Annotated in this window: 110 protein-coding genes, 1 rRNA gene and 1 riboswitch (1 of these 112 running past the window's edge); of the genes, 72 read left to right on the plus strand and 39 right to left on the minus strand. The window is 63.0% G+C overall.

Features of this window, described 5'->3' with window-relative positions; all coding sequences use genetic code 11:
* Positions 1–7: 7 nt before the first annotated feature.
* Positions 8–120, plus strand: a 5S ribosomal RNA gene (gene rrf, locus GCN74_RS07720).
* 60 nt (positions 121–180) lie between these two features.
* Here the strand turns inward: rrf and GCN74_RS07725 are convergent.
* From GCN74_RS07725 to GCN74_RS07740, 4 genes are all read right to left on the minus strand, one after another.
* Entirely contained in the window at positions 181–525 is a 345-nt protein-coding gene (locus tag GCN74_RS07725) for a DUF1840 domain-containing protein (RefSeq protein ID WP_152256128.1), read from the minus strand.
* Positions 526–705: 180 nt separating this feature from the next.
* Positions 706–1,251, minus strand: coding sequence for a hypothetical protein (locus GCN74_RS07730; protein WP_152256129.1), 546 nt, complete (start codon positions 1,249–1,251; stop codon positions 706–708).
* A gap of 65 nt (positions 1,252–1,316) precedes the next feature.
* Positions 1,317–2,840, minus strand: a complete 1,524-nt coding sequence (locus GCN74_RS07735) for a YifB family Mg chelatase-like AAA ATPase (RefSeq protein WP_152256130.1) — start codon at positions 2,838–2,840, stop codon at positions 1,317–1,319.
* A gap of 111 nt (positions 2,841–2,951) precedes the next feature.
* Complete coding sequence (locus tag GCN74_RS07740) at positions 2,952–3,200, minus strand: accessory factor UbiK family protein (RefSeq protein WP_034749434.1); 249 nt, start codon at positions 3,198–3,200, stop codon at positions 2,952–2,954.
* A gap of 269 nt (positions 3,201–3,469) precedes the next feature.
* Between GCN74_RS07740 and GCN74_RS07745 the strand changes: the two genes are divergently transcribed.
* From GCN74_RS07745 to GCN74_RS07805, 13 genes are all read left to right on the plus strand, one after another.
* Positions 3,470–4,237 (plus strand): TorF family putative porin, encoded by a 768-nt coding sequence (locus GCN74_RS07745; RefSeq protein ID WP_152256131.1) that lies wholly within the window; start codon positions 3,470–3,472, stop codon positions 4,235–4,237.
* Between the two features lie 11 nt (positions 4,238–4,248).
* On the plus strand, positions 4,249–4,587 hold the full coding sequence (locus GCN74_RS07750; RefSeq protein ID WP_010393464.1) for a P-II family nitrogen regulator: 339 nt from the start codon (positions 4,249–4,251) through the stop codon (positions 4,585–4,587).
* Positions 4,588–4,598: 11 nt separating this feature from the next.
* Positions 4,599–6,149: an ammonium transporter gene (locus tag GCN74_RS07755; RefSeq protein WP_152256132.1), complete on the plus strand. Its 1,551-nt coding sequence runs from the start codon at positions 4,599–4,601 to the stop codon at positions 6,147–6,149.
* A 204-nt stretch (positions 6,150–6,353) separates the two neighbouring features.
* A complete protein-coding gene (gene gshA / locus GCN74_RS07760) occupies positions 6,354–7,652 on the plus strand; it encodes a glutamate--cysteine ligase (RefSeq protein WP_070254361.1) in 1,299 nt (432 codons plus the stop codon).
* 97 nt (positions 7,653–7,749) lie between these two features.
* A complete protein-coding gene (gshB, locus tag GCN74_RS07765; RefSeq protein ID WP_152256133.1) occupies positions 7,750–8,718 on the plus strand; it encodes a glutathione synthase in 969 nt (322 codons plus the stop codon).
* 2 nt (positions 8,719–8,720) lie between these two features.
* The gene (locus GCN74_RS07770; RefSeq protein WP_029496035.1) at positions 8,721–9,125 is read left to right on the plus strand and encodes a PTS sugar transporter subunit IIA; all 405 of its coding nucleotides are present in this window, start codon (positions 8,721–8,723) and stop codon (positions 9,123–9,125) included.
* A 92-nt stretch (positions 9,126–9,217) separates the two neighbouring features.
* Complete coding sequence (locus tag GCN74_RS07775; protein ID WP_010393142.1) at positions 9,218–9,487, plus strand: HPr family phosphocarrier protein; 270 nt, start codon at positions 9,218–9,220, stop codon at positions 9,485–9,487.
* Between the two features lie 44 nt (positions 9,488–9,531).
* A complete protein-coding gene (gene ptsP / locus GCN74_RS07780) occupies positions 9,532–11,274 on the plus strand; it encodes a phosphoenolpyruvate--protein phosphotransferase (protein ID WP_152256134.1) in 1,743 nt (580 codons plus the stop codon).
* Positions 11,275–11,409: 135 nt separating this feature from the next.
* Positions 11,410–12,609, plus strand: a complete 1,200-nt coding sequence (metX, locus tag GCN74_RS07785) for a homoserine O-succinyltransferase MetX (RefSeq protein ID WP_152256135.1) — start codon at positions 11,410–11,412, stop codon at positions 12,607–12,609.
* Positions 12,606–13,217: a methionine biosynthesis protein MetW gene (metW, locus tag GCN74_RS07790; RefSeq protein WP_152256136.1), complete on the plus strand. Its 612-nt coding sequence runs from the start codon at positions 12,606–12,608 to the stop codon at positions 13,215–13,217. The genes metX and metW overlap by 4 nt, the downstream gene beginning before the upstream one ends.
* Positions 13,217–14,476 carry an AmpG family muropeptide MFS transporter gene (locus GCN74_RS07795; protein ID WP_152256137.1) on the plus strand — a complete coding sequence of 420 codons (1,260 nt, stop codon included), beginning with the start codon at positions 13,217–13,219 and terminating at the stop codon, positions 14,474–14,476. The genes metW and GCN74_RS07795 overlap by 1 nt, the downstream gene beginning before the upstream one ends.
* Complete coding sequence (locus GCN74_RS07800) at positions 14,457–15,359, plus strand: M48 family metallopeptidase (RefSeq protein WP_152256138.1); 903 nt, start codon at positions 14,457–14,459, stop codon at positions 15,357–15,359. Before GCN74_RS07795 ends, GCN74_RS07800 begins: the two co-directional genes overlap by 20 nt.
* Before the next feature lies 1 nt (position 15,360).
* Positions 15,361–16,263, plus strand: coding sequence for a pseudouridine synthase (locus tag GCN74_RS07805; protein ID WP_152256139.1), 903 nt, complete (start codon positions 15,361–15,363; stop codon positions 16,261–16,263).
* Between the two features lie 93 nt (positions 16,264–16,356).
* On the opposite strand, the gene GCN74_RS07810 is transcribed toward GCN74_RS07805, so the two are convergent.
* Positions 16,357–17,133 carry an exodeoxyribonuclease III gene (locus tag GCN74_RS07810; RefSeq protein ID WP_152256140.1) on the minus strand — a complete coding sequence of 259 codons (777 nt, stop codon included), beginning with the start codon at positions 17,131–17,133 and terminating at the stop codon, positions 16,357–16,359.
* A gap of 120 nt (positions 17,134–17,253) precedes the next feature.
* Here GCN74_RS07810 and pyrE point away from each other — a divergent pair, with 120 nt between their 5' ends.
* The gene (gene pyrE / locus GCN74_RS07815; protein ID WP_076568256.1) at positions 17,254–17,916 is read left to right on the plus strand and encodes an orotate phosphoribosyltransferase; all 663 of its coding nucleotides are present in this window, start codon (positions 17,254–17,256) and stop codon (positions 17,914–17,916) included.
* An 85-nt stretch (positions 17,917–18,001) separates the two neighbouring features.
* On the opposite strand, the gene GCN74_RS07820 is transcribed toward pyrE, so the two are convergent.
* Both GCN74_RS07820 and GCN74_RS07825 read right to left on the minus strand, forming a co-directional pair.
* Positions 18,002–18,250 (minus strand): GNAT family N-acetyltransferase, encoded by a 249-nt coding sequence (locus tag GCN74_RS07820; RefSeq protein ID WP_152256141.1) that lies wholly within the window; start codon positions 18,248–18,250, stop codon positions 18,002–18,004.
* Positions 18,238–18,981 (minus strand): sulfite exporter TauE/SafE family protein, encoded by a 744-nt coding sequence (locus GCN74_RS07825; protein WP_152256142.1) that lies wholly within the window; start codon positions 18,979–18,981, stop codon positions 18,238–18,240. Before GCN74_RS07825 ends, GCN74_RS07820 begins: the two co-directional genes overlap by 13 nt.
* A gap of 126 nt (positions 18,982–19,107) precedes the next feature.
* Between GCN74_RS07825 and GCN74_RS07830 the strand changes: the two genes are divergently transcribed.
* The 5 genes from GCN74_RS07830 to GCN74_RS07850 all read left to right on the plus strand — a co-directional run bounded on the left by GCN74_RS07830 (position 19,108) and on the right by GCN74_RS07850 (position 22,041).
* Positions 19,108–20,001, plus strand: coding sequence for a LysR substrate-binding domain-containing protein (locus GCN74_RS07830; RefSeq protein ID WP_034749390.1), 894 nt, complete (start codon positions 19,108–19,110; stop codon positions 19,999–20,001).
* A gap of 21 nt (positions 20,002–20,022) precedes the next feature.
* Complete coding sequence (locus GCN74_RS07835) at positions 20,023–20,916, plus strand: alpha/beta fold hydrolase (RefSeq protein WP_152256143.1); 894 nt, start codon at positions 20,023–20,025, stop codon at positions 20,914–20,916.
* Between the two features lie 74 nt (positions 20,917–20,990).
* Positions 20,991–21,182, plus strand: a complete 192-nt coding sequence (locus GCN74_RS07840) for a YqaE/Pmp3 family membrane protein (RefSeq protein ID WP_152256144.1) — start codon at positions 20,991–20,993, stop codon at positions 21,180–21,182.
* A 65-nt stretch (positions 21,183–21,247) separates the two neighbouring features.
* Positions 21,248–21,712, plus strand: a complete 465-nt coding sequence (locus GCN74_RS07845; protein ID WP_152256145.1) for a carboxypeptidase-like regulatory domain-containing protein — start codon at positions 21,248–21,250, stop codon at positions 21,710–21,712.
* Positions 21,712–22,041, plus strand: coding sequence for a hypothetical protein (locus GCN74_RS07850; protein WP_152256146.1), 330 nt, complete (start codon positions 21,712–21,714; stop codon positions 22,039–22,041). The genes GCN74_RS07845 and GCN74_RS07850 overlap by 1 nt, the downstream gene beginning before the upstream one ends.
* Positions 22,042–22,062: 21 nt before the next feature.
* Here the strand turns inward: GCN74_RS07850 and GCN74_RS07855 are convergent, their stop codons facing one another.
* From GCN74_RS07855 to gatC, 5 genes are all read right to left on the minus strand, one after another.
* Complete coding sequence (locus GCN74_RS07855) at positions 22,063–23,100, minus strand: oxidoreductase (RefSeq protein WP_152256147.1); 1,038 nt, start codon at positions 23,098–23,100, stop codon at positions 22,063–22,065.
* Between the two features lie 97 nt (positions 23,101–23,197).
* Positions 23,198–23,410: a TonB family protein gene (locus GCN74_RS29230; RefSeq protein WP_152256148.1), complete on the minus strand. Its 213-nt coding sequence runs from the start codon at positions 23,408–23,410 to the stop codon at positions 23,198–23,200.
* A gap of 172 nt (positions 23,411–23,582) precedes the next feature.
* Entirely contained in the window at positions 23,583–25,058 is a 1,476-nt protein-coding gene (gene gatB / locus GCN74_RS07865) for an Asp-tRNA(Asn)/Glu-tRNA(Gln) amidotransferase subunit GatB (protein WP_264372876.1), read from the minus strand.
* A 48-nt stretch (positions 25,059–25,106) separates the two neighbouring features.
* Entirely contained in the window at positions 25,107–26,591 is a 1,485-nt protein-coding gene (gatA, locus tag GCN74_RS07870) for an Asp-tRNA(Asn)/Glu-tRNA(Gln) amidotransferase subunit GatA (protein ID WP_152256150.1), read from the minus strand.
* 178 nt (positions 26,592–26,769) lie between these two features.
* A complete protein-coding gene (gene gatC, locus GCN74_RS07875) occupies positions 26,770–27,072 on the minus strand; it encodes an Asp-tRNA(Asn)/Glu-tRNA(Gln) amidotransferase subunit GatC (RefSeq protein WP_034784699.1) in 303 nt (100 codons plus the stop codon).
* 350 nt (positions 27,073–27,422) lie between these two features.
* On the opposite strand from gatC, the gene GCN74_RS07880 reads away from it, so the two are divergent.
* The 6 genes from GCN74_RS07880 (at position 27,423) to GCN74_RS07905 (ending at position 34,373) form a co-directional block, all read left to right on the plus strand.
* Positions 27,423–28,466: a rod shape-determining protein gene (locus tag GCN74_RS07880; protein ID WP_010393186.1), complete on the plus strand. Its 1,044-nt coding sequence runs from the start codon at positions 27,423–27,425 to the stop codon at positions 28,464–28,466.
* Between the two features lie 103 nt (positions 28,467–28,569).
* Positions 28,570–29,643 carry a rod shape-determining protein MreC gene (mreC, locus tag GCN74_RS07885; protein WP_152256151.1) on the plus strand — a complete coding sequence of 358 codons (1,074 nt, stop codon included), beginning with the start codon at positions 28,570–28,572 and terminating at the stop codon, positions 29,641–29,643.
* Complete coding sequence (mreD, locus tag GCN74_RS07890; RefSeq protein ID WP_035824494.1) at positions 29,640–30,152, plus strand: rod shape-determining protein MreD; 513 nt, start codon at positions 29,640–29,642, stop codon at positions 30,150–30,152. Before mreC ends, mreD begins: the two co-directional genes overlap by 4 nt.
* 12 nt (positions 30,153–30,164) lie before the next feature.
* The gene (gene mrdA / locus GCN74_RS07895) at positions 30,165–32,135 is read left to right on the plus strand and encodes a penicillin-binding protein 2 (protein ID WP_152256152.1); all 1,971 of its coding nucleotides are present in this window, start codon (positions 30,165–30,167) and stop codon (positions 32,133–32,135) included.
* Positions 32,136–32,205: 70 nt separating this feature from the next.
* Positions 32,206–33,321 (plus strand): rod shape-determining protein RodA, encoded by a 1,116-nt coding sequence (gene rodA, locus GCN74_RS07900; protein WP_101483784.1) that lies wholly within the window; start codon positions 32,206–32,208, stop codon positions 33,319–33,321.
* Positions 33,321–34,373 (plus strand): septal ring lytic transglycosylase RlpA family protein, encoded by a 1,053-nt coding sequence (locus tag GCN74_RS07905; protein WP_152256153.1) that lies wholly within the window; start codon positions 33,321–33,323, stop codon positions 34,371–34,373. Before rodA ends, GCN74_RS07905 begins: the two co-directional genes overlap by 1 nt.
* A 71-nt stretch (positions 34,374–34,444) precedes the next feature.
* Here GCN74_RS07905 and GCN74_RS07910 read toward each other — a convergent pair whose 3' ends face one another.
* From GCN74_RS07910 to argS, 7 genes are read right to left on the minus strand one after another with little or no spacing between them, the layout of a single operon-like run.
* Positions 34,445–35,161, minus strand: coding sequence for an SPOR domain-containing protein (locus GCN74_RS07910; protein ID WP_152256154.1), 717 nt, complete (start codon positions 35,159–35,161; stop codon positions 34,445–34,447).
* Positions 35,155–35,913, minus strand: coding sequence for a type III pantothenate kinase (locus GCN74_RS07915; protein WP_152256155.1), 759 nt, complete (start codon positions 35,911–35,913; stop codon positions 35,155–35,157). Before GCN74_RS07915 ends, GCN74_RS07910 begins: the two co-directional genes overlap by 7 nt.
* 4 nt (positions 35,914–35,917) lie before the next feature.
* Positions 35,918–36,712, minus strand: a complete 795-nt coding sequence (locus tag GCN74_RS07920) for a biotin--[acetyl-CoA-carboxylase] ligase (protein ID WP_152256156.1) — start codon at positions 36,710–36,712, stop codon at positions 35,918–35,920.
* 17 nt (positions 36,713–36,729) lie between these two features.
* Complete coding sequence (locus GCN74_RS07925) at positions 36,730–37,512, minus strand: SDR family oxidoreductase (protein ID WP_152256157.1); 783 nt, start codon at positions 37,510–37,512, stop codon at positions 36,730–36,732.
* 46 nt (positions 37,513–37,558) lie between these two features.
* Positions 37,559–38,230 carry a thiol:disulfide interchange protein DsbA/DsbL gene (locus GCN74_RS07930; RefSeq protein ID WP_152256158.1) on the minus strand — a complete coding sequence of 224 codons (672 nt, stop codon included), beginning with the start codon at positions 38,228–38,230 and terminating at the stop codon, positions 37,559–37,561.
* A gap of 9 nt (positions 38,231–38,239) precedes the next feature.
* Complete coding sequence (locus GCN74_RS07935) at positions 38,240–38,962, minus strand: SPOR domain-containing protein (protein ID WP_152256159.1); 723 nt, start codon at positions 38,960–38,962, stop codon at positions 38,240–38,242.
* Positions 38,963–38,982: 20 nt separating this feature from the next.
* On the minus strand, positions 38,983–40,692 hold the full coding sequence (gene argS, locus GCN74_RS07940) for an arginine--tRNA ligase (protein ID WP_152256160.1): 1,710 nt from the start codon (positions 40,690–40,692) through the stop codon (positions 38,983–38,985).
* A 376-nt stretch (positions 40,693–41,068) separates the two neighbouring features.
* Here argS and rsmB point away from each other — a divergent pair, with 376 nt between their 5' ends.
* From rsmB to GCN74_RS07980, 8 genes are all read left to right on the plus strand, one after another.
* Entirely contained in the window at positions 41,069–42,496 is a 1,428-nt protein-coding gene (gene rsmB / locus GCN74_RS07945) for a 16S rRNA (cytosine(967)-C(5))-methyltransferase RsmB (protein WP_152256161.1), read from the plus strand.
* Positions 42,497–42,593: 97 nt separating this feature from the next.
* Entirely contained in the window at positions 42,594–43,100 is a 507-nt protein-coding gene (locus GCN74_RS07950; protein WP_226938932.1) for a DUF4390 domain-containing protein, read from the plus strand.
* Complete coding sequence (locus GCN74_RS07955; protein ID WP_152256163.1) at positions 43,100–45,397, plus strand: sensor histidine kinase; 2,298 nt, start codon at positions 43,100–43,102, stop codon at positions 45,395–45,397. Before GCN74_RS07950 ends, GCN74_RS07955 begins: the two co-directional genes overlap by 1 nt.
* A 98-nt stretch (positions 45,398–45,495) precedes the next feature.
* Entirely contained in the window at positions 45,496–46,215 is a 720-nt protein-coding gene (locus tag GCN74_RS07960) for a response regulator (protein ID WP_152256164.1), read from the plus strand.
* Entirely contained in the window at positions 46,212–46,613 is a 402-nt protein-coding gene (locus GCN74_RS07965; protein WP_152256165.1) for a GTPase, read from the plus strand. The genes GCN74_RS07960 and GCN74_RS07965 overlap by 4 nt, the downstream gene beginning before the upstream one ends.
* 165 nt (positions 46,614–46,778) lie before the next feature.
* A complete protein-coding gene (locus tag GCN74_RS07970) occupies positions 46,779–47,036 on the plus strand; it encodes a DUF3567 domain-containing protein (RefSeq protein WP_010393222.1) in 258 nt (85 codons plus the stop codon).
* Positions 47,037–47,113: 77 nt separating this feature from the next.
* Positions 47,114–47,893, plus strand: coding sequence for a class II glutamine amidotransferase (locus tag GCN74_RS07975; protein WP_152256166.1), 780 nt, complete (start codon positions 47,114–47,116; stop codon positions 47,891–47,893).
* Between the two features lie 137 nt (positions 47,894–48,030).
* Positions 48,031–49,311 carry an EAL and HDOD domain-containing protein gene (locus GCN74_RS07980; protein ID WP_152256167.1) on the plus strand — a complete coding sequence of 427 codons (1,281 nt, stop codon included), beginning with the start codon at positions 48,031–48,033 and terminating at the stop codon, positions 49,309–49,311.
* 101 nt (positions 49,312–49,412) lie between these two features.
* Here GCN74_RS07980 and GCN74_RS07985 read toward each other — a convergent pair whose 3' ends face one another.
* Positions 49,413–49,784, minus strand: coding sequence for an SPW repeat protein (locus GCN74_RS07985; RefSeq protein WP_152256168.1), 372 nt, complete (start codon positions 49,782–49,784; stop codon positions 49,413–49,415).
* A 114-nt stretch (positions 49,785–49,898) separates the two neighbouring features.
* Positions 49,899–53,693 (minus strand): methionine synthase, encoded by a 3,795-nt coding sequence (metH, locus tag GCN74_RS07990; protein ID WP_152256169.1) that lies wholly within the window; start codon positions 53,691–53,693, stop codon positions 49,899–49,901.
* A 653-nt stretch (positions 53,694–54,346) separates the two neighbouring features.
* On the opposite strand from metH, the gene GCN74_RS07995 reads away from it, so the two are divergent.
* Entirely contained in the window at positions 54,347–56,821 is a 2,475-nt protein-coding gene (locus tag GCN74_RS07995; protein ID WP_152256170.1) for a hypothetical protein, read from the plus strand.
* 77 nt (positions 56,822–56,898) lie between these two features.
* On the opposite strand, the gene fmt is transcribed toward GCN74_RS07995, so the two are convergent.
* The gene (gene fmt, locus GCN74_RS08000) at positions 56,899–57,855 is read right to left on the minus strand and encodes a methionyl-tRNA formyltransferase (protein WP_152256171.1); all 957 of its coding nucleotides are present in this window, start codon (positions 57,853–57,855) and stop codon (positions 56,899–56,901) included.
* A gap of 107 nt (positions 57,856–57,962) precedes the next feature.
* Entirely contained in the window at positions 57,963–58,505 is a 543-nt protein-coding gene (gene def, locus GCN74_RS08005) for a peptide deformylase (protein WP_152256172.1), read from the minus strand.
* Positions 58,506–58,816: 311 nt separating this feature from the next.
* On the opposite strand from def, the gene dprA reads away from it, so the two are divergent.
* From dprA to GCN74_RS08020, 3 genes are all read left to right on the plus strand, one after another.
* Positions 58,817–59,923, plus strand: coding sequence for a DNA-processing protein DprA (dprA, locus tag GCN74_RS08010; protein ID WP_152256173.1), 1,107 nt, complete (start codon positions 58,817–58,819; stop codon positions 59,921–59,923).
* A 94-nt stretch (positions 59,924–60,017) separates the two neighbouring features.
* Positions 60,018–60,482, plus strand: a complete 465-nt coding sequence (locus GCN74_RS08015) for a DUF494 family protein (protein ID WP_034749287.1) — start codon at positions 60,018–60,020, stop codon at positions 60,480–60,482.
* A gap of 293 nt (positions 60,483–60,775) precedes the next feature.
* Positions 60,776–63,445, plus strand: a complete 2,670-nt coding sequence (locus GCN74_RS08020) for a DNA topoisomerase III (protein ID WP_152256174.1) — start codon at positions 60,776–60,778, stop codon at positions 63,443–63,445.
* Positions 63,446–63,526: 81 nt separating this feature from the next.
* On the opposite strand, the gene pcaC is transcribed toward GCN74_RS08020, so the two are convergent.
* From pcaC to GCN74_RS08045, 5 genes are all read right to left on the minus strand, one after another.
* Positions 63,527–63,925 (minus strand): 4-carboxymuconolactone decarboxylase, encoded by a 399-nt coding sequence (pcaC, locus tag GCN74_RS08025; protein WP_152256175.1) that lies wholly within the window; start codon positions 63,923–63,925, stop codon positions 63,527–63,529.
* A 78-nt stretch (positions 63,926–64,003) separates the two neighbouring features.
* Positions 64,004–64,732, minus strand: a complete 729-nt coding sequence (locus GCN74_RS08030) for a hypothetical protein (protein WP_152256176.1) — start codon at positions 64,730–64,732, stop codon at positions 64,004–64,006.
* A gap of 75 nt (positions 64,733–64,807) precedes the next feature.
* The gene (locus tag GCN74_RS08035; RefSeq protein WP_413541532.1) at positions 64,808–66,193 is read right to left on the minus strand and encodes an alkaline phosphatase; all 1,386 of its coding nucleotides are present in this window, start codon (positions 66,191–66,193) and stop codon (positions 64,808–64,810) included.
* 68 nt (positions 66,194–66,261) lie between these two features.
* Positions 66,262–67,662 (minus strand): alkaline phosphatase, encoded by a 1,401-nt coding sequence (locus tag GCN74_RS08040; protein WP_226938937.1) that lies wholly within the window; start codon positions 67,660–67,662, stop codon positions 66,262–66,264.
* A gap of 164 nt (positions 67,663–67,826) precedes the next feature.
* A complete protein-coding gene (locus tag GCN74_RS08045) occupies positions 67,827–68,498 on the minus strand; it encodes a hypothetical protein (protein ID WP_152256179.1) in 672 nt (223 codons plus the stop codon).
* Between the two features lie 99 nt (positions 68,499–68,597).
* Here GCN74_RS08045 and GCN74_RS29235 point away from each other — a divergent pair, with 99 nt between their 5' ends.
* The 6 genes from GCN74_RS29235 (at position 68,598) to GCN74_RS08070 (ending at position 73,341) form a co-directional block, all read left to right on the plus strand.
* Positions 68,598–68,834, plus strand: coding sequence for a helix-turn-helix domain-containing protein (locus GCN74_RS29235; RefSeq protein ID WP_226938933.1), 237 nt, complete (start codon positions 68,598–68,600; stop codon positions 68,832–68,834).
* 15 nt (positions 68,835–68,849) lie between these two features.
* Positions 68,850–69,527, plus strand: coding sequence for a LysR substrate-binding domain-containing protein (locus GCN74_RS08050; protein ID WP_226938938.1), 678 nt, complete (start codon positions 68,850–68,852; stop codon positions 69,525–69,527).
* 88 nt (positions 69,528–69,615) lie between these two features.
* A complete protein-coding gene (locus GCN74_RS08055) occupies positions 69,616–70,485 on the plus strand; it encodes an MBL fold metallo-hydrolase (RefSeq protein ID WP_193317007.1) in 870 nt (289 codons plus the stop codon).
* 82 nt (positions 70,486–70,567) lie between these two features.
* Positions 70,568–71,230, plus strand: coding sequence for a DsbA family protein (locus GCN74_RS08060; RefSeq protein ID WP_152256180.1), 663 nt, complete (start codon positions 70,568–70,570; stop codon positions 71,228–71,230).
* Between the two features lie 93 nt (positions 71,231–71,323).
* On the plus strand, positions 71,324–72,787 hold the full coding sequence (locus GCN74_RS08065; RefSeq protein WP_152256181.1) for a catalase: 1,464 nt from the start codon (positions 71,324–71,326) through the stop codon (positions 72,785–72,787).
* Between the two features lie 170 nt (positions 72,788–72,957).
* Positions 72,958–73,341 carry a hypothetical protein gene (locus tag GCN74_RS08070; protein ID WP_152256182.1) on the plus strand — a complete coding sequence of 128 codons (384 nt, stop codon included), beginning with the start codon at positions 72,958–72,960 and terminating at the stop codon, positions 73,339–73,341.
* 57 nt (positions 73,342–73,398) lie between these two features.
* On the opposite strand, the gene GCN74_RS08075 is transcribed toward GCN74_RS08070, so the two are convergent.
* The 4 genes from GCN74_RS08075 to GCN74_RS08090 form a co-directional block, all read right to left on the minus strand.
* The gene (locus GCN74_RS08075) at positions 73,399–76,977 is read right to left on the minus strand and encodes an ABC transporter permease/M1 family aminopeptidase (protein WP_152256183.1); all 3,579 of its coding nucleotides are present in this window, start codon (positions 76,975–76,977) and stop codon (positions 73,399–73,401) included.
* Between the two features lie 10 nt (positions 76,978–76,987).
* On the minus strand, positions 76,988–77,881 hold the full coding sequence (locus GCN74_RS08080) for an ABC transporter ATP-binding protein (RefSeq protein WP_152256184.1): 894 nt from the start codon (positions 77,879–77,881) through the stop codon (positions 76,988–76,990).
* Between the two features lie 203 nt (positions 77,882–78,084).
* Positions 78,085–79,281, minus strand: a complete 1,197-nt coding sequence (locus GCN74_RS08085; protein WP_152256185.1) for an ABC transporter permease — start codon at positions 79,279–79,281, stop codon at positions 78,085–78,087.
* Positions 79,282–79,284: 3 nt separating this feature from the next.
* On the minus strand, positions 79,285–80,064 hold the full coding sequence (locus GCN74_RS08090) for an ATP-binding cassette domain-containing protein (protein ID WP_152256253.1): 780 nt from the start codon (positions 80,062–80,064) through the stop codon (positions 79,285–79,287).
* A gap of 147 nt (positions 80,065–80,211) precedes the next feature.
* On the opposite strand from GCN74_RS08090, the gene GCN74_RS08095 reads away from it, so the two are divergent.
* Positions 80,212–80,643: a hypothetical protein gene (locus GCN74_RS08095; protein ID WP_152256186.1), complete on the plus strand. Its 432-nt coding sequence runs from the start codon at positions 80,212–80,214 to the stop codon at positions 80,641–80,643.
* Between the two features lie 85 nt (positions 80,644–80,728).
* Positions 80,729–81,373 carry a 2-polyprenyl-3-methyl-6-methoxy-1,4-benzoquinone monooxygenase gene (coq7, locus tag GCN74_RS08100; protein ID WP_152256187.1) on the plus strand — a complete coding sequence of 215 codons (645 nt, stop codon included), beginning with the start codon at positions 80,729–80,731 and terminating at the stop codon, positions 81,371–81,373.
* A gap of 160 nt (positions 81,374–81,533) precedes the next feature.
* Here coq7 and GCN74_RS08105 read toward each other — a convergent pair whose 3' ends face one another.
* Positions 81,534–81,962 (minus strand): OsmC family protein, encoded by a 429-nt coding sequence (locus GCN74_RS08105; protein ID WP_152256188.1) that lies wholly within the window; start codon positions 81,960–81,962, stop codon positions 81,534–81,536.
* Between the two features lie 225 nt (positions 81,963–82,187).
* Here GCN74_RS08105 and rplM point away from each other — a divergent pair, with 225 nt between their 5' ends.
* The 5 genes from rplM (at position 82,188) to erpA (ending at position 85,161) form a co-directional block, all read left to right on the plus strand.
* On the plus strand, positions 82,188–82,616 hold the full coding sequence (rplM, locus tag GCN74_RS08110; protein WP_010393282.1) for a 50S ribosomal protein L13: 429 nt from the start codon (positions 82,188–82,190) through the stop codon (positions 82,614–82,616).
* Positions 82,617–82,625: 9 nt separating this feature from the next.
* The gene (rpsI, locus tag GCN74_RS08115) at positions 82,626–83,018 is read left to right on the plus strand and encodes a 30S ribosomal protein S9 (RefSeq protein WP_010393285.1); all 393 of its coding nucleotides are present in this window, start codon (positions 82,626–82,628) and stop codon (positions 83,016–83,018) included.
* 168 nt (positions 83,019–83,186) lie between these two features.
* Complete coding sequence (gene argC / locus GCN74_RS08120; RefSeq protein WP_152256189.1) at positions 83,187–84,224, plus strand: N-acetyl-gamma-glutamyl-phosphate reductase; 1,038 nt, start codon at positions 83,187–83,189, stop codon at positions 84,222–84,224.
* A 90-nt stretch (positions 84,225–84,314) separates the two neighbouring features.
* Positions 84,315–84,704 carry a bactofilin family protein gene (locus GCN74_RS08125; RefSeq protein WP_131376556.1) on the plus strand — a complete coding sequence of 130 codons (390 nt, stop codon included), beginning with the start codon at positions 84,315–84,317 and terminating at the stop codon, positions 84,702–84,704.
* A gap of 94 nt (positions 84,705–84,798) precedes the next feature.
* Positions 84,799–85,161 carry an iron-sulfur cluster insertion protein ErpA gene (gene erpA, locus GCN74_RS08130; RefSeq protein ID WP_029496047.1) on the plus strand — a complete coding sequence of 121 codons (363 nt, stop codon included), beginning with the start codon at positions 84,799–84,801 and terminating at the stop codon, positions 85,159–85,161.
* Between the two features lie 65 nt (positions 85,162–85,226).
* Here erpA and GCN74_RS08135 read toward each other — a convergent pair whose 3' ends face one another.
* Both GCN74_RS08135 and GCN74_RS08140 read right to left on the minus strand, forming a co-directional pair.
* On the minus strand, positions 85,227–86,318 hold the full coding sequence (locus GCN74_RS08135; protein WP_152256190.1) for an anhydro-N-acetylmuramic acid kinase: 1,092 nt from the start codon (positions 86,316–86,318) through the stop codon (positions 85,227–85,229).
* Between the two features lie 157 nt (positions 86,319–86,475).
* On the minus strand, positions 86,476–87,843 hold the full coding sequence (locus GCN74_RS08140) for a M23 family metallopeptidase (RefSeq protein WP_152256191.1): 1,368 nt from the start codon (positions 87,841–87,843) through the stop codon (positions 86,476–86,478).
* A 152-nt stretch (positions 87,844–87,995) separates the two neighbouring features.
* Here GCN74_RS08140 and tyrS point away from each other — a divergent pair, with 152 nt between their 5' ends.
* The 11 genes from tyrS (at position 87,996) to GCN74_RS08195 (ending at position 97,345) form a co-directional block, all read left to right on the plus strand.
* A complete protein-coding gene (gene tyrS, locus GCN74_RS08145; protein ID WP_152256192.1) occupies positions 87,996–89,261 on the plus strand; it encodes a tyrosine--tRNA ligase in 1,266 nt (421 codons plus the stop codon).
* Positions 89,258–89,704: a D-aminoacyl-tRNA deacylase gene (dtd, locus tag GCN74_RS08150; RefSeq protein WP_152256193.1), complete on the plus strand. Its 447-nt coding sequence runs from the start codon at positions 89,258–89,260 to the stop codon at positions 89,702–89,704. Before tyrS ends, dtd begins: the two co-directional genes overlap by 4 nt.
* Before the next feature lie 51 nt (positions 89,705–89,755).
* Positions 89,756–90,418 carry a YbhB/YbcL family Raf kinase inhibitor-like protein gene (locus GCN74_RS08155; RefSeq protein WP_152256194.1) on the plus strand — a complete coding sequence of 221 codons (663 nt, stop codon included), beginning with the start codon at positions 89,756–89,758 and terminating at the stop codon, positions 90,416–90,418.
* 3 nt (positions 90,419–90,421) lie between these two features.
* On the plus strand, positions 90,422–91,066 hold the full coding sequence (locus tag GCN74_RS08160; protein ID WP_152256195.1) for a histidine phosphatase family protein: 645 nt from the start codon (positions 90,422–90,424) through the stop codon (positions 91,064–91,066).
* Positions 91,067–91,227: 161 nt separating this feature from the next.
* Positions 91,228–92,280: a tRNA dihydrouridine synthase DusB gene (gene dusB / locus GCN74_RS08165; protein ID WP_152256196.1), complete on the plus strand. Its 1,053-nt coding sequence runs from the start codon at positions 91,228–91,230 to the stop codon at positions 92,278–92,280.
* Between the two features lie 179 nt (positions 92,281–92,459).
* Positions 92,460–92,693 carry a helix-turn-helix domain-containing protein gene (locus GCN74_RS08170; RefSeq protein WP_008445162.1) on the plus strand — a complete coding sequence of 78 codons (234 nt, stop codon included), beginning with the start codon at positions 92,460–92,462 and terminating at the stop codon, positions 92,691–92,693.
* A gap of 95 nt (positions 92,694–92,788) precedes the next feature.
* Positions 92,789–94,375, plus strand: coding sequence for a bifunctional phosphoribosylaminoimidazolecarboxamide formyltransferase/IMP cyclohydrolase (purH, locus tag GCN74_RS08175; RefSeq protein ID WP_152256197.1), 1,587 nt, complete (start codon positions 92,789–92,791; stop codon positions 94,373–94,375).
* A 133-nt stretch (positions 94,376–94,508) separates the two neighbouring features.
* Complete coding sequence (ruvC, locus tag GCN74_RS08180; RefSeq protein ID WP_152256198.1) at positions 94,509–95,048, plus strand: crossover junction endodeoxyribonuclease RuvC; 540 nt, start codon at positions 94,509–94,511, stop codon at positions 95,046–95,048.
* A gap of 153 nt (positions 95,049–95,201) precedes the next feature.
* Complete coding sequence (gene ruvA, locus GCN74_RS08185) at positions 95,202–95,780, plus strand: Holliday junction branch migration protein RuvA (protein ID WP_152256199.1); 579 nt, start codon at positions 95,202–95,204, stop codon at positions 95,778–95,780.
* A gap of 6 nt (positions 95,781–95,786) precedes the next feature.
* Complete coding sequence (ruvB, locus tag GCN74_RS08190; RefSeq protein ID WP_071325394.1) at positions 95,787–96,842, plus strand: Holliday junction branch migration DNA helicase RuvB; 1,056 nt, start codon at positions 95,787–95,789, stop codon at positions 96,840–96,842.
* A 32-nt stretch (positions 96,843–96,874) separates the two neighbouring features.
* Positions 96,875–97,345, plus strand: a complete 471-nt coding sequence (locus tag GCN74_RS08195; RefSeq protein WP_152256254.1) for a YaiI/YqxD family protein — start codon at positions 96,875–96,877, stop codon at positions 97,343–97,345.
* A 42-nt stretch (positions 97,346–97,387) separates the two neighbouring features.
* Here GCN74_RS08195 and GCN74_RS08200 read toward each other — a convergent pair whose 3' ends face one another.
* Positions 97,388–97,843 carry a DUF2147 domain-containing protein gene (locus GCN74_RS08200; protein WP_152256200.1) on the minus strand — a complete coding sequence of 152 codons (456 nt, stop codon included), beginning with the start codon at positions 97,841–97,843 and terminating at the stop codon, positions 97,388–97,390.
* Positions 97,844–97,964: 121 nt separating this feature from the next.
* Positions 97,965–100,772: a valine--tRNA ligase gene (locus GCN74_RS08205; RefSeq protein WP_152256201.1), complete on the minus strand. Its 2,808-nt coding sequence runs from the start codon at positions 100,770–100,772 to the stop codon at positions 97,965–97,967.
* Between the two features lie 493 nt (positions 100,773–101,265).
* Between GCN74_RS08205 and GCN74_RS08210 the strand changes: the two genes are divergently transcribed.
* The 10 genes from GCN74_RS08210 to GCN74_RS08255 all read left to right on the plus strand — a co-directional run bounded on the left by GCN74_RS08210 (position 101,266) and on the right by GCN74_RS08255 (position 110,325).
* Positions 101,266–102,297, plus strand: a complete 1,032-nt coding sequence (locus GCN74_RS08210) for a porin (protein WP_152256202.1) — start codon at positions 101,266–101,268, stop codon at positions 102,295–102,297.
* A gap of 62 nt (positions 102,298–102,359) precedes the next feature.
* The gene (locus GCN74_RS08215) at positions 102,360–102,629 is read left to right on the plus strand and encodes a hypothetical protein (protein WP_152256203.1); all 270 of its coding nucleotides are present in this window, start codon (positions 102,360–102,362) and stop codon (positions 102,627–102,629) included.
* A gap of 108 nt (positions 102,630–102,737) precedes the next feature.
* A riboswitch (TPP riboswitch) is annotated at positions 102,738–102,853 on the plus strand.
* 79 nt (positions 102,854–102,932) lie between these two features.
* Positions 102,933–104,846, plus strand: coding sequence for a phosphomethylpyrimidine synthase ThiC (gene thiC, locus GCN74_RS08220; protein ID WP_152256204.1), 1,914 nt, complete (start codon positions 102,933–102,935; stop codon positions 104,844–104,846).
* Between the two features lie 20 nt (positions 104,847–104,866).
* Positions 104,867–105,070 (plus strand): sulfur carrier protein ThiS, encoded by a 204-nt coding sequence (gene thiS / locus GCN74_RS08225; protein ID WP_152256255.1) that lies wholly within the window; start codon positions 104,867–104,869, stop codon positions 105,068–105,070.
* An 88-nt stretch (positions 105,071–105,158) separates the two neighbouring features.
* Positions 105,159–105,953 carry a thiazole synthase gene (locus tag GCN74_RS08230; RefSeq protein ID WP_152256205.1) on the plus strand — a complete coding sequence of 265 codons (795 nt, stop codon included), beginning with the start codon at positions 105,159–105,161 and terminating at the stop codon, positions 105,951–105,953.
* Positions 105,953–106,708 (plus strand): hydroxymethylpyrimidine/phosphomethylpyrimidine kinase, encoded by a 756-nt coding sequence (locus tag GCN74_RS08235; RefSeq protein WP_152256206.1) that lies wholly within the window; start codon positions 105,953–105,955, stop codon positions 106,706–106,708. The genes GCN74_RS08230 and GCN74_RS08235 overlap by 1 nt, the downstream gene beginning before the upstream one ends.
* 19 nt (positions 106,709–106,727) lie before the next feature.
* Positions 106,728–107,363, plus strand: coding sequence for a thiamine phosphate synthase (gene thiE, locus GCN74_RS08240; RefSeq protein WP_152256207.1), 636 nt, complete (start codon positions 106,728–106,730; stop codon positions 107,361–107,363).
* A 67-nt stretch (positions 107,364–107,430) separates the two neighbouring features.
* Complete coding sequence (locus GCN74_RS08245) at positions 107,431–108,063, plus strand: ANTAR domain-containing response regulator (RefSeq protein WP_152256208.1); 633 nt, start codon at positions 107,431–107,433, stop codon at positions 108,061–108,063.
* Between the two features lie 111 nt (positions 108,064–108,174).
* A complete protein-coding gene (locus GCN74_RS08250) occupies positions 108,175–109,281 on the plus strand; it encodes an S-(hydroxymethyl)glutathione dehydrogenase/class III alcohol dehydrogenase (RefSeq protein ID WP_152256209.1) in 1,107 nt (368 codons plus the stop codon).
* Positions 109,282–109,479: 198 nt separating this feature from the next.
* On the plus strand, positions 109,480–110,325 hold the full coding sequence (locus tag GCN74_RS08255; protein WP_152256210.1) for a hypothetical protein: 846 nt from the start codon (positions 109,480–109,482) through the stop codon (positions 110,323–110,325).
* A gap of 4 nt (positions 110,326–110,329) precedes the next feature.
* Here GCN74_RS08255 and GCN74_RS08260 read toward each other — a convergent pair whose 3' ends face one another.
* Positions 110,330–110,851 (minus strand): GNAT family N-acetyltransferase, encoded by a 522-nt coding sequence (locus GCN74_RS08260; protein WP_152256211.1) that lies wholly within the window; start codon positions 110,849–110,851, stop codon positions 110,330–110,332.
* On the minus strand, positions 110,848–110,912 hold the 3' end of the coding sequence (locus GCN74_RS08265) for a hypothetical protein (protein ID WP_152256212.1). Its footprint extends 211 nt past the window's final position; the window shows 65 of its 276 coding nt (coding positions 212–276); its start codon lies beyond the right edge, outside the window; its stop codon occupies positions 110,848–110,850. Before GCN74_RS08265 ends, GCN74_RS08260 begins: the two co-directional genes overlap by 4 nt.

The raw sequence follows: 110,912 nt of genomic DNA on the forward strand, positions 1-110,912 counted from the left end.
AGTTATGCCTGATGACCATAGCAAGTTGGTCCCACCCCTTCCCATCCCGAACAGGACCGTGAAACAACTTTGCGCCGATGATAGTGCTGCAACCAGTGTGAAAGTAGGTTATCGTCAGGCTTGTTATATAAAAAAACCCCGTGTGTGCGGGGTTTTTTTTCGTCTGCAGCATTCATCGAGCTAGATGCCCCAGGTGATGCTTTCACCTTCTGCCTTGGCCGAACGCAGCATTTCCATCAGCGGATAGGCGCGCTGCGAAAAATGGACTTTTTGCGCGCGCGCATGGGCGCCCGTTTCGCCTTCTTCCAGCGTTTCCGGCGTATGTGCATCGTGTTCGATGTCATTTTCCGGATGCAGTTTGCTTTCCGCGACCTCTTTTTCCAGCAGGGCCAGGGCATCACCCGCTTCCGCTGGCGTGATGACGCCGCGCGTGGGGTTCTTGTGCAGGATGTCGAGGATACGCTGGGCATGTTCCTGGTACATCAGCACTTCAGGGGAGGATTTGGATTTGAATGAGATCAACATAAGCGCTTTCTGGAACTTGTTGTTAGTGTCGAAACAATATCACGACTTGAAATGTCGCACAGGCCGTCCAATTATCCGGATTGCACATTTGCAAGCCAGATAGGGCCATCTGTTGGACAACGCACGTATTTACAAGGGCTTGCTGATCGTGAAAACCGCCATTTAAGCGATCGTTAAGTCTCAATCCAGTTTTACGGAGTCCATGAAGGTGTCGATGGTGTCGCGTGACAACTTGTTTTCTTCACCGAGTATGACGATCTGGAAGATGCGCTTGTCCTGCGCCACAAAACGGCCCACCAGCAACACAGGCTTGCCTTGCTGCGTGCCGCCGGCTTCGATGCTGCGCGAACTGCGCTGCTGCGTGCCGGCAGCGCTGCTGCTGGCCGCCGAGACGGATTTTTCGCTGCGTACAGTGCCGTTGATATTTTTCAGCAGGGCTGTCTGCATGGCGGGCAAGGCCGCTTGCGCCTGTTCGGCACTGTCGAGCACGGCGCTGCCGATGGCGAAGGTGCTGCCATCGGCTTCGCTCGCCGTCATGGTCAGGCTCACTTTCTTGCCATCGAGATCGATCTCGCGTGTCAGCACGGCCGGCTTGCCTGGAAACAGGGCCGTGAACTGGGCGTCGGGGCTGCGATAGTCGCGCCAGTCGAATTTCGGACTGCAGGCGGACAGCGTGCACGCAGCTGCGAGCAGGGCCAGGAAGATGGCAAGTGATGGTTTTTTCATCAGCAGATGGTAGCAGCGCCGCCAGCCACGCGCAATCGTGCACGTATGGGCCTTGGCTGGCAGCCTCATAGCTCGCGCAGTACGCGCCGGTACTGGATGGCTTCGGCCAGATGCGGCGGCGTGATGGCGGTGCTGTCCGCCAGGTCCGCAATGCTGCGCGCCACGCGCAATACCCTGTGGTAAGTACGCGCTGACCAGTGCAGGCGCGCCATGGCGCCAAGCAGCAACTGCTCGCCATGTGCGTCCAGGCGACAATGCTGTTCGATTTCCGTGTTGCTCAAGCGCTGGTTCGATTTCCCCTGGCGCGCCAGCTGCAGGGCAAAGGCTGCCGCTACCCGGGCGGCGATGGCTTGTGTACTTTCGCCGGCGCCTGCATGCCGCCCCAGCGCCGCCGGGGGCATGGCGGCCACTTCGATCTGCAGGTCGATACGGTCGAGTAGCGGACCGGACAGGCGGTTGTGATAGCGCAGCACGGCGTCCGACGTACAGCGGCAACGACCGGAAGCGTGGCCCAGATAGCCGCACGGACAGGGATTCATGGCGGCGATCAGCTGAAAGCGGGCGGGAAACTCGGCCTGGCGGGCCGCGCGCGAAATGCTGATCATCCCCGATTCCATGGGCTGGCGCAGGACATCGAGCACCCGGCGGTGGAATTCGGCAATTTCATCGAGAAACAACACGCCGCAGTGCGCCAGCGAGATTTCTCCCGGGCGCGGCACGTTGCCACCGCCTACCAGTGCCACGCCGGACGCCGTCTGGTGCGGTGCCCGGTAGGGGCGGCGTTTCCAGTGTTCCACCTTGAAATGGCCGCCCAGCGAATGCACGGCAGCCGATTCCAGCGCCTCTTCATCGTTCATGGGCGGCAGCACGCCGGGAAAGCGGCTGGCCAGCATGGTCTTGCCCGCACCCGGCGGCCCCACCATCAGGACATGATGGCCGCCCGCGGCCGCCACTTCCAGGGCGCGCCGCGCCTGCTGCTGTCCTTGCACATCGGCAAAGTCGGGATACGGGAAAGCGTGCGCCGCCAGCGTGGGTTGATGGCGCTGCAGGGGCGTCTGCTGGCTGGCGTGCGCGGCAAAATGCGCGCAGACCTCGAGCAGGCTGTGGGCCGGATAGATGCAGGCATCGCCGACCAGCGCCGCCTCGTCCGCATTCGCCTGGGGCAGGATGAAGGCGCGTGGTGCACCGGCCCGGCTGCGCTGCATGGCAAAGGTCATGGCCAGCGCGCCGCGGATGGGGCGTAGCTGGCCCGACAGCGACAGTTCGCCCGCGAATTCATAGTGGTGTAATTGATCGGCCGGCAATTGGCCCGAAGCGGCCAGGATGCCCAGCGCAATGGGCAGGTCGAAGCGGCCCGATTCCTTGGGCAGGTCGGCCGGCGCCAGATTGGCCGTAATGCGCCGCGTCGGCATCTCGAAGCCGCAGTTTTGCAGCGCGGCGCGGACGCGGTCGCGCGATTCCTTCACTTCCGTATCCGGCAGGCCGACTATCGTAAACGAGGGCAAACCATTGGCAAGGTGGACTTCGACACTTACCTCGGGCGCCTCCATGCCGGCCAGGGCGCGGCTTTTCAGGACGGCCAGGCTCATCAGACTCCCCCGTAACGCGGGCGCGGGCAGGATCAGTCTAGCGCTGGAAGCGCCGCCAGGCTTGAGCTATGCCAGCCAGGCCGTCAATAACGGGGCCTGGCTGGCCGCACTTTACGCTTTGGTATCGTTCAGGCGCGTTTCCAGTTCGATCAGGCGCAATTCCAGTGCGTCGAGCTTGGCGCGGGTCTTGGCCAGCACTTGCGCCTGGATATCGAATTCCTCGCGTGTGACGAGATCGAGGCGGGCGAAGCCTTGGGTCATCATCGATTTCACGTTTTTCTCGATATCCTTGGCCGGCGAGTTTTCGATGGCTTGATGGATCTTGCCTTGCAAGTCGTTAAAGAAGGTATTCATGTCCATGGTCAGTCCTTTTATGGTGCGGCCTGTGCATCGCACCATTGCGGTGCACAGCGGCGTTAATCTGGTGCGAAGCTGGGCGGTTCATTGTGCTTCAGCAGCCCGTTCCCGCAGTCCTGGCGGCTTGCAGGCTATGTATGGACGGAAATGCACCTGTCAAGGTGGCAAGAGAGCTGGCACGTATTCTGCTAAAGAAGCTATGAACGCTTTGTGATCTCCAGCCAAGATTTTAAACCTCAACCGCTTTAAAAGTTCAATAAAAGGGAATCGCCATGAAGAATCTGTCCAAGAACATGACTTTAGCTGCAGCGTTGACACTGGCCATGACCGCCTTGAGCGGCAGCGCCATGGCCCAGGATGCAGTGGCGGCACCTGCTGCGGCCGAAGCCGTGCCCGACAATGTGGTGAGCTATAACGTGGCGCTGACCAGCGACTACCGCTACCGCGGCGTGTCGCAAAGCCGATTGGAGCCGGCCATCAGCGGCGGCGCCGACTATACCCACAATCCGACGGGGCTGTATGTGGGTACCTGGCTGTCGAGCATCAAATGGATCAAGGACGGCGGCGGCGATACCAATGTGGAATGGGATATCTACGGCGGCAAGCGGGGCGAGTTCAGCAAGGATTTTACCTATGACGTGGGCGGCCTGTATTACTTCTACCCATCGAATGGCTTGAGCACCAATGCCAATACCTTCGAGCTGTACGGCCAGCTGGGCTACGGTCCGTTGTATATCAAGTACTCGCATTCGACCACCAATCTGTTCGGCGTACCGGACAGCAAGAACAGCGGCTACCTCGATGTGGGCGCCAACGTGGAAGTGCATGATGGTTATATGTTGAACCTGCATGCGGGCCGCCAGAAGGTCGAGCACAACGATGCCCTCAGTTACAGCGACTACAAGATCGGCGTGACCAAGGACTTCGGCATGGCGACCGTTTCCCTGGCAGCAGTCAGGGCCAACATCACGTCGCTGGCGCCGAATGGCAAGAATCTGGCGAAATCCGGTCTCGTGCTGACCGTGTCCAAAACCTTTTAAGCGAGACAGCCATGAAAATGATTACTGCAATCATTAAACCGTTCAAATTGGACGAAGTACGCGAAGCCTTGTCGGCTATCAATGTGCAAGGCATTACCGTCACCGAAGTCAAAGGCTTCGGCCGCCAGAAAGGCCACACGGAACTCTACCGTGGCGCCGAGTATGTCGTCGATTTCTTGCCAAAAACGAAGATTGAAGCGGCCGTCGATGACGCCATTGTCGACCAGGCCATCGAAGCGATCGAAGGTGCCGCGCGTACCGGTAAAATCGGCGATGGCAAGATTTTCGTCTACAACCTGGAACAAGTCATCCGTATCCGTACCGGTGAAACCGGCAACGAAGCGCTCTAAGGGGAATATCGATGCGTAAAAATATAACAAAATTGCTAGCTGGGATAGCCTGTCTGTGTGCGTTCGGCGTCGCCGCGCCGAGCTTTGCCGATGCCCCCGCCAAGACGGAAGCGGCCACGACTGCGGCCGTCGCCGCCCCTGCCGTGACGCCGGCGCCTGACGCAGCGGCACCGGCCGCCGCGCCAGCTGCCGCCGCGCCGGCCCCTGCCGCAGCCGCGCCAGCCGCCGCCCCTGTCGCCAACAAGGGCGATACCAGCTTCATGATGATCAGCACCCTGCTGGTGATCTTGATGACCATCCCCGGCCTGGCCCTGTTCTACGGCGGCCTGGTGCGCTCCAAGAACATGCTGTCCGTGCTGATCCAGGTGTTCATGGTGTTCGCACTGGTCATCGTCCTGTGGTGCATCTACGGCTACTCGATCGCGTTCACGGAAAAAACCGCTTTCTTCGGTGGCTTCGACCGCCTGTTCCTGAACGGTATCTGGGATCCGGCCAAGGGCACGTTTGCCGCCGCCGCCACCTTCAGCAAGGGCGTGGTCATTCCCGAGTTCGTCTTCGTGGCGTTCCAGGGCACGTTTGCCGCCATCACTTGCGCGCTGATTGTCGGCGCCTTTGCCGAGCGCGCCAAGTTTGCCGCCGTGCTGGCCTTCGTCGTGCTGTGGTTCACGTTTGCCTACCTGCCAGCAGCCCACATGGTGTGGTTCTGGACCGGGCCTGACCTGATCACCAACGCCGCCACCTCGGCCAGCGAAGCCTTGAAGGCGGGCTGGATCTGGCAAAAAGGCGCGCTGGACTTCGCCGGCGGCACCGTGGTGCACATCAATGCCGCCGTCGCCGGCCTGGTGGGCGCCATCATGATCGGCAAGCGCGTCGGCTACGGCCGTGAATCGATGGCGCCGCACTCGCTGACGATGACCATGATCGGTGCTTCCCTGTTGTGGGTGGGCTGGTTCGGTTTCAACGCCGGTTCCTCGCTGGAAGCGGGCGACGTGGCGGCCCTGGCCTTCGTCAATACCTTGCTGGCGACTGCCGCCGCCACCCTGTCGTGGGTGTTTGGCGAGTGGATCAGCAAAGGCAAGCCATCCATGCTCGGTGGCGCATCGGGCGCCGTCGCCGGCCTGGTGGCGATCACCCCGGCGGCCGGCTTTGTCGGCCCGATGGGCGGCCTGGTCATCGGCCTGCTGGCCGGTGTCGTCTGCCTGTGGGGCGTGAATGGCCTGAAACGCCTGATCGGCGCCGACGATTCGCTCGACGTGTTCGGCGTGCATGGCGTGGGCGGCATCCTGGGTGCCTTGCTGACGGGTGTGTTTGCGGCGCCACAACTGGGCGGCCAGGGCATCTTCGACTACGTCACCAACAAGATGTCGGCGGACCCGTACTCGATCGGCCACCAGGTGTGGGTGCAGGCGCAAGCGGTCGGCACCACCATCCTCTGGTCGGCCGTGGTCTCCGTCATCGCGTATAAACTGGTCGACATCGTCATCGGCTTGCGCGTCCCGGAAGAAGAGGAGCGCGAAGGCCTCGATATCACCAGCCATGGCGAGCAGGCATATCATGGCTAAATGCTAATCATCTGGCACCCCAGCGCTCCGGCGCGGCGTGTCCTGCTGGAAAAGGCGCCTCATTGAGGCGCCTTTTTTTCGTTATGGGAATGGAAAAGGTCTTTAAAACAAGGCTTTTGCCCCGATTTGGGGTACTTACACGGTAATATAGTCGGCAGTTCTGTGTGCTTTTTTGAATACTGCACATAATTTAAGGATGTAACTATGGTTCCCCATCTCGTCACGGCCCTGACCGGACCGCTGCTCGACCTCGAAAAAAAGATTCTGGCCGCGACGCCGGCCATTGAGCGCTGGTTTCGCATGGAGTGGCAAGAGCACACGCCGCCCTTCTATTGCTCGGTAGACTTGCGTAATGCGGGCTACAAGCTGGCGCCCGTCGATACCAATCTGTTCCCAGGCGGTTTCCATAACCTGGCCACGGAAATGCTGCCCTTGTCCGTGCAGGCGGCCATGGCCGCCATCGACAAGTATTGCCCGGATGCCCGCAACCTGCTGATCGTGCCGGAATTGCACAACACGACGCCGCAATACCTGCAGAACGTGGCGCGCCTGATGCAGATCTTCCGCCAGACGGGGCTGCACGTGCGCTTCGGTTCCTGGTCGCCCGACATCACCCAGCCGACACCGTTGGCGTTGCCAGATGGCAACATGCTCGTCATCGAGCCTCTCGTGCGCCTGAACAACGGCCGCCGCCTGGGCTTGAAGGATTTCGACCCGTGCACGATCTTGCTGAATAACGACTTGTCGGACGGCATACCCGATATCTTGCAAAATATTCATGAGCAAAGCCTGCTGCCGCCCTTGCATGCGGGCTGGGCCTTGCGCCGCAAGAGCAATCACTACACGGCCTACGATGAAGTGGTGAAAAAATTCGGCAAGATGATCGATGTCGACCCGTGGATGCTCAATCCCTTCCACGCCAAGTGCAGCGACGTCAATTTCCAGGAAGGCGAGGGCGAGGATGCGCTGGCCGCCAGCGTCGACGTGCTGCTGGCCAAGATCCGCAAGAAATACAAGGAATACGGTATCAAGGAAAAGCCCTTCGTCATCGTCAAGCCCGATGCGGGCACGTATGGCACGGGCATCATGACGGTGCGCGACGCCAGCGAAGTGCGCGACCTGTCGCGCAAGCAGCGCGACAAGATGTCCATCGTCAAGGATGGCAAGGTCGTCACGGACGTGATCATCCAGGAAGGCGTGCCGACCTTCGAGAGCATCAAGGATGCCGTGGCCGAGCCTGTCGTCTACATGATCGACCGCTACGTGGTGGGCGGCTTCTACCGCGTGCATGCGGAGCGGGGCGTGGACCAGAACCTGAACGCGCCCGGTTCGCAGTACGTGCCGCTGGCGTTTGCCCAGCAGCATGCCGTGCCGGACTTGAAGGCCAAGCCGGGCACGGCTGCACCGAACCGCTTCTATGTGTATGGCGTGGTGGCGCGCCTGGCCTTGCTGGCCGCGTCGCTGGAAATGGAGCGCACGGACCCGAATCCCGAGGTGTATTGATCCATCCCTGCGGCTTGCCGGGCGCGGTGACGACTGTGCCTGGCGATCTCGGCTAGAATCAAGCATTCCTTATCCAGGCTCCCCGATTGGACGCACCATGAAAATTGCATTCCTTGCCGACCCGCTGGCAGGCTTCAAGACTTACAAAGATTCCACTTTCGCCATGATGCGCGAGGCGGCCAGGCGCGGCCACGCCGTCTACGCCTTCGAGCAGAAGGACATGGCGCTGGAAGAGGGCATCGTCACGGCACTGGTGAAACATATCGAGCTGACGGGCGACGAGCACGACTGGTACAAGGTCGTTTCCACCGAGGAAGTGCGCCTGTCGGCCCTGGACGCCGTCATCGAGCGCAAGGACCCGCCGTTCGACATGGAATACGTGTATGGCACGTATCTGCTGGAACTGGCGGAAAAGCAGGGCGCGCACGTCTTCAACAAGCCGTCCGCCATCCGCGACAACAATGAAAAGCTGGCCATTGCGCAGTTTTCCGAATTCACTTCGCCGACCCTGGTGACGTCGAACGAAGCGCGCCTGCGCGCCTTCCACGCCAAGCACCAGGACGTCATCTTCAAGCCGCTGGACGGCATGGGCGGCACGGGCATCTTCCGCGTCAAGGCCGATGGCCTGAACCTGGGCGCCATCATCGAGACGCTGACGGACAACGGCGCGCAGACCATCATGGCGCAGCGTTTCATCGCCGACATCGTCAAGGGCGACAAGCGCATCCTCGTCATCGGCGGCAAACCGGTGCCGTTTTCGCTGGCGCGCATCCCGCAGGCGGGCGAAGTACGGGGCAACCTGGCCGCCGGCGGCACGGGCGTGGCGCAGCCGTTGACGGCGCGCGACCTGGAAATCGCTGAAAAGCTGGGGCCTGTCCTGGCCGCGCGTGGCCTGATGCTGGTAGGATTGGACGTGATCGGCGACTATCTGACGGAAGTCAACGTCACCAGTCCAACCTGCTTCCAGGAAATCATGCAGCAGACGGGTTTTGATGTGGCTGCCATGTTTGTCGACGCCGTCGAGCATGGCGTTGCGCAAGCACAGCAGCACCAGAAGGTGAAATGACCATGGTAGGGATTTTGCTCATGACACACGCACCGCTGGGACAGGCATTCATCGCCGCCTGCGCGCATGTGTTTCGGGGGCCAACGGAACGTTTTGAAGCCATCGACGTCGTCGCCGACCAGGACCTGGCGGAAGTGCAGAAGCTGGCGTCGGAAGCCATCTGCCGCCTCGACGACGGCTCCGGCGTGCTGGTGATTACCGATGTGAAGGGCGGCACGCCGTCGAATTGCTGCAACAAGCTGGCCGATGCGGGCCGGGTGGAAGTCATCGCCGGCATCAGCCTGCCGATGCTGCTGCGCGCCATCACGTATCGCCGCGATACGCTCGACGTGGTGGTGGAGATGGCGCTGGCCGGTGCGCAAAGCGGCGCCGTGCGCGTCGATAACCGCATCCGCGTAGGCGAATAAGGAAGTGCATGGCCGCCGCCCTGAAGGCGGCGGGTTTTATAGGCCAAGATTGTCATCAGCGTAGTGCATTCAGGGATAGAGACCATACAAAAATGATTCAAAAAGAACTCGAAATCATCAACAAGCTGGGACTGCACGCACGCGCCTCCGCCAAATTTACCCAGCTCGCCGCCAAGTTCAAGAGCGACGTCTGGCTGACCCGCAACGCGCGCCGCATCAACGCCAAGTCCATCATGGGCGTGATGATGCTGGCCGCCGGCAAGGGCGCGAAAGTGACCCTGGAAGCCGAGGGCGATGACGAGCAGGCATGTGTCGATGCCCTCACCGCCCTGATTAATGACAGGTTTGGCGAAGGCGAGTAATGCCCGCCGAACGCAGCCGCAGCCGCATTCCGACAGGTCACCCCATGGCATCTTTCACGCTCCACGGCATCCCGGTCTCCCGCGGCATCGCCATTGGCCGCGCGCATCTGCTGGCGCCGGCCGCCCTTGACGTCAAACATTACCTGGTCGCCCAGGAACAGATCGAAGCGGAAGTCCAGCGCTTGCAAAACGCCATCGCGGCCGTCCACAAGGAATTGCAAACCCTGTGGAACGAGCTGCCGAAGGATGCGCCCACCGAACTGGGCGCGTTCATCGACGTGCACGCGCTGATCCTGTCGGACCCGATGATCGCCGAAGCGCCGCTCGACATCATCCGTTCGCGCCATTACAACGCCGAATGGGCGCTGCTGACGCAAATCGATGAATTGTCGGCGCAGTTCGACGAAATCGAAGACCCGTATCTGCGCGAGCGCAAGGCCGATATCCAGCAAGTGGCCGAGCGCGTGCTGAAGGTCTTGCTGGGCACCGAACAGCTGCTGCCGAAAGCGGCGGCCGACGATGAATTGCTGGCGCAGATGATCGTCGTCGCCCACGATATCTCGCCGGCCGACATGCTGCAGTTCCGCGACCGCTCCTTCATCGGCTTCATCACCGACGTGGGCGGCCAGAACTCGCATACGGCCATCGTTGCGCGCAGCCTGGATATCCCGGCCGCCGTCGGCATGTCGCAGGCCTCGATGCTGATCGAGCAGGACGACTGGCTGATCATCGACGGCGACGCGGGCGTGGTGATCGCCAACCCCAGTCCCCTGGTGCTGGAGCAGTACCGCGAGCGCCAGGTGGCCATGCAGCGGGCGCGCAAAAAGCTGGGCAAGCTGAAAAAGACGCCGGCCGTCACCAAGTGCGGCACGCCGATTACGCTGCTGGCGAATATCGAACTGCCCGAGGATTGCCCGTTCGCGCTGGAATCGGGCGCCAGCGGCGTGGGCCTGTTCCGCTCCGAATTCCTGTTCATGGGCCGGGCGCACAAGATCCCCACCGAGGACGAGCAGTTCGAGGCTTACCGCAACACGGTGCAATCGATGAAAGGGCGCGTGGTGACCATCCGCACGCTCGACATCGGCGCCGACAAGCCGCTCGACCAGTCTGACCATACGGCCTTGAATCCCGCCCTGGGCTTGCGCGCCATCCGTTACTGCCTGGCCGAGCCGCAGCTGTTCCTGACGCAGCTGCGCGCCATCCTGCGCGCCTCGGCCTTCGGCAAGGTGCGCATTCTGATTCCCATGCTGGCGCATGCGTTCGAGATCGACCAGTCGCTGGCCATGATCGCGCAAGCGAAGGCCAGCCTGCGCGAGGAGGGCGTCAAGTTCGACGACGAGGTCGAAGTGGGCGCCATGATCGAGATCCCGGCCGCCGCGCTGGCCCTGCCCATGTTCGTCAAGCGCATGGATTTCCTGTCGATCGGCACGAATGACCTGATCCAGTACACCCTGGCCATCGACCGCGTCGACTACGAAGTGGCGCATTTGTACAATCCGCTGCATCCGGCCGTGCTGCAGCTGATCTCGATGACGATCGCCGCCGGCCACAAGGCGGGCATCGACGTGGCCGTGTGCGGCGAGATGGCGGGCGACGTGAAGCTCACGCGCTTGCTGCTGGGCATGGGCTTGCGCGAGTTTTCCATGCACCCGGCGCAACTGTTGGCGGTCAAGCAAGAGATCCTCAACAGCGACCTGGGCCTGATCGCGCCACAAATGCGCAAAATTATGCGTTCCATGGAACCAAATGTGATCGCGGAAGCCGTACAACAGTTGCAGCTCATGTAAACTGTCGTTTTATCAGCATCAGGACACCTCGCGCGCGGCAAGAGGTGTCCTGGTGCTAAAGTTGCAGCACCTATCATCGCGGTGCTGCATCGACCATGGCCCGTGGGGCCGCCCCCCTTTTATAAACCGACACACATGTCATCCATTGGAATCGTTTCGCCGCAAACCATGTATTTTGCGCAACCCTTGCAGCTGCAAAGCGGAGCCTCGCTGCAAGACTATATGTTGATGTATGAAACCTACGGCACCCTGAACGCCGACAGATCGAATGCGGTGCTGGTCTGCCACGCCCTGAACGCCTCCCACCACGTGGCCGGCGTGTATGCGGACGAGCCGAAAAGCACGGGCTGGTGGGACAATATGGTGGGACCGGGCAAGCCGCTCGACACCGACAAATTCTTCGTCATCGGCGTCAATAACCTGGGTTCCTGCTTCGGTTCGACGGGACCCATGCACACCAATCCCGCCACCGGCAAGCCGTACGGTGCCTCCTTCCCCGTCGTCACCGTGGAAGACTGGGTCAGCGCGCAGGCGCGCCTGGCCGATGAACTGGGCATCACGCAGTTCGCCGCCGTGATGGGCGGCTCCCTGGGCGGCATGCAGGCGCTGGCGTGGAGCATCATGTTCCCCGAGCGCCTGCGCCACTGCGTGGTGATCGCCTCGACGGCCAAGCTGTCGGCGCAAAACATCGCCTTCAACGACGTGGCGCGCCAGGCCATCCTGTCCGACCCCGATTACTGCGGCGGCGACTTTTATGCGCACGGCGTGGTGCCGAAGAACGGCTTGCGCGTGGCGCGCATGGTGGGCCACATCACCTATCTGTCGAACGACGACATGGCCGAGAAATTCGGCCGCAAGCTGCGCGATGCGGCGCAGACGGGTGACTACAAATTCGGCTTCGGCATCGATTTCGAGATTGAATCGTACCTGCGCTACCAGGGCGACAAGTTCTCCGAATACTTCGACGCCAACACGTATTTGTTGATCACCAAGGCGCTCGATTATTTCGACCCGGCGCGCGCGCATGGCGGCGACCTGGCCAAGGCCCTGTCGGGCACCAAGGCCAAGTTCTTTCTCGCCTCGTTTTCCACCGACTGGCGTTTCTCGCCCGAGCGCAGCCGCGAAATCGTCGAAGCGCTCGTCTGCAACCGCCGCCAGGTCACGTATGCCGAGATCGACGCGCCGCACGGCCACGACGCCTTCCTGCTGGAAGACCCGCGCTACATGAACATGGTGCGCGCCTATTACGGCCAGGTATGGCATGACATCACGGCGGGCGCGCCCGCCGCAGTACAGAACACCGCCGTCCGCCAGGGCGCCAAGGAGACCGCATGACTTTCGACGAATTGAGCGCGCTGCGCCCCGACCTGGCCTTCATCGCCCACTGGGTGCCGGACAACGCGCATGTGCTGGACGTGGGCTGCGGCGACGGCGTGATGCTGCAGTACCTGCAAAGCGACAAGGAGTGCAGCGGCTATGGCATCGAGATCGCCGACGACAAGGTGCTGGCCAGCACCCTGCGCGGCGTCAACGTGATCCAGCAGGACATGGAAAAGGGCCTGGCCGTCTTTGGCGACAACAGCTTCGATACGGTGCTGTGCCTGTCGTCCCTGCAGATGATGAAGCAGGTCGAGCCGCTGCTGCGCGACATCGTGCGCGTGGGTGCCGAAGCCATCGTCTCGTTTCCCAACTTCGCCTATTGGCCGCACCGCGTGGCATTGCTGAAAGGGCGCATGCCCGTGTCGAAATCTCTGCCCTACCAGTGGTACGACACGCCCAACGTGCGCTGCGCTACCATCAACGACTTCCGCGAGCTGGCCGAGGAATGCGGCCTGGAAGTGATCGAATGCGTGGCCCTGGCCGAAGGCAGGATGGTTTCCGTGCTGCCCAACCTGCGTGGCGACCTGGCCGTCTTCCGCCTGCGTAAAAAAGCGGTGCATTGATGAGCACGAGCCCGGCGCCAGGCTGGCGTTCCTATGCCAATGGCCGCATGCTGGCCGTGCTGGTGCTGGGCTTCAGTTCCGGCCTGCCCCTGTTCATCCTGCTGTATCTGCTGCAGGCATGGCTGGCCAAGTCGGGCCTGAACGTCAAGGCGCTGGGGCTGTTCGCCCTGGTGCAGTTCCCGTATATCTGGAAATTCCTGTGGGCGCCGCTGATGGACCGCTACCGCATCCTGGGGCTGGGCCGCCGGCGCGGCTGGATGGCCCTGACGCAGGTGGCGCTGTTCTTTTCCATCGGCGGCATGGGCATGCTCGATCCGCTCACGCAGATCGGCCTGATCGCCGCCGCTGCGGGCGGCGTGGCCTTCCTGTCGGCCAGCCAGGACATCGTCATCGACGCCTACCGGCGCGAAATCCTCAGTGATAACGAGCAGGGCCTGGGGGCCGCCGTCATCGTCAACGCGTATAAAGTGGCGGGCATGGTGCCGGGCGCGCTGTCGCTGATCCTGGCCGACCGCATGCCGTGGCAGCCCGTGTTCTGGATCACGGCCGCCTTCATGCTGCCTGGTCTCGTTTGCACCTTGCTGATCAGGGAGCCCACCGTGTACGGTTCGCCGCCGAAGACCATGCGCGAAGCGATCATCCTGCCGTTCCAGGAATTCATCGCGCGCGATGGTTGGCGTAACGCAATGTGGATCCTCGCCTTCGTATTACTCTACAAAATCGGCGACAGCATGGCCACGGCGCTGGCGACGAAGTTTTACCTGGACCTGGGTTTTTCCATGACGCAGATCGGCCTGGCCGCCAACACCACGGGTTTCTGGGCCAGCCTGGCCGGCGGCGTGGTGGGCGGCGTGTGGATGCTCAAGCTGGGCATCAACCGGGGCCTGTGGGTGTTTGGCGCGCTGCAGGCCATCGCGATTCTGGGTTTTGCCTGGCTGGCGCAGGTGGGGCCGAACACCATGCTGTTGAGCGCCGTGATCGGCTTCGAAGCCTTTGCCAGCCTGGGCCTGGGGGCGGCCGCGTTTGTCGCGTTCCTGTCGCGCACCACGGACCCGCGCTACACGGCCACGCAATATGCGCTGTTTTCCAGCCTGAGCGCCGTGCCGCGCACCCTGATCAATGCCTCGGTGGGTTTTCTCGTCGCCGAGCTGGGCTGGTTCTTGTTTTTCATTGTTTGCTTCTTCCTGGCCTTCCCGGCCATGATGATGCTGCCTAAAATTGCTCCATGGAGGTCTGCCAATGGCACCAATATCCCTTAAACGCTGCGCCGTCCTGGCCAGCCTGTGCGCCGCCACCGCGCTGGCGCCCTTGTCCGCCCATTCGCAACAGCAGGTGGTGCAGGATGGCATCAAGGTGCGCCCTTTGTCGGGCACGCGCATTTTCGCCGGCGGCGAAAACTTCAACGAGAAATCGAAACTGCAGTATGCGGAACTGGTGCGCGAGGCCAAGGAAAAAAATGCGCTGGTGCCGGACAGCGATCCGCAGGTGAAACGCTTGCGCGCCATCGCCCAGCGCATTATCCCGTACGCGGCACGCTGGAACGACGCCGCCAGCAGCTGGCAATGGCAGATCAACCTGCTCAACTCGGACGAGGTGAACGCCTTCTGCATGCCGGGCGGGCAGATCGCCTTCTACAGCGGCATCCTGAATAAACTGAACCTGACGGATGACGAAGTGGCCGTCGTCATGGGCCATGAAATTTCGCACGCCTTGCGCGAACACGCGCAGGCGCAGGCAGGCAAGGGCAACCTGGCGGCCGTGGGCGCCAAGCTGGCCGGCGCCGGCCTGTCGGCCTGGCTCGGCGTCGATCCGAACCTGACCAGCACTGCCACCAATATGGCGGCCAAGGGCGTGATGCTGAAGTTCTCGCGCGACGACGAGCGCGAAGCGGACCTGATCGGCATGGACCTGGCCGCGCGCGCCGGTTTCGACCCGCGCGCCGGCGTGGTGCTGTGGCAGAAGATGGCGGCAGTCAGCAAGGGCGCGCCGCCGGAATTCCTCTCGACCCACCCGTCGGGCAGCGACCGCATCTCGCAGATGAACAGCCACATGGCGCAAGTGCTGCCCTTGTATGCGCGCAGCAAGGGCGTCAGCGTGGACGCCTTGCCGCCATACCGCAGCAACGCCATCGCCGCGCGCTAGGATGTCTGCCCGTAGCAGTTCCGTGCCGCTGCCCATGCGCGACGGCGTCGCCCCCAGCTATCTGTGGCTGCCGGAGGGGCAGTGGCCGGACATGCTCTCCTTTCTCGTCGCGCGCTATCCGCAGATCAGCGCCGCGCAATGGCAGGACCGCATGGCGCGCGGCGAAGTGGTCGATGGCGACGGCGCCGTGCTGGGCCCCGCCAGCGCCTACAAGCGCGGCATGCGCATCTTTTACTACCGCGAGCTGGAGCGCGAAACGCCGATCCCGTTCCAGGAAGAGATCCTGTTCCAGGACGCGCATTTGATCGTGGTCGACAAGCCCCATTTTCTGCCCATGACGCCGGGCGGGCGCTTCGTGCAGGAGACCTTGCTGACGCGATTGAAGAAACGGCTCGACAGTGCCGACCTGACGCCCATCCACCGCCTCGACCGCGAGACGGCCGGCGTGGTGATTTTTTCGCGCCAGGTAGCCAGCCGGGGCGCCTACCAGTCGCTGTTCCAGCGCCGCGAAGTGCGCAAGACATACGAGGCGCTGGCGCCGCGCCTCGATGGCCGCGATTTTCCGTTCACCTACCGCAGCCGCATGGTCGACGGAGACAAGTTTTTCCTGATGCGCGAAGAGGCGGGCGAGCCGAACTCGGAAACCGTCATCGACGTGATCGAGCGGCGCGGCGAGTTGAACCTGTACCGGCTGCATCCGCACACGGGCCGCAAGCACCAGCTGCGCGTGCACCTGGCGTCGCTGGGCATCCCCATCGTCAACGATGCGTTTTACCCGGTGGCCCTGCCGTGCAAGGAAGACGACATGTCGCAGCCCTTGCAGCTGCTGGCGCGCGCCATCGATTTCACTGACCCGTTGAGCGGCGCGCCGCGCCGTTTTGAAAGCCGGCGCAGGCTTGCGTAGGTCGGGTTGGCGCGTAGAGCGTAAGCCGACGCCACCGTTGACGTGTCAACCATGTTGTCGGATTACGCTGCGCTAATCCGACCCACGGGAGTTTCAGCCTTTGAGCGTGTAATCGATGATCAAGGGCGCGTGGTCGGAAAAACGCTCGTCCTTGTAGACGCTGACCGTGTGCGCCTGCGCCGCGATGCCGGGCGTGGCGACATGGTAGTCGATGCGCCAGCCTACGTTCTTCGCGTAGGCCTGGCCCCGGTTGCTCCACCACGTGTACTGGTCTTCGCGCTTGTCCAGGCCGCGGTGCACGTCGACGAAGCCCACTTCGTCGAAGACGCGCGTCAGCCATGCGCGTTCCTCGGGCAGGAAGCCGGAATTCTTCTTGTTGCCCTTCCAGTTTTTCAGGTCGATTTCGTGGTGGGCGATGTTCCAGTCGCCGCAGATGACCACTTCGCGTCCCAGCGCCTTCAATTCCAGCAGGTGCGGCAGGAACAGGTCCATGAAGCGGAACTTGGCTTCCTGGCGCTCCGGGCCGGACGAACCGGACGGGCAGTACACGGAAATGACGGACAGGTTGCCAAAATCACAGCGCACATAGCGGCCTTCGGCATCGAATTCGGGGCTGCCGAAGCCGATATGCACGGCGTCCGGTTCCACCTTGCTGTACACGCCCGTGCCGGAATAGCCTTTTTTCTCGGCGTAGTGGAAATGGCCATGATAGCCGTGCGGGTTGAGGAATTCCGGCGTCATGTCGGGCAGCTGCGCCTTCAATTCCTGCACGCAGATGAAATCGGCCGTTTGCGTGCCCATCCAGTTGAAAAAGCCTTTTTTGGCGGCGGAACGGATGCCGTTCAGGTTGGCGGAGATAATTTTTGGCATAGGTCGAGAGTCAATGGTGAGCGCCAGCGGGGCTGGACGGGGCCGGCGGGCGCGGCATGGCGATTGTCTCGCCGGTGCGCGCGGATTAAAATACAGGCACTTTTAAAAAATGAGGCTAATGTGAATAATTTACGCCAGCAGTTTATCGCGTTTTCAGTATCCAAGGGAGTCTTGCGGTTTGGCGAGTTCACCACCAAGGCCGGACGCCAGTCGCCGTACTTCTTCAATGCGGGCCTGTTCCATGACGGCGCCACCCTGGCCGAGCTGGCGCAGTTCTACGCGCAGACCCTGCTCGACTCGGGCGTCGAATTCGACATGCTGTTCGGCCCCGCCTACAAGGGCATCACCCTGGCGTCGGCCACCGCCGTGGCGCTGGCCGGCAAGGGCCGCAATACCTCGTTCGCCTTCAACCGCAAGGAAGCCAAGGACCATGGCGAAGGCGGCACCATCGTCGGCGCCAAGCTGCATGGCAAGGTTGTCATCATTGACGATGTGATCTCGGCCGGCACCTCGGTGCGCGAATCGGTCGACATGATCCGCGCCGCCGGCGCCGAGCCATGCGCCGTGCTGATCGCCCTGGACCGCATGGAGCGTTCGGGCCCGGACGGCCAGCTGTCGCCAAGTTCGGCGGTGCAGGAAGTGTCGAAACAGTACGGCATTCCCGTCATCTCGATCGGCAACCTGGACGACCTGTTCGGCTACCTGAACGGCGCGGGCGCCGATCCGGAACTGCTGAAGCACAAGGAAGCCGTTTCCGCCTACCGCGCGCGCTACGGGATTTGAAGCGCCCATGGCGGCGTTGCAGCGCGTTGCCGCATTAGCGTGCTGTCTGCGGCGCTGCGCCTTGCCCTGAGCACTTTAAATCGCTCTACTTTTCCAGCAGCGCCCGCAGCCGCGGGTCGCTGCAGGCGGCGCTGGCCGATGGGTAGCATTGCAACAGCCGCCGCAGCAGCGCTCCGCCGATGCCGCGCCGCCGGAATGGCGGTTTCACGAACAGCATGTTCACCGTGACCTCGTCCGCGCTCCTGCTGAAGTCGAGCATGGCCACCTGCTGGCCGTCGATCCATGCGCACAGCGCGCTGTCCCCCTGCCAGTCTATCTGCATCACGCCAGCCATGGTTTGAGCGCCGCATGCAGGCCCAGGGCGAACAGCCCGGCAAAAAAGCACCGTTTAAACACGGCCTGCGCGATGCGCCCGCGCAGCCATTGGCCGGCCAGCATGCCGGCCAGCGCCGGCAGCAGCGCATACGCGGAAGCGCCGGCCGCGCCGGGACTGAAGTCGCCGTGCAGGGCCAGGCTGGCCGCCAGCGCCACGGTCGATGCGGTAAACGCCAGGCCCAGCGCCTGCACCAGCGCATCGCGCGCCAGGCCCAGTCCCTGCAGATACGGCACGGCGGGAATTACGAACACGCCCGTGGCGGCCGTCACCAGTCCTGTCGCGGCGCCCGCCACGGGCCCCAGCCACGCTTCGTGCCGCGCCGGCACGCGCAGCTGCAGCGTGAACAGTCCCGCCAGCGCATACAGCATCAGCGCCATGCCCAGCGCGACGACGGCCCAGGTGCCGCTGTTCTTCGGCAGCAGGGCGCCGCCCGCCAGGGTGCCCGCCATGACGCAGGCCAGCAGGGGCCACAATCGCCGCAGCAGGGCGCGCAGGCCCGGGCCGGCCGCCAGCTGCCATACGTTCGTCACCATCGACGGCACGATCAGCAGGGCCGCCGCCTGCACGGGCGGCATGACGAGGCTGAGCGTGCCCATGGCCACCGTTGGCAAGCCTAGGCCGACTACGCCCTTGACGAAGCCAGCGACGAGGAAACTGGCGCCGACGGCCAGCAGAAATGACGTCTCCATGATTTTATTCCACAGTGATTTTGCGTGGATTTTGCGCGCGCTTGCGGATTTCGCCAAGGTGGATTATTTTGAGCCAGCCTCAGTGGTGGACGAAGGCTGGTAAGATGGGAAAAAAGGAGGGCTGTCATGCGTTTCGATCTGGTCGACTTGCAGCTGTTTGTCAACGTGGTGGAGGCGGGCAGCCTGACGGCGGGCGCCGCGCGCAGCCATCTGGCGCTGGCCTCGAGCAGTGCGCGCGTGCGCGGCATGGAAGAGATGCTGGGCATGCCCCTGCTGCTGCGCGGCCGGCGTGGCGTGGAACCGACACCGGTGGGCCAGACCCTGCTGCATCACGCGCGCCTCGTTTTGCTGCAAATGGAGAAAATGCGGGGCGAGCTCGGTGAGTTTGCGCGCGGCTTGAAAGGGCAGTTGCGGCTGCTGTGCAATACGGCGGCCCTCAGCGAATTCCTGCCCGAGGCGCTCGGCGCTTTTCTCGACCGCCATCCAAACCTGACCATCGACCTGGAAGAGCGCCTCAGTTACGATATCGTCAAGGCCGTCTCGGAAGGGCTGGCCGACATGGGCATCGTGTCCGACTCGGTCGACATGCGCGGCTTGCAGACGTTTTTGTTCCGCCCCGACCGGCTGGTGGTGATCGCGGCGGCCGACGGCGTGCATCACCGCGCGCTGGGGCAGGATGGCGTCGTCGACTTTGCCAGCGTGCTCGATCACGATTTCATCGGCCTGGCCGACGACAGCGCGATGCAGCAGTACCTGGGCATGCACGCGGCGCGCCTGGGGCGCCCGCTGAAGGTGCGCGTGCGCCTGCGCAGCTTCGATGCCGTGTGCCGCATGGTGGCCAGCGGCGTGGGCATCAGCGTGGTGCCGCTGGCGGCGGCAAGCCGCTGCCAGCAGACGATGGCGCTGCGCTGCCTGGAATTATCCGATCCCTGGTCGGTACGCAATCTGACGATTTGCGTGCGCCAGTTCAGTGAATTACCCCTGTATGCGCGCCAGTTGATCGATCACCTGAAGGCGTGACAGGGCATGACAGGAGCAGCGATGCGTTTTTCAGAAGACAAGATGGCCAGCCTGCTGTGCAGCGACCAGGTCGAGCGGCCCATCCACATCTGGCAGCCGCCAGGGCCGCAACAGTCGCGCGCCGTGATTCTGGCGATCCACGGCGGCATGGCGCATGCTGGCGACTATGTCACGCCGGCGCTGTACTTCCGCCAGCACGGCATCGCCACCGTCAGCTTCGACATGGTGGGCCACGACGGCAAGCGCATGGTGGATATTCCTTCGTTCGAGGCCTTCCTCGACGACGAGGAACTGTTCCTCGCCTGGGTCAGGCAGACGTACCCCGGCGTGCCGGTTTTCGTCATGGGCCACTCCATGGGCGGCCTGATCGCCACGCATCTGGGGCTGCGGCGCTTTGCGGGCGACCCGGCCATCCGGGGCTTCATCCTCTCCTCGCCGTATTACGTGAATGCGATTCCCGTGCCGAAGGTGCTGCAGATGCTGTCGGGCTGGCTGGCCAGGCGCTTCCCCACGATGCAGGTACCGCTGGGCAATCTGACCATGCTGCTGACGCACGACCAGGCCATCACCGCGCGCCATTTCCAGGACGAGCGCGACGGCATACGCGCCAGTGCCGCGTCGGTGCGTTTCGCCCACGCGCTGACGTCGGCGCAAAAGGAACTGGCGGGCGGCTTGTCGGGTTGGACCTTCCCCCTGTTCGCCGTGGTGGCGGGCGACGACAAGCTGGCCGACAGCCGCGCCACGGAAAGCATGCTGCGCAGCGTGCCCGATGGCTTGCTCGACTACCATTTTTATCCTGCCAATTACCACGAGAATTTCAATGAGCTGAACCGCGAGGAGATCTTCGCCGCCATCCTGGCGTGGATGGAAAAACAACTGGCGCCCGCGCCGCGTGAGGCGCAGCTATCGTTATAATCAGGTCAATGGATTTTATCGCCGGCATGCCGGCCCGGTCCCCGCGGTGCAGGGGAATACTGAAGGAACGAACGATGCGCTTGCTGATTGCCCTGATACTCCCGTGGCTGACCTTTTTCACGATCGGCCGTCCGATCGCCGGCATCATTTGCCTGATCCTGCAAATCACCGTGATCGGCTGGCTGCCAGCGACGATCTGGGCCGTGTATGCGCTGAGCCAGTTCAAGACGGACCAGAAGATCGCCGAGGCCATGCGCCGGCGTTGATGGTTTCCTAAGTCCTGCCTAAGCTGCGCTTCCTATCTTGATTCAACCGACACGAGGAGAGTGAGATGGCATCAGACAGACGCGGTACCTTGAGCCTGGCGGCGGCAATGCTGGCCGCCGGGCTGTTGCTGGGAAGTGCGGCGCAGGCACAGAATGAGAGTGCGCTGCCGCCCGTGCAGAAGAGCGGGGCGGTGGAATACCTGAGCGGCGGCATCGGCCTCGATGAGTCGACCGCCATCAAGAGCGCCAGCCGGCATTGGCCATTGAGCCTGGTGTTTTCCGTGCAGGCGCCGGGCAAGGCGGAATTTGCCTCCGACGTGAAGCTGCAGATCAGCGACGCCAAGGGCGCGCAGGTGCTGGAGACGACGGCCAGCGGGCCATTCCTGCTGGCGAAACTGGCGCCGGGCAGCTACAGCCTGCGCGCCACCCTGGCCGGCAAGACCTTGGAACGCAAGGTGCAGGTCAAGGCGGGCAGCTCGGCGCGCGTGGAGCTGGTCTGGCCGGCGGGAACGAACCAGGGCCGGACCTGATGCCGGGCGACGGCAAGGCGCCCGAACGGGGCGTGCCGGCGCGCGGTTTGTCTGCCCATATCCTGCCCACGTCGGCGACGATGGTGGGCGTGTGCATGACGGTGCTGTCGATCGGCCACCTGGCGCCGCGCGGCGAGATGCGCGTGGCCATCGACAAGCTGCTGGCCGTCGATGCCATCGTCTTTCTCGTCAGCGCCGTACTCTCGTTCATGTCGCTGCGCCCCGGCCAGCCGCGCTTGCGCTACGAGTGGTGGGGCGAACTGCTGTTCATTTGCGGCCTGGCCCTGCTGGCGCTGGGCGCCGTGGTGCTGGCCTTCGTCATCAACTGAACCGGGCCAGCCGGCATCGGATCAGCCGACCGCGAGCACGCGGCCTTCGGCGGCGCTTTGCAGCGCCAGTTCGATCAGGCGTATCGTCGCTGCCGCATCCTCGGCCGCCACGGGCGCCGCTGCGCCGTGGCGGATGGCGTCGGCCATGCCCTGGTAAAAGTCCTGGTAGCGGCCCGCATGTATCTCCAGGTGTTCGACGTGGCCGTCCGGCTGCGTACCCAGGTGCAGCGCGCCGCGCACGGGGTCCACGCCCCAGCCGGGCTGTCCCGGCCTGCCGCCCGCCTTCAGGGCGTCTTCCTGCGGATCGAGGCCGAATTTCACGAAACTGCCCTTGTCGCCATGCACGGCGAAGCGCGCCGTCGGCGCCTTCACCAGGCAGCCCGCCTGCAGCACCACGCGCAGCCGGTCGTAGTACAGCACGATGTGGATATAGTCGACGGCTTGCGCGCCATCGCGCTGCAGGGCGATATCGGCAGACAGTTTTTCCGGCATGCCGAACAGCTGCATGGCCTGGTCCAGCATGTGCGGACCCAGGTCGTACAGCAGGCCGCCGCCCGGCGCGCCGGACTCGCGCCAGCGCTGGCGGATCTCGGGGCGGAAACGGTCGAAATGCGATTCGACGCTGGCGATGCGCCCCAGGGTGCCCTGCGCCAGCAGCGCCTTGATGGTGAGGAAATCGCCATCCCAGCGCCGGTTGTGGTACACGCTGAGCACCAGCTTGCGCTCCTTCGCCACGGCGATCAGGGTTTGCGCTTCGGCGCTGGAAATGGTGAAAGGTTTGTCGACTACCACGTGCTTGCCCGCCTGCAGGGCCGCCAGCGCCAGGCTGAAATGCGCTTCGTTGGGGGCGGCAATGACGACCAGTTCGATGGCAGCATCGGCAAACAGCTGCGCCGGTTCCGCATACACGGTGGCCTGCGGCCAATCCTGGTGCACGAGGTCCGGCTTGCTGGAGGCGACGGCCGTCAGTTCCAGGGCGTCGATGGCGGACAGCACGGGCGCGTGGAAGGTGGAGCCGGCAAAGCCGTAGCCCACCAGGCCGGTTTTGATCTTGTTCATGGCGTATTCACAGGTGCGTGGAAGAATCCATGATCATACCCGCAAGCGGGCGGCGGCAGCGCTGCAACAATGTCGCTGCGATGCCGCCGCTACTGCATTAGTTCAGGCGCCAGGCGTATTGCACCTTGACGCTGGCGCTGACTGGCTTGCCGCCAGCGAGGGCCGGATGGCCGCTGCTTTTGACCACGCTCGACCCGTGGACCTTGCCAGTGGCATCGACATCGAAGGACATGGTGACCGTGCCTGCAGCAGATCGAGTTCGGCTGCCGTCGGTTTCGGGATGTCGTGCGTCTTTGCCATGCTGTTCCATGTTGCCTGAAATTTAATAAGGTTGGAATAATTATTGTAGACAAAGATTTAATTTTCAATACCGCATAAGCGCCTGACATGCATGCTGGAAAATATAGACAAGCTTGTTTAGAAGTATGCTGAACAGGCGAAAAAAAAGACGCCGCAGCGTCTTTTTTTGGGGGGGAGGAAAATTATCCCGCCAGCTTGGCCTTCAGCAGTTCCGTCAGCTGGGCTGGATTGGCCTTGCCTTTCGACGCTTTCATGGCCTGGCCGATCAGCGCGTTGATGGCCGCTTCCTTGCCGGCGCGGTACTGTTCCACCGACTTGGCGTTGGCCGCCAGTACTTCATCGACGATGGCTTCCAGTGCGCCCGTGTCCGAGATCTGCTTCAGACCCTTGGCGTCGATGACGGTATCGACCAGGTTCTCGTCGCTGGACTTGGCTTCCCACATGCCGGCGAAGACTTCCTTTGCCGCCTTGTTCGAGATCGTGCCGTCGGCAATGCGCTTGAGCATGGCGGCCAGCTGCGCGGCGGAGACGGGTGCCTCGTCCAGGTCCACGCCTTCGCGGTTCAGGGTCGACGATACGTCGCCCATCAGCCAGTTGGCGGCGGCCTTGGCGTTTTCCTTGCCCGCCTTGTCGACCACGGCGACGAAATAGGTGGCCATGGCTTTCGATTGCGTCAGCACCAGCGCATCGTATTCCGGCAGCGCGTATTCGCTGATGAAGCGGGCGCGCATGGCGGCCGGCAGTTCCGGCATCGAGGCCTTGACCGTATCGATCCACGCTTGCGAGATGACCAGCGGCGGCAGGTCCGGGTCCGGGAAGTAGCGGTAGTCCTGCGCGTCTTCCTTGCTGCGCATTTCGCGCGTTTCCTTGCGGTCCGGATCGTACAAACGCGTTGCTTGCACGACCTTGCCGCCGTCTTCGATCAGTTCGATCTGGCGGCGCACTTCCACGTGCACGGCTTCCTCGATGAAGCGGAAGGAGTTCAGGTTCTTGATCTCGCAGCGCGTGCCGAATTCCTTCTGGCCGACGGGGCGCACGGAAACGTTGACGTCGCAGCGGAACGAGCCTTCCTGCATGTTGCCGTCGCAAACGCCCAGCCACATGACCAGCGAATGCAGGGCCTTGGCGTAGGCCACGGCTTCGGCGGCGCTGCGGATTTCCGGTTCCGAGACGATTTCCAGCAGCGGCGTGCCGGCGCGGTTCAAGTCGATGCCGCTCATGCCGGCGTAGTCTTCGTGCAGCGACTTGCCCGCGTCTTCTTCCAGGTGGGCGCGCGTCAGGTTGACTGTCTTGGTGACGAATTCGCCATCCTTTTCATAGCCGAAGGTCAGGGCGCCGCCGATGACGACGGGGTCCTCGAACTGGCTGATCTGGTAGCCCTTGGGCGAGTCCGGATAAAAATAGTTTTTGCGCGCGAAGACCGAGTGCGGCGCGACGGTGGCGCCCACGGCCAGGCCGAAGCGGATCGCGCGGTCGACGGCCTGCTTGTTCATCACCGGCAGCACGCCTGGCAGGGCCAGGTCGACGGGGCTGGCCTGCGTGTTGGCGTCGGCGCCGTACTTGATCGGCGAACCGCTGAAAATTTTGGATTCGGTCGTGAGCTGCACGTGGTTCTCAAGACCGATGACGACTTCCCATTGCATAGTGTTCTCGCTTATTTTTGGTAGCGCCGCTAGCCGCGGCGCAAATCTGTTCTTGGTCTGCTCTTAAACGCCGGCAGGGCTGCGCGTATGCCAGTCCGTCACTTGCTGGAACTGGTGGGCCACGTTCAGCAATTTGGCTTCGCCAAAGTAATTGCCGATGATTTGCAGGCCGACGGGACGCTTGCCGTTTTTCTCGCCTTCGCCGAAACCGCAAGGGATCGACATGCCGGGCAGGCCGGCCAGGCTGGTCGACAGGGTGTAGATGTCGGCCAGGTAGTTCGCCACCGGGTCGTCCGTCTTGTCGCCCAGGTCCCAGGCGACGGTTGGCGCGACGGGGCCCATGATGACGTCGCAAACGGCGTTCGGGCCATTCAGGACGGCGTCGAAATCCTGCGCGATCAGGCGGCGGATCTTTTGCGCCTTCAGGTAGTAGGCGTCGTAGTAGCCGTGGCACAGCACATAGGTGCCGACCATGATGCGGCGCTGCACTTCGGGGCCGAAGCCTTCGGCGCGCGACTTCTTGTACATGTCCTGCAAGTCCTTGTACTCGGCCGCGCGGTGGCCGTAGCGCACGCCGTCGTAGCGCGACAGGTTCGACGACGCTTCGGCCGGCGCGATCATGTAGTAGGCGGGAATCGACAGGGCGGTGTTCGGCAGCGAGATGTCGACCAGGGTAGCGCCCAGCTTTTCATATTGCGCCAGCGCGCCGCGCACGGCCGCTTCCACGTCCTTGGCCAGGCCTTCGCCGAAATATTCGCGCGGCACGCCGATGCGCAGGCCCGTCAGCGGCTGGCCCAGTTCCCGCGAAAAATCTTCCGCCACGCCGCCCTGTTCCGGCGACAGGCTGGTCGAGTCGCGCTCGTCGAAGCCGGCCATGGCCGTCAGCAGCAGGGCGCAGTCTTCGGCCGAGCGGGCCATCGGGCCGCCCTGGTCCAGCGACGAGGCAAAGGCGATCATGCCGAAGCGCGAGACGCGGCCATAGGTAGGCTTGATGCCGGTGATGCCGCAGAAGGCGGCCGGCTGGCGGATCGAACCGCCCGTGTCGGTGCCGGTAGCCGCCGGCGTCAGGCCGGCCGCCACGGCGGCGGCCGAACCGCCGGACGAGCCGCCTGGCACGGCGGCCTTGTCCCACGGATTCTGCACGGCGCCGAAGGCCGAGTTCTCGTTGCCGGAACCCATGGCGAATTCGTCGCAGTTGACCTTGCCCAGGGTGACCATGCCGGCCGCCTGGAATTTTTCCACCACGGTGGCGTCAAACGGGCTGGCGTAGTTGGCCAGCATTTTCGAGCCGGCCGTGGTGCGCCAGCCTTTCGTCACGAACAGGTCCTTGTGCGCGATCGGCACGCCCGTCAGTGGCGTGGCCGTGCCGGCCGCGATGCGGGCATCGGCTTCGGCCGCTTGCGCCAGGGTCAGGGCACGGTCGACGTGCAGGAAGGCGTTCGAGGTGTCCGCTTCGATGCGGTCGAGGAAATGCGTCGCCAGTGCAACGGCGGAAATTTCCTTGTTCTGCAAAAGCGTGGACAGCTGTTTGATGGATTTTGTATGCATGGCGTTTCTATTTTTATCTATTCGGCAGGGTTGTTTTTTGTGCACTGCGCCGTTCTAGCGCCTGACAGAAGCGTAGCGAGCGGAAGTGAGTTGTGGCCGAGAAGCGGAGCTGTGCTTTGGCACAGTGAGCATCGGAGGCCGCAAATCGCGACGCGCAGCAGCTTATGTCAGGTGCCAGTTACTCGATCACTTTAGGTACGAGATACAGGCCATCCTGGACTTTCGGCGCCACGGCCTGGTAGGCGTCGCGGCGATTCTGCTCGGTGGCGATGTCCTCGCGCAGGCGCAGGGCGATATTGTCCATGTGGGCGGCCAGCGGGTGGCTCAGGGGGGCCACGCCATCGGTATTGACGGCTTGCATTTGTTCGGCCAGTGCAAAAATCTTGTTCAATTGGGCCAAAGACGTGACGGCCTGGTCGTCGGCCATTTCAAGTTGTGCCAGGTGGGCGATGCGTTTTACGTCGGATAGTGTCAGGGACATGGCGAATGGCGCGGAGTGCCGCGCATTAGTATTAAGTTGGCGTTTTGATAAAACGCGGGTATTTACTGCTCTTTTGCTCACAAAAGCCGAGGAATGCCGCGTAACTCGCGGCTGCAAGAGTCGCACTTTTCCATGGTTTTTGAGCAAATCGCATTCAAATTATAAGGTAGAATGGCGGGTTAATGCGTTGCCGGCGCTGATGGACTGCTGCCGCAGCATAGAAAAGATTGCGCAAGCGCCAAGCGAAACCCGGAAAAATCGCCTTTTGGATTTTCAGGGTGCCTGAAAGCGCCCGCTTTGAAACTCCCCATAAACAGCTTTTGCGCAGCTCGATGCGCTACAGGACACTCATGTTTGGTTTTTTACGCAGGTATATCTCCACCGATCTGGCCATTGACTTGGGCACGGCCAACACCCTTATTTATGTGCGCGGCCTCGGTATCGTCCTGGACGAACCATCGGTCGTCGCCATCCGCCAGGAAGGCGGTCCGAATGGCAAGAAGACCATTCAGGCAGTCGGCAAGGAAGCCAAGCAGATGCTGGGCAAGGTGCCGGGCAATATCGAAGCGATTCGTCCGATGAAAGATGGCGTGATCGCCGACTTCACCGTGACCGAGCAGATGCTCAAGCAATTCATCCGCATGGTGCACGACTCGAAATTCTTCCGTCCATCGCCGCGCATCATCATTTGCGTGCCTTGCGGTTCGACCCAGGTGGAACGCCGCGCGATCCGCGAATCGGCGCTGGGCGCCGGCGCCTCGCAGGTGTACCTGATCGAAGAACCGATGGCGGCGGCCATCGGCGCGGGCCTGCCCGTGTCGGAAGCAACGGGTTCGATGGTGGTCGACATCGGCGGCGGCACCACCGAAGTGGGCATCATCTCGCTGGGCGGCATGGTTTACAAGGGTTCCGTGCGCGTGGGCGGCGACAAGTTCGATGAAGCCATCGTCAACTACATCCGCCGCAACTACGGTATGCTGATCGGCGAACAGACGGCCGAAGCCATCAAGAAAGCCATCGGTTCGGCCTTCCCCGGTTCGGAAGTGAAGGAAATGGAAGTCAAGGGCCGCAACCTGTCCGAAGGCATCCCCCGTTCGTTCACCATTTCCAGCAACGAGATCCTCGAAGCGCTGACCGACCCGCTGAACAACATCGTCTCGGCCGTGAAAAACGCGCTGGAACAGACGCCGCCGGAACTTGGCGCCGACATCGCCGAAAAAGGCATGATGCTGACGGGCGGCGGCGCACTGCTGCGCGACCTGGACCGCCTGCTGATGGAGGAAACCGGCCTGCCGGTGCTGGTGGCCGAGGACCCGCTCACCTGCGTGGTGCGCGGTTCCGGGATGGCACTGGAACGTATGGACAAGCTCGGCTCGATCTTCTCCTACGAATAATCTGACAGAAGGGCCGGAAACCATTCCGGCCTTTTTTTGGTTTTGGCGCCGGCGTTTGACCGGGGCTTGCACGTTGGCGCACTGCGCCTGATTATTGGATGTCATGGAATACAGTCCTCCGCCACTTTTCAAACAAGGCGCCTCCGCCCGCGTCAAGATGATGGTGTTCGCCGGCATTTCTATCGCCCTGCTGCTGGTCGATTCGCGCATGCACGCGCTGACGGCCGTGCGCCAGGCCGTCGGCACCGTGCTGTATCCGGTGCAGATGGCGGCCCTGGTGCCGCGCGACGTGGCGCTCGGCGTCGGCAACTACTTTTCTTCGCTGTCCGCCCTGGAAAAACAGGTGCGCGACCTGAAGCACGAACAGATCGCCTCGGCGCAGATCCTGCAGCAGGCGCAGCTTAATATCGTTGAAAACAACCATCTGCGCAAACTGATGGAGGCGCGCGAGCGCGTGCCCGTCAAGACCCTGATGGCCGAAGTCCTGTACGACACGCGCGATTCGGCCACGCGCAAGATCGTGCTGGACCGCGGCATCCAGAACGGCGTCGAACTGGGGCGCCCCGTGATCGACAACCTGGGCGTGGTGGGGCAGGTCACGCGCGTGTTCCCGTTCACCTCCGAAGTGACCCTGCTGACCGATGAAGAGCAGGCGATTCCCGTGCAGCTGCTGCGCAACGGCGTGCGCAGCGTGGCCATCGGACGCGGCAAGTCCGGCACCATGGAGCTGCGCTTCACGGCCCCCAGCGCCGACATCCAGATCGGCGACATCGTCATTACCTCGGGCCTCGACGGCCTGTATCCGGCCGGCCTGGCCGTGGCGCGCGTGACTCTGGTCGAGCGCAATGCGCACGGCCCGTTCGGCCGCGTGGTGTGCCAGCCGCTGGCCGGCATCGAACGCAATACCCAGCTCCTTATTTTGATGACGTCGCCCGAGATACCTCCACGTCCGCCCGCCGAAGATATCAAGACGGGCCGCAAGATCGCCGGCAAGATGGCGCCGATCAAGGACCCGGCCAAGGAGCCTGCCGCCGCTGCGGCGCCGGCGCCGGCCGCGCATGGCGCAGCCGCACCGGCCGCGAAAGCGCCGGCTGGCACCGCGCCGGCGCCGAAGCCGGCGACGCCTGCACCTGCGCCCGCGCCTGCCGCCGTGCCACCGAAGGAGGCGACACGATGAACCGCCCGCATTACATCCTGCTGCCGGTCAGTCCCCTGTTCATCGGCTTTTCCCTGCTTTGCGCTTTTCTGCTGAATTTGCTGCCATGGGGGCAGTTCGTCGGCGTACCCGATTTCGTCGCCCTGGTGCTGGTCTTCTGGGGTATACACCAGCCGCGCAAGGTCGGCATCGGCGTGGCGTTCTTCATGGGCTTGATGATGGACGTGCACGACTCGACCCTGCTGGGCGAGAATGCCCTGGCCTACACGTTGCTGTCCTACTTTGCCATCATGATGCACCGTCGCGTGCTGTGGTTCCCCATCCTGACGCAGGCGCTGCACGTGCTGCCGCTGCTGCTGCTGACGCAGGCGCTGCAATTGCTGACGCGCCTGATCGTCTCCGGGCGCTTCCCCGGCTGGCTCAATTTCATCGAGAGCTTCGTCGCCGTGGCCCTGTGGCCCTTCGTTACGTGGATCCTGCTGGCGCCGCAGCGCCGCGCCGTGGACCGTGACCACAACCGGCCGATTTGACGGGCGCCTGCCATGACTGAACTGAAGAACACCGAGCGCGAACTGCATTTTTTCCGCATGCGCCTGACCATCCTGGGCGGCCTCGTCTTCGTCTGCTTTTCGCTGCTGCTGGCGCGCTTCATCTGGCTGCAGGTGATCAAGCACGAGGACTATGCGACCAAGGCCGAAGACAACCGCATCGCCGTGGTGCCCATCGTGCCCACGCGCGGCCTGATCCTCGACCGCAACGGCGTGGTGTTGGCGCGCAATTACTCGGCCTATACGCTGGAAATCACGCCATCGAAACTGAGCGCCAGCCTCGACTCGGTGATCGACGAGCTGTCGACCCTGGTGCAGGTCGACATCAAGGACCGCCGCCGCTTCAAGAAACTGCTGGAAGAATCGAAGAACTTCGTCAGCGTGCCGCTGCGCACGCGCCTGACGGACGAAGAAGTGGCGCGCTTCACGGCGCAGCGTTTCCGTTTCCCTGGCGTGGAGGTGCAGGCGCGCCTGTTCCGCCAGTATCCGATGGGCGAAGTGGCATCGCACGTGGTGGGCTTCATCGGCCGCATCAACCGCAATGAAGCCAAGGCGCTGGAAGAGGGCGAGGACGCGGCCAACTACAACGGCACCGACCATATCGGCAAGGAAGGCCTGGAAAAAAGCTATGAGAAGCAGCTGCATGGCACCACCGGCTACGAAGAGGTGGAAGTGTCGGCCGGCGGGCGCGCCATGCGCACCCTGTCGCGCACGGCGGCCACGCCTGGCAACAACCTGATCCTGTCGATCGACATCGAACTGCAGAAGGTGGTCGAGGAAGCGTTCGGCGAATGGCGCGGCGCGGCCGTGGCGATCGACCCGGCCACGGGCGACATCCTGGCCTACGTATCCAAGCCCGGCTACGACCCGAACCTGTTCGTCGACGGCATCGACCAGCAAAGCTGGAATGAACTCAATACCTCGCTGGACCGGCCGATGGTCAACCGTCCCCTGTCCGGCACCTACGCGCCCGGCTCGACCTTCAAGCCCTTCATGGCGCTGGCCGCGCTGGAACTGGGCAAGCGCACGCCGAGCCAGTCGATTTCCGATCCCGGCTTCTTCATCCTGGGCGGGCATACCTTCCGCGACGACAAGGTGGGCGGCCATGGCACGGTGGACATGCACAAGTCCATCGTCGTCTCGTGCAATACCTATTACTATCAGCTGGGCCGCGACATGGGCATCGACGCCATCCACGACTTCATGAAGCCGTTCGGCTTCGGCCAGCTGACGGGCATCGACCTGAATAACGAGAAGACGGGCGTGCTGCCGTCGACGGAATGGAAGCGCAACCGCTTCAAGACGCCGCAGCAGAAAAAATGGGTGGGCGGCGACACGATTTCGGTGAGTAACGGCTCCGGCTACAATTCCTATACGCCGCTGCAGATCGCCCACGCGACGGCCAACCTGGCCAATAACGGCGTGGTGATGAAGCCGCATCTGGTGAAGATCATCGAAGACGCCAGCACGCGCGCGCGCACCCTGACGGTGCCCAAGGAAAGCTACCGCATCGCGCTCAAGCAGGAAAACATCGACACCATCAAGCGCGCCATGGTGGGCGTGACCAGCGAACAGGGCGGCACGGCCGCGCGCATCTTCGCCGGCGTGCAGTACACGGTGGGCGGCAAGACGGGGACGGCGCAGGTGGTGGGCATCAAGAAAAACGAGAAGTACAATGCCAAGCTGCTGGCCGAACGCCTGCGCGACAATGCCTTGTTCACGGCCTTCGCGCCGGCCGACAAGCCGCGTATCGCGATTGCCATCGTGGTGGAAAACGCGGGCTTCGGCGCCGGCGTGGCCGCGCCGATCGCGCGCAAGGCGCTCGACTACTACCTGCTGGGCAAGCGCCCGAGCGACAAGGAAAAGGACACCACCAAGGTGCCCAAGGAAGATGTCGACGAAGTGCGCACCCTGGAAGAAATCACCGACGAGCAGGCTGCCCCGGCGGCGCCTGCCAGACAATAATGAAACGTTTCTTGTTACGAGAGGCGCTCGCCATGGCGGTGCGCCAGACCCCAAGGCAATAAGGAAGCACATGCCCATAAACGAGAGGCGCTCGCTGTGGCGGCGCGCCAAACCCTATCTGGCGGTATTCGATCCGCCGCTGATGATCATCATCCTGATGCTGCTCAGCACCAGTTTGCTGACCCTGTATTCGGCCAGCATCGGCATTCCCGGCAAGATCGAGGATCACCTGCGCAACATCCTGCTGTGCTTTTTCGTCATGTGGGTGGCGGCCAACGTCACGCCGCAGATGATGATGCGCATCGCCGTGCCCGCGTATACGGTCTCGGTGATACTGCTGGTGGCCGTGGCGCTGTTCGGCACCATCAAGCTCGGTGCGCGGCGCTGGCTGCATATCGGCGTGATCGACATCCAGCCTTCCGAATTCCTGAAGATCGCCACGCCGCTGATGCTGGCCTGGTTCTTCCAGCATAATGCGGGCGCCCTGCGCTGGAAGTCGTTCCTGATGGCGGCCGTGCTGCTGCTGGTGCCCGTCTACCTGATCGCGCGCCAGCCCGACCTGGGCACGGCGCTGCTGGTGGTGGCGGCCGGCTTTACCGTGATCTTCCTGGCCGGCCTGTCGTGGAAGGTGCTCGCCGGCCTGCTGATCACCTTTGTTTCCTGCCTGCCCATCGCCTGGTCGCACCTGCATGATTACCAGCGCGACCGCGTGATGATGCTGATCGACCCGACCAAGGACCCGCTGGGCAAGGGTTTCCATATCATCCAGTCCATCATCGCCATCGGTTCCGGCGGCATGACGGGCAAGGGCTGGACGCACGGCACGCAGGCCCACCTGGAGTTCGTCCCGGAGCGCACGACCGACTTCATCTTCGCCGTGTATTCGGAGGAGTTTGGCCTGGTGGGCAATTTGATCCTGATGCTGATGTATTTGCTGCTGGTGGGACGGGGGATGATGATCGCCGCCAACGCCCCCAGTTTTTTCACTCGCCTGCTGGCAGGAGCGATAACTATGATTTTCTTTACGTATGCGTTTGTCAACATGGGCATGGTCAGCGGCATCGTGCCGGTGGTCGGCGTGCCCCTGCCTTTCCTCAGCTACGGCGGCACCGCGCTGCTGACCCTGGGCGTGGCCACCGGTATCCTGATGAGCATTCAGCGCCATCGCAAGCTGGTGCAGACCTGATGCGCGCGCCTGTCGATACCTTCGCCATGCGCGGGCTGAATGTTGCCACACTGCTGGCGGTCTTGCTGACCCTGGCCGCCTGCGGCACCACGCCGCAAAAGCCGCCGGCCAACGTGCCCATGCCGCCGGGCGGCAAGGTCAAGTCCCCCGTGCGCCAGGACCCCACCTTGCCCGCGCTGCCGGCCGCCGGCTCCGGGCGCGGCGGCTACTACAAGGGTGACGGCCCGGGCGACAATCCGCCCGCCAACCTGCGCGACGTGCCCGATGCGGAAGTGCGCAACGAGCCGTATTCGACGCGCTCGAACCGTCCCTATGTCGTGTTTGGCAAGACGTATACCCCGATCACCGACAACGAACCGTTCAAGCAGACGGGCACGGGCACCTGGTATGGCAAGAAATTCCATGGCCAGCGCACCTCGTCGGGCGAAATCTACGATATGTACAAGATGACGGCGGCCCATCCGACCTTGCCGATTCCATCGTATGCGCGCGTGACGAGCATCGACAGCGGCGAGCAGGTGATCGTGCGCATCAATGACCGCGGTCCGTTCCACGCCACGCGCGTGATCGACGTGTCCTACACGGCGGCGCTGAAGCTGGGCTTCCTGGGCAAGGGCAGCCATCAGGTGGTCGTCGAGCGGCTGCTGCCGGCCGACATCGATGCCATCCTGGCCGCCAGGGCGGCGCCCAAGCCGGTGCCTTCCGTGGTCGCCATCTCCATCGATACGCCGGTGGAAACGGGCGCCGTGGTGCAGCCGGAAGTGTCGACGCAGATGCTGCCCGTCGATGCGACGGTGGCCATGCCTGCCCCGGCGGCGCTGGCCAGCGGCTTCTATCTGCAGCTGGGCGCCTACTCGCGCGCCGACAATGCGGAAATGGGGCGTTCGCGCCTGGCGCCCTACGCGGCGGCTCTGGGAACGCTGGGGGTGGTGCAGGCCGGTAATCTGTTCCGCCTGTACGGCGGACCGTTCTCCAGCCGCGCCGAAGCGGCGCGGGCGGCGGCGAATCTGCCGGAATCGACCGGCATCAAGCCTATCGTCATCCAACGATAAGGCACGGGATTGAACCGCAGCGCGCATCGCAGGTGCGCACGGCGCGACGCGCAGCAGGTTTGGTCCGGTGCTTATTTGCAGTTGCGCAGTTCCTGGTCAGGGAACTGCGCCTTGATCTTTTCCAGCCGCACGCGCGTGGCGGCGTCGAGGTCGCGGAAGCGGTAGGCCATCTGCTTGCTGGCGCTGTAGCGCGGCGCGATGCGGGCGCTGTGCACGCCCTGCTTGTTGAGCGCTGCCAGCTGGCTTTGCGCGCTGCTCTCCGACTTGAATACGCCCAATGAAATGCCCCAGCGCTGCGGGCTGCCTTCGTTCATGATGAAGTAATTCGTCACGCCCAGCTGCTTCAATTCGCCCGCCTTGCGGTCGGCGCCTTCCTTGCTGCCCTGCGGCGGGATGTACACCATGTAGCTGGAAATCTCCTGGCCGGCCACGTTGCGGCGCGACTGGCGGTCGCCCAGGTCCAGCGCGACCACTTGCGCTTCGAAGCGGCGTCCGTCAGCCAGCAGGAAATTGCCTACCTCCGTGCAGGCATACGATGGCGGCGGCGCGGGAGCGGCCGGAGCGGCCGTCGCCGGCGTGGCCGGTGTCGCCGCGTCGTCGGCGGCCGGCGGCGCGGCGGGCGCCGTGGCCTGCTCCTGCGTCAGCAAGGTGAGCTTGCCTGCCTGCAGCTGGTTTTTCAGGCGCGCCGGCTCGCGCGTCTCGCTGCGAAAACTGCCCAGATAACCCTGGCCGATGGCCAGCACCAGCAGGTTGACGCCGGCCAGCAGCCAGAAGACGAATTTCAGCATACGTGGTTTCCTTGTGTTCCCGCTGCGCCGGTGCGCGCGGCCGCCTGCAGGCCGATCATGACGATATTGTCCACCAGGTGCAGCGGTACCGCCAGCGCCAGTGCCGGCGCGATGCGCGGCGCGGCGCCGCCCGACAGCAGGCAGGCGCTGGCGCCGTGCATGCGCACGGCCCGTTCGATGGCGCCCGCCTGCGCCGCCAGGCAGCCGGAGAGGATGGCGTCGTCCGTGTTGTCGGCGAAGCCGGCCGGCAGCATGGCGTCGCTGGCGATTTGCGGCAGCTGTGCCGTGTTGCGTGCCAGCGAACTGGCCATCAGTCCCAGTCCCGGCAAGATCATCCCGCCGAGGAACACGCCATCTGCCGTGATGGCGTCGATGGTGGTGGCGGTGCCGCAGTTGGCGACGATGACGGCCTGGCCAGGCGCCAGCGCCTGCGCGCCGATGGCGGCGGCAAAACGGTCGCAGCCCAGCTGCGATGGCGTGCGGTAGCCGTTTTTCAGTCCCGCCAGCTGCGGCTGCGAGCTGAAGTCGCAGGGCGCTACGGGCAGCATGGCGCGCAGGCGCATGCCGATGCCGGCGCCTGCCACGTTCGACAGCAGCGCTGCACTGATGGCAAGGCCGGCCCACTGCGCGGCCAGGGTGTCGATCTGCGCATGCGCGACGGCGCCGCTGGCCAGCCAGCCGCCGGCGGCACTATCGGCGGCCACGAGCGCCCATTTGATGCGCGTATTGCCGGCGTCTATCAGCAGCAGCATGCGCTTACTCCCCCGCCAGGCGCAAGGACACGTCGCCGGACATGACTTCCTGCAGGCCGCCATCGGTGCGCAGCAGCAAACGGCCCAGGTGGTCCACGCCGGCCGCCACGCCTTGCTGCAGCAGCTGGCCGTTGTCGAGGATCTTCACGTGCTGGCCCTGCCAGGCGTGGAGCAGGTTCCAGCGTTCGGCAAAAGGCGCGAAGCCCGTGTCGTCGAATTCGGCCAGTACGCCGGCCAGGCGGCTCAGGAGCGCCGCGACCAGCGTGTTGCGCTCCATTTGCGCCAGCCAGGGCACGGCCGAGACGCTGCGCCCGATCTGCTGTTCCAGCGCATCGGGCATCAGCAAATTGATGCCGCAGCCGATGACTGCCCACACGCCGCCGTCGGCTGCCTGCTGCGTTTCGACGAGGATGCCGGCCAGTTTGTGGCCATCCTTGAGCATGTCGTTCGGCCACTTCAATTGCACCGGCACGCCCAGCGCGGTCATGCTTTCGGCCAGCGCCACGCCGACGGCCAGGGGCAGGCCGACCAGCCCGTGCAGCGGCCCCTTGAAGCGCCAGGCCAGCGAGAACATCAGGCTGGCGTCCGCCTGCGACACCCAGGGCCGTCCGGCGCGCCCCCGTCCGGCCGTCTGCTGGCCGGCGATGCGCAAGGTGGGGCCGGCCAGGGTGGCGCAGCGCGCCAGCAGGTCGGCGTTGGTCGATCCCGTTTCATCGACCACTTCGATGGCCACGTGGGAGGCGCCCGTGGCGCAATGGGCGGCGATGGCCGCGCTGTTCAGGTCTGAATGCTTCGTCATGGTGAGGAGATGGTTTTTTACTGGCTGTCGCCGGATGGCTTGCTGCGCGCCTTGTGCGGCGCGTTGGCGAAGGCCATGTCGTAGACGGCATTGGGCAGCGCGCGCAGCAGCTTGGCGACGACGCCCATCTGCCACGGGATCACGCGGTAGCTGTCGCCGTCGGCGATGGCGCGCGCGGCGCGTGCGGCGAATTTTTCGGCCGGCATCAGGAAGGGCATGCGGTAGGCGTTATGCCGCGTCATCGGCGTGTCGATGTAGCCGGGCGTGATGGTGACGACCTTGACGCCAGCAGGCTTCAATTCCAGGCGCAGCGATTCGCAGTAGCTGATGACGGCCGCCTTCGAGGCGCTGTACGCTTCGGCGCCGGGCAGGCCGCGGATGCCCGCCACGCTGCCGATGCCCACCAGGCGTCCGCTGCCTTGCCGCTGCATGGTGGCGATGAAGGGGGCGAAGGTGGCGACGGTGGCCGTGACGTTGATGGCGATGAGGCGCGCGAAGGCGTCGAGGTCTTCCGCGTGTTCGGTCAGGGTGCCGTACGACACGCCGGCGCTGGCGATGACGACATCGACGCGCCCCGCATGAGCGATGAAGTCGTGCGCCGCGTTTTTCAGGGCCGCGTGGTCGCACACATCGACGGCGTAGGCGCGGTGGCGTTCAGGGTGGGGCAGGGAGGCGATCAGTTGCTGCAGGGTTTCTCCGCGGCGGGCCAGCAGGCCCAGTCGGGCGCCCTGGCGCGCGTACTGCAGCGCCAGGGCGGCGCCCAGTCCGCTCGACGCCCCCGTGATGAAAACGCTGTGCATCAGGCGATGCGCGCGTGCCGGGGCTGCGCCAGGGAGGTAGACATGCTTATTTCTTTTCCGCTTTGGCTTTCGCAACCAGCACGTCCATCACGGTGAGCGCCTGGGCGTTCAGCTGCTCTTCGTTCTTGGCCGACTTGCTGCCTTGATCCGCCTGCGATGGCGAGGTGATGTAGCGGCCGTCGATGGCAATCATGGGCCAGAACGTCACGTTATAGCCTTGCATCATGGCATCTGCGCGGCGCACGCGGGCCGAGATACCCATCGAACGGTAGGTGTCGATGAACTTCTGGCGGTCCACGCCCTGCTTGGCGACGAAGTCGAAGACGGCGTCGTCGGTGTTCAGGCGGTTGCGCTCCACGTGCATGGCGTGGAAGACGCTGGTGTGCAGCTTGTCGATCAGGCCCATGGCTTGCAGGGTGAAGAACAGGCGCTGCTGCGGCGCCACGCTGTCATCGCGCGACACGTGCACGCGCTTGAAGACGATGTTGTCGCCCTGTTTCTTGACCCAGGCAGCCAGTTGCGGCTCGAGCACGTTGCAATGCGGGCAGTAATAGGCGAAGAATTCCGTCACTTCGATCTTCTTGCCCGATTCCGTCGCCTGCGGCGTGGCCAGGGTTTCGTACTCGACGCCGTTCTTCGGCTCGGCCGGCGAGGCCGATGCCCCCATGGCGGCGGTGCACAGGGCGGCGGCGAACAGGACTCTCTTCAGAAAACGCATGCTGGTTCCTTATTTTTGGTTGCGGACGACGGCGACATCGATGCCGTTTTCGGACAGTTTGGTGCGTGCGCGGTTCATCGCTTCGAGCTGGTTGAACGGCCCGATGCGCACGCGGTGCAGCACGCCGGCATCGGTGCTGCGGTCGCTGATGGCCGCTTCGAAGCCGAGCAGCGCCAGTTTGCCGCGCGTGCTTTCGGCGTCCGACATGTCATGGAAGGCGCCGGCCTGCAGATAATAAATCCATTTGTCGCCGGCTGCATCGGCCTTGGCGTCGGCTTTCGTCTCGGCCTTGGCCTGTGCCGCGGGGGCGGCCGCCGGCGTTTTCGGCGTCGGCTTGTCCTTCAGGGTGCCGATCAATTCCTGCAGCGCGTCCGGCGGCGGCGCCTTCGGCTGCTGCACGGGAGCTGGCGCCGGTGCCGGCGCAGCGGGCTGCGTCGGTGTGGTGATTTCGCGTGGCTCCTTGGAGAAGTCGCGCGCCGCCTCCTTGGCCGCTTCCTTGTTGCCGTACATCGGCTTGTTCGGGTCGGCGATCTGGCCGGCCGTCGGTTCGGCCGATTTGCCGGCCTTGGGCGACTTGTCGGTGAAGGGCGAGGAACCCTTGGTGATCACCAGGGCGACCACCACGGCGATGCCCAGGCCGATGACCAGGCCGATGATGATGCCGACCAGCGTATTGCCCTGCTGGCGGCGGACCGGCGTGGCGCGGGAAGCATAAGAGGAAGCGTGATTCATTGACGGTTTGACCTTCGCGATTACATTTTGTTTGGCGCGGACACGCCGATCAGTGCCAGGCCGTTGCGCAGCACCTGGCGCGCGGCGACGACGAGCGCCAGGCGGGCCATCTTGACGGCTTCGTCCTCGACCAGCACTTTTTCTGCGAAGTAGAAGCTGTGCAGGTTGGCGGCCAGGTCGCGCAGGTAGAAGGCGACCTGGTGGGGGCCCAGTTCCGCTTGCGCGCGCGCCAGCATTTCCGGGTAGGCGGCCAGGGTCGCCAGCAGGGTCGCTTCCGTCGGCGCCGTCAGCGGGGAAAGGTCGACGTTGGCAACCGTGCCTGCATCGCCGCCCCAGTTTTCCAGGATGCGGCAGATGCGCGCATGCGCGTACTGCACGTAATAGACGGGATTTTCATCGGTGGTTTTCAGCGCCACGTCGACGTCGAAGACGAATTCCGTATCGGCCTTGCGCGAGATAAGGAAGAAGCGCACGGCGTCGCGGCCCTTGGCGATGTCGCCGCCGCCCGACCATTCGATCAGGTCGCGCACGGTCACGTAGGAGCCGGCGCGTTTGGAAATTTTGACTTCTTCACCGTCCTTCATGACGGTGACCATCTTGTGCAGCACGTAGTCGGGGTAGCCTTGCGGGATGCCCATGTCGACCGCCTGCAGGCCGGCGCGCACGCGCGCGATGGTGCCGTGGTGGTCGCTGCCCTGGATATTGATGGCCTGCACGAAGCCGCGCTGCCATTTCACCAGGTGATACGCCACGTCCGGCACGAAATACGTGTAGGTGCCGTCCGTCTTGCGCATGACGCGGTCCTTGTCGTCGCCGAAGTCGGTGGTGCGCAGCCACAGCGCGCCATCCTGTTCGTAGGTGTGGCCCGCCTTGATCAAGGTTTCGACGGCGCTGTTGACCTTGCCGTCCGCGTACAGCGACGATTCCAGGTAGTAGTTGTCGAACTTCACGCCGAATGCCTGCAAGTCGATATCCTGCTCGTTGCGCAGGTAGGTGACGGCGAACGGACGGATCGAATCGATGTCATCCACGTTGCCGTTGGCCGTCGCCGGCAAGCCGTCGCTGGCCGACACGGTCTTGCCGGCGATGAAGTCGTTGGCGATATCGGCGATGTAGTCGCCGTTGTAGCTTGACTCGGGCCATTCGGCGTCGCCCGGCTTGAAGCCGCGCGCGCGCGCCTGCACGGAATTGGCCAGGGTCTGGATCTGCACGCCCGCGTCGTTATAGTAGAACTCGCGCGTCACTTTGTAGCCTTGCGCGTCGAACAGCGACGACAGCGCGTCGCCCAGGGCTGCCTGGCGGCCGTGGCCCACGTGCAGCGGACCCGTCGGGTTGGCCGAGACGAATTCCAGGATGACCTGCTTGCCGGCGCCTGCCGTGCTGCGGCCATAGTTGTCGGCCTCGCTCAGGATGGTCTTGACCACGGCCTGCTTGGCGGCGGCGGACACGCGCACGTTGATGAAGCCGGGACCGGCGATTTCCACTGCCTCGATCAGGCCCTTGCCGGCCGGGTTGGCCAGCACGGCCGTGACGATGGTTTGCGCCAGTTCGCGGGGATTCTGTTTCAGCTGCTTGGCCAGTTGCATGGCGATGTTGCAGGCGACGTCGCCATGCGATGCATCGCGTGGTCGCTCGAGCACCACGGAAGGCGCAAGCGAAGTGCCGGCCAGGACGGGAGCGAGGGCGGCCTGGAACAGGGCGATGATTTCTTGTTTCTGTTGGGCGAGCATGAGCAGGATGGCGGTGGAACCGCGTTAAGAATGAATAGAATGAATCAAAAAGCAAAACGGACGGCAAGTATCCAAGCCGCCCAGACTGCGTTAATTATACTGGTTTGCTGCCGGGAACAATACGCCGGCCGGCAGTGTGCCCGTGCCGGCGCTTTTCACGATATTATCAGGACGGCATGGTCACGTTGGTGCGCGAAAACATCAACACAGTGCATTCTGCTTGTATATATGCAGTTTTTTGCCGGAAATTGCCCATATCGCTGCAATCGCTTGGGCCAGCGGGCGCCACAAACGCTACAATCGACCCTTTATTGATGACGCGCGGCCGCGTACTTGCCACCATGCCGCCAGCCGCGCGCAGCCACACCGGATAACTATGAACAAGCGCCCCACGCTGAAATTGAAAACCAAGCCGGCGCCAGGCCAGGCTCACGCCCCTGCCGCCGCAAAATTGCGTCCCAGCTACCATCCCGACCTGAAACCGGTCCTGCAGCCAGGCTTCCAACCCGATTTGCGCGCCGACTCGCTGGCGTTTTGCCTGCTGGGCGCCGCCAATGCCGTGGCGCAAGTGCGCACGGGCACGGCCCTGCCGCAAGCGCTGGCCAAGGTGTTTACGCAATCGAACGCCAGCCCGCAAGCGCGCGGCGCCATCCAGGATATTTCTTACCGCACCATGCGCCAGCTGGGCCGCAGCGAAACCCTGGTCGGCCTGATGACGTCGAAGGCGCCCGAGCCGCCGATGCTCGCTGCGCTGCTGTGCTGCGCGCTGGCCCTGATGTCGGCCGAGCCGGGCGAGCAGCCGTACGAAGAATTCACCGTTGTGGACCAGGCCGTCACGGTGGCCACCTCGCACCCTGACCTGGCGCATGCCAAGGGCATGGTCAACGCCGTGCTGCGCCGTTTCTTGCGCGAGCGCGCATCCTTGCTGGAAGCGGCCTTGCAGCAACCTTTGGCGCAATGGAATTATCCGCAATGGTGGATCGACTCGCTGCGCCTGGCCTATCCCCGCGACTGGCAAGCCATTCTGACGGCCGGCAATGCCGTGCCGCCATTGACCCTGCGCGTGAACCGCCGCAAGAGCACGGTCGAAGCGTATCTGGCCGTGCTGGCCGAGGCGGGTATTGCCGCGCGCCAGGTGGGACCGTTTGCCGTGCGCCTGGACAAGCCCATCGGCGTGGCACTGATCCCCGGCTTCGAGCAGGGGGTCGTTTCCGTGCAGGATGCCGGCGCGCAACTGGCCGCGCCGCTGCTGGACTTGCAAGATGGCATGCGCGTACTGGACGCCTGCGCGGCGCCCGGCGGCAAGACTTGCCACATCCTGGAACTGGCCGATGTGCAAGTCACGGCCATCGATGCGGACGCCAAGCGCTTGCCGCGCATCGCGGAAAACCTCGAGCGCCTGGGCCTGGAAGCGACCCTGAAGGCGCAGGATGCGCAATCGAGCGCGTGGTGGGACGGCCAGCAGTACGATCGCATCCTGGCCGACGTGCCGTGCACGGCCTCGGGCATCGTGCGCCGCCATCCCGACATCCGCTGGTTGCGCCGCAAGGGAGATGCGTTCCAACTTGCAACACTTTCATCTAAAATTCTGGACAACCTGTGGCAGATGCTGCGCCCCGATGGTAAATTGCTGTTCGTGACTTGTTCATTGTGGCCGCAGGAATCCGAGGCACAGGCGGCGGCATTTGCGGTGCGCAATAATGCGACCCGATTGACAGCGCCTGGCCAGCTGTTGCCGACTGGCAGCGCGGAGCAGGACCACGACGGTTTGTTCTATGCGCTATTCCAAAAAAATGCGGCTTGAGCGATTCGTCGATACTTTTCCTACGGACACTACCGGCACACTTGTGACAACACGACTCTTCCGACTCCTGGCCCTGCTGCTGATGCTGGTATGTACCATGCCACGCGCGCATGCCGCCGACATGGTCGAGATCACCCGTGCCTACATCGAGTCGAGCGAAGAGGGTTACAAGCTGGCCGCCACGTATTCCTTCGAGCTCAATCACGACCTCGATGATGCGGTACAGCATGGCGTGCCGTTGTATTTCACGACGGAAATCGAACTGACCCGGCCCCGCTGGTACTGGTTCGATGAAAAAGCCATCGTGGCGCGCCAGACCAGCAAGCTGTCGTACAACGTGCTGACGCGCCAGTACCATGTGTCGGGCGGCGGCTTGCAGCAAAGCTTCCCCACCCTCGACGATGCGCTGTTCCTGATCCGCCGTCCCAGCCGCTGGCTGGTGGCGCGGCGCGGCGAGCTGAAAGTGGGGCAGACGTATAACGTCACCTTGCGCATGGGCATGGACCGCGATTACCTGCCCAAGCCCATACAGGTCAATGCCTTCAATAACAGCGACTGGCGCCTGGCTTCGAATAAAAAAACCTTCTTGTATACGGCGGAGTAGTGAGTCAAGCATTGCGCTATCTGCTGGTGGTGGGCGGCGGCATTGTCAGTATCCTGCTGTTCCTGCTGGCGTCGGCATCCGACAATTCCGGCTTTTTCGACCGTTACTACACCTGGCTGCTGGGCCTGAACGCGGCCGTGGCCGTATCCCTGCTGGCGCTGGTGGGCATTTCCCTGGCCCGGCTGTACGCGCGCTACAAGAGCGGCAAGTTCGGCTCCAAGCTGATGACGCGCCTGGTGATGTTGTTCGCCGCCGTCGGCATCCTGCCGGGGCTGGTGATTTTCCTTGTTTCCGTGCAATTCGTGTCCCACTCCATCGAGTCCTGGTTCAACGTCAAGATCGAAGCGGCGCTGGAATCGGGCATTGAGCTGGGCCGTGCCGGCCTCGATGCGGCCCTGGTCGAACTTGACCGCCGGGGCCACAAGGCGGTCGATGAACTGGGTGCCGATCCGGTGGCCGGTCCGGCCGTGCTGACCAGCCTGCTACGCGAAGAGGGCATGCAGAACGTCATGATCGTCAGCGGCGACGGCGTGCTGCTGGCCAGCGCCGGGCCGCACAGCGCGGCCGACTTGCCGACGCCGGCCATGCTGGTGCAGGCGGCCTTGCCGGCTGGCTATGCCTCAGCGGAAGGGGGCCTGGAATTGCACGACGATGGCACGGAGTCGGGCGGCGGCGGTTTCCGCGGGGGCGTGCCGGCGCCGCTGGAACCGGCGGCCAGCCTGCGCCTGCGGGTATTGGTGGCCGTGCCGGGCCCTTCCGTCTCGCCCCGCTACCTGCAACTGCTGCAGGCGGTGCCGCCCAAGCTGGCGACGAATGGCGAGGTGCTGCGCGCCGCCTACAGCGAATACAAGGAACGCTTCGTCGCGCGCGTGGGCTTGCGCAAGATGTACATGGAAATCCTCACCCTGACCTTGCTGCTGGCCATTTTCGGCGCCATCGGCAGCGCTTTCCTGATCGCGGGCAACCTGGCCCAGCCTTTGCTGCTGCTGGCCGAAGGCACGCGCGCCGTGGCCGAGGGCGACCTGTCGCCGCGCCCCATCGTCGCCACGAAGGATGAACTGGGCACCTTGACGCAGTCGTTCAACATCATGACGCGCCAGCTGCTCGATGCGCGCACAGCCGTGGAAAGCAACCGCGCCGCGCTGCAAAACGCCAAGGCCCACCTGGAATCCGTGCTGGCGAACATGTCGGCCGGCGTGATGGTGCTCGACGGCGATTTCAAGCTGGTGACCTGCAATGAATCGGTCGAGCGCATCCTGCAGCATTCGGGCATGAGCATGGTGGGCCAGCCGCTGGCCGATATTGCTGGGATGGAAGAGTTTGGCGGCACCATCATCAGCGCCTTCACGGCGCAGAGCGCGCAATCGGCATCGGGCCGCAACCAGCAGCGCCTGCACTGGCAGCGCCAGATCGAGATTCCGCGCCGCGTGGGCAGCAGTGCCGACGAGCATGACATCACCTTGCTGGCGCGCGGTTCGCGCCTGCCGCTGGAGTCCGGCAGCGGCTACATCGTCGTGTTCGATGATATTTCCGACGTGATTTCCGCGCAGCGCTCGATCGCCTGGGGCGAGGTGGCGCGCCGCCTCGCGCATGAAATCAAGAATCCGCTCACGCCCATCCAGCTGTCGGCCGAGCGCCTGCAGATGAAGCTGGAAGGCAAGCTGGAGCAACCGGATGCCGACTTGCTCAGCCGCGCCACCACCACCATCGTCAAGCAGGTCGATGCGATGAAGCGCATGGTGGACGACTTCCGCGACTATGCGCGCACGCCGCCGGCCGTGCTCACGCCCTTGCGCTTGAACGAGCTCATCGAAGAGATCCTGAACCTCTACCTGCGCGGCGACGATGGCGACATCATCCACCCCATGCTGGCGCCGAACCTGCCCATGGTGATGGGCGATCCCACCCAGTTGCGCCAGGTTATCCATAACTTGCTGCAGAATGCGCAGGACGCCATGGCGGACCTGCCGCCGGACTCGCCGCATCCGCGGATTGACGTAAGGACGGAAGCAATTCATTATCGCAGTGCGGACGGCGGCGTGAATATCGCCGTGCGGCTGGCCATCACCGACAATGGCCCTGGTTTCGCGCCAAAGATCCTGGCGCGCGCCTTCGAACCCTATGTGACCTCAAAGGCGCGGGGCACGGGATTGGGCCTGGCGATGGTGAAGAAAATTATCGATGAACATGGCGGACGCATCGATATCGAGAACCGGGTCGACGGCAATGGCGCTTCGGTGGTCATTTTGCTGTTAAAGTTAGCTCCCGACACTCCTGCCCAGGAATTCCTGGCATGAAGGTCTGGTTTAGTATTTAAAACACTAATAAAATCATAGTTGTCCGCCGTGTGCATCTTGTGCGCGACGGCCGGCGAAATGAGGAAGGCAAGACACGAATGGCAAACATACTCGTAGTGGATGATGAAATGGGTATCCGTGAGTTGCTCTCGGAAATATTGGGCGACGAAGGACATGCTATCCAGCTGGCCGAAAATGCGCAGCAGGCGCGTGAAGCGCGTGCCGCCGGTGCGCCGGATCTGGTATTGCTGGATATCTGGATGCCCGACACCGATGGCGTCACCTTGCTCAAGGAATGGCAGCGCGATGGCTTGCTGACCATGCCCGTGATCATGATGTCGGGCCACGCCACCATCGATACGGCGGTCGAGGCGACGCGCATCGGCGCCATGAACTTCCTGGAAAAACCGATTGCCCTGCAAAAACTGCTGAAGGCAGTCCAGCAAGGCTTGACGCGGGCACAGGAAACCGTGCGCGCGCCAAGCGTGGCACCCCGTCCGGCGGCACCCGTGGTGGCCGAGGAAAGCAGCCATCCCGTGCCCAGCTTTGGCGGCAGTGCGCCGCAACAGCTGATGGTGCGCCCAGGCATCGCCATGCCGGCGGTGGCCGAAGGCCATGGCTACAACCTGTCGTTCGACTTGCCGCTGCGCGAGGCGCGCGATGCGTTCGAGCGCATGTATTTCGAACACCACCTGGGACGCGAAGGCGGCAGCATGACCCGCGTGGCGGAAAAGACAGGCCTGGAACGCACCCACTTGTACCGCAAGCTGAAACAGCTGGGCGTCGAACCGGGCAAGCTGGCCAAGAAAGGCCTGTGACGCCAGCCTTGCGGCGTCCGACGCCGCTGACCCTGGTCAGCGGCGGAAGCGCCGCCGGGCGCGAGGCGGCCATCGCGCGCGCCTTGCCGCCGGACCAGCCGGCCGCCGTGATCCTCGAGGGATTGGCTGACGGTAACGGCATCCTGGCCGACCTGGCCGAGCAAGTTTCCCCTTCTCCATCGTTTCCACTACAACTGTTGCGCATTGCGCCTGGTTGCCTGTGCTGCAGCGGCAATCTCGTATTGCGTGTAACATTGAATCGTCTGCTGCGCCATCCACCCGCGCTCCTGTTCATCAGCCTGGCCGACGCCTCGCACATCGAACAATTGCGCACCTGGCTCACGGCCAGTCCCTACGATGCCCTGCTGGCGCTGCAAGCAGACGTGGTGGTGTCCTGAACGCGTTTTTTGACGTTTTCCTGCTTGCATCACTGCAGTCGCAATTTGCATCTCGTTACAACTCTGTAGCCCGCCGGGTGGCATGGCGCTTGAAATGGCGCCGTATCAACCCCACCTCTGTTCTGACACCGCAGGAGATTCTCCTGCTTGAGCGAAGGATGCAAAATGAACCTGATCTATAACAGCGAACAATATAGCGTCGTGGAATTCGGCGCCGACGTCGACCTGGAAGCCCTGCGTTTTGGCGGCTATGAAATCGTCGACAAGGGCGGCAAGCGCGAAACCTTCATCGCGGGCGTACTTGCCCAGCATTTCCGCCGCGACGTCACGGAATTGATCGCCAGCGAACCCAGCATGGAAGAGATCGATGAATTTTTGGGCAGCTACGATTCCCTCATGAGCCAGCCGGTCCTGTTGCACTAGGCGGATGGCCATCGTCGCCATACCATTCCGCCGGACGGCATGGTATGGTGGCCGTGTTATCCCGCTGCAAACAGATCATGTGCCAACTTCTTGGAATGAATTGCAATGTCCCCACGGACATTGTCTTTAGTTTTACCGGCTTCGCCATGCGCGGCGGCCATACCGATACCCACCATGACGGCTGGGGCATCGCCTTTTTCGAGGACGCCGGCGTGCGCCATTTCGTCGATCACCAGGCGGCCATCGCCTCGCCCGTGGCCGAACTGATCAAACGCTACCCCATCAAGTCGCGCAATGTCATCGCGCACATCCGCAAGGCGACCCAGGGCCAGGTGGCGCTGGAAAACTGCCACCCGTTCGTGCGCGAACTGTGGGGCCGCTACTGGGTGTTCGCCCACAATGGCGACCTGAAGGAATTCCATCCCGTGCTGACGGGCAGCTACCGTCCCGTCGGCTGCACGGACAGCGAGCGGGCGTTCTGCTATCTGCTGCAGGAACTGCATGCGCGCTTTGGCGACGCCCCGCCGGCACTGCCGCAACTGCATGCGGCCCTGGCGGAGCTGTTGCCCAGCATCGCGGCCCATGGCACGTTCAACATGATGCTGTCCAGCGGCGAAGCGCTGTTTGCCCACTGTTCCACCAGCTTGCACTATCTGGTGCGACAACATCCGTTTCCAACTGCTAAACTCTCCGATGAAGACCTGAGCGTGGACTTTTCCCAGGTGACGACACCCCAGGACCGCGTGGCCGTGATCGTTACCCAGCCGCTGACGACGAATGAGCAATGGACGGCGTTTGCGCCGGGCGAATTGAAGTTATTTGTCGACGGGATGGTGCAAGACACGCCGGTAGCCTAATTTGTTGACGACAATACGCTTGATTGCTGCCAAAATACCCACAGTGCGGGCGAAATTCAGCTAAAGTATTGTCAATAGTGAACCTTGATGCGGGCGCCGCGCGGCCGGTGTCACTCGACCTGATTGATGAAGAGTTAATGATCGATATTTCCAGCAACGACATCACCCCGAAACCCTTGCGCGTGCGCGAGTTCTATCTGGGGCGACAACCTATCCTTGACCGCAATCAAGCCCTGTTTGGCTATGAGTTGCTATTCCGCAACGCTCCGGTCGGTCCCGCCAACATTACCAGCGACCTGTCCGCCACGGCGTCCGTGATTGCCCACGCTTCCCAGCTGGGCATGGAAAAGGTCATCGGCGACGCGCTCGGTTTCGTCAACGTCGATGCCGACGTGATCATGAGCGACATCTTCGTTTTCCTGCCGCGTGAAAAAGTCGTGCTGGAAATCGTCGAATCGATGCCCGTCACGCCGGAAGTGCGCGCACGCATCAGCGAACTGGTGGGCCACGGCTTTACCTTCGCGCTGGAAAACGTGGTGTCCGACACGTCGCAAGTGCAGGAACTGTTGCCACTGGTGCAATATGTCAAGATGGACATGAGCACGGTCGACCCGAAAGTGCTGGCAGCGCTGGCGCCCCGTTTCAAGCAGGAAAACAAGAAACTGGTGGCGGAAAAGGTCGAGACGCGCGAAGAATTCAAGTCGGGCCTGGACCTGGGCTTCGATTACTTCCAGGGCTATTACTTTGCCAAGCCTGCCATCATGACGGGCAAGAAGCTGTCGCCGTCGCAACTGGCCGTCATGGAACTGATGACCCTGGTGACGTCGGACGCCGACAACATGGACATCGAACGCGCCATCAAGCGCGACGTGTCGCTGGCCCTGAACCTGCTGCGCCTGGTCAATACGCCGGCCGTGGGCGCGCGCCAGCGCATCGATTCGCTGAGCCAGGCCGTGACCGTGCTGGGCCGCCGCCAATTGCAGCGCTGGCTGCAAATCATGCTGTATGCGGAACCAAGCAAACGCGGCCATAGCATGACGCCGCTGCTGATGCTGGCCACCACGCGCGGACGTTTGCTGGAATTGCTCGCGCATAAATTGCGTCCGAACCACGCCCACTCGGCCGATATCGCGTTTACCGTCGGCATCATGTCCCTGATGGATACGCTGTTCGGCGTGCCGATGTCGGAAATCCTCGGCCAGATCGAAGTGATCGACGAAGTGGCCGAAGCGCTGCTGTCGCGCGAAGGCTTCTACGGCGACCTGCTGCGCCTGGCAGAATGCATCGAACGCATCGAAGACATGGAAGGCGAGATCGTGCCCACCTTGCGCGACCTGGCCATGTCGCCGGACGACCTGGTGGAGCTGGAAATGGCTGCCTATGAATGGAGCGACAACGTTGTCAGGTACGCGCTGTAGGTCGGATTAGGGCGGCAACGCCGCACGTAATCCGACAATATTGTTGGCGCACTCTTCAAAAGCCCTGCACGGCGCCGCCGTGGCAGGGCTTTTTTACGCCGCTATGCGGCGGCGCCGGGCCAGTGCTTGTGCAGCTCGGGGTCGGTGCGCAGTTCCCACAGGGCCAGAACGGCGACGGCGATGCCGACGATCAGCTCGTTCCACATGACGACGCGCTGTTCGGCCAGCCGCAGGATCCACGGCGAGGCGGCGACCCAGACGCCCACCAGCAGGTTGACGACGACGGCCCAGAAATACGTCTTGTACAGGTCGAAGGCGGCCAGGATGGCGATCACCAGGCCCGAGACAAAGGCATTGATCATCTGCGGCGAGCCTTCGGGATAGGAAAAGGCCCAGGGCGAGACGAGCAGCCACAGGCCCAGCAGCAGGATCACTTGATCTTGCCAGCGTTTCAGTTTGAAATTGGTTGCCATATATCCTCCTTAGCCAGTCAGGGAACGGGCCGGAGCGGGCATGCAGCATGCCGACCGGCATACAGCGTTAGTGCGCTGCGGCGCGCGATAAGTTCCGCGCGCCGTGTGTCTGGATCAGGACAGATTGGGCGACAGCCAGCGTTCCACGTCCTCGATGCTGACGCCGCGGCGCTTGGCCATGTCTTCCACCTGGTCCATGCCGATCTTGCCGACGACGAAGTATTTCGACTCCGGGTGGGCAAAATAGAAGCCGGACACGGCCGCGCCGGGGAACATGGCGTACGATTCCGTCAGCTGCATGCCGATTTCCTCCGCCTGCATGACGTCGAACATCTCTTTCTTGACGGTATGCTCAGGGCAGGCAGGGTAGCCGGGCGCGGGGCGGATACCCACATATTTTTCGCCGATCATGTCGTCGTTGCTCAAGTGCTCGTCCGGCACATAGCCCCACAAATCCTTGCGCACGCGCTCGTGCAGGTATTCGGCAAACGCCTCGGCCAGGCGGTCGGCCAGCGATTTGAGCATGATGGACGAGTAATCGTCGTGCGCATCCTCGAAGCGCTTCTCGTATTTCTCGATGCCCAGGCCCGAGGTGACGGCAAACATGCCGATGTAGTCCTTCACGCCCGATTCCTTCGGGGCAATGAAGTCAGCCAGGCACTGGTTCGGGCGCTGCACGCCGTCGACCACGGGCTTGACGCCTTGCTGGCGCATGCCGTAATACGTGAACGCCACGCTACTGCGCGTATCGTCCGTGTACACCTCGATATCGTCGTCATTGATGCTGTTGGCCGGCAGCAAGGACACGACGCCATTGGCCGTCAGCCAGCGCCCGTCGATGAGTTTTTTCAGCAAAGCCTGGCCTTCCGCGTACACCTTGGTGGCCGCGTCGCCCACCACTTCATCGGTGAGGATGGCGGGGAAGGGGCCGGCCAGGTCCCAGGTCTGGAAGAACGGGCCCCAGTCGATGTAGTTGGCCAGGGTGGCCAGGTCGACGTTTTTAAAGACGCGGCGGCCGATGAACTTCGGTTTCACGGGCGTGCACGGGCCGTCGAACGGCACGAGCATCTTGTTGGCGCGCGCCTGCGCCAGCGGCAAAATCGGCAGCGCCTTCTTGTTGGCGTGCTGCTCGCGGATGCGGGCGTAGTCGAGTTCGATGTCTTCCACATACTTGTCGCGCTGTTCCGGCGTCAGCAAGGATTGCGCCACGGACACGGAACGCGAGGCATCCGGCACGTAGATGACGGGGCCTTCGTAGTTGTGGGCGATTTTCACGGCCGTGTGGGCGCGGCTGGTGGTGGCGCCGCCGATCAGCAGGGGAATCTTGAGCATGCGGAAATGTTCGTCGCGCTGCATTTCCTTGGCGACATACGCCATTTCTTCCAGCGACGGCGTGATCAGGCCCGACAGGCCGATGATGTCCGCGTTTTCCACCTTGGCGCGGGCCAGGATTTCCGAGCACGGCACCATCACGCCCATGTTCACCACTTCGAAGTTATTGCACTGCAGAACGACGGTGACGATGTTCTTGCCGATGTCATGCACGTCGCCCTTGACGGTCGCCATGATGATCTTGCCCTTCGGCTTGGCGACGACGCCCGTGCGCTTTTCTTCCAGCAGTTTTTCTTCCTCGATAAACGGAATCAGATGGGCCACGGCCTGCTTCATCACGCGCGCCGACTTCACCACTTGCGGCAGGAACATCTTGCCCTGGCCAAACAGGTCGCCCACCACGTCCATGCCGGCCATCAGGGGGCCTTCGATCACGTGGATGGGGCGCCCGCCATTGTGCAGCAGTTCCTGGCGCGCTTCTTCCGTGTCTTCCACGATGAATTGCGTGATGCCGTGCACCAGCGCATGCGACAGGCGCTCCTGCACCGTGCCTTCGCGCCAGGCCAGGGTTTGCGCCTCGGCCTTGCCGCCCGCCTTCAGGGTGCCGGCAAACTCGATCATGCGCTCGGTCGAGTCTTCGCGGCGGTTCAGCACCACGTCTTCCACGCGCTCGCGCAATTCCGGGTCCAGGTTGTCGTACACGCCCACCATGCCCGCGTTGACGATGCCCATGGTCATGCCCGCCTTGATGGCGTGGTACAGGAAGACGGTATGGATGGCTTCGCGGGCGGGATCGTTGCCGCGGAAACTGAAGGACACGTTCGACACGCCGCCCGAGATCTTCGCGTACGGCAAGTTTTCCTTGATCCAGCGCGTGGCGTTGATGAAGTCGACGGCGTAGTTGTTGTGCTCTTCGATGCCGGTGGCCACGGCAAAGATGTTCGGATCGAAAATAATGTCTTCCGGCGGGAAGTCCAGCGCATCGATCAGCAAATGATAGGCGCGGGCGCAAATCTCGATCTTGCGCTCGAAGGTGTCCGCTTGCCCTTTTTCATCGAAGGCCATGACGATGACGGCCGCGCCATAGCGGCGGCACAGCTTGGCCTGGCGCAGGAATTCTTCCTCGCCTTCCTTCATGGAAATCGAGTTGACGATGGCCTTGCCCTGCACGCATTTCAGGCCCGCCTCGATGACCGACCATTTCGACGAGTCGACCATGATGGGCACGCGGGAAATGTCGGGTTCCGAGGCGATCAGGTTCAGGAAGCGCGTCATGGCCGCCAGCGAGTCGAGCATCGCCTCGTCCATGTTGATGTCGATCACCTGCGCACCGTTTTCCACTTGCTGGCGCGCCACGGACAAGGCTTCGTCGTATTGCTCGTTGAGAATCATGCGCGCAAACGCCTTCGAGCCCGTGACGTTGGTGCGCTCGCCCACGTTGACGAACAGCGACTCGTCGTTGACGACGAACGGTTCCAGGCCGGACAGGCGCAAGTCGCGCGACGGGGCCGGCACGGTGCGCGGGGTGTTTTGGGACAGCAATTTGCCGATGGCGGCGATGTGCTCGGGGGTGGTGCCGCAGCAGCCCCCCGCCATGTTCAGAAAGCCCGCGTCGGCGAATTCGCGCAGCAGGGCAGAGGTGTCGGCAGGCAACTCATCGAAGCCCGTGTCGCTCATGGGGTTGGGCAAGCCCGCGTTCGGGTAGATGCACACGAAGGTGTCGGCGATCTTGGCCAGCTCTTCCGCGTACGGGCGCATCAGGGCCGCGCCCAGCGCGCAGTTCAGGCCTATGGTCAGCGGTTTCGCGTGGCGCACGGAATTCCAGAAGGCGGGCACGGTCTGGCCCGACAGGATGCGGCCCGAGGCATCCGTGACGGTGCCCGAAATCATCAGCGGCAGGCGCACGACGTCCGGGTTTTGCTCATAGAACAGGTCGATGGCGAACAGGGCCGCCTTGCAGTTCAAGGTGTCGAAGATGGTTTCCACCAGCAGCACGTCGGCGCCGCCCTCCACCAGGCCCTGCGTCTGCTGCAGATAGGCGGCCACCAGCTGGTCGAAGGTGACGTTGCGCGCGGCCGGGTCGTTCACGTCGGGCGAGATCGACGCCGTCTTCGGCGTGGGGCCCAGGGCGCCCGCGACGAAGCGCGGCTTGTCCGGCGTGGAATATTTATCGCAGGCGGCGCGCGCCAGCCTGGCCGCCTGGACGTTCATTTCATAGGCCAGGTGGGCCATGTGATAGTCGTCCTGCGCGATCGTCGTGGCGCCGAAGGTATTCGTTTCGATCAGGTCGGCGCCCGCCGCCAGGTAGCGCTCGTGGATTTCCTGGATGATGTGCGGCTGCGTCAGGGTCAGCAGCTCGTTATTTCCCTTGACGAACAGTTCACGCGCGCCGCTGTCGGCCGGCGCGGCGAAATCGATGAAGCGGCCAGCGGGGCCGCCCCGGTACGCTTCTTCGTCGAGCTTGTATTGCTGGATGATCGTGCCCATCGCGCCGTCGAGGATCATGATCCGCTGCGCCAGAATGGCGCGCAAGGTGGCTTCGGTCGGGGACAGGGCAGGGATCACGGTAGCGTTCATTTCATGCTTTCAATAGGCAAACGGGCGGCGGCGCGGTGGCCAGGCGGTTGCGGGTCAGCTTGATCAGCGGACGGAGAGTGCCGGCCGGGTAGGGCGGGCAGACGGTGGCAATCGCCTGATTTCACTGGGCCTAAAATTATACGGCATCAGGCTGCTTTGGTTTTAAGCAAAAGCGGCTCCCAGGCCAGTCTGCCGTGTTTCGCGCAACACAAGGGCGTCACGGCCAGCCCGGCGGCGGCCGTTGCCCGGCCCCTCCCGTAAATTACATTCCTGAAAATCTTACTCAAAATGTTAATTCTTCCGATAAAGTTGGCAAGACGGCATGATGTCTGGGCTGTGGAAAAATTTCCACATTATTTATCTCTGCCGCAATTATTTTTCATGAATGGAATGGCAATAGCTGCAAAGGAAAATAATTTTGATTTACAGCAATACAGAATGAAACCGGTAATGCTAAAAATAAAGTTTGCTAAGGAGATACTTTAATTATTATCAAAACCAATTGAATCAAAAGCATTAATAGTTGTCTTCGGGAATCGAATTAACCGATAATATTGGTTCCTTGAAATTAAATTCTCACCAAAAGTCACCGATATGTCACATTTCTCTCGTGTCCTCCCCGGCATCGCGCTGCATCAACATGGTTGCCAGCCATGAAAAACCATCTGCTTGTTGCATTGTTTGTCGTGCTGGGCCTGTCCGCGTGCGGTGGTGGTGGCGGCGGTGGCGATACGGTGGTAGCGGGCACCTCCGGTGATACCGTCCGGACGCCGGCAGTCACGGCCGTCTCGGCGGCGAATGTCGCCGTTGGCGGCAGCCTGGTGCTTACGGGCACGAATCTGAGCCGCGTCACCGCCTTCCAGGTGGGCGGCGTGACGGTGGCCACCAGCGCCACCAGCGACAGCAGCGTTACCCTGGTCATGCCGGGCGTGCCCGTCAAGGGCGCCTTGAGCCTGGTCAGCGCCAGCGGCACGGCGGCCACCAGCTATAACGTGAATGTGTACCTGCCCTTGAGCGTCAGCAGCGTCGGGACCTTGACGGGCGGCGTCGGTTCCAGCGTCACGCTCGCGGGCGGCGGCATGGGCGCCGTGACGGCCGTGCAGTTTGGCAATGGCGCGGCGGCAACGCCGCAAAGCCAGACGGCCAGCAGCGTGACCGTGGTGGTGCCACTGGGTGCGGCAACGGGGCCGCTGACGGTGCGCGGTCCATATAACGATGTGATCAGCAGCGATACGTACACGGTCCTGGCCAGCGTGGCGGTGACGTCGATCACGTCGGCCGTCAACGGCGCAACCTTGTCGGTGACGGTGCAGGGCAGCAATCTCGACCAGGTCAGCTCGGCGTCGGTGGGCAGTACGCCGGCCACCATCGTCAGCGCCAGCGGCAGCCAGCTGCTGCTGTCGGCGCCAGCCTCGGCAACGGGCAACGTGATGCTGTCGGCCGCTGCGCGCGTCGCCGTCAATGCGGGCACGGTATCGGCCTTTACCCTGGGCAGTATTGATTTCGCGCAAGTACTGAACCTGAACGCCAGCGATACGGCCTTGCGCCTGACGCGCGGCAAGCCGGCCGCCGTGCGCGTGTCCGTGCTGGCCGCGCAGGCGGGCCAGGCCAGCCCGGCCGTCATCCTGAATGCGAGCGCCGCCAATGGCAGCAATCTGGGCAGCATCACCATGACGGGACCGGCACTCTTGCCGACGACGAAGAACAATGACAGTTTCAGCGGCAATTTCAGTGCCGTCCTGCCGTCCGGCTGGATCTTGCCCGGCGTGCGCGTGCGCGTGACGGCCGTGGGCAATGACGGCGTGCAAGTGAGCCAGGAAGCGGCGCCCACGGTGGCCAGCCTGGCCAAGATTCGCCTGGTGCTGGTACCGCTGAGCACCGATGATGGCGTGGCGCAACTGCCGGATGCCGAGCTGATCCGTGCTGCGCTGCTGCGCGTGTATCCGTATGCGACGGAAAATATCAGCATCACCACGCGCGCTGCGCTGAGCATGCCTGGCAGCAGCACGGCCGACAGCTGGTGGAGCGATACCCTGAGCAAGCTGGAAAGCAAGCGCGCGCTGGAAGACAGCGGCGCCTACTATTATGGTTTCGTGCCGAAAATGTCTTCCACGCGCGCCGCCGGCCTGGCCTACATCAACGGGCGCAGCAGCGGCAACGACTTCACGTCGGCCATCGGCCTGGACGCCAGGTTCAACAGCATTGCCTCCGTCGATCCCTTCGGCAATAGCTGGCCTGAATGGCTGACCACGCTCGTGCATGAGCTGGGCCACAACCATTCGCTGCAGCACGTTGCCTGCGGCGGTCCGGCTGGCGCAGCCACCGACTATCCGTATGCGAATGGCGACCTGGGCCCGCAACCGCTGTACAACAGCAGCTATGCGGGCAGCATCGGCCAGCTGAGCAAGGCAGTGTATGGCAGCACGCCGATGAAGGACGTGATGAGCTATTGCAGCGGCGCCTGGTTCTCCGACTACAGCTATGCGCGGGTGCAGCAATTCCTGGAAAAACGCAGCACGCAGCCTGCGGGCAGCAATGTGCTGGCGGCCAGCATGTCCGTGGCCGAGAACGGCTACCTGACCATTTCCGGCCGCATCACGCCGGGCGGCGTGGCCTTGCGCCCGGCCGTTGCCTCGTCGGCGCGCATCGGCACCGCGGCCAGCGGCAGCGGCCATGCGTACACCCTGCGGATACTGACGGCGTCCGGAGCGACTATCGACTTGCCCTTCGATGGCGTCTCCGTGGCCGACCATGGCGGCAACGCCATGAGCCACTTCCGCGTCAGCTTCGCCAACCCGGGCGAAATCAGCGATGTGCAAGTGTTGGCAAATGGCAAAGCTTTAGCCAAGCTGGAGCGCCCGGCGCGCCGCAGCAAGGCTGCCGCCAACGATGCCACGTTTGATGCGACGCAAAGCGGCGGCCAGCTGGCGCTGGTCTGGAATGCCGAGGCGGAACCGTATGCGGCCGTGCTGCACGTGGCTGCCGATGGCCGCAAGACGGTGGTCGCCAGCGACTTGACGGGGGGCAAAGCCAATGTCGACGTGAGCGCCGTGCCGGCCGGCGGGCGTTTCGAAGTCAGCCTGTCGTCGTCCGTGGGCGGACGCCTGATGAAGGTCCAGCGACGCTAAGCGCTGTGGCAGGATGTAAAAAAGGCTTGCCGCGGCAAGCCTTTTTTTATGGCCGTCGACAGGACGACGCCGTGCCATCACGTAAAGCGCTTACCTTCCAGCGTGAAACCCTTGATGAATTCGGCCGCAGGCAGGCGCTTGCCGCCCGGTTTTTGCAGTTCCGTCAGGCGCAGGGAGCCGTTGCCGCAAGCGACGACGATGCCGTGCTGGGCGTCGGCCGCCAGTACCTGGCCCGGCGCTTCCTTGCTGTCCGCCTCGAGCACGTCGGCGGCCCAGATCTTGATGGTGATGCCGTCGACCTGGCCGCAGGCGCCGGGAAACGGATTGAAGGCGCGGATCTTCAAGCCCAGTTCCAGCGCCGGCAGGCTGAAATCGAGCGCCGCCTCTTCCTTGGCGATTTTGGCTGCGTAGGTCACGCCCGCTTCCGGCTGGGGCACGGCTTCCAGCGGCTGCTGCTGCATCTTGCGCAGGGTCTCGACGATCATCTTGCCGCCCAGTTTGGCCAGCTTGTCGTGCAGACTGGCCGTGGAATCGCCCGCTTCGATGGGCGTGCGCTCGATGGCCAGCATGGGGCCCGTATCGAGGCCTTCTTCCATCTGCATGATGGTCACGCCCGTCTCATCGTCACCGGCTTCGATGGCGCGGTGGATGGGCGCGGCGCCGCGCCAGCGCGGCAGCAGGGAACCGTGGATATTGATGCAGGGTTTGATGTCGAGCGTGCTGCGCGGCAAGATCAAACCGTAGGCGGCCACGACCATCACGTCGTAGTCGGTGGCCAGCAGGCGCTCGTGGGCTGCCCTTGCCTCCGCGGCGCGCTGGGGATCCTTGCTGTCCATGCGCAAGGACAGCGGCTGCAGCACTTCGATGCCGTGCTGCTGCGCATATTGCTTGACGGCCGAGGCGTGCATCTGCATGCCCCGTCCGGCAGGGCGGTCGGGCTGGGTCAGCACCAGCGGAATCTCGAAGCCTGCTTCGTGCAGGTCTTTCAGGGCCGTGGCGGCAAATTCAGGCGTGCCTGCGAAGATCACTTTCATATGGTTCCTTGACGTGAGGTGCGCAGGCCCGCGCCGGAGGCGCCAGGCTGGCATGGTGTTGCGGTCAGTCTTTGCGGTCAGTCTATCAGCACAGCGGCAAAAGCGGATTAGAAGCGGCGATTCTGTGCGCGCAGGCTCGCTTCGCGTTCGAGACCACGGATTTCCTTGATCATCTTGGTCTTGATGCGGTTGCGCTTGAGCGGCGACAGGTATTCGACGAATACCTTGCCCAGCAAATGATCCATCTCATGCTGGATGCAGACGGCCAGCAAGCCATCGGCTTCCAGTTCGAACTGCTTGCCGTGGCGGTCCAGCGCGCGCACCTTGATGCGGGCCGGGCGCTCGACGCCATCGTAGACGCCGGGCACGGACAAACAGCCTTCGTCGTAGACCTGCTTTTCTTCGCTGGCCCAGGTGATTTCCGGGTTGATGAACACTTGCAGCTGGTTTTTCTCTTCGGTGATGTCGATCACCATCATCCGGATATGCTCGTCCACCTGCGACGCGGCCAGGCCGACGCCCGGGGCGTCGTACATGGTTTCGGCCATGTCGTCGATCAGGGTTTGCAGGCGCTCGTCAAATTCCGCGACGGGCTTGGCGACCGTGTGCAGGCGAGGATCGGGGTAACGCAGGATATTTAATATGGACATACGGATTCGACTGGTTAAGGTGGGCGCCGGTGCGCCGGATAATTCATGCCTGGGCCATGCGCGCGATGGCATGGCGGATTGTTATTGAGTGTGCGTACGCTACGGTTGGGTGCGCGTGGCGCAACGGCGCGGCAGATGCGTTTGCCCGTGCGTCGATTTGTCTGCTGCAAAGGGAAATTTTATCACAGACGCCCATGGCCCTGTGGATGCGCGGCCGTTTTGCCCCGCCATGGCACGCATCCTTGCGCGCGTCGGCATCGCGTGCGCGCCATGGCGCTAGCATGGGGGGAACAGTACACAGCGAGGTTGTCATGCATGCAATTGCAACGACGGCAGACACGGCCACGGAGCTGGCGGGCTGGCTGCGCCTGCAGCATGTGCCCGGCGTAGGGCCCGTGACGGCGCGCGCCTTGCTGGCCCGCTTCGGCTTGCCGCCGCACATCTTCTCCGCCCCGTTCGACGCCCTGCGCGAGGTGGTGCCGGCCAGCGTGGCGCGCCTGATCGCGCAACCGCCCAGGCCCGTCGCCAACAGCCAGCTGGAACTCACCCTGCAGTGGCTGCAGCGGCCAGGCAATGCCGTGCTGACCCTGGCCGATGCCGGCTATCCGCCCCTGCTGCTGGAAATTGCCGATCCGCCGCTCTTGTTATATGTGCGGGGGCGGGCCGAACTGCTGTCGCGGCCCGGCGTGGCCATCGTCGGCAGCCGCAATGCCAGCGCGCAAGGCATGCAGAATGCGGCCGCGTTCGCGCAAGCCCTCAGCGGGGCAGGCGTGACCATCATTTCCGGGCTGGCGCTGGGCATCGACACGCACGCGCACGAGGGCGGCTTGCGCGGTGCGGGCGGCACCGTGGCCGTGATCGGCACGGGTGCCGACTTGGTGTATCCACGACGCAATCTTGATCTGGCGCAAAGAATTGCCGAACAAGGCTGCATCGTCAGCGAGTACGCGCTGGGCTTGCCCGCCATGCCCGCTAACTTTCCGCGCCGCAACCGCCTGATCAGCGGCCTGGCGCGCGGCGTGCTGGTGATCGAGGCGGCCGCGCAGTCGGGCTCGCTGATCACGGCGCGCCTGGCGGGCGAGCAGGGCCGCGACGTGTACGCCTTGCCCGGCTCCATCCATGCCACCCTGGCCAAGGGGTGCCATGCGCTCATCAAGCAGGGCGCCAAGCTGGTCGAGTCGGCCGACGACGTGCTGCAGGAATTGTCCTGGCTGGGCATGCCGGCGGCGCGGCCCGACGACGCGGCGCCCGTGGACACGCCGCTGCTGGCCGTGCTGGGCCACGATCCCCACGATGCCGATACCCTGGCCGCGCGCAGCGGCCTGGCCATGGGCGCGCTGATGGGCGAATTGCTGGCGCTGGAGCTGGCGGGCCGGGTGGAACGCTTGCCGGGAGGATTGTTTCAACGCTGCAAATGACAGCTTGTCACTTGTGTGGCGGCCTTGCCGCACGGGCCCGCTTTGTCGGCGCACACCCTTGTGCCGCAGCGAACTTAGCTGATAGAGTAGAGCCATGTTCGATATCCTGGTGTACCTCTACGAGACTTACTATCGCCCCGATGCCTGCCCCGAGCCGGCAGTGCTGGCGCGCAAACTGTCGGCCGTCGGTTTCGACGACGTGGAGATTTCCGAAGCCCTCGTGTGGCTGACGGACTTGAACGCCATGGCCGGCGTCGAACAGACCCTGACGGCCAGTTCCACGGGCACGCGCTTCTACGTGCAGCAGGAAAGCGACGTGCTGGGCACCGCCGCCATCGGTTTCATCCAGTTCCTGGAAAGCGCCAAGGTGCTGTCGCCGCTGCAGCGCGAAATCGTCATCGAGCGGGCGCTGGCCCTCGACGAGGCGCCCGTTTCGCTGGGCAAGCTGAAAGTCATCGTGCTGATGCTGCTGTGGAGCCAGGGCAAGGAACCGGATGCCCTGATGTTCGACGACCTGTTTGTCGACGACGAAGACCTCCCGCCGCGCTTATTGCACTAATATATAGGTGTCGCTGGCGGCCGCTGCCGCTGCCTGCCCGACCCTGGCGCCGCCGCCTAGCCATCCCCTTTACCATGTGCTGCACCGGCGCGCCCGCCCGGCCATTGTGTTTGCGCCTGCGCATTCTTGCTTGCAGATAACTTGCCGAATTCTTCAATAGGCGCTTATCATTGGCCGCTTGACAAGACCACAAGTCACAAGGCCTTGCGCAGACAAAAGCGTCGGCGCCTGGCAATGCACTGTATGATGCGCATGCTGAAACTATCCTAGAGCATTTTTCGAGACTAAAAAATATGACAAAAACCCTCATCATCGCCGAGAAGCCTTCTGTCGCGAACGATATCGCGAAGACGCTTGGCGGCTTTACCAAGCACGATGAGTACTTTGAATCGGATGAATACGTCCTGTCGTCGGCGGTCGGCCACTTGCTGGAGATCGCCGTGCCGGAAGAATTCGACGTGAAGCGCGGCAAATGGAGTTTCGCGCACTTGCCGATGATTCCACCGTATTTCGCGCTGAACCCGATCGCCAAGACGGAAGCGCGCCTCAAAGTATTAAACAAGCTGATCAAACGTAAAGACGTTACCACCCTCATCAACGCATGCGATGCGGGGCGCGAAGGCGAGCTGATTTTCCGCCTGATCGCGCAAAACGCCAAGGCCAAGCAGCCGGTCAAGCGCCTGTGGCTGCAGTCGATGACGCCGGGCGCCATCCGCGACGGTTTCTCGCACCTGCGCAGCGACGAAGAAATGCTGCCGCTGGCCGATGCGGCCCGCTGCCGTTCGGAAGCCGATTGGTTGATCGGTATCAATGGCACGCGCGCCATGACGGCGTTTAATTCGAAGGAAGGCGGCTTCTATCTGACCACCGTGGGCCGCGTGCAGACGCCGACCCTGTCCATCGTGGTCGAACGCGAAGACAAGATCAAGAAATTCGTGCCGCGCGACTTCTGGGAAGTGCGCGCCGAATTCGTCTGCGCGGCCGGCATCTATGAAGGCCGCTGGCTGGACACGAAGTTCAAGAAGGACGAGAACGATCCCGAGAAGCGCGCCGAGCGCCTGTGGAGCAAGACGGCTGCCGACTCGATCGCCACCGCCTGCCGCGGCCGCCAAGGCATCGTCACGGAAGAGTCGAAGCCGACCACCTCGATGGCGCCGGGCCTGTTCGACCTGACCAGCCTGCAGCGCGAAGCGAACTCGCGTTTCGGCTTCTCGGCCAAGAACACGCTGGGCCTGGCCCAGGCGCTGTATGAAAAGCACAAGGTCTTGACGTATCCGCGTACCGATTCGCGCCACCTGCCGGAAGACTACATGCCGACCGTGCTGCAGGCGCTGGAAACGGTCAAGGCAAACAGCAACTACCACCAGTTCGCCAAGCAGATCATCGACAAGGGCTGGGTCAAGCCGAACAAGCGCATCTTCGACAACACGAAGATCTCGGATCACTTCGCCATCATCCCGACGACGATTGCGCCGAAAAACCTGTCCGAGCCGGAACAGAAGCTGTACGACCTGGTCACGCGCCGCTTCATGGCCGTGTTCTTCCCGCCTGCGGAATTCCAGGTCACCACGCGCTACACGGAAGTGTCCGGCCATCAGTTCAAGACTGAAGGCAAGGTCATGACCAATCCGGGCTGGCTGGCCATCTACGGTAAGGAAGCATCGACGGACGCGGACAAGGAAAGCAATGGCAACGGCAACCTGGTGCCCGTGGCCAAGGGCGAGAAAGTGCAGACGGAAAGCGTCAGCGCCAACGGCCTGGTGACGAAGCCGCCCGCGCGCTTCACGGAGGCGACCTTGCTGTCGGCCATGGAAGGCGCCGGCAAGCTGATCGACGACGACGAGCTGCGCGATGCGATGGCCGGCAAGGGCCTGGGCACGCCGGCCACGCGCGCCGCCACCATCGAGGGCTTGCTGACGGAGCGTTACCTGATCCGCGAAGGCCGCGAACTGATACCGACGGCCAAGGCATCGCAGCTGATGACCTTGCTCAAAGGCCTGGGCGTCAATGAATTGACGGCGCCGGAGCTGACGGGCGAGTGGGAATACAAGCTGTCGCAGATGGAAAAAGGCAAGATTTCGCGCGAAGAATTCATGCGTGAAATCGCGCAGATGACGCAAATCATCGTCAAGCGGGCCAAGGAATACGACAACGACACGATTCCCGGTGATTACGCGACCCTGGAAACGCCATGCCCGAATTGCGGCGGCGTGGTGAAGGAAAACTATCGCCGTTTCGCCTGTACCAAGTGCGAATTCTCGATGAGCAAGACGCCGGGTTCGCGCCAGTTCGAAATCGCGGAAGTGGAGCAATTGCTGAAGGACCGCACCATCGGCCCGCTGCAAGGCTTCCGCTCGAAGATGGGCCGCCCGTTCGCCGCCATCCTGCGCATCGTGCGCGATGAAGAGATCAAGAACTTCAAGCTGGAATTCGATTTCGGCCAGAACGACGAGAGCGAAGATGGTGAAGGCGTCGATTTCACGGGCCAGACGCCCGTGGGACCTTGCCCCAAGTGCAATGCCGGCGTGTATGAAATGGGCCTGGCCTATGTGTGCGAACACAGCGTAGCCAAGCCGAAGACGTGCGATTTCCGCAGCGGCCGCATCATCTTGCAGCAGGAAATCTTGCCGGAACAAATGGCAAAACTGCTCAACGATGGCAAGACGGATTTGCTGCCGGGCTTTGTTTCCCAGCGTACCCGCCGTCCGTTCAAGGCCTTCCTCGTGCGCGGCAAGGATGGCAAGGTGAGCTTCGAGTTTGAAGAGCGCAAGGCCAAGCCGGGCGCCAAGACGAAGGCGGCAGCGGTCGAGGCGGAAGGCGAGGAAGGCGCGGCGCCAGCGAAGAAGACGGCCGTCAAGAAAGCGGCAGCCGTCAAGAAAGCGCCGGCCAAGAAGGCCACGGCCGTGAAAAAACCGGCGGCCAAAAAGGCGCCGGCGAAGAAGGCGGCAGCAGCGGCGGAGTAAGCGGCTGCGGCATCTGCCAGCGTCAAAAAGCCAGGGATCGCTCCCTGGCTTTTTTTATGTCCCGATTTGATGGATGAATAGTCAGCCTGGCGGCGGGGCCGGCTCCACCAGCCCCATTTCCCGCAGCACTTCATGCGCCGAGCGGAAGGCGTCGATGGCCAGCGGCATGCCGCAATACACGGCCGCGTGCAGCAGCACTTCCTGGATTTCCTGCATCGATGCGCCATTGTTGACGGCGCCGCGCACGTGGCCGCGCAGCTCCTGGGCGCGGCCCAGGGCCGTCAGCATGGCGATCGTCGCCAGGCTGCGCGTTTTCAGGTCCAGGCCATCGCGGCACCAGGTCGTGCCCCAGGCGTTGCGCGTGACGAAGTCCTGCAAGGGCGCCGTGAAGGCGTCGACCTGGGCAAACGCGCGTTCGACAAAGGCGTCGCCCATCACCTGTTTGCGCATGCGCAAACCGTTCTCGAATTGTTCATCCATGCCGCGCTCCCTTTGCTGTACGCTTTCGATACTAGCGAGCGGGCAAAGTGCGGTCAAGCGCGGCGTGGCGCCTTGCGCTCAGTCCAGGTAGTCCGAGTATTCGCGCTGCGCGTAGTTCTGCAGGTTTGCCCACGGCTGGGCCTTGCTCACGCCTGGCTGCAGCTTGACGTCGACCCGGCGGTAGAACGTGTTCGCGCGGTCGCCGCTTTCGATGATCAGGGGAATCTGCTTTTGCTCATCCCACAGGATGCGCTGGAACACGCCATTTTTTTCCACTTCGCGCCAGCGCGCGCCCGTCACGTTCGATGCCTGTTTCGACAGCGGCATGGCGGCCACCAGTTTCGGGTCCAGCAGATAAAAGCTGTTTTCCCAGGAGCCGTCGAAATTGACGTTCTCGTACTCGGCTTTCGGGATGGAGACGACGATCTTGTCGTGCGCATCGATGTATTCCACGCGCACCGTGTTCTTTTCCAGCATCACGTGGCGGGGAATCAGCACTGGATTGAAGTGCTTGTGCTCATGCTGCGTGGCCGTGGTCGACGTTTTCAGCGCCACTTTCCTGTTCTCGCCATGGCTGTGGCCGGCATGCGCGTCGGTGGCCGGCGCCAGTACGCGCTCGACCCACACGTGGCCGGGGCGGCGCAGCATTTTCTCTTCGTAGCGGCTTTCGCGCGTCACGCCTTCCGGCGTCAGCACGCGGCTGTAATAGGTGATGCCCAGGTCCAGGTCGGCAGGGGCGGCGGGCGCGGCCTGGGCGCTGGCGGCAAATCCGGCGGCCAGGAGGACGGCGATCAGGGTCGGTTTCATGGTGTTGCCTTTACGTGCAAAGGGGGCGGAGGGCATACGCCATCCGCCCCGGTGGGGTTACCGTGTTGATGCAGATCAGAAGCCGAAGGCCGCCTTCAGCAAGTCAAACACCTTGGTGTTGTCCAGCGTGCCCTTGAAGGCCTTGGCGCCGGCACCGGTGGCCAGCAGCTTGACGTCGCCGCCGCCGTGGGTTTCGCTGGCCAGGCGCACGCCTGTTTCTTGCAGGTAGTTGTCTTTCAGGGCCGTGGCGCTGTCGACATTGCTGCGCAGATCAGGGCGGTTCGGGCCGTTGCCGAACACCAGGGTGGTGTAGGTATTGCCATCGGCATCCTTGCTTGGCTGGTTATCCTTGTAGCCGCGGTTGATGTCGAGGATAGGGTTGCCGCGCTTGCCGTAGCCGTTGAATGCCAGGGTGTGGTCATGGTCGGCCGTGACGACGATCAGGGTGTTGGCCAGCGTCGGATCGGTTTCCTTGACCTTGGCGATGGCTGCCTTGATGGCGTCGTCGAAGGCGATGGTGTCCGTCAGCGCGCGCTTGGCGTTGATGCCGTGCAAGGCGTGGTCGATGCGGCCGCCTTCGACCATCAGGAAGTAGCCGTTGCTGTTTTTCGACAGCAAGTCCATGGCTTTCAGCGTCATTTCCGACAGGCTAGGCTGGGTCGCGCCTTCGCCCAGCGGCGGCGTGGCGGTGCGGTCCAGCTCATATTCCAGGTGGCTGCGGGTGCTGTACAGGCCGATGAATTTCTTGCCGCTCTGCGCTGCCGCCATTTCCGCTTTCGTCGCGGCCACGGTGTAGCCCTTGGCGGCGAATTCGCTCAAGAGGTTGCGGCCATCGACGCGGCCATACTTGTTGCTGGCCGACCAAGGCGTGAAGTGGTTGCGGCCGCCGCCCATCAGCACATCGACGCCGTCGCCCAGGGCGGCGTTGTAGCCTGCGCCGCCCGGCACCGTCTGCGCGGCAATCGCGTATTGCGCATTGCGGTTGCAGATGTGCGAGAAGGTCGTCGCCGGCGTGGCGTGCGTCAGTTCCGTGGTGGTGATGGCGCCCACGGCCTTGCCCTTGGCTTTCGCCAGTTCCAGGATGGTCGGCACGGTCTTGCCGCCGGCCGGGCAGTTGTCCACGCCCAGGTTGCCGTTGGCGTCGCGGCTCGGTTCCTTGGCGATGGTGTCCTGCGCCATCGAGATGACTTCATTGTTCATCTTGACGCCGGTCATGTAGGCGGCCATCGATGGCGCGCTGTCCGTCGTTTGCGCGTCGTTCGAGAACGTCTTGATGCGCGCCGTGCGTTCCAGCGTGTCCATCGTCAGGCTGCCGTCTTCCTTGTACTGGTAGATGCGCGCGGCCGTCACGACGGACGGACCCATGCCGTCGCCGAGGAAGAAGATGACGTTCTTGGCGTCGGCGGCGTAGGCGCTGGCGACGCTGGCGGCCACGAGCGTGGTCAGCAAGGAGAGTTTCAGGGCCGATTTCAGTGCGGCGGGTTTCAATGCGCTTTTCATGTGCTTGTCCAATTCTTGTCTCTTGGGGATTACAGACCGCCGGCGGTCTTGACCAGGCCGAATACTTTGGTGTTGTCGATGGTGCCCAGGAAGGTTTCCGAACCCTTGCCGATGGCGCCCAGGAAGACGTCCGTGCCGCCGTGGGTTTCATTGCCGGCCGTGGTGCGGATCACCGCTTCCTGGTGGTAGGTGTTGGCGCTGGTGACGGTTTCATCGAGGCTGGCCATGGCGGCGCGGCTCGATTGCGTGCGGTTTTCGCCATTGCCGAAGCCGATGATCGAATACGGTGCGCCGTCCAGGTCTTTCTCGATCGCGCCGGTCACGTAGTTCTTCACCACGCCCAGGACGCCAGGGTTGCCGGCAGCCGTCTTGCCCGTGCGCTTGGCGTAGCCGTTCAGCACCAGGGTGTGGTCATGGTCGGCCGTGACGACGATCAGGGTATTGGCCAGGGTAGGGTCGCTGACCTTGGCTTTTTCGATGGCGGCCTTGATGGCGTTGTCGAACGCGACGGTGTCTTGCAGCGCTTTCTTGGCGGTGGTTTCATGCAGCGCATGGTCGATGCGGCCGCCTTCGACCATCAGGAAATACCCCTTCTTGTTCTTGGCCAGCACGTCCATGGCCTTGGTGGTCATTTCCGCCAGGCTAGGCTCTTTCGCTGCATCGCGGTCCAGGTCGTAGCTCATGTGGCTGGACGTGAACACGCCGAACAAACGGTCCGTCTTGGCCGCATCGACGGCCTTGAAGTCGGTGGCATTGTTGGCGATGGTGTAGTTCTTCGCTTTCAGTTCGGCGACCAGGTCGCGGCCGTCGGAACGCTTGCCGCCATCCTTGAACGGCTTGAAGAATTGCGCGCCGCCGCCGAGGACCACTTCCAGGCCGGAAGCGCCCAGCGCGTAGTTGTAGCCCGCGCCGCTAGGCACCAGGGCTGCGGCGATATCGTTTTCCAGGTCGCGGTGGCAGATGTGCGAGTACGTCGCGGCCGGCGTGGCGTGCGTCACGCGCGCCGTGCTGACGACGCCGGCGGCAAAGCCCTTGGCCTTGGCCAGTTCCAGCAGGGTGGTGGCAGGCGTGCCGTTGCTGGTGCCGCAGTTGTTGACCAGCTTGTTGCCGTTCGCATCCGTGCCCGGATCGATGGCGACCGTGTTGGCGGACATCGAGATGACTTCATTGTTCATCTTGACGCCGGTCATGTAGGCAGCCATCGATGGCGCGCTGTCCGTCACTTGCGCATCGTTCGAGAAGGTCTTGACGAAGGCCGTTTCCGGCAGGGTGTCCATGGTCAGCGAACCGTCTTCGCCCACCGAATAGATGCGCGCGGCCGTCATGGTGGTCAGGCCCATGCCATCGCCGAGGAAGAAGATGACGTTTTTCGGTGGCGTATCTGGCGCCACGTCGTCTTTTTTGGCGTCGCTGCCGCAGGCGGCCAGCATCAGGGTGATGGCGACGCTGCAGCCAGCGACGGAAATTTTTCTGCGTGTCATGTGGTTCATCCGGCTAGGTTTGAAAGAGCTAGCAAGATAGCAATCCAATGTGACACCCTCATGACGGTGTGACACGTTTTGCAACGGCGCCACGCTATCGCCGGTGTGCTGCTTTAGCGTACGTCCTCGGTAGAAAAATACACCGTACCGCGCAGGCGGGCCGCTTGTCCCAGCTGCGTGCGCAGGGCGCCGGCCGGGGTTTCCCGCACGCCCGACCTGGCCACCACGATGTCCGCGTGCGGCGCCCCGCCAGGGCTGGTCCAGGCCACGATATGCTCGAAATCGGGCCGCCTGTCGATGCGCTTGACGAGGAAGCGCTGCGTGCCGTCGCCCACCTGCAGGTAGCGCGCGCTGGCATTCACGGCGGGCGCGGGCGACAGCTGGCGCATCAGCAGCACGCGCTCGACGACGACGGCGGCCGCGCCGTAGCCGGGCTCGGCTTTGCCATCCTTCTCGAAATGCCCGCGCACCACCGCCGCCCGGAACTGGCGCAGCGGCCGTGGCGCGGCGGGCAGCAAGCGCGCCAGCTCGAAGCGTTCCGGCGCCAGGGTCCACAGGGCCGTCCTGCCGTCGAGCTGCCGGCGCAGCCGCGCATCGAGGGCGGGGTCGGCCAGCCGCAGCTGCAGTACCACCTGGTAGTCGTGCGGGGCATGGAACATGGGCAGGTGCGAAGCATAGAGCCCCTGCTTGCCGCCAAACAGCACCATGCCGTGCACGCCCCAGGTCGGTGGCGTGGCGTGGGCGAGGCTGGAGGTGATGAGGAAGAGGGCAAGGAAACGCAGCATGGGGAAAATGGCAGGGTGACGATGCCACGATGATAGCGGCGGTATCATGGCCGGTACAGCAACCATTTTTCATATTATGTGTCCCATTGGGAAACCATCATGCCCCTGAGTCTTGCCGACCTGCGCGTGTTCTGCAGCGCCGCGCGCCAGCCCACCCTGGGCGCGGCGGCGCTGGAATTGCACCTGACGCCATCGGCCGTCTCGAAAGCCTTGCGCCGCCTGGAGGACGACATGGGCGCGCCCCTGTTCGACCGCAGCGGCAAGCAATTGCTGCTCAACGACAGCGGCCGCCTGCTGCTGGCGCGCGCGCGCACCCTGCTGGCGCTGGCCGAATAGGCGCGCCTGGACGTGATGGGCGAGCGGGGCGCCATCGCCTGCCGCGTCGCCGGTCCGGCCCTGCTGCTGTGGCGCCACGCGGACGCGCTGGCGGCGGCGCTCGATGCGTATCCGCAGGCCAGCGCGCACCTGCAACCCGCTTTCGAGGATGCGGCGCTGGCGGCCCTGGCGCGCGGCGACTGCCACGCGGCGCTGGTGACGCAGGAAGCCGTCGCCCAGCGCGGTGCCGACTGGCCGGCCTCCTGGCAATGCACGGCGCTGGGCAGCATGCGCATGCTGCTGGCGGCCGGGCGTGTGCATGCGCTGGCGCGCGGCGTGCCGGCAGCGTCCGCATCCGTGCCTTGCCGCATGCAGGACGTCTTGCCGCATGCGTTTGCCAGTCCCGCGCATTCGCTGCTGTGCGGCGAAGAGCGGGGCCGCCATGCCGATGGCTGGCGTGGCGTGGCCGGGCGGAGCATCCGCTACTGGAGCGACGATGCGCAGTTGCTGCTCGGCTATGTGCAATCGGGACGGGCACTGGCCTACCTGCCCGACTTCGCCGTGCGCGCGCACGGTCTGCTGCAGCTCGAACTGGCCGGCAGCGTCGATTGCAGCGAGCAGGTGCTGCTCGTGTGGGATGGCGCGCTGGCGGCGCAATGGCTGCGCGAAGTGGCGCGGCAGTTGCCGCTTGCTTCGATGATTGAATCGAATTAAGCAACAAACTATTGCGGTTTATCGGGTTTTTCTGCCGGATTAAGCAACGTAAGATGCATGCATCCCAATCATCTTGTGAAGACACATCATGTTCTCCAAATCCATTGCCAGCATTCTTGTTTCCACCGTGTTTGCCGCCGGCGCAGCCTCGGCCGCCGCCAGCGCTCCCCTGACCCTGGAAGTCTTCAACCCGGGTGAAGCGGCCATCTTCCCCGTCGCTTCCGTGCTGGTCGCGGGCAAGCATGACGCCGTGCTGATCGATGCGCAATTCTCGCGCGCCGAAGCGCAAAAACTGGTGGAGAAGATCCGCGCCAGCGGCAAGAAGCTGACGACGGTCTACATCAGCCACAGCGATCCCGATTTTTACTTTGGCCTCGACGTGATCAAGGCAGCGTTCCCGCAGGCAAAAATCGTCGCCACGCCGGAAACCGTGGCCGAGATCCGCCGCAAGGCCGACGCCAAGGTGGCCTACTGGGGCCCCATCCTGAAAGACAATGCGCCGCACGGCATCGTCATTCCCGACGCGTTGAAGGGCAAGCGCATCAGCCTGGAAGGCCAGTCGCTGGACATCGCCGGCCCGACGCCATCGCGCACCTATGTGTGGATTCCGTCGATCAAGGCCGTCGTCGGTGGCGTGCTGCTGTTTGGTAACTTGCACGTGTGGACGGCCGATACGCAAAGCCTGCAATCGCGCCAGGACTGGCTCAAGACGCTGGACGGCATCGCCGCCCTGAAGCCTGTCACCGTCGTGCCCGGCCACTTCAAGGTGGGTTCCAGCATGACGCCCGACAGCATCGGCTTTACCCGCGACTACCTGGTGACGTTTGAAGGGGAAGCGGCGAAGGCGGCCAATTCCGCCGCCCTGATCGAGGCCATGAAGCAGCACTACCCGAACCTGGGCCTCGATGGCGCGCTGGAAACGAGCGCGAAAGTGGCCAAGGGCGAGATGAAGTGGTAAAACCGTAGCAAAAACCGCGGCGCGGCGCCTGCACGGGCCGCGCCGCCTGGACTGAAACGCATTCAAGCATCAAGGAGCCAGCATGGCGTACCCTACACTGCATTACATTTTCGATCCCCTGTGCGGCTGGTGCTACGGCGCCGCGCCGCTGGTCGAGGCGGCGCGCGCCGTGCCCGGACTGACGGTGGCCTTCCACGGCGGCGGCATGATGACGGGCAGCAATCGCCGCCAGGTCACGCCCGCCTGGCGCGGCTATGTGCTGCCGCATGACCGGCGCATCGAGCAATTGTCCGGCCAACCCTTCGGCGACGCCTATGTCAGCGGCTTGCTCAACGACACCACGGCCATGATGGATTCGGAACCGCCGATCACGGCCATCCTGGCGGCGGAAGTGCTGGCCGGCAAGGGCCTGGACATGCTGCAGCGCGTGCAGCGCGCCCATTACGTGGATGGCTTGCGCATTGCCGACCTGCCCGTGCTGCTGGCGCTGGCGCAAGAACTGGGCATGGACGGCGCCGCATTCGAGGCCGCGTATGCGCGGCAGGCGGGCGCCGCCACGCAACGGCACATCGATGCCAGCCGCGCCTTGCTGGCGCGCGTGGGCGGCCAGGGCTTTCCCACCTTCGTGCTCGACGATGGCAGCGGCAAGCTGTCCGTGATCGATATCGGCGGCTTCCTGGGCCAGCCGGCGAAGCTGCAGGCGCAGCTGGGCGGCGTGTGCGACGCTCATGGCTGTGCATTGTAAATATCTATCGATCCGATAAAATCAATTAGCTTTTCCTTTGTTGTTGCACTCGTTACACTGTTTGCATCAGTCAACAACGAAGGAAAAGCAGCCATGAGCCAACAGCCGCCATTCAGTACCGCGTCGGGCATCCCCGTCGCCGACAACCAGAATTCCATCAGCGCCGGTCCCCGCGGCCCCCTGCTGCTGCAAGACTTCCACCTGATCGAAAAGCTCCAGCATTTCAACCGCGAGCGCATTCCCGAGCGCGTGGTGCATGCAAAGGGTTCGGGCGCTTACGGCACCTTTACCGTCACGCACGACATTTCGCGCTACACCAAGGCCAAGCTGTTCAGTGAAGTGGGCAAGCAGACGGCCACCTTTGCCCGCTTTTCCACTGTCGGTGGCGAACGCGGCAGCGCCGATACGGAACGCGACCCGCGCGGCTTTGCCGTGCGCTTCTACACGGAAGAGGGCAACTGGGATTTGGTCGGCAACAACACGCCCATGTTCTTCATCAAGGACCCGATCAAGTTCCCCGATTTTGTCCACACGCAAAAACGTGATCCGCACAGCAATCTGAAATCGGCGGAAATGATGTTCGACTTCTGGAGCCATGCGCCGGAAAGCCTGCACCAGGTCACCATGCTGTTCTCGGACCGCGGCACGCCGGACGGCTACCGCCACATGGATGGCTTCGGCAGCCACACGTATAGCCTGATCAACGCGGACGGCCAGCGCGTGTATGTGAAATGGCACTTCAAGACGCGCCAGGGCATCAGGAACCTGTCCGCGGCGGAAGCGGGCCGCCTGGCCGGCGCGGACCCCGACTACGCCCAGCGCGACCTGTTCGGCGCCATCGAGCGCGGCGATTTTCCCCAGTGGGAAGTCAAGCTGCAGGTGGCGACGCAGGAGCAGCTCGATGCATGGGAGCAGCGCACGGGCTGGAACCCGTTCGACCTGACGAAAGTGTGGCCGCACGGGGACTTCCCGCTGCTGCCCGTGGGTATTTTCGAGCTGAACCGCAACCCGGACAATTACCACGCGGAAGTCGAGCAGGCGGCCTTTTCGCCCGCCAACGCCGTGCCCGGCATGGGGTACTCGCCGGACAAGATGCTGCAAGGCCGGCTGTTCGCCTACCACGATGCCCAGTTGTACCGCGTCGGCACGAACCACCAGCACTTGCCCGTGAACGCGGCCCGCTGCCCCTTCCATAACCAGCAGCGCGACGGCAGCATGGCCATCCACAATGGCGGCGTGGCACAAAACTATGCGAACGTGGCGGCGGCAGGCACGCAGCCGCAAGGGCTGGGCCATGGCGAAGGGGCGCTGGCGCTGGCGGGCGGCGCGGCGCGCTACGATGGCCGCGGCGCGGAAGACGACTACACGCAGGCAGGCAATCTGTTCCGTCTGATGTCCGTCCAGGCAAAGCAGAACCTGTTCGACAACCTGGCTGGACCGTTGAGCCAGGTGCGGCCGGAAACCTTGCAGCGCCAGCTGGGCCACTTCGACCAGGCCGATGCCGCGTATGGTGCCGGCGTGCGGGCCGCCCTGCAGGCGCGTGGCGTGGCACTGTAATGACAGCTTGCAGGCGGAACAAGCTTGTTCCGCCTGTTGTTGATATGGCACAAATTAGGGCTTGATACCAAATATTGCCGTGTGGACATATTTGCCTTCCATGCGTAGACTTGTCGGTCTGATGATCGCGCTGTCTTCCTGGCGGCGTCCTGACTAGAAAGTCTTGCAATATGAATATGGCGAAGCTGTCGGTGCATGGGGACGACCCCACGCTCAAATCCATCCTCGAAGTCTTGCCCACCGATCCGGAGCGGCAATGGCGCAAGGGCGAGGCGAAGGGCGCGGGCCGCGTGCATCTCGATTCCGGCTTCGACGTGCTGATCGCGCAGGCATCCAAATCGCAAGTATTGCCATCGCGCATACGCAGCTATTTGGCCGAATGCCGCTCGCGCGGCGTCACCTTCACCATGCCGCGCATCGTGGCCGAGCTGCAACTGGAATTGAATGGCGACGACACCGTCGATGCGCCGCTCGACCTGAGCCTGGCCGACATGCAGCACCTGACGGAAATGGGCATCAGCCTGAGCCTGGTGACGCGCAGCACCGCGGCCTGATCCCCGTGTGACATCGAAAAATGGCCGTCCAACAATGCGCTGGGCGGCCATTTTGCGTTACGGTTCTTCGAGGTCGACGGTGACCATATTGTCTTCGGGCTTGCGGTCGATCAGCTTGTTGTCGGGATCGATGCCCGCCTTGCCGGGCCGGCTGCCGACGATGACGGTATAGCTCGCTTCGCGCGCCGTCATGCGCAGGCGTTCGCGCTGCAGCGGATGGCCGTTCGCGTCGTCGACGCCGATTTCTATCCAGTCGTGCAAGGGCGCGTCGTGCTCCTCGCCCTGTTCGCCGGCCGTCAACTTGCTCGCCTGCACCTTGAGGGTGACGGCATACTTGCCATCGCTGCGCTTGACGGCCGTGGCCGACAGGGCGCGGTTATCGAACAGCACGATTTTCTCGAACAAATCGTCGATCAGGTAAGCCTGCTCGGGCGGCGTGACCTGGCGCAGGCCGGCAATCAGGGCCGTCACGCTGGCATACGGCGGGCCTTTCTGGCCATAGGTCTTGAGCAAGTCGCGCAGCACGCCGTTGACCTTGTCTTCGCCGATCATGTCTTGCAGCAAGTACATGGCCAGGCTGCCCTTGTGGTAGTGGATGTAGGGCTGGTTTTCATTGTCGGCCAGCGGCAGTTCCTTCTTGCGCTCTTCGCTGCGCCCCATCAGGTATTGATTCAGGTCATAGCGCAGGAAGCGGCGCATCTTGGCCGGTCCCGCGGTTTTCTTCATCACCATCAGGGCCGAGTACTCGGCCAGGGTTTCGCTGAGCACGGTGGCACCCCGCGTGTTGCCACCGACCAATTGGTGCGCCCACCACTGGTGCGCCACTTCGTGCGCCGTGATGTAGAACGGATAGTCGAGGTCCTTCGGATTCTTGTCGTCCACCTTGGCGATGAAGCCCAGGCCTTCCGAATACGGAATGGTGTTCGGGAACGACTGCGCATACGTGGCGTAGCGGGGGAACTCGACGATGCGCAGCACCTTGTGCTGGTAGGGGCCGAAGTTTTTCGTGTAGTACTCGAGCGCTTCCTTGCTGCCGCGCACGAAGCGTTCGAGATTGTATTCATGGCCAGGCTGGTAATACACGTCGATGGACACGTCTTGCCAGCGCTCGTGCTTGACGGCGTAGCGGGCCGACTGGAACGAATAGAAGTTCAGGATCGGCTGTTCCATCGTGTAATGGAAGTAATGGCGGCCCTTGGCGATCCAGTCGTTGTCCAGCATGCCCGGCGCGATGGCCGTCTGGCCGTCAACGGTGCTGACGGTGGCATCGAAGTTGATGCGGTCGGCGTCGTTGCTGACGTAATTGTCGGCCAGCCCCCGCGCATCGTCGCGTGGCAAGGCCCGTTCGCGCGCAGGCAAGCCATGCTTCTTGCGGTCGCGCGGGTCCGTCAGTTCCAGCTGCGGCTGGTAACCGATGTGCGGCAGCACGGCATTCGTGAAGAAGGTGCCGTTGGCCACCACGGGCGTGTCCTGGCCCAGGCCGAAGATGCCGCGGGGGGCGTAGGAAATGTCGAAATCGAGGCCCAGGCTGGCGCCCGGCGCCAGCGGCGCGGCCAGGCGGTAGCTGTAAAAGCCCAGCTTGCCGTCATCGAGGCCCGGATGCACGCGCGCGTCGAAGCGCAGCCGCATGGTGGCGGTGGGATCTTGTTGCACAAAAATGTGGCTGATCGGTGCGCTGGTTTTGTTTTGCAGCACATAGCGGCCCGTGACGGCCAGGGTGCGCTGCGCCGGATAGATGGCCACGTCGAGTTTCACGTCGGTGATTCTCGGCTGCGGCGTGGCGGCAAACTTGCGGTACTGGCGCTCGGCACTGGCGCGGTCCGCATCGCGGGCGAATTCGGACTTGTAATCGTTGGCCACGTGGAAGACGTAGAACAGCACGGCGCCCGCGCCCACGAAGACCACGGCGCCGCCGGCAAAGCTGGCCAGCACGCCTTGCGTCAGTCCGTGGCGCGCCAGGCGCAGGCGGATGCGCCAGCTGTCCTGCGCGCCGCGGGGCCAGAACAGCAGCGACAGCACGGTCAGCATGACGGCCGCGCCGCTCCAGTACAGCAAGTACCAGCGCTCGCGCAGCAGGTAGTGGCCGGCGCCGTTCATGGCCGAATACACGAAGTCCGGCGTGTTGCCATACAGCAGCAGCGGGTCGCCCAGGCCCAGCGAGGAAAAGCTGATGCTGGCGATGTGGTACAGAATCATGGCGAAATACGCCAGGTATTTGTGATTGATCACCACCTGAAGGAAGATGGCCAGCACGGCGATCAGCGCGTAGGACGGCAGGTGCGACAGGAACAGCGATTCCAGGTACAGGCCAGGGTCGAGGCGGTAATAGCCCTTGAAGACCTGGATCGACATGCCGCACAGCATGATGACCAGGCTCAGCAGTGCTTGCAGGCCGATCAGCGCAAACAGCTTCGACAGCAGGGGCAGCCAGTTCGGCACGGGCAGGGCGTCGAGCATCAGGTGCGTGCCCGCCTCGCGTTCGCGCCACACCAGTTCGCCCGCATAGAAAGTGGTAATGATCAGCATGAACAGGGCGAACGAGGCGCTGACCATTTCCAGCACCTTTTCCGTGACCGGATAGGTATTCGTGCCGTAGATGGAGCCCATGTCGAGCGCGCCGCCATACATGGTCAGCACGCCGGCCAGCACGATGACGACAAAATAGATGTTCTTGATGGTTTCGCGCAGGTTCAGCCAGCTCATCTTGAGGAGCAGGGCGGCCAGGCTGCGCTGCGCGAAGTCGGGCGCTTCCTGCGTGGAGAGCGAGGCGTTCGACAGGCGCAGCGGCACGTCGCCTTCGCTGCGGCGCTTGCTGGCGCCCGCATCCGTCGTGGCGTGGAACTGGAAGCGCCAGTAACCGAGCAGCAAGGCCACCAGGGCGAAACCGGACCAGATGGCGCGGTTCAGCAGGTATACGCCTTCCAGGCTCACCAGGCGGGTGTTGCGCTCCGCATTCGGCCAGTACTCCGTCAGGCGTATCAGCGCCGTGGTGCCGAAGGGGTCGATCAGGGCGGCCAGGGTCTTGTAGTCGAGGTCGCGCGCCAGCGACGGGGCCACCAGGTAGCCGATCAGCATTACCACGGAGCTGATGTAGACGGGCAGCATGCGCCGCGTCAGGGCCGCGATGACGAAGAAGATGGCGCCGAAGATGAACAGATTGGGCAGCAGGGTGAACACATACGGCATCAGGTAGGCCAGCGCGCGCTGCGGCCCCAGCCGTTCCGGGTCGATGCCGGGCAGCCAGGCCCCCAGCCAGGCGCCCAGCACGATGCTGGAAAACACCACCGCCAGCACCAGCCAGGCGCCCAGGAAGCGGCCGAAAACATACTGGTATTTCCGGATCGGCGCACTGAAGAAGAAATGCTGCATGCCGTATTCGAAATCCTGCTGCACCGAGCGGCCCATCATGGCGGCCACCACGACGGCGCCGAAGCAGCCCAGCAGGCTGCACGTAAACGCCAGCGAGCGGGGCGCGTTGATCAGGAACTTGCCGCCGAAACTGATGCTCGCTTCCTTGAAGACGCCGCCGGCGGCGGCCATCCACAGCATGGCCAGCGCCAGGAACATGACGAAATACACCCAGGTGGACAGCAGCTTGAGCCGCTGTCGCGCTTCAAAGCGGGCGATGGCAAACATGGCCGCCCCCTCAGTCGCACTGCGGGGCGACGCGGTGGCGCCCGGCAATGGTGGCGAAATACAGGTCTTCCAGGTCGCCGATGGCTTCCTCGAAGCCGTCGCCCGGGTCCGTGTCGCTGTAGACGTGGATCAGGGTGCGGCCCGACAGCAGGCGCGTGGAAATGACGGCGTGGCGCTGCTGGAAGCTGGCCAGCTCCTTCTTCTCGACAAAGCGCGCCCAGATCTTGCAGCTGACTTCGTCGATCAGTTCCTGGGTCTTGCCGCACAGCAGCAGATGGCCCTTGTTGATGATGGCCATGTTGGCGCACAGGTCGGCCACGTCGGACACGATGTGGGTCGACAGGATCACCGTCTTGTCTTCGCCGATGTCGGACAGCAGGTTGTGGAAGCGCACGCGTTCCTGCGGGTCCAGGCCGGCCGTCGGTTCGTCGACGATGATCAGTTTCGGGTCGCCCAGCAAGGCTTGCGCGATGCCGAAGCGCTGGCGCATGCCGCCGGAAAAGCTGCCCAGGCGCTGGTGGCGCACGTCGAACAGATTGGTTTGCTGCAGCAGGCCGTCGACGACTTCGCGCCGGCGCGCCCGCTGCGACAGGCCTTTCAAGGTGGCAAAGTGGTCGAGCAGCTCGTAGGCCGTCACTTTCGGGTACAGGCCGAAGTCTTGCGGCAGGTAGCCCAGCATGCGGCGGATCTCGTCCTTGTCGTCGAGCACGTCGTAGTCGCCGAAGAAGATGGAGCCGGAATCGCACTCCTGCAAGGTGGCCAGGGTGCGCATCAGGGTCGACTTGCCGGCGCCATTCGGGCCCAGCAAGCCAAACATCCCGGGCGGTATCGTCAGCGACACGTTATCCAGCGCCACCACGCCATTCGCGTAGGTCTTCGACAATTTGCGAATCTGCAATTCCATACAACTCCTAACTCATGCGTTGCAGCCCGATGGTGCAGGGCTTCTCTATGCTGGCATTGTATTGAATTTAAGACGTACTGGGCAGTTGCATGCGATACACGGCATTTTCGCGTGCCCAGAGTGCAATTGGACGGGGCGGACGGCGCGCCCGTCTGGGTCTTGCATGGGGGCCTGTTTCGCCCCGCTTGCGCGCCGTGTGACCATCAGTTACGAAACAGCACCGATTCGCGGTTGAACCACCAGCGGCACAGCATCAGCAGCGCGCCCGCGATCACCGTGGTCGAGGCCAGGATCACGCCAAACATGCGGTAATCCATGGTGCCCTTGACCAGTTCCTTCATGGCCAGCGACACGTTCGTCAGCGGCACCATGGCCCACATCCAGTTCAGCTCGACGCCGGGCAGCATGGCCGCCACCGTGGGCAGGATGACGAACAGCATCAGCGGCGTGATCATGCCGGCCGCTTCCTTGTAGCTTTTCGCGTAGATCGAGATCGACAGCAGCAGCGAGGCGAAGATGGCTGCCGTCGGTACCAGCATCAGGGTCACCATGGCCAGGTCGGGCAGGCCGATGCTGCGCACCATGATGGCCATGTGGCCTTCCAGCGAACTGCCGAAGATGGCCAGCAGGGCGCCCATGCTGCCCACCATCAGCACGGCCGAGGTCATGCCGACGGTAAACAGCACGAGGAACTTGGCCAGCACGATGGCGCTGCGCGGCACGGGCGCCAGCAGCAGGGTTTCCAGGGTGCCCCGCTCCTTTTCGCCCGCGCCCAGGTCGATGGCCGGATACATGGCCGCCGTCAGGCACACCATCAGCAGCAGATAGGGCAGCATGCCGCCGACGATGGCGCCCATCTGCTCGCGCTCGTTGGCCGTCGATTGCTTGTCGAGCACGATGGGGTGCAGGGCAAAGGCCAGCTGGGCAGGACTCAGGTTCAGGGCCGACAGCGCCCCTTCGCGCAGGCTGGCGTTGTAGGTGTCGACGATTTCGCGCACCCGCTGCTGGGTCACGTCGACCGTGCTGGCGCTGTTGTAGTGCAAGGTCACCTTGGCTTGTTGATGTTGCTGCAATGCATCTTCAAAATGGGGCGGAATGACGACGGCAAACTTGATGGTGTCGTCGCCGATGGCGCGGCGGATCTCCGTCTCGCTGGCCAGCGGCACTTCGCGCAGGTTGTGCTGCTGCGCAAAACGCGCGCTCAAGCCCGGCGAATGGTCCTTGCCGAACAAGGTGTAGCGCATTTCCGCCGTCTTGGCGTTCTTGAACATATTGCTCGATACATAGGCGAAGCCGCCAAAGATCAGCGGCATGGCAAAGATGGGGATGAGGATGGTGAAAATCAGCGTCTTGCGGTCGCGCGTGAGTTCCAGCAACTCTTTCAGATAAATGGTCCACATGGCTCAGGCTCCCTGGTTGATGACGCTGACGAAGGCGTCGTACAAGTCCGCGCTGCCGCCCAGGTGGCGCAGTTCGTCGACCGTGCCGTTGAAGGCGGTGGTGCCGCGGTTGATGATGCAGACGCGGTCGCACAGCTTTTCCACCTCGTGCAGGTGGTGCGTGGAAAAGATCAGCGGCACGCGCAGCGCCTTGTAGCTGGCGATGAAGTCGAGCAGGATCTTGGCCGACATCACGTCGAGGCCCGTCGTCGGTTCGTCGAGGATCACCACCTGCGGCTCATGCACGACGGTGCGGGCGATCGCGCACTTCTGCTTCATGCCCGTCGACAACTGGTCGGCCCGCTTGCCGCCATATTCCTCCATTTGCAGCAGGGCAAACAGCTCGTCGCAGCGGCGCTTCAGCTTGTCGGCCGGCATGCCGTGCAGGCGGCCGAAGTATTCCACGTTTTCGCGCGCCGTCAGGCGGCCATACAGCCCCGTCGAACCGGACAGGAAACCGATGCTCTGGCGCGCCGCCAATGGCTGCTGCAGCACATCGACGCCGTTGACGAGGGCGCTGCCCGCGTCCGCCTGCAGGGCCGTCGACAGCAGGCGCAGGGTGGTGGTCTTGCCGGCGCCATTCGGCCCCAGCAGGCCCAGCACTTCGCCGGGGGCGCAGCTGAAACTGACGTCGCGCACGGCGTGAAACCAGCCGTCGTGTTCGCGCGGATCGCTGACGTGCACGGCCTTGCCCTTGTGGGGCGGCATGCGGAATCGTTTTGCCAGGTGCTTGACCTCAATCATGTGCTTCATCCATTCGTAAGGAAGAATCAGAGTAGCATGTAAAAAATGTAACTTGCAAGATGGAAATATCGTTTGGTCTATTGAAAAAAACAGCATCTTCATGCAAGCTGGCCCGGTGGGCGCCGGCGGACGGCGCGGGAGAGCGCAATGCAAACGATCGATCAGGCAATGCAGGACAAGGTACTGGCCGTGGCGCGCGCCGGCATGACCAGCGCCGAAGCCATCGGTTTCTTCCGCGTCAGCCTGGGCCTGTACTACCTGGCGGGCCTGATGACGGAAGAAACGCTCGATTTCAAGGAGATCGACGCCCGCTATAACCGCTTCATCTACCATTCGATAGGCGGCGGGCACAGCATTGCCAGCGTGCTGCAATTCATGAGCGGCGAAAAAGTCTTGCGCGTGCTGCAATCGCCGCGGTTTCGCGCCGCGTTTGCCGAACACTGCCCGGAGATTCCCGTCGATAGCATTTTCTTCCTGATTTCATTGAACCTGGGCGTGGCGAAAAGCCTGTCCGGCCTGGACGCCGTCGGCCCCGTGGTGGACTGGATCGAGCAGGAAAAAGCGCGCACAAGTCAATAAAGCCCCGTTCACCCTGCGCGCGGCGTGGGTACGGCTGGCCCCGATCGTCCTATAATTCATGTTTTCCCCTACATGAATAGCCACGATGACCGCGCACCGCTACTTTGACCCCCTGGACCGTTTGATTGTTGGCGCCGACAAGGCCCTGCGCGTCATGGCGGGCGTGGCTTCCGCTTCGCGCCCGTCGCCGGCCGCGCACGCACCCGATGCGGAACTGAGCGCGGCCGAGCAGCGCCATAGCGCCGGCTTGATGCGCGTCAACCATGTGGGCGAAGTGTGCGCGCAGGCCCTGTACAACTCGCAGGCGCGCTATGCGCACAGCCCCGCCATCCGCGCCCAGTTCGATGAGGCGGGACGCGAAGAGGAAGATCACCTGGCCTGGACGGCCCAGCGCCTGACGGAGCTGGGCTCGCGTCTGAGCCTGCTCAATCCCCTGTGGTATGCGGGTTCCTTTGCGCTGGGCACCATCGCCGCGCGCATGGGCGACGGCCGCAGCCTGGGTTTTGTGGTGGAAACGGAGCGCCAGGTGGAAGCGCACCTGGCCAGCCACCTGGAAGAATTGCCGCCGCAGGATGCGAAATCGCGCGCCATCGTCAGGCAGATGGCCATCGACGAAGTGGAACACGGCGCCGCCGCCCAGCGCCTGGGCGCCATCGATACTCCGGCGCCCGTGAAGGCGCTGATGGGCATCATGGGGAAAGTGATGACGAAAACGGCGTATTACATTTAAAGCAAAGGCGCTCTGAAGAGCGCCTTTTTTATGCATGCCCGAGCCGTGAAACGCCTGACAAAACCGTAGCGAGCGGAAGGGCGAGGTGGTCGAGAAGCGCAACCGTGCTGGAGCACGGTGAGCATCGCAGGCCGCCTATACCGACGCGCAGTAGGTTTGCTCAGGCGCTTTCTTCGATGATCTCGAAGGAATGCGTAATCTCGGCGGTTTTCGCCAGCATGATCGACGCCGAGCAATATTTGTCATGAGACAAGGCCACGGCCCGTTCCACGGCCGTCGGTTTCAGGGCCTTGCCCCGCACGGTGAAGTGGAAGTGGATCTTGGTAAACACTTTCGGGTCGGTCTCGGCGCGGTCGGCCTTCAGGGTCACTTCGCAGCCGCTGACGGCTTCGCGCCCGCGTTTCAGGATCAGTACCACGTCATAGGCGGTGCAGCCGCCCGTGCCCAGCAAGACCATTTCCATGGGGCGCGGCGCCAGATTGTGGCCGCCGCCATCGGGCGCGCCATCCATGCTCACCAGGTGGCCGGAACCCGTTTCTGCCCGAAAACTCATGCCCGACGGGCCATTCCAGCTGACTTTGCATTCCATCGTACTCTCCGAAAATTGTAAGCGTTTTGTATTGTAATAGAGGAATGCCTGTCCATGTGCCGCCCGCGGGGGCGCAGCCGGCCTGCATTGCGGCTTGACGCGGAACGGCAAAGCCGCTTATACTTGTCGGCTTTCCGTTCGCTCAGGAAAAGTAAATAAGGCAGAGTCCGCACAGCAACTTCGGCGGAACCACCATTTGAGCGTGTAATCTATTAGGAAGTCAACATGAAAACATTTTCCGCTAAAGGACATGAAGTCCAGCGCGATTGGTTCGTGGTTGACGCGACGGACAAAGTCCTCGGACGTGTTGCCAGCGAAGTGGCACTCCGACTGCGCGGCAAACACAAACCAGAATTTACTCCTCACGTCGATACCGGCGACTTCATCGTCGTCATCAACGCAGGCAAACTGCGTGTGACCGGTACCAAAGCTACTGAGAAAATTTACTACCGTCACTCTGGCTATCCAGGCGGCATCTACGAAACCAACTTCCAGAAAATGCAACAGCGTTTTCCAGGTCGCGCGCTTGAGAAAGCGGTCAAAGGCATGCTGCCTAAAGGCCCACTCGGCTACGCAATGATCAAGAAGCTGAAAGTGTACGCGGAAGGTTCCCATCCGCACGCTGCTCAGCAACCTAAAGCACTTGTTCTCTAAGGAACTGACATGATCGGTAATTACAATTATGGAACCGGCCGTCGCAAAAGTGCAGTGGCTCGGGTTTTTATCAAAGTTGGCACAGGCTTGATCGTTGTTAACGGCAAACCAGCAAACGAATACTTTTCGCGCGAAACGGGTCTGATGGTCATCCGTCAACCACTGGAACTGACCGGCAATGTCGAGCGTTTCGACATCAAAGTCAACGTCCATGGCGGCGGTGAGTCGGGCCAGGCTGGTGCAGTTCGTCATGGCATCACCCGCGCTCTGATCGACTACGATGCAGCGTTGAAACCGGAACTGGCGAAAGCCGGCTTCGTGACCCGCGATGCACGTGAAGTCGAGCGTAAAAAAGTTGGTCTGCGCAAAGCACGTCGCGCAAAGCAATTCTCGAAGCGTTAATTCTTACGCTGCAGCACCTTCCGGGTGCTGGTCGAAAAGCCGCTGGACTTCGGTCCCGCGGCTTTTTTGCATTTCAGCGGCTTGCGCCGTTGCGCTGTAAAATACGCGGAAAACCCCCATGGGTGCGTTTCCCTTCATCTTTATGCAATCTATATACAAGGAAAGAACATGATCAAAGTTGGCATCGTCGGCGGCACTGGATACACGGGCGTGGAATTGCTGCGCTTGCTTGCTACCCATCCAGATGTCGAATTGACGGCGATTACCTCGCGCAAGGAAGATGGCTTGCCCGTTGCTGACATGTATCCTTCCCTGCGTGGTCATGTGAAACTGGCGTTTTCTTCGCCGGACAAGGCGAATCTGGAACAGTGCGACGTGGTCTTCTTTGCCACTCCGCATGGTGTTGCGATGGCGCAAGCCCCAGCCTTGCTGGCCGCCGGCGTAAAGGTCATCGACCTGGCCGCCGACTTCCGCCTGAAAGACCAGGCCAAGTTCGAGCAGTGGTACAAGATTTCCCACACGGCGCCCGAGCTGATAGCCCAGGCCGTGTACGGCTTGCCGGAACTGAACCGCGAAGACATCAAGCAGGCCAAGCTGATCGCCAATCCCGGCTGCTACCCGACCACCATGCAGCTGGGCTTTTACCCGCTGCTCAAGGCTGGCCTCGTCAACGCGGGCGGCCTGATCGCCGACTGCAAGTCGGGCGTGTCCGGCGCCGGCCGCAAGGCGGAAATCGGTATCCTGTTCTCGGAGGCAAGCGACAGCTTCAAGGCCTACGGCGTGGCCGGTCACCGCCACCTGCCGGAAACGACGGCGCAATTGCAGCGTTTCACGGATGAGAAAGTGGCGCTGACCTTCACGCCGCACCTGGTGCCGATGATCCGCGGCATGCATTCGACCCTGTACGCGCAACTGAACAAGGATGTCAGCAATGAAGAATTGCAATCCTTGTTTGAGGAGCAATACAAGGATGAGCCTTTCGTCGACGTGATGCCATTCGGCTCGCATCCGGAAACGCGCTCCACGCGCGGCTCGAACATGCTGCGCCTGGCCTTGCACCGTCCCGAAGGCGGCAACACCGTCATCGTGCTGGTGGTGCAGGACAACCTGGTCAAGGGCGCATCGGGCCAGGCCGTGCAGTGCATGAACTTGATGTTTGGCCTGAAAGAAACGGCCGGTTTGCAACACATCGCCCTGCTGCCGTAAATTTAGGCACGGGGGCTTGCGCAGGTCCGGCGCCTTTTTGCCGGACCTGTGATAAATTGGACTGCCACGTACACCGACAGGATGACGTTCATGTTCGAGCGCAATGCGAAAAACCCCATCGATACCTTGATCGGCGCTTCCACGCGGATCGAAGGCGACTTGCTGTTTTGCGGCGGCCTGCGCATCGATGGCCACGTGCGCGGCAACGTCACGGGCGAGCCGGGCGACCCCACCTACGTGGTGCTGGGCGAGGCCGGGCGCATCGATGGCGAAGTGCGCTGCTCGAGCCTGGTCGTCAGCGGCGAGATCAATGGCCCCGTGTATGTGTCCGAAATGCTTGAAATCCAGCCGAAAGCCCGCATTGTAGGAGAGGTCTACTACAAGGTGCTGGAAATGCACAGCGGTGCCCTGGTGCAGGGCAAGCTTAGCCGGCACGACAGCGCCGACCCCGTGCTGCACCTGGCCGTCTCGGAAATGTGAGCAGGAACAACACCAGCCAGCCGCGCCAGCGGCGGCCGCAGCGAGAGTTGTGCCAACAGTCTATAATGAGCCTATGTTTTCTGAGGAGTCTGAAATGAATGCAGTCGCTGAAATGCAAGATGTGATCCCATCGCCTATCATCTTTACCGATAGCGCCGCCGAAAAAGTCGCGCAGCTGATCGAGGAAGAAGGTAATCCCGACCTGAAATTGCGCGTATTCGTGCAGGGTGGCGGCTGTTCCGGCTTCCAGTACGGCTTCACCTTCGATGAAATCGTCAACGAAGATGACACCACCATGGTCAAGAACGGCGTCCAGCTGTTGATCGATTCCATGAGCTACCAGTACCTGGTCGGCGCGGAAATCGATTACAAGGATGACCTGGAAGGCGCGCAGTTCGTCATTAAAAACCCTACCGCGACGTCTACCTGCGGTTGCGGTTCGTCTTTCTCCGTTTAAGCACTAAACTGGGCAAGCAAGAAAATAGCGGATCGATGATCCGCTATTTGTGTTTCTACGCCGGCTCAGCGCGGATACAGCGCGCCCAGCACCCGTAATCCCTGCGCGCCCGTCACCGCCGGCAAGTTGCCCGGCTTGCGCTGCGTGAAGCGCCAGGCCAGCCAGGCAAACGCCAGCGCCTCGACCTGGCTGGGCGCCACGCCCAAGGCTTGCGTGGACTCCACCGTCATGCCCGGCAATTCGGCGGCCAGCGCCGCCATCAGGCTGGCGTTCTGCGCGCCGCCGCCGCACACATAGACCGTTTCCGCCTGCGCCCCGTCGCGCACGATGGCTTGCGCCAGGCTGGCGGCCGTCAGCCGGGTCAATGTCGCCTGCACGTCGGCCGGCTTGGCATGGGGATGGCTGGCCAGCTTGCCTTGCAGCCATTCGGCGTGGAACAGGTCGCGGCCCGTGCTTTTCGGCGCCGGCAAGGCAAAGTAGGGTTCGTTCAGCAGCTCGGCCAGCAGGGCAGGGATGAGCTGGCCCGTGGCGGCCCAGGCGCCGTTGGCGTCGTAGGGCTGGCCCAGGTGCCGCAAGGCCCAGCCATCCATCAGCGCATTGCCGGGCCCCGTATCGTAGCCCGTCACCGTGCCATCCGCGTGCAGCACGCTGATGTTGCCGATGCCGCCGATATTGGCCAGCACGCGCGTGTGGCCGGGCAGGTTGAAAATGGCCTGGTGGAAGGCGGGCACCAGCGGCGCGCCCTGGCCGCCCGCCGCCACGTCGCGGCTGCGCAAGTCGGCGATGACATCGATGCCCGTCAGCTCGGCCAGCAGGGCCGGGTTGTTCAGCTGGCGCGTAAAGCCCAGTTCAGGGCGGTGGCGGATGGTCTGGCCATGCGCGCCGATGGCGGCGATGGCGTCCGCGCCTATGCCCGCATTGCTGAGGAGCATGGCAACGCAATCGGCGTAGTGGCGCACGAGCTGGTTTGCCGCCAGCGCTTCGCGTTCGATTTCATTCTGGCCTGCACTTTGCAAGGCCATCAGGTCGGCGCGCAAGCTGGCGGGAAAGGCAATATACGCATCGCCCAGGCTGCGCGTGCCCTCGTCGGAAAAGTCGACCAGCGCGCCGTCGACGCCGTCCAGGCTGGTGCCCGACATTAAACCGATATACAGCATGGTGTTTCCTTGAGTGCGTCAGTGATGCTGTGCATTGTGCCGCATTTGTGCCGGGCGCAAAAGCGCGCAGGAAAAAACAAAAGCGCGCGGAAAAAAACAAAGGCACCGGCCATCTGCATGGGCGGTGCCTTTGTCTGTTGCCCGAAGGCGGTGTCGATTAACGCGCAGCCAGTGCCGTGTCGTTCGGACGCAGCAGGGTGAAGCGGTGCATCATGTCGGCCGACACCATGCGGAAGCGGCTCAGCTCGGCAGCCGTCAATGGCGCCTGGGCTTGTACGTTCAGCTTGCTTGGGTCTTGTGCCACGCCACCGACGCGGAATTCATAGTGCAAATGGGCGCCTGTGGACCAGCCCGTGGTGCCGACGTAGCCGATTACATCGCCCTGGCTCACTTTCTGACCTTTTTTCAGGCCCGAGGCAAAGCGGCTCATGTGCGCATAGGCGGTCGTGTAATTGGCCCAGTGTTTCAGGACAACAACATTACCGTAGCCGTTCTGCATGCCGACGGAATCGACCACGCCGTCGCCCGACGCGCGGATAGGCGTACCCGTAGCGGCGGCGAAATCGATGCCCTTGTGCGCTTTCCAGTTGCCGGAAATCGGGTGCACGCGCATGGAGAAGCCGGACGAGATGCGGGAAAATTCGAGGGGGGATTTCAGGAAGGCTTTTTTGAGGGACTTGCCGTCGAAACTGTAGTAACCGCCGCCTTGCTTGCTGGCCGGGTCTTCGAACCAAACGGACTGGTAAGTCGTGCCGCGGTTGGTGAATTCACCGGCCAGGATGCGGCCCGCTCGGACGAATTCGCCATCTTGCCAGAACGTTTCGTAGACCACGTTGAACGAGTCGCCGCGTTTCAGGTCGGAACGGAAGTCGATATTGGTGGAGAACATTTCCACGATTTGCGCGGAAATCGAGTCTGGCAGGCGGGTGCCGTCCAGGCTGGAGTCGGTGGCAGCGAACAGGGTGGAAGTAATCTTGCGCGCGTGCATTTCAACGCGGCGTTCCAGCTGGGCTGCCACTTCCGTGGCCACGAACTTGTCGCCCTTGCGGGTGATCAGGATGTTCTTGACCGATTTGTCCGTGCCGTCGACGAGCGTGGCGCGCATCCAGTTGAGGTCGCCGTTTTCGGACGTTTGCGCTTGTACGCGCTTGCCCGATTTCAGCAACATCACGCCGCGCGCAATCTTGTCGGTTTTAATGAAGTTGGCGGCCGCCGCATCATCCACGCCGAGACGGGTCAGCAAAGTGGCGAGGGTATCGCCGGCGCGGACTTTTTCTTCGTGGGTGAAGTTCTGGTCTACCTGTTCCATCGCGGAAATTTGCGAGGCGAGATCAGGCATTTCCAGGTTCTGGGCGATGGACGTGACCGGCAAGTCGGAAGCGTCGGGCGCCAGAGGAGCCACACCGGCCGCGCCGAAGGCGACCACGGCGAGCAGCACTGCCGACACGCCAATAATGCGTGCCTTGCGTGTCGTCGCCAGCTGTGTGTACAAGCGTGAGCCTGTGATTTTATGTATAGGGTTCATGCAATCAGTTAAAATTTGCCCTTGAACGATTCGTGAACTAATGCTCTTTGTTATTGTTATTTTGGTTCGCTCATACGGCAAGATTGATGGGATCGAGCATTATAGCAAACTCCGCAAACCTACTACCATTTTGAGATCTACAGTCAAATTTTATGGAAATCAACACCACCGCATCGCCTACAAAGGCTAACGCCGCTCAGACCGCGCTTCCGCTGTCGGACAGAGTACAAGAAGCCCTCGCGATTACCAAGCGTGGCGTCGACGAACTCTTGATCGAAAGCGAATTTGCGCAAAAATTAGCACGCTCCGAGAAAAACGGTGTTCCACTGCGCATCAAACTGGGCCTGGACCCGACTGCACCCGACTTGCATCTGGGGCATACTGTCGTGCTGAACAAGATGCGCCAGCTGCAAAACCTGGGCCATCAAGTCATTTTCCTCATCGGCGACTTCACGTCCATGATCGGCGACCCTTCGGGCCGCAACGTCACGCGTCCGCCTTTGACCCGCGAACAGATCGAGATTAACGCGATGACGTATTTCGCGCAAGCATCTTTAGTGTTGGACGCCAGCAAGACCGAAATCCGCTATAACTCCGAGTGGTGCGATCCGCTGGGCGCGCGCGGCATCATCCAGCTCGCTTCCCACTACACGGTGGCGCGCATGATCGAGCGCGATGACTTCACCAAGCGCTTCCAGGGCGGCATTCCTATTTCCGTACATGAATTCCTGTACCCGCTGATGCAGGGCTACGACTCGGTGGCGCTGAAATCGGACCTGGAACTGGGCGGCACGGACCAGAAATTCAACCTGCTGGTGGGCCGCGAACTGCAAAAGCAGTACGGACAGGAGCAGCAGTGTATTTTGACCATGCCTCTGCTGGAAGGTTTGGACGGCGTGGAAAAAATGTCCAAGTCGAAGAATAACTACATCGGCATCACGGAACCGGGCAACACCATGTTCGCCAAGCTGATGAGCATTTCCGACGTCATGATGTGGCGCTACTACGAGCTGCTGTCGTGGCGCTCGATCGCCGAACTGGCCCAGCTGAAGCGCGAAGTCGAGGAAGGCCGCAATCCGCGCGATGCCAAGGTTGCACTGGCGCAAGAAATCGTCGCCCGTTTTCACTCGCAGCAGGCGGCGGAAGATGCGCTGGCCGACTTCGTCAACCGCTCGAAGGGCGGCATCCCCGACGATATCCCGGAAGTGACCTTGGCCGGCGCGCCGCTGGGCATCCCGCAATTGCTCAAGCAGGCGGGCCTGTGCCCTTCGACGTCGGAAGCCATGCGCAAGATCGACCAGGGCGGCGTGCGCATCGACGGCACCGTCATCAGCGACAAGGGCTTGCAAGTGGCGGCCGGTCAGTTCGTGTTGCAAGTTGGCAAGCGCAGTTTCGCGCGCGTCACCTTGACGGCATGATCGCGCTGCTGCAGCGCGTCACGCAGGCGAAAGTCGATGTGGCGGGCGCCACCATCGGCGCCATCGACGCGGGGCTGATGGTGCTCGTGTGCGCCGAGCGGGGCGATACGGAGAAGGAAGCGGACGCCTTGCTGGCCAAGCTGCTCGGCTATCGCGTGTTTGCCGACGAGGCGGGCAAGATGAACCGCAGCGTGACGGACGTGGCCGGCGGCTTGCTGCTGGTGCCCCAGTTCACCCTGGCAGCCGACACCAAGTCCGGCACGCGCCCGTCGTTTACGCCGGCGGCCGCGCCGCAGGATGGCTTGCGCCTGTTCACGCATTTCGTGGAGCAGGCGCGCAGCCGTCACGCGTGCGTGCAGACGGGGCAGTTCGGCGCCGACATGCAAGTGTCGCTGACGAATGACGGGCCCGTCACCTTCTGGCTGCAAGTGAATGCCAAATAAGCGCCAGATGAGCGCCAAATAATAAATAAAAACTATAAAGAGGAGCAAGCGATGAAATTGTGGAGCGAGACGTTTCGTGATGGCGGCCTGATGCCGGCCGACCATGCCTTTGCCGAGATCGATCCGGCCAGCCGCGTGCGCCTCGCTGGCAACCGCAATCCCCATCTGGCCTGGGACGAGGTGCCGAACGGCACCGAGTCGCTGGCCCTGTTCTGCATCGACCCCGATGCGCCGCAAGACGCCAGCCTGGCCAATGTTGAAGGCCAGGCCCTGCCGTTGACGGCGCCGCGCGGTGACTTTTATCACTGGAGCTTGCTCGATTTGCCGACCGCCATGCGTTCGATCGCCGCAGGACAGTTTTCCAGCGGCATCACGGCGCGCGGCAAGCAGGCCCCCACGGTGTCCTGGCCGGACAGCAGCGGCGCGTATGCGTTGCGCCAAGGCATCAACGATTACACGGCCTGGTTTGCCGGCGATGCCGGCATGGGCGGCGATTACTATGGTTATGACGGCCCGTGCCCGCCATGGAATGACGAGCGCATCCACCACTACATTTTCCGCCTGTATGCGCTCGACGTGCCGCACCTGGCATTGCCCCAGCGGTTTACGGGGCAGCAAGCCTACGCCGCCATCTATGGCCACATCCTCGACGAAGCCCAACTCGTCGTCGCCTACTCGCTCAACCCCGAGTTGGCACTTACCCTGAAGAAATAACGCATGAGCACCACGATTTTATTGATACGCCATGGCGAGACGGCCTGGAATGCGGGCCGCCGCCTGCAGGGCCATATCGACATCGCCCTGAACGAGGCGGGCCTGGCGCAAGCGGCCGCGCTGGGGCAGGCGCTGGCGGACGAACCGCTGGCCGCCATCATCGCCAGCGATCTGCAGCGCGCGCGGCAGACGGCGCAGGCCGTGGCCGACGTGAACAGGCTGCCCGTGCAAACGGACCCCTTGCTGCGCGAGCGCTGCTATGGCGCCTTCGAAGGCTTGCTGTACGCGGACATCGCCGCGCGCTATCCGCACGAATATGCGCAATGGCAATCGCGCCAGATCGATGCCGTGATGCCGTCGGGCGAGCGCCAGGCCGAGAGTTTCCGCCAGTTCTATGCGCGCGCAAATGGCGCCATTGCCCGCTGGGCCGGGCAATATGACGGCCAGACGATCGCCATCGTGGCCCACGGTGGCGTGCTCGAGTGCGCCTACCGCGAGGCCGTCGGCATGACGCTCGACAGCCCACGCGACTTCCAGGTGAAAAATGCCAGCGTCAATCGTTTTGCGTATGCGGACGGCAAGCTGCATTTAGTGCACTGGGGAAATATCGAACACCTGAGCGCGCCCGCGATGGACGAGCTGGGCTAAGAGCCGGGCGAGCCGCCGGACGGGGGCGCCGATCCCCTGTTTTGCTGTACTGCACAAGCTGGACGGGTTGCCAAGCGCACTGAAGTACAAAAATAGTGCTTATTAATTAGGCAGGGAATCGGTTAAAATAGCAGGTTCCTCCGTCCATTCCAGGTTCCTCAGTGCAAATCGGCCCTCACATTCTGCGCAACAACGTTTTCGTCGCTCCCATGGCGGGCGTGACGGATCGGCCTTTCCGCCAGTTGTGCAAGCAACTGGGTGCCGGCTATGCCGTGTCGGAGATGGCGGCGTCGAATCCGCGCCTGTGGGCCACGGAAAAAAGCTCGCGCCGCACGGACCACGAAGGTGAAATGGAGCCGAAGGCGGTGCAGATCGCCGGCGCCGATCCGCAAGACCTGGCCGACTGCGCCAAGTTCAACGTGGACCGGGGCGCGCAGATCATCGACATCAACATGGGTTGCCCCGTGAAGAAGGTGTGCAACAGCTGGTGCGGTTCGGCCCTGTTGCAAGATGAAAGCCTGGTCGAGAAGATCTTGCACGCCGTCGTCAATGCCGTCGACGTGCCCGTCACCCTGAAATTCCGCACGGGCTGGAACCGTTCCAACAAGAATGCCCTGACCATTGCCCGCATCGCGGAACAAGCGGGCATCCAGATGCTGACCTTGCACGGCCGCACGCGTGCCGACGGCTACAAGGGCGATGCCGAATATGAAACCATTGCCGCTGTGAAAGCATCGGTGGGTATCCCCGTGGTAGCCAATGGCGACATTACCAGCCCGGAAAAAGCCCGCTTTGTGCTGGATCAAACGGGCGCCGATGCCGTCATGATCGGCCGCGCGGCGCAGGGCCGGCCGTGGATTTGCCGCGAGATCGATCATTTCCTGCGCACGGGCACCTTGCTGCCGGCGCCGTACGTGGATGAAGTGCGTACCCTGATGGATGAGCATTTGCGCGCCCATTACGCGTTTTATGGCGAATTCCTCGGCGTGCGCACGGCGCGCAAGCACATCGGCTGGTACGTGAAAGACCTGGAAGGCGGCGAAGCGTTTCGCCAGCAAATGAATTTGCTGGAGTCGACGGATGCGCAATTGCTGGCCGTCGATCAATTTTTTGAGTCGCAATGGAAATTTGGCGAACGGTTACAATACCGCCTCGCCGAATCCAGTGAAAGTGGCCCGATCGATGTGATCGAATCTACGGCCACGGCAGCATGAGCAGATAGCAAGAAGGTTGCGTATAAGTTAAGCAGTAAGTGAAAAGCAATACAAGGGCGAGCGCCTATACAGAGCGTCATGCAATATTAATTACAACACCGAGACAAGACGGCAGCAGGCGGCCCGCATGAGCGACGCGGCAGCGGATTGTCAGGTGTTCAGCCGGTTGAAGCATACAAATGAGCAAAGAAAGCATTCAGGAAGTCGTACAGAAAAGTCTAGAAGATTACTTCAATGACCTGGGCGAACAGCAAGCATCGAATATCTACGACATGGTCGTGCTGACCGTGGAAAAACCCATCCTGGAAGTCGTGATGACACGCGCCGATGGCAACCAGTCGCACGCCGCGCAGATGCTGGGCATCAACCGCAATACCCTGCGCAAGAAATTGCAGGAGCACGGTTTGCTGTAATGCCGGCATGCAAGTGACGCCAAGATTTGAATCCGCCGCAGCCCCGCACGGGCCTGCGCCATTCGCCAAGAACACTTAACCACCTAGCCACAGCCATGATCAAACAAGCTCTCCTCTCCGTTTCCGACAAGACCGGCGTTCTCGAATTCGCCCGCGCCCTGTCCGCCCTCGGCGTCAACCTCCTGTCCACGGGCGGCACTGCCAAATTGCTGGCAGATAACGGTGTTCCCGTGACGGAAGTTGCCGATTACACGGGTTTCCCGGAGATGCTCGATGGCCGTGTGAAGACCCTGCACCCGAAAGTACACGGCGGTATCCTGGCGCGCCGCGATTTCCCTGAGCATATGTCGAAACTGGTCGAGCACGACATGCCGACCATCGACATGGTGGTGGTCAATCTGTACCCGTTCCAGGGCACGGTGGCCAAGGCCGATTGCACCCTGGAAGACGCGATCGAGAACATCGATATCGGCGGCCCGACCATGCTGCGTTCGGCGGCCAAGAACCACAAGGACGTGGTCGTCATCTGCGACCCGACCGACTATGACGCCGTGCTGGCGGAAATGCGCTCGGCCGACGGCAAGGCCGGCGACGTCAGCTATGACACCAAGTTCATGCTGGCGAAGAAGGTCTTTGCCCACACGGCGCAATACGATGGCGCCATCACCAACTACCTGACGAGCCTGGGCCCGACGAAAGTGCACGCCGAGCGCGGCGCCTATCCGCAAATCCTGAACGTTGCATTTGAGAAAGTGCAAGACATGCGTTACGGTGAAAACCCGCACCAGAGCGCCGCCTTCTACCGCGACCTGGTCATCACCGATGGCGCGCTGGCCAACTACCGCCAGCTGCAAGGCAAGGAATTGTCGTACAACAACATCGCCGACGCCGACGCGGCCTGGGAATGCGTGAAGAGCCTGGGCGGCTTCGAGCAAAGCGCCGCCTGCGTGATCGTCAAGCACGCGAATCCGTGCGGCGTTGCCCTGGGCAAGAATGCGGCCGAAGCGTACGCGCGCGCCCTGCAGACGGACCCGACCTCGGCATTCGGCGGCATCATCGCCTTCAACACGGAACTCGATGGCGCCACCGCTGGCGAAATTGCCAAGCTGTTCGTGGAAGTGCTGATCGCGCCGTCGTTCTCCGCCGAAGCGAAACAGATTCTGTCGAGCAAGCAAAACGTGCGCATGCTGGAAATCCCGCTGGGCGCAGGCGTCAACGCCATGGACTTCAAGCGCGTCGGTGGCGGCTTGCTGGTGCAATCGCCGGACGCGAAAAACGTGGGCATCGGCGACTTGCGCGTGGTCAGCAAACTGCAGCCAACGCCGCAGCAATTGTCCGACCTGATGTTCGCCTGGAAAGTGGCAAAATTCGTCAAGTCGAACGCCATCGTCTTCTGCGGCAATAACATGACCCTGGGCGTGGGCGCAGGCCAGATGAGCCGCATCGACTCGGCCCGCATCGCCTCGATCAAGGCACAGAACGCAGGCCTGAGCCTGACCGGTTCCGTGGTGGCGTCGGACGCCTTCTTCCCGTTCCGCGACGGCCTCGACGTCGTCGTCGACGCGGGCGCCACCTGCGTGATCCATCCGGGCGGCTCCATGCGCGACCAGGAAGTGATCGATGCGGCGGACGAGCGCGGCGTCGTGATGCTGTACACGGGCACGCGTCACTTCCGTCATTAATTTAGCCCAACGGCAAATGCCGGGGTCAGACCCGCCGGGTCTGACCCCAGATGTTGCTTGTGGGGTGAAGATGTACAAACGGCAGGCACCGGTTATTCACCGGTGCCTGCCGTATTCATTATAGAATCTGGCGATGATTATTCTTGGCATCGATCCTGGCCTGCGCACGACCGGCTTTGGGGTCATTGAAAAACACGGCAACAAGCTGCGCTATATCGCGTCGGGTACCGTCAAGACGGGTTCCGAAGGGGAATTGCCGCCGCGCCTGAAGATCATCCTGCAGGGCGTGAGCGAGATCGTGGGCACCTACCGGCCCGACTGCGCAGCCATCGAAAAAGTGTTTGTCAACGTCAACCCCCAATCGACCCTGCTGCTGGGCCAGGCGCGTGGCGCTGCCATTTGCGCGCTGGTCAATTCCGACCTCTCGGTGGCCGAGTACACGGCGCTGCAGGTGAAACAGGCCGTCACGGGCCATGGCAAGGCGGCCAAGGAACAGGTGCAGGAAATGGTGTCGCGCCTGCTGTCCTTGCCCGGCTTGCCCGGCACGGATGCGGCCGATGCCCTGGGCGTGGCCATTTGCCATGCCAACAGCGTCGATGCGCTGGCCATGCTCGGCGCGCTGGCGCCCCAGCTGCAGGGTTTGCGTATGAAGCGCGGCCGCCTGGTCGGATAGTTGCGACTGCCATGCCACGTCCATGGCGTCGTTGCACTGCCTTGCCGTACTATTCGTACTGTCTTCGGCAGTGCGCCTTGCCCTGAACATGGCCTGACAGCCGCAACACGCCAGAAGCTTTTGTTTACAATTTAATTTCATTAGGAACACGCGATGATAGGCCGTCTCTCCGGTATTTTGCTTGAAAAGAATCCGCCACAATTGCTGGTCGATTGCCAGGGCGTCGGCTATGAAGTCGACGTGCCGATGAGCACCTTTTACAACCTGCCTCACGTGGGCGAAAAAGTCGTGCTGTTCACGCACCAGGCCATCCGCGAAGATGCGCATCTGCTGTTCGGTTTCGGCAATGCGGCCGAGCGGGCCGTGTTCCGCCAATTGATCAAGATCACGGGCGTGGGCGCGCGCATGGCGCTGTCGCTTCTCTCGGGCATGACGATTGCCGACCTGGCGCAAGCGATCACCCTGCAGGATTCGGGCCGCCTGGTGAAAGTACCGGGCATCGGCAAGAAGACGGCGGAACGCCTGCTGCTGGAATTGAAGGGCAAGCTGGGCGCCGATATCGGTGCCGGCGGCGCGCACGCGGCGCCCGATGCGCAATCGGACATCCTCAACGCGCTGGTGGCGCTCGGCTATTCGGACAAGGAGGCGCTGGCGGCCGTGAAGAACGTGCCGGCCGGCAGCGGCGTGTCCGATGGCATCAAACTGGCGCTGAAAGCGCTGTCGAAAGGCTGATAAGGCATGAGCATCCAGACCGACAGCTTCACGGAACAGCGCATCATCGACGCGGCGCCCATCTCGCACAACGAAGAGGCGATCGAACGGGCCCTGCGCCCCAAGCAGCTCGACGAGTATGTGGGCCAGGAAAAGATCCGCGACCAGCTGGAGATTTTCATCACGGCCGCGCGCCAGCGCAAGGAAGCGCTCGACCACACCTTGCTGTTCGGCCCGCCGGGCCTGGGCAAGACGACTCTGGCGCACATCATCGCGCGCGAAATGGGCGTCAATTTGCGCCAGACCTCCGGTCCCGTGCTGGAACGCCCGGGCGACCTGGCGGCGATCCTGACGAACCTGGAAGCGAACGATGTCCTGTTCATCGATGAAATCCACCGCCTGTCGCCCGTCGTCGAAGAGATCCTGTATCCGGCGCTTGAGGATTATCAAATCGATATCATGATCGGCGAAGGCCCGGCCGCCCGTTCCGTGAAACTCGACCTGCAGCCGTTTACATTGGTGGGCGCCACCACGCGCGCCGGCATGCTGACCAATCCGCTGCGCGACCGCTTCGGCATCGTGGCCCGCCTGGAGTTCTACAACACGGGCGAGCTGACGAAGATCGTCACGCGCAGCGCCGCCTTGCTGAAAGCGCCGATCGACCCGGAAGGCGCGCACGAGATCGCCCAGCGCGCGCGCGGCACGCCACGCATCGCCAACCGCCTGCTGCGCCGCGTGCGCGACTTCGCGGAAGTCAAAAGCAATGGCGAGATCACCAAGGTGGTGGCCGACCGCGCGCTGGCCATGCTCGACGTCGATTCCGTGGGCTTCGACGTGATGGACCGCAAGCTGCTCGAAGCCGTGCTGTTCAAGTTCGGCGGCGGCCCCGTCGGTATCGGCAACCTGGCGGCGGCCATCGGCGAAGCGGCCGATACCATCGAAGACGTGCTGGAACCGTATCTGATCCAGCAAGGCTTCCTGCAGCGCACGCCGCGCGGCAGGGTCGCCACGCCGGCCGCGTATCTGCACTTCGGCGTCAGCGCGCCGCGCATGGGCCCCAGCGGCGAAGCGTGGGAATTGTGATGGCGGACGGCTGCCAACAGGCTATCCAGGGCATGCAGATCTGGATCGACGCCGATGCCTGTCCCGTCGTCATCAAGGAAATCCTGTACCGCGTGGCCGACCGCCTGGAGCTGCCGCTCACCCTGGTGGCCAACCAGGGCTTGCGCGTGCCGCCCTCGCGTTTCATCCGTACCGTGCAAGTGCCGTCCGGCGCCGACGTGGCGGACCAGGAAATCGTGCGCCTGCTCAAGCCGGGCGACCTGGTCATCACGGGCGACATCCCGCTGGCTTCCGACGTGTTGAAGAAGGGCGGCTTTGCCCTGAACCCGCGCGGCGAGTTCTATACGCAGGACAATATCGCCCAGCAACTGACGATGCGCGCCTTCCTGGAAGAATTGCGCAGCGGCGGCGTGGACACGGGCGGCCCGGCCGCCTTCAGCCAGTCGGACCGGCAACAGTTTGCCAACAGCCTGGACCGGCATTTGAGCAAGCATCACCGCAAGCCGGCGCCAGGCCGGGCGTAAAAAAAGCCGGCTGCTTGCCGGCTTCTCCTTGCTGGGGATAACTTATTCTTCGCGTACCCACGTCTGCGAACGGCCGAACATCGGCACGCCCACATAGCCGCGCACTTGCAGCTTGGTGCCGCCTTCGATCAGTTCGGCCTTGCTCTTGTAGACCTTGCCGCTGGCCGGGTCCGTGATTTCGCCGCCCGTCCATTCCTTGCCGTCATATTTCAGGCCGGACAGGATCACCAGGCCGATGATGGGCTGGTCCTTGTTGGCGCCCGTGCACTTGTCGCACTTGGGGTTCTGGTCTTCAGTCGGGCCGCGGAACAGCTTTTCGATCTTGCCTTGCAAGACGCCGTTGTTTTCCGTGATGACGACGAGGGATTTCGGTTTGCCGCTGGCGTCGTCGATGGTTTTCCACGTGCCGACAGGGGTGTAGTTGCCGTCGCGCGCGGCGGCGCTGCCGGCGATGGCCAGGGCGGCCACCAATACGCTTGCTTTGAATATTGTATGCATCGCTAGTCTCCAATGGTTTTTTTGATCTGGGCACGAACAGTGTATATACCAGGTACCAAGGCAAGACCAGCAGTGCTGCGCGGCGTCACGGATGACGCCGCGCAATTCTTCCAAACTTGCCTTATGCGCTGGCTAGTTTAGCAAACTGTTCGCGCAGTTTTTCAATTGTCGCCGAAAAACTGAGCAAGCGCTCGTTTTCTTGCGCAACGATGGCGGCCGGGGCGCGCGCGACGAAACTTTCATTGCCCAACTTGCTGTTGACCTTGGCAATTTCCGCTTCGATGCGGGCGATTTCCTTGCCCAGGCGCTCGCGTTCGGCAGCCACGTCGATTTCCACTTTCAGCATCAGCTTGGTGGTGCCGACGATGGCGACGGCCGCTGGCGAGTCCGGCAGCGCATCGACGATCTGCACGTCGGCCAGCTTGCCCAGCGACTGGATGTACGGTGCGTACGAGGCCAGCGCTTCTTTCTCGCTGGCATTGCCCGCTTCGACGATCAGCGGCACGCGCACGGATGGCGAGATCTGCATTTCGCCGCGCAGGTTGCGCGTGGCGTCCGTCAAGGCTTTCAGCTGCTGCATCCAGGCTTCGGCCGACTCGTCGATCTTGTCGGTGTTGGCGATCGGATACGGCTGCATCATGATCGAATCACCCTCGGCCTTGAGTGTCTTGCCGGCCAATGGCGCCACCGTCTGCCACAGGGCTTCCGTGACGAAGGGGATGACCGGATGGGCCAGGCGCAGCACCACTTCCAGCACGCGCAGCAGGGTGTGGCGGGTGGCGCGCTGCTGGCCTTCCGTGCCCTGTTGCACTTGCACCTTGGCTACTTCCAGGTACCAGTCGCAATACTCGTCCCACACGAATTTGTAGATGGTGGCGGCGATATTGTCGAAACGGAAGTCTTCAAAGCCCTTGGCCACGTCCAGTTCCGCTTTTTGCAACAAGGAAATGATCCACTTGTCCGCTTGCGACAGGTCGGCGTCGTTTGGCGTGCAATCCTTGCCTTCCGTATTCATCATGACGAAACGGGTGGCGTTCCACATCTTGTTGCAGAAGTTGCGGTAGCCTTCGCAGCGGCCCAGGTCGAAATTGATGTTGCGGCCCAGCGACGCATAGCTGGCCATGGTGAAGCGCACGGCGTCCGTGCCGTAGGCGGAAATGCCTTCCGGGAATTCCTTGCGCGTCGCCTTGGTGATCTTTTCCGCGTCGCGCGGGTTCATCAGGCCCGTCGTGCGCTTGACGATCAAGCCTTCCAGGTCGATGCCGTCGATCAGGTCGATCGGGTCCAGGGTGTTGCCCTTGGACTTGGACATCTTCTGTCCCGTCGAATCGCGCACGAGGCCGTGCACGTAGACGGTTTCAAACGGCACCTTGCCCGTGAAGTGCGCCGTCATCATGACCATGCGCGCGACCCAGAAGAAGATGATGTCGAAACCGGTCACCAGCACGGACGAAGGCAGGAAGGCCTTCATGTCCGGCGTTTCTTCAGGCCAACCCATGGTCGAGAACGGCACCAGCGCCGACGAGAACCACGTGTCGAGCACGTCGTCGTCGCGCTTCAGCGGACCCGTGCTGCCGGCAGCCAGGGCTTTCGCTTCCGCTTCGGCTTGAGTCTTGGCAACAAAGATATTGCCCTTGTCGTCGTACCAGGCGGGAATCTGATGGCCCCACCACAGCTGGCGAGAGATGCACCAGTCCTGGATGTTGTTGAGCCACTGGTTGTAGGTGGTGCTCCAGTTTTCCGGCACGAACTTGATTTCGCCGCTGGCCACTTTATCCAGCGCCGTCTCGGCGATCGACTTGCCCGGGAAGAAAGTGCCTTCCGGGGCCGGCTTGCTCATGGCGACAAACCATTGGTCCGTCAGCATCGGCTCGATGACGACGCCCGTGCGGTCGCCACGCGGCACCATCAGTTTGTGGGGCTTGACTTGCTCGAGCAAGCCTTGCGCGTCCAGGTCGGCCACGATCTGCTTGCGCGCGGCGAAGCGGTCCATGCCGCGGTAGGCTTCCGGCGCATCGTCCGTGATCTTCGCGTCCAGGGTCAGGATGACGATCTGCGCCAGTTTGTGGCGCTGGCCCACGGCGTAATCGTTCATGTCGTGCGCTGGGGTAATCTTGACGCAGCCCGTGCCGAATTCCTTGTCGACGTATTCGTCGGCGATGATGGGGATTTCGCGGTCCGTCAGCGGCAGTTTCAGCATCTTGCCCACCAGCGGCAGGTAGCGCTCGTCCGTCGGATCGACGGCCACGGCCACGTCGCCCAGCATGGTTTCAGGACGGGTGGTGGCCACCGTCAGGAAACCGCTGCCGTCGGCCAGCGGGTACTTGATGTACCACATGGAACCGTCTTCTTCCTCGGACACCACTTCCAGGTCGGACACAGCCGTGCCCAGCACGGGGTCCCAGTTGACGAGGCGCTTGCCGCGGTAGATCAAGCCTTGCTCGAACAGGCGCACGAAGACGTCGGTGACGACTTTCGAGCGCGGCTCGTCCATGGTGAAGTATTCGCGCTGCCAGTCGGCCGAGGCGCCCAGGCGGCGCATCTGGCCGGTGATGATGGAACCGGATTTTTCTTTCCATTCCCACACTTTTTCCACGAATTTCTCGCGGCCCAGGTCATGGCGCGAAATCTTTTGCGCGTCCAGCTGGCGTTGCACGACGATCTGCGTGGCGATGCCCGCGTGGTCGGTGCCGGGAATCCAGGCCGTGTTGTGGCCCAGCATGCGGTGGTAGCGGGTCAGGCCATCCATGATGGTCTGGTTGAACGCATGGCCCATGTGCAGGGTGCCGGTGACGTTCGGCGGCGGCAACTGGATGCTGAAGGAAGGTTTCCCCGCATCGAGGGTGGCGGTAAAGTAACCGCGCTGTTCCCACTCGGTGCGCCAGAATTGTTCAATGTCGGCGGGCTCGAAAGACTTGGCTAATTCCATGATTTGGCGTGTGATTGGCAAAAGGAACCATTATAGATGACGCGGCATCGCCTGCACTGCGGCAACAGGCCTTTTTCAGTGTTTTCGCGGCTTTGCGGCCCGTTTGGCGGCAACGGAACGGGGGTAAAAGCGCTGACGATGTTATAATGTCGGCCTCGGCGCCTCCTGCCTCAACTTTGCGGACGGCGCCAGCGGACGCAGTTTTATCCAACTCCCGTCTGCGCCACCCGGCCAGCGCATCTGCGATGCCAGCCAATTCAGTGCGTCCCCTGCGGGCCGGGCGCCTGAGCCACGCGCACCGCCAGCGGTGCACCATTCACGGCGGACTCGCGCGCGCCATCGCTCACCGGCCGCGCCGCCACAGCTTAGCCAGGAATGTTGTTATCTGGCCAGTCGTCTTTCGATACGGCATGTAACTACAGCGCGCCCTGCCGCCTGTGGCTATGCCATGGCCGCGCGCTTTCCCGGTTTTGCCTGCATAAGGAAAACCATCATGAAAAAAATCTGTCTCGCATTCGCCACCCTGGGCGCCTTGCCCGCCGTCCACGCCCAGTCGTCCGTCGATATGTATGGTTTGATGGACGCGGCCCTGGTACAGGAACGCGGCATCAGCAAGCTCACCAGTGGCGTATCGGCCGGCTCGCGCCTGGGCTTGCGCGGCACGGAGTCGCTGGGCGATGGCTGGCAAGCCGTGTTCACCCTGGAAGCGGGCGTGCAGGGCGATACGGGCCGCTCGGACCAGGCGGGCCAGTTGTTCGGCCGCCAGGCCTTCGTCGGCCTCAACAGCCCGCTGGGCATGCTGACCTTGGGCCGCCAGTACAACCTGCAAAGCCAGGCGCTGACGGACGTGGCCGACCCCTTCGAGGGCGGCATGGCGGGCGCCTCGACCAACCTGGCCGGCTATTCGGCCACGCGCATCGACAATACCGTGCGCTACACGTCGCCCGAGCTGCGCGGCGTCACGGCCACCGTGATGTACGGCTTTGGCGAACACACGGGAATTGCGGCAGATCAACGCTCGCTGGGCCTGGCCCTGGGCTACGTCAACGGTCCGTTGACCCTGCGCCTGGCGCGCCAGAGCCGTGGCGGCGATGTCGGCAAGGCCGACGTCAACAACACCATCCTGGCCGGTAACTACAACTTCGGCGTGGCCACGGCCTTTGCCGGCTATGGCCGCAACACGGGCGACGGCAGCAGCATGTTCTTTGCGGAAAATCCGTATGGCGCGGCGCAGGCGCCGGCCCAGTCCACGGACAGCCGCGACGCCATCGTCGGCGTGTCCGTGCCGCTGGGCGCGACGACCCTGCTGGCTTCCTTCATCCACAAGGACGACCGCGATGCGGCCAACCGCGACGCGCAGCAGCTGGCCGTCGGCGCCACGTATGCCTTGTCCAAGCGCAGCAAGGTGTATGTTGCCTACGCGCATATCCGCAACCGCAACGATGCCGCCTACATGGTGGGCAACGCCACGGAAGTGGGCACGGGCAACCGCGCCTTCAACATCGGCCTGCGCCACGCATTCTAGTCATTTATACTGGACGTCTTGCCGGGGCTGTCCTTGCGCCGGCCCTTGATGAAAGATCGATCATGTCCGACAAATCGCCGTCCGCAGCACCGCCGCAGTACTGGTTCCCCGCCAAGACCTATGGCTGGGGCTGGGGCTTGCCCATCACCTGGCAGGGCTGGCTGGTGTTCCTGGCCGCGCTGGCGCTGTTCGCCTGCGGCGCCTTCCTGTTTCCCCCGCAAACCATGCTGGTAGGCTACATCGTCTATGAAGTGGCCATCGTTGCCGTGCTCATTTTCATCTGCCAGCTGAAGGGCGAACCGACCAGCTGGCGCTGGGGCAAGAAGAAATAAACGCGATGGCATCTGTTGCATTGCAGCAGATGCGCAAAGGCGACACCTGCAAGAAATCATCTGGCCACGCGGCGTGAACCGCGTATAATTGGCTCGCTGCCGCAAGGCGGCAAACGCTAGGGGTCCTGCCTTTCGCTGTGGAAACACAGTGTAAGCGCGGGTGAGAAATACCCTCCGAACCTGATCTGGATAATGCCAGCGAAGGGAAGCTTTAGGATGACCGCACCCCGCTTTTCCGCGTGCGCAATTCCGAACCTCCTTAGCTGGCTCCAGGCTTAAAAATAGTCTAGCCAAGGAGCCAAAATGAACGCCAATCCGAAATTCCTCTCCGCCACCGCCACGGTCGACGAAGCCGCCATCGCGCCGCTGCCCAATTCGCGCAAGATCTACGTGCAAGGTAGCCGTCCCGACATCCGCGTGCCCATGCGCGAGATCAGCCAGTCCGACACGGAAGCGTCGTTCGGCGGCGAAAAGAATCCCCCGATCTACGTCTACGACACGTCCGGCCCGTACACGGACCCGGACGTGCAGATCGACATCCGCTCGGGCCTCGATACGCCGCGCCTGCCATGGATAGCCGAGCGTGCCGATACGGAAGAACTGGCCGGCCCCACGTCCGACTACGGCATCGCCCGCCTGGCAGACCCGAAGCTGGCCGAACTGCGCTTTAATCTGCACCGCAAGCCGCGCCGCGCCATTGCCGGCAAGAATGTGACGCAGATGCATTACGCGCGCCAAGGCATCATCACGCCGGAAATGGAATTCGTCGCCATCCGCGAAAATATGCGCCGCCAGGAGTATTTGCGCGAACTCAAGGCTTCCGGCCCCATGGGCGAGCGCCTGGCCGAACTGATGGGCCGCCAGCACCCGGGCCAGTCCTTCGGCGCCAGCATCCCGGCCGAGATCACGCCGGAATTCGTGCGCGAGGAAATCGCCCGCGGCCGCGCCATCATTCCCGCCAACATCAACCACCCGGAAGTCGAACCGATGATTATCGGCCGCAATTTCCTGGTGAAAATCAACGCGAATATCGGCAACTCGGCCGTGACGTCTTCCATCGGCGAGGAAGTGGAAAAGATGACCTGGGCCATCCGCTGGGGCGGCGACAATGTGATGGACTTGTCTACCGGCAAGCATATCCATGAAACGCGCGAATGGATCATCCGCAACAGCCCCGTGCCCATCGGCACCGTGCCCATCTACCAGGCGCTGGAAAAGGTCAATGGCAAGGCCGAAGATTTAACTTGGGAAATCTTCCGCGACACCCTGATCGAGCAGGCCGAGCAGGGCGTCGATTACTTCACCATCCACGCTGGCGTGCTGCTGCGCTACGTGCCGATGACGGCCAAGCGCCTGACGGGCATCGTTTCGCGCGGCGGCTCCATCATGGCCAAATGGTGCCTGGCGCACCACCAGGAATCGTTCCTCTACACGCATTTCGAAGAGATCTGCGAAATCATGAAGGCGTATGACGTGTCGTTCTCGCTGGGCGACGGCTTGCGCCCCGGCTCCATCTACGACGCCAACGACGAGGCGCAGCTGGGCGAGCTGAAGACCCTGGGCGAACTGACGCAAATCGCCTGGAAGCACGACGTGCAAGTGATGATTGAAGGCCCGGGCCACGTGCCCATGCAGCTGATCAAGGAAAACATGGACTTGCAGCTGGAACAGTGCGGCGAAGCGCCGTTCTATACGCTGGGGCCGCTGACGACGGACATCGCGCCCGGCTACGACCACATCACGTCCGGCATCGGCGCGGCCATGATCGGCTGGTATGGCACGGCCATGCTGTGCTACGTGACGCCGAAGGAACACCTGGGCTTGCCCAACAAGGCGGACGTGAAGGACGGCATCATCACGTACAAGATCGCGGCGCACGCGGCCGACCTGGCCAAGGGCCATCCGGGCGCGCAAATCCGCGACAACGCCTTGTCGAAAGCGCGTTTCGAATTCCGCTGGGACGACCAGTTCAACATCGGCCTGGACCCGGACAAGGCGCGCGAATTCCACGATGAAACCCTGCCCAAGGATTCGGCCAAGGTAGCGCATTTCTGCTCCATGTGCGGCCCCCATTTCTGCTCGATGAAGATCACGCAGGAAGTGCGCGAATACGCGGCCGGCATGGGTATCGCGGAGGACAAGGCGCTCAAGCAGGGCATGGAAATCAAGGCCATCGAATTCATCAAGAACGGCGCCGAGCTGTACCGCAAGGTCTGAAGGAGGGCGTGATGACGGCATTGATCAATATCACGCTTAACGGCGCGCCGCACCAGGTGCCGCCGGGACAGACACTCGACCAGCTGATCGCCGCGCTGTCGCTGGAAAACCAGGCGTTGGCGCTGGCCGTCAACCGCAACGTGGTGCCGCGCAAGGCGTGGCCGGACCGGGTCCTGGAAATTCAAGACCAGGTGGAAATCGTCCGCGCCATCGGCGGCGGTTGAAAACGTCCAAGTAAACCTACTGCGCGCCGCAAATCATCGCCGCTCGCTACGGTTTTCTTTGGACGTCTAAAAACTTAAGGAAAAGCACATGAATACCGCAATAAACAACGACCTGCTGAGCATCGCGGGAAAACAGTATCAATCGCGCCTGCTGGTGGGCAGCGGCAAGTACAAGGATTTGCCGCAGACGCGCGAAGCGACGGACGCGGCCGAGGCGCAGATCATCACGGTGGCGATCCGCAGGGTGAATATCGGACAGGATCCAAACGCGCCCAGCCTGCTCGATGTCGTGCCGCCGGACCAGTACACGATCTTGCCGAACACGGCCGGCTGCTACAACGCGAAAGATGCCGTGTACACCCTGCAACTGGCGCGCGAACTCTTGGGCGGGCGCAATCTGGTGAAGCTGGAAGTGCTGGGCGATGAAAAGACCCTGTTCCCGCACATGCCGGAAACCCTGGTCGCGGCCGAGGCGCTGGTCAAGGATGGTTTTGATGTGATGGTCTATTGCAGCGACGATCCCATCCAGGCGAAGATTCTGGAAGACATCGGCTGCGTGGCCGTTATGCCGCTGGCGTCCCTGATCGGTTCGGGCATGGGCATCCTGAATCCGTGGAACTTGTCCTTGATCATCGATCAGGCGAAAGTGCCCGTGCTCGTCGATGCGGGCGTGGGCACGGCGTCGGACGCGGCTATTGCGATGGAGCTCGGCTGCGATGGCGTGCTGATGAATACGGCCATTGCGGGCGCGCGCGACCCCGTGCGCATGGCGCGCGCCATGAAGCTGGCCGTGCGGGCCGGGCGCGAAGCGTTCCTGGCGGGGCGCATGCCCCGTAAATTCGCAGCCTCGCCGTCGTCGCCGATGGCGGGCCGGCTGGCGTGATGGCGCGGCGGCGCCCCACCGTGCTCGTGTTTGCGGGCCTGGACCCGTCGGGCGGCGCCGGCCTGGCCGCCGATATCGCGGCCATAGCGGCGCAGGGCGCGCATGCCTTGCCCGTGATCACGGCCTTGACGGTGCAGGACAACGACCGCGTGTTTGCTGTCGAGCCTGTAGCGCCGGAATTGCTGCGCCGCCAGGCGCAGGCGCTGATCGCCAGGATCGCCATCGATGCCGTGAAAATCGGCATCCCCGGCAGCGCCGCGAATGCGGCCGTCATCGCGCAACTGATCGCGCAATTGCGGCTGGCCCGCCCCAGCTTGCCCGTGGTGCTCGATCCCGTGCTGGCCAGCGGCCATGGCGATGTGCTCAGCCGGGACGATGCCGTGCTGGCGCTGGCGCCCTTGCTGCCGCTCACGACCGTGATCGTGCCGAACGGGCCGGAAGCGCAGGCCCTGGGCGGCGCGGAAAACCTGCGCGCGCAAGGCTGCCAGCACGTGCTGGTGACGGGCGGCCATGGCGACGGCGGGGACGTGATCAACCGCTGGTTTGACGGTGCAGGCGGGGAGCGCGCGTGGCGCTGGCCGCGCCTGGCCGGAGAGTTCCATGGCAGCGGCTGCACTCTGGCGTCCGCCATTGCGGGGCGCCTGGCGCTGGGCCAGCCGCTGGCGCATGCGCTGGAGCGGGCGCAACGCTATTGCCATGCGGCCCTGGCCGGCGCGTATGCGATTGCGCCAGGTCAATTGATGCCGCAACGATAGTATGAATAAGGAAAACATCATGCGTGGACTGTATCTGGTTACCCCGAACTGGGATGACACCGACCGCCTGCTCGCCGTGAGCGAGCAGGCCCTGCAGGGAGGCGTGGCCCTGCTGCAATACCGCCACAAGAGCGCCGAGGCGGACCAGCGGCGCGAGCAGGCGGGTGCCTTGCTGGCGCTGGCCCGCAAATATGGCGTGCCTTTCATCATCAACGATTTTCTCGAGCTGTGCGAAGAGCTGGACGCGGATGGCGTGCACGTGGGGGGCACGGATGCGTCCGTTGCGCAGGTGCGCGCGCGCCTGGGGGCGGACAAGCTCGTGGGCGCCTCGTGCTATGGCGACATGGCCCTGGCACGGACGGCCGAGGCGGGCGGCGCCAGCTATGTGGCCTTCGGCGGCTTCTATCCCTCGCTGGTCAAAAAATACCCGGTGACGACACCCCTCGATATCGTGCTGCAAGCCAAGCGCGAGATCCGCTTGCCGTGCGTGGTGATCGGCGGCATGACGCCGCAGAACGCGGCGCCGCTGGTGGCGCGCGGCGCCGACATGGTGGCGGCCATCAGCAGCGTATTTGGCAACGGACACCAGGCGGATGCTGCGGATATTGCGGTGCAGCAATTCAATCTGCTGTTTGCGCAGGCAGGGGAGGCGTGAGGGGGCGGATTTCGAGAATAATCGGCATATAATAAGGGCATCATTCATTACCGAGGTCCCTTTACCCATGAGTCAGCCAGCCGCCGCGAAACGCCTTATCCTGATCGTTGACGATGACCAGCTCCTGTTGGAGTTCCTCGGCGAAGTCCTGCGCCATGCCGGCTACGAGACGGCCCTGGCCAATTCGGCCGAAGTGGCGCTGCAGCTGATCGCCCAGCGCGAGCCGGACCTGGCCTTGCTCGACATCCACATGCCGGGCATGTCCGGCCTGGAGCTGGCCAAGCGCCTGCACGGCGAGACGGCCGTGCCGTTCATGTTCCTGTCCGGCAGCGGCGACAGCGAATCGGGCAAGCAGGCGGCCGCCTACGGCGCCGTCGGCTACGTGGTGAAACCCGTTGACGAAGGCCGTTTGATGCCCGCGTTCGAAGCGGGCCTGGCGCGCGCCGACGAGATCCGCCAGCTGCGCCGCACCGAGCTGAACCTGAACGCAGCATTGGCCGCCGGCCGCGAAACGAGCCTGGCCGTGGGCTTGCTGATGGGCAAATTCCAGACGGACCGCAACACGGCCTTCGAAGTGCTGCGCGACCATGCCCGCTCCAGCCGCCGTAAGATCAATGAAATCGCCAGCCAGCTGCTGCTGGCCGAAGAAACCCTGAACGGCTTGCACGGCGCCTTCCTTAACCGGGCAAAAAGCAAGTAAGGCAGGGAAGCCGGATAGGCATCCCCCAGGCGCCTGTTTTTCGCCCTGGCTTGTTATGATGTGAGGATACGGCGCGTTCGCGCGCCTGGTTCAACTATTGACAGGACACACATGAAAACCAAAGCAGCGATTGCATGGAAGGCGGGCGCCCCGCTGACGATCGAAGAAGTCGACCTGGCCGGCCCGCGCGAGGGCGAGGTACTGGTCGAGATCAAAGCCACCGGCATCTGCCACACCGATTACTACACCTTGTCGGGCGCCGATCCGGAAGGCATCTTCCCGGCTATCCTGGGCCATGAAGGCGCCGGCATCGTCGTCGACGTGGGCCCGGGCGTGAAAAGCCTGAAGAAGGATGACCACGTCATCCCCCTGTACACGCCCGAATGCCGCCAGTGCAAGTTCTGCCTGTCGCAAAAGACCAACCTGTGCCAGGCCATCCGTTCCACGCAGGGCCGCGGCCTGATGCCGGACGCGACGTCGCGTTTCTCCATCGACGGCAAGCCCATCTTCCACTACATGGGCACGTCCACGTTCTCGAACTACATCGTCGTGCCGGAAATCGCGCTGGCGAAAATCCGCGAAGACGCGCCGTTCGACAAGGTGTGCTACATCGGTTGCGGCGTGACGACGGGCGTGGGCGCCGTGTTGTTCACAGCCAAGGTGGAAGCGGGCGCCAACGTGGTCGTGTTCGGCCTGGGCGGCATCGGCCTGAACGTGATCCAGGCAGCCAGGATGGTGGGCGCCGACAAGATCATCGGCGTGGACATCAATCCCGCGCGCCAGGAAATTGCCCGCAAGTTCGGCATGACGCACTTCGTCAACGCCAACGAGGTGGAAAACGTTGTGGATACCATCGTGCAGCTGACGGACGGCGGCGCCGACTACAGTTTCGAATGCATCGGCAATACCACCACCATGCGCCAGTCGCTCGAGTGCTGCCACAAGGGCTGGGGCCAGTCCATCATCATCGGCGTGGCCGCGGCCGGCCAGGAAATTTCCACCCGTCCGTTCCAGCTGGTGACGGGGCGCGTGTGGAAGGGTTCCGCTTTCGGCGGCGCGCGCGGACGCACGGACGTGCCGAAGATCGTCGACTGGTATATGGAAGGCAAGCTCAATATCGACGATTTGATCACGCACCGCTTGAAGCTCGATGATATCAATCAAGGTTTCGACTTGATGAAGAGCGGCGAGTCGATCCGTTCCGTCGTGCTGTATTGATCTGCCGTACAGATTGAAATACGCCGTACCACGGCGTTTTTGCGGAGGCTTCGGCCTCCGTTTTTTTTGCCCGTGCTTTGCCGCCCGTCGCGCAAGCCTGCCGTCCAGGCCTGCATTTGTGCAGCCTGTCGCACGGCGCTGGAGCCGCCCGCCGCGCCTGGCTAGAGTGGACGCTCCAACCATACACATGAGGCAGCCATGTCCACTTCCCACCGTTTGATCCTCAGCCTGGCCGGCATCCTGCTTGGCGGCAGCGCGCTGGCCGTGCAGCCGCCCCAGCCGCCAGCGCCACCGGCCCCGCCTGCCGCGCCCAGCAAGCAGATCAGTATTTCCGTGGAGAGCGGCGACGGCTATGCCCTCGTCGATGGCCGCAAGGACAGCGTCACCATGAGCGGCAGCGATATCGACAACCAGCAGATCAAGCAATTGAAGCAGTCCATCAAGGGACAATTCCTGTGGTTCCGCGACCAGGGCAAGAGTTATGTGGTGCAAGATCCCGTGTTGCTGGCCCGCATCAACGAAGCCTGGAAGCCATCCCAGCAACTGGGCGAACAGATGACTGGCCTGGGTACGCAGATGAGTGCGCATGGCAAGGCGATGGGCGAATTGGGCAGCAAGATGGGCGCGCGCCAGGGCAAGGTCGGTACGCGCGAATCGGAACAGCTGCGTCTCCTGGGCCGCCAGCAGCAGGAACTGGGCCGCAAGCTGGGCGAGGCGTCGCGCCGCCAGGCGCTGGCAACGAGCGATGCGGCACGCCGTACGGCCGAGCGCGACGTGGAGCGCTTGCAACAGCAGATGGAGGATGCCCAGGAACAAATGGAAGAGGCCAACGAACGTATCGCCGCCATACACGAGAGCGAGGCCCAGCAGACCGAAGCGATTTCGCGCCAGATGGAACAGCGCAGCAAGCCCATGGAAACGCTGGGCAAGCAAATGAGCGACCTTGGCCGCCAGCAAGAGAAAGCAGCCAAGGCGGCGGACAAGACCACGCGGCAGGCGATCGCGCAATCGTTGAGCGAAGGCAAGGCAAAGCTGGTGCGCTAAGCGCTCAGCCCAGCAGCTTGCGCATCAGGCAGCGCTGCGCCGGATCGTGCCCGTCCTGCGCCTCGCGCGCCAGCTTGCGTGCATGGCCCGCGCCCAGCGCCGCGGAGCCGATTTCGCTGAAACCGTGGCGCGCATAGTAGGGCGCGTTCCACGGCAGGTGGCGATACGTGCTCAGGGTCAGGCAGGCGCAGCCCAGCGCCTGCCCGTGGGCCGCCGCCGCATCGAGCAGGCGCGCGCCCAGCCCCTGCCGTTGCTGGGGCAGGGCGACGGACAATTCCACGACAAACAGCTGGCCGTCGAGCGCTTCGGCGGCCAGGAAACCCACCGGCGCCGCATGCCCGGCGGCAGCGATCCATACGCCGCCCTGCCGCTGCAGCGCTTGCAAGGTGCTCAATGGCAAGGGTTCTCCCTGCGCCAGCCATGCCAGGTCGGGGCCGGCCTGGGCAAACAGGGCGGCGGCGCTGCGCTCGACCTGGGCCAGCAGGGGCAGGTCGGCGTCGCTGGCTGCGCGGATGGTGTAGTTCATGGCGTGTTCCACACGGCGGCCACGGCGCGGTATTGCGCCGGCAAATGTGCCTTGGCTTCGT

The organism is Janthinobacterium sp. FT14W, from assembly GCF_009208755.1.
Taxonomy (GTDB): domain Bacteria; phylum Pseudomonadota; class Gammaproteobacteria; order Burkholderiales; family Burkholderiaceae_D; genus Janthinobacterium; species Janthinobacterium violaceinigrum.

What these genes read in the sequence shown, in the direction of transcription:
- GCN74_RS07725 (WP_152256128.1), bottom strand. Translation starts at nt 525, where the DNA reads ATGTTGATCTCATTCAAATCCAAATCCTCCCCTGAAGTGCTGATGTAC.
- GCN74_RS07730 (WP_152256129.1), bottom strand. Translation starts at nt 1,251, where the DNA reads ATGAAAAAACCATCACTTGCCATCTTCCTGGCCCTGCTCGCAGCTGCG.
- GCN74_RS07735 (WP_152256130.1), bottom strand. Translation starts at nt 2,840, where the DNA reads ATGAGCCTGGCCGTCCTGAAAAGCCGCGCCCTGGCCGGCATGGAGGCG.
- GCN74_RS07740 (WP_034749434.1), bottom strand. Translation starts at nt 3,200, where the DNA reads ATGGACATGAATACCTTCTTTAACGACTTGCAAGGCAAGATCCATCAA.
- GCN74_RS07745 (WP_152256131.1), top strand. Translation starts at nt 3,470, where the DNA reads ATGAAGAATCTGTCCAAGAACATGACTTTAGCTGCAGCGTTGACACTG.
- GCN74_RS07750 (WP_010393464.1), top strand. Translation starts at nt 4,249, where the DNA reads ATGAAAATGATTACTGCAATCATTAAACCGTTCAAATTGGACGAAGTA.
- GCN74_RS07755 (WP_152256132.1), top strand. Translation starts at nt 4,599, where the DNA reads ATGCGTAAAAATATAACAAAATTGCTAGCTGGGATAGCCTGTCTGTGT.
- gshA (WP_070254361.1), top strand. Translation starts at nt 6,354, where the DNA reads ATGGTTCCCCATCTCGTCACGGCCCTGACCGGACCGCTGCTCGACCTC.
- gshB (WP_152256133.1), top strand. Translation starts at nt 7,750, where the DNA reads ATGAAAATTGCATTCCTTGCCGACCCGCTGGCAGGCTTCAAGACTTAC.
- GCN74_RS07770 (WP_029496035.1), top strand. Translation starts at nt 8,721, where the DNA reads ATGGTAGGGATTTTGCTCATGACACACGCACCGCTGGGACAGGCATTC.
- GCN74_RS07775 (WP_010393142.1), top strand. Translation starts at nt 9,218, where the DNA reads ATGATTCAAAAAGAACTCGAAATCATCAACAAGCTGGGACTGCACGCA.
- ptsP (WP_152256134.1), top strand. Translation starts at nt 9,532, where the DNA reads ATGGCATCTTTCACGCTCCACGGCATCCCGGTCTCCCGCGGCATCGCC.
- metX (WP_152256135.1), top strand. Translation starts at nt 11,410, where the DNA reads ATGTCATCCATTGGAATCGTTTCGCCGCAAACCATGTATTTTGCGCAA.
- metW (WP_152256136.1), top strand. Translation starts at nt 12,606, where the DNA reads ATGACTTTCGACGAATTGAGCGCGCTGCGCCCCGACCTGGCCTTCATC.
- GCN74_RS07795 (WP_152256137.1), top strand. Translation starts at nt 13,217, where the DNA reads ATGAGCACGAGCCCGGCGCCAGGCTGGCGTTCCTATGCCAATGGCCGC.
- GCN74_RS07800 (WP_152256138.1), top strand. Translation starts at nt 14,457, where the DNA reads ATGGCACCAATATCCCTTAAACGCTGCGCCGTCCTGGCCAGCCTGTGC.
- GCN74_RS07805 (WP_152256139.1), top strand. Translation starts at nt 15,361, where the DNA reads ATGTCTGCCCGTAGCAGTTCCGTGCCGCTGCCCATGCGCGACGGCGTC.
- GCN74_RS07810 (WP_152256140.1), bottom strand. Translation starts at nt 17,133, where the DNA reads ATGCCAAAAATTATCTCCGCCAACCTGAACGGCATCCGTTCCGCCGCC.
- GCN74_RS07820 (WP_152256141.1), bottom strand. Translation starts at nt 18,250, where the DNA reads ATGGCTGGCGTGATGCAGATAGACTGGCAGGGGGACAGCGCGCTGTGC.
- GCN74_RS07825 (WP_152256142.1), bottom strand. Translation starts at nt 18,981, where the DNA reads ATGGAGACGTCATTTCTGCTGGCCGTCGGCGCCAGTTTCCTCGTCGCT.
- GCN74_RS07830 (WP_034749390.1), top strand. Translation starts at nt 19,108, where the DNA reads ATGCGTTTCGATCTGGTCGACTTGCAGCTGTTTGTCAACGTGGTGGAG.
- GCN74_RS07835 (WP_152256143.1), top strand. Translation starts at nt 20,023, where the DNA reads ATGCGTTTTTCAGAAGACAAGATGGCCAGCCTGCTGTGCAGCGACCAG.
- GCN74_RS07840 (WP_152256144.1), top strand. Translation starts at nt 20,991, where the DNA reads ATGCGCTTGCTGATTGCCCTGATACTCCCGTGGCTGACCTTTTTCACG.
- GCN74_RS07845 (WP_152256145.1), top strand. Translation starts at nt 21,248, where the DNA reads ATGGCATCAGACAGACGCGGTACCTTGAGCCTGGCGGCGGCAATGCTG.
- GCN74_RS07850 (WP_152256146.1), top strand. Translation starts at nt 21,712, where the DNA reads ATGCCGGGCGACGGCAAGGCGCCCGAACGGGGCGTGCCGGCGCGCGGT.
- GCN74_RS07855 (WP_152256147.1), bottom strand. Translation starts at nt 23,100, where the DNA reads ATGAACAAGATCAAAACCGGCCTGGTGGGCTACGGCTTTGCCGGCTCC.
- GCN74_RS29230 (WP_152256148.1), bottom strand. Translation starts at nt 23,410, where the DNA reads ATGGAACAGCATGGCAAAGACGCACGACATCCCGAAACCGACGGCAGC.
- gatA (WP_152256150.1), bottom strand. Translation starts at nt 26,591, where the DNA reads ATGCATACAAAATCCATCAAACAGCTGTCCACGCTTTTGCAGAACAAG.
- gatC (WP_034784699.1), bottom strand. Translation starts at nt 27,072, where the DNA reads ATGTCCCTGACACTATCCGACGTAAAACGCATCGCCCACCTGGCACAA.
- GCN74_RS07880 (WP_010393186.1), top strand. Translation starts at nt 27,423, where the DNA reads ATGTTTGGTTTTTTACGCAGGTATATCTCCACCGATCTGGCCATTGAC.
- mreC (WP_152256151.1), top strand. Translation starts at nt 28,570, where the DNA reads ATGGAATACAGTCCTCCGCCACTTTTCAAACAAGGCGCCTCCGCCCGC.
- mreD (WP_035824494.1), top strand. Translation starts at nt 29,640, where the DNA reads ATGAACCGCCCGCATTACATCCTGCTGCCGGTCAGTCCCCTGTTCATC.
- mrdA (WP_152256152.1), top strand. Translation starts at nt 30,165, where the DNA reads ATGACTGAACTGAAGAACACCGAGCGCGAACTGCATTTTTTCCGCATG.
- rodA (WP_101483784.1), top strand. Translation starts at nt 32,206, where the DNA reads ATGCCCATAAACGAGAGGCGCTCGCTGTGGCGGCGCGCCAAACCCTAT.
- GCN74_RS07905 (WP_152256153.1), top strand. Translation starts at nt 33,321, where the DNA reads ATGCGCGCGCCTGTCGATACCTTCGCCATGCGCGGGCTGAATGTTGCC.
- GCN74_RS07910 (WP_152256154.1), bottom strand. Translation starts at nt 35,161, where the DNA reads ATGCTGAAATTCGTCTTCTGGCTGCTGGCCGGCGTCAACCTGCTGGTG.
- GCN74_RS07915 (WP_152256155.1), bottom strand. Translation starts at nt 35,913, where the DNA reads ATGCTGCTGCTGATAGACGCCGGCAATACGCGCATCAAATGGGCGCTC.
- GCN74_RS07920 (WP_152256156.1), bottom strand. Translation starts at nt 36,712, where the DNA reads ATGACGAAGCATTCAGACCTGAACAGCGCGGCCATCGCCGCCCATTGC.
- GCN74_RS07925 (WP_152256157.1), bottom strand. Translation starts at nt 37,512, where the DNA reads ATGCACAGCGTTTTCATCACGGGGGCGTCGAGCGGACTGGGCGCCGCC.
- GCN74_RS07930 (WP_152256158.1), bottom strand. Translation starts at nt 38,230, where the DNA reads ATGCGTTTTCTGAAGAGAGTCCTGTTCGCCGCCGCCCTGTGCACCGCC.
- GCN74_RS07935 (WP_152256159.1), bottom strand. Translation starts at nt 38,962, where the DNA reads ATGAATCACGCTTCCTCTTATGCTTCCCGCGCCACGCCGGTCCGCCGC.
- argS (WP_152256160.1), bottom strand. Translation starts at nt 40,692, where the DNA reads ATGCTCGCCCAACAGAAACAAGAAATCATCGCCCTGTTCCAGGCCGCC.
- rsmB (WP_152256161.1), top strand. Translation starts at nt 41,069, where the DNA reads ATGAACAAGCGCCCCACGCTGAAATTGAAAACCAAGCCGGCGCCAGGC.
- GCN74_RS07950 (WP_226938932.1), top strand. Translation starts at nt 42,594, where the DNA reads ATGCCACGCGCGCATGCCGCCGACATGGTCGAGATCACCCGTGCCTAC.
- GCN74_RS07960 (WP_152256164.1), top strand. Translation starts at nt 45,496, where the DNA reads ATGGCAAACATACTCGTAGTGGATGATGAAATGGGTATCCGTGAGTTG.
- GCN74_RS07970 (WP_010393222.1), top strand. Translation starts at nt 46,779, where the DNA reads ATGAACCTGATCTATAACAGCGAACAATATAGCGTCGTGGAATTCGGC.
- GCN74_RS07975 (WP_152256166.1), top strand. Translation starts at nt 47,114, where the DNA reads ATGTGCCAACTTCTTGGAATGAATTGCAATGTCCCCACGGACATTGTC.
- GCN74_RS07980 (WP_152256167.1), top strand. Translation starts at nt 48,031, where the DNA reads ATGATCGATATTTCCAGCAACGACATCACCCCGAAACCCTTGCGCGTG.
- GCN74_RS07985 (WP_152256168.1), bottom strand. Translation starts at nt 49,784, where the DNA reads ATGGCAACCAATTTCAAACTGAAACGCTGGCAAGATCAAGTGATCCTG.
- metH (WP_152256169.1), bottom strand. Translation starts at nt 53,693, where the DNA reads ATGAACGCTACCGTGATCCCTGCCCTGTCCCCGACCGAAGCCACCTTG.
- GCN74_RS07995 (WP_152256170.1), top strand. Translation starts at nt 54,347, where the DNA reads ATGAAAAACCATCTGCTTGTTGCATTGTTTGTCGTGCTGGGCCTGTCC.
- fmt (WP_152256171.1), bottom strand. Translation starts at nt 57,855, where the DNA reads ATGAAAGTGATCTTCGCAGGCACGCCTGAATTTGCCGCCACGGCCCTG.
- def (WP_152256172.1), bottom strand. Translation starts at nt 58,505, where the DNA reads ATGTCCATATTAAATATCCTGCGTTACCCCGATCCTCGCCTGCACACG.
- dprA (WP_152256173.1), top strand. Translation starts at nt 58,817, where the DNA reads ATGCATGCAATTGCAACGACGGCAGACACGGCCACGGAGCTGGCGGGC.
- GCN74_RS08015 (WP_034749287.1), top strand. Translation starts at nt 60,018, where the DNA reads ATGTTCGATATCCTGGTGTACCTCTACGAGACTTACTATCGCCCCGAT.
- GCN74_RS08020 (WP_152256174.1), top strand. Translation starts at nt 60,776, where the DNA reads ATGACAAAAACCCTCATCATCGCCGAGAAGCCTTCTGTCGCGAACGAT.
- pcaC (WP_152256175.1), bottom strand. Translation starts at nt 63,925, where the DNA reads ATGGATGAACAATTCGAGAACGGTTTGCGCATGCGCAAACAGGTGATG.
- GCN74_RS08030 (WP_152256176.1), bottom strand. Translation starts at nt 64,732, where the DNA reads ATGAAACCGACCCTGATCGCCGTCCTCCTGGCCGCCGGATTTGCCGCC.
- GCN74_RS08040 (WP_226938937.1), bottom strand. Translation starts at nt 67,662, where the DNA reads ATGCTGGCCGCCTGCGGCAGCGACGCCAAAAAAGACGACGTGGCGCCA.
- GCN74_RS08045 (WP_152256179.1), bottom strand. Translation starts at nt 68,498, where the DNA reads ATGCTGCGTTTCCTTGCCCTCTTCCTCATCACCTCCAGCCTCGCCCAC.
- GCN74_RS29235 (WP_226938933.1), top strand. Translation starts at nt 68,598, where the DNA reads ATGCCCCTGAGTCTTGCCGACCTGCGCGTGTTCTGCAGCGCCGCGCGC.
- GCN74_RS08050 (WP_226938938.1), top strand. Translation starts at nt 68,850, where the DNA reads ATGGGCGAGCGGGGCGCCATCGCCTGCCGCGTCGCCGGTCCGGCCCTG.
- GCN74_RS08055 (WP_193317007.1), top strand. Translation starts at nt 69,616, where the DNA reads ATGTTCTCCAAATCCATTGCCAGCATTCTTGTTTCCACCGTGTTTGCC.
- GCN74_RS08060 (WP_152256180.1), top strand. Translation starts at nt 70,568, where the DNA reads ATGGCGTACCCTACACTGCATTACATTTTCGATCCCCTGTGCGGCTGG.
- GCN74_RS08065 (WP_152256181.1), top strand. Translation starts at nt 71,324, where the DNA reads ATGAGCCAACAGCCGCCATTCAGTACCGCGTCGGGCATCCCCGTCGCC.
- GCN74_RS08070 (WP_152256182.1), top strand. Translation starts at nt 72,958, where the DNA reads ATGAATATGGCGAAGCTGTCGGTGCATGGGGACGACCCCACGCTCAAA.
- GCN74_RS08075 (WP_152256183.1), bottom strand. Translation starts at nt 76,977, where the DNA reads ATGTTTGCCATCGCCCGCTTTGAAGCGCGACAGCGGCTCAAGCTGCTG.
- GCN74_RS08080 (WP_152256184.1), bottom strand. Translation starts at nt 77,881, where the DNA reads ATGGAATTGCAGATTCGCAAATTGTCGAAGACCTACGCGAATGGCGTG.
- GCN74_RS08085 (WP_152256185.1), bottom strand. Translation starts at nt 79,281, where the DNA reads ATGTGGACCATTTATCTGAAAGAGTTGCTGGAACTCACGCGCGACCGC.
- GCN74_RS08090 (WP_152256253.1), bottom strand. Translation starts at nt 80,064, where the DNA reads ATGATTGAGGTCAAGCACCTGGCAAAACGATTCCGCATGCCGCCCCAC.
- GCN74_RS08095 (WP_152256186.1), top strand. Translation starts at nt 80,212, where the DNA reads ATGCAAACGATCGATCAGGCAATGCAGGACAAGGTACTGGCCGTGGCG.
- coq7 (WP_152256187.1), top strand. Translation starts at nt 80,729, where the DNA reads ATGACCGCGCACCGCTACTTTGACCCCCTGGACCGTTTGATTGTTGGC.
- GCN74_RS08105 (WP_152256188.1), bottom strand. Translation starts at nt 81,962, where the DNA reads ATGGAATGCAAAGTCAGCTGGAATGGCCCGTCGGGCATGAGTTTTCGG.
- rplM (WP_010393282.1), top strand. Translation starts at nt 82,188, where the DNA reads ATGAAAACATTTTCCGCTAAAGGACATGAAGTCCAGCGCGATTGGTTC.
- rpsI (WP_010393285.1), top strand. Translation starts at nt 82,626, where the DNA reads ATGATCGGTAATTACAATTATGGAACCGGCCGTCGCAAAAGTGCAGTG.
- argC (WP_152256189.1), top strand. Translation starts at nt 83,187, where the DNA reads ATGATCAAAGTTGGCATCGTCGGCGGCACTGGATACACGGGCGTGGAA.
- GCN74_RS08125 (WP_131376556.1), top strand. Translation starts at nt 84,315, where the DNA reads ATGTTCGAGCGCAATGCGAAAAACCCCATCGATACCTTGATCGGCGCT.
- erpA (WP_029496047.1), top strand. Translation starts at nt 84,799, where the DNA reads ATGAATGCAGTCGCTGAAATGCAAGATGTGATCCCATCGCCTATCATC.
- GCN74_RS08135 (WP_152256190.1), bottom strand. Translation starts at nt 86,318, where the DNA reads ATGCTGTATATCGGTTTAATGTCGGGCACCAGCCTGGACGGCGTCGAC.
- GCN74_RS08140 (WP_152256191.1), bottom strand. Translation starts at nt 87,843, where the DNA reads ATGAACCCTATACATAAAATCACAGGCTCACGCTTGTACACACAGCTG.
- tyrS (WP_152256192.1), top strand. Translation starts at nt 87,996, where the DNA reads ATGGAAATCAACACCACCGCATCGCCTACAAAGGCTAACGCCGCTCAG.
- dtd (WP_152256193.1), top strand. Translation starts at nt 89,258, where the DNA reads ATGATCGCGCTGCTGCAGCGCGTCACGCAGGCGAAAGTCGATGTGGCG.
- GCN74_RS08155 (WP_152256194.1), top strand. Translation starts at nt 89,756, where the DNA reads ATGAAATTGTGGAGCGAGACGTTTCGTGATGGCGGCCTGATGCCGGCC.
- GCN74_RS08160 (WP_152256195.1), top strand. Translation starts at nt 90,422, where the DNA reads ATGAGCACCACGATTTTATTGATACGCCATGGCGAGACGGCCTGGAAT.
- GCN74_RS08170 (WP_008445162.1), top strand. Translation starts at nt 92,460, where the DNA reads ATGAGCAAAGAAAGCATTCAGGAAGTCGTACAGAAAAGTCTAGAAGAT.
- purH (WP_152256197.1), top strand. Translation starts at nt 92,789, where the DNA reads ATGATCAAACAAGCTCTCCTCTCCGTTTCCGACAAGACCGGCGTTCTC.
- ruvC (WP_152256198.1), top strand. Translation starts at nt 94,509, where the DNA reads ATGATTATTCTTGGCATCGATCCTGGCCTGCGCACGACCGGCTTTGGG.
- ruvA (WP_152256199.1), top strand. Translation starts at nt 95,202, where the DNA reads ATGATAGGCCGTCTCTCCGGTATTTTGCTTGAAAAGAATCCGCCACAA.
- ruvB (WP_071325394.1), top strand. Translation starts at nt 95,787, where the DNA reads ATGAGCATCCAGACCGACAGCTTCACGGAACAGCGCATCATCGACGCG.
- GCN74_RS08195 (WP_152256254.1), top strand. Translation starts at nt 96,875, where the DNA reads ATGCAGATCTGGATCGACGCCGATGCCTGTCCCGTCGTCATCAAGGAA.
- GCN74_RS08200 (WP_152256200.1), bottom strand. Translation starts at nt 97,843, where the DNA reads ATGCATACAATATTCAAAGCAAGCGTATTGGTGGCCGCCCTGGCCATC.
- GCN74_RS08205 (WP_152256201.1), bottom strand. Translation starts at nt 100,772, where the DNA reads ATGGAATTAGCCAAGTCTTTCGAGCCCGCCGACATTGAACAATTCTGG.
- GCN74_RS08210 (WP_152256202.1), top strand. Translation starts at nt 101,266, where the DNA reads ATGAAAAAAATCTGTCTCGCATTCGCCACCCTGGGCGCCTTGCCCGCC.
- GCN74_RS08215 (WP_152256203.1), top strand. Translation starts at nt 102,360, where the DNA reads ATGTCCGACAAATCGCCGTCCGCAGCACCGCCGCAGTACTGGTTCCCC.
- thiC (WP_152256204.1), top strand. Translation starts at nt 102,933, where the DNA reads ATGAACGCCAATCCGAAATTCCTCTCCGCCACCGCCACGGTCGACGAA.
- GCN74_RS08230 (WP_152256205.1), top strand. Translation starts at nt 105,159, where the DNA reads ATGAATACCGCAATAAACAACGACCTGCTGAGCATCGCGGGAAAACAG.
- GCN74_RS08235 (WP_152256206.1), top strand. Translation starts at nt 105,953, where the DNA reads ATGGCGCGGCGGCGCCCCACCGTGCTCGTGTTTGCGGGCCTGGACCCG.
- thiE (WP_152256207.1), top strand. Translation starts at nt 106,728, where the DNA reads ATGCGTGGACTGTATCTGGTTACCCCGAACTGGGATGACACCGACCGC.
- GCN74_RS08245 (WP_152256208.1), top strand. Translation starts at nt 107,431, where the DNA reads ATGAGTCAGCCAGCCGCCGCGAAACGCCTTATCCTGATCGTTGACGAT.
- GCN74_RS08250 (WP_152256209.1), top strand. Translation starts at nt 108,175, where the DNA reads ATGAAAACCAAAGCAGCGATTGCATGGAAGGCGGGCGCCCCGCTGACG.
- GCN74_RS08255 (WP_152256210.1), top strand. Translation starts at nt 109,480, where the DNA reads ATGTCCACTTCCCACCGTTTGATCCTCAGCCTGGCCGGCATCCTGCTT.
- GCN74_RS08260 (WP_152256211.1), bottom strand. Translation starts at nt 110,851, where the DNA reads ATGAACTACACCATCCGCGCAGCCAGCGACGCCGACCTGCCCCTGCTG.